The organism is Gammaproteobacteria bacterium (genome assembly GCA_029882975.1).
Taxonomy (GTDB): Bacteria; Pseudomonadota; Gammaproteobacteria; order SZUA-152; family SZUA-152; genus JAJDNG01.
In genome coordinates this window covers 1-115,343 of sequence record JAOUJW010000003.1, presented here as the reverse complement: position 1 = coordinate 115,343, position 115,343 = coordinate 1, and the positions used below count along the sequence as shown (strand labels likewise).

Sequence of the window (115,343 nt, the reverse complement as noted above, 5' to 3'; positions counted from 1 at the left end):
GGCAGTGAACTCAAAGACCACAAAGAAGCAAAATCCATTTTTGACAGCGCCTTACGCTTTGCAAAAAGCGGCCATCTGGACCGTGCCTGCAATGATTTTCACCGGGCCCAGCAGTTGTATAACCAGTCTGCTGCTATTTACTACAACCTAGGTGTTTGCGCTGAAGTCAAAAATGACATGGAACTGGCTCTGGACAATTATCGTCATGCCGAGACCTTGCTGAAAAAGCCCAACCGATACGTCACTCAGGCTTTTGCACGAGTTGAAGACCGTATCGAGAAAGATCGAATCGTTGCAGATCAATTGCGATAGCCCCTTCTTTTAATCCTCAACAAGAAAGGCGGACGCAGTCCGCCCTTTTTGCTTAAGATTCAAGCATATTTAACATTTCCCACTTCAATCCCGGGCGTTTGCATCCGATAAAACAATGACATCCGGAATTCGCCCAATATTGCCCCATAACTTGAACGCGAGCAGATGAAAGTCGAGACCGACAGCCCAATCGAATTTAACAACGATGTTAACAATATACTCGTCGTAGACGACGACCCTGTCATTTCTGCTCTCGTATCCAGCCTACTGGGCTTATACGGCATTAGAGTGCATGGAGCGAGCTGTTTAAAGGAAGCCTACCATGCCTGCCAAGTCTGTCCACCCGATTTGATTTTGTTAGACTACGCATTGCCGGATGGCAGCGGGCTCGAGTTTATAGAAACACTGAGGGCGAAAGACGAACCGCTCCCGCCGATAATCATGCTGACCTGGCGCAATGACAATACCATTATCGAACGCTGTCTCGACAAAGGTGTCACAGATTTCATACCCAAGCCCGTCAACCCCCAGTTATTGTCACAAAGAGTTATATACACACTACGCGCATCCATAAACGAACGAGAACTCCATACAAAACGCAAGCAGTTGGTAGAAATCCAAAAAATAGCCGGTATAGCCTATTGGGAATTTGACCCGGTGAAGCGCACTGTATTTTGTACCGAAGAACTGTTTGAGCTACTAAACCGCAAGGAACAAGACCTGGATATAAGCCCGGAGGAGTTCCTTGCGCTTATTCATCCCGGCGACAGAGACTTTTTTTCCAGTCTGTTTTCACAAACGCTGCATCCGGATTTAACCTTTCAACTGGAACACCGCATGCTGGGAGAATCGGATGAAACGGTTTATGTGCAAGAGCATGGCGAGGTGGTGAACGCGGACAATCGACACCTGAAACTCACATGCACGGTCCAAAATATCAGTGACAAAGTAGAGTACGACCTGCAACTGCATCAACAGCTCAGTTTCGACGAGCTGACCAAACTTCCTAAACTCCGTTTACTCATACATCAACTCAACGAACTTATTATTGCCAAGAAAACTGAACAACTCGGTGTCATCTGTATAGGGATCGACCGTTTTAAACAAATCAATGATTCTTTTGGTTATGACAAAGGCAACAAGCTTCTGCTTCAACTAAGTGATCGACTAAACCAGTGCGGCGCAAAACTTATCGGTCGCATCAGCGGGGATATTTTCATTCTAGTCACTCCGTCAACCAAAGCAGAAAATGAAATTCAATATTTTATAGACAATCTCACACAACAACTGCACAAAACTTTCACGCTTGACCAACACGAAATCTATCTTACGTTCAGTCTGGGCACTGCCTTTTACCCCAAACAGCACGGCAATGGCGACATGCTGATTCAATACGCTGAATCCGCCATGTTTGTTGCAAAAGCGAAAGGTGGTAATCGACAAACCAGATACCAAAAAAGCTCTATTAACATCGCTTCTGAAAGACTGGCCACACTAACAGAACTGCGCAAAGCCATTGGCCGAGAAAACTTCACCTTGTATTACCAACCTCAGGTATCTGTTAGCAACCGCAGCCTTCAAGGAATGGAGGCCTTAATCCGTTGGCAGCACCCTGAAAAAGGACTGATCCCTCCGGACCAGTTTATACCTCTTGCTGAGGAAACCGGGCTGATCGTACCAATTGGTCGCTGGGCCTTGAGAACTGCCGCAAACCAGGTAAGCCAATGGATCGCCGCCGGTTACGGTAAATTGAAAGTAGGTGTAAACCTTTCTGCACAGCAATTTGAAGATGCCGCATTGATTAAGGATGTGGAAAAGGTACTTGCCGATACGGGCATCCCCCCGGGCTGCCTGGACCTGGAACTCACCGAATCCTGCGTCATGAGCGATATAGGACGAACGATCAATATTCTGTCCGCATTTCGGGAAATGGGGGTACAAACCTCTATGGACGATTTTGGCACCGGGTATTCGTCTCTCAGTTCCCTAAAACACATGCCCTTACAAACGCTAAAAATTGACCGCTCCTTCATCTGGGATATACAACCCAATGGTGAAAACGGTGAAATAGCCAAACTGATTATTGCTTTATGCCACACCCTGAATATGAATGTAATCGCAGAAGGCGTTGAAACCCAGGAACAGATGAATTTTTTGGTGCAGCATAATTGCAATGAGGCGCAGGGGTTTTATATCAGCAGGCCCTTACCCGAGATCGTTTTCGAGAAAAAGTTTTTAAACCCACACAACAACAGATATCGCAGTGCGTCTTAGTCCGGCAACCTCGCATATACAACGACCACATTAGACACTACCGGCATTCTTTCCAACCTTCCCTACAGAAAAGAAAGCCAATGCCTGACGAACCCGTTGAACCTGAGCTAACATTTGCCTCGCAGTAACCTCTAATTCCTCGGAAGAGACAGCCCCCATTTTTGCCGCTCTGTCTAACTGGTGGATAGAATGACTGACAGCGGTCACATCCCGGGCCTGCTCCTGCGAAGCGCTCGAAATTTGACTCACCAATTCCGCTGTTTCCACAATCCCTGGGACTACCTCCCGAATCAAACCACCGGCCACCTCGGCGACTGCAACACTATTTTGCGCCAATTCACCAATTTCATGAGCCGACTGTTGACTGCGTTCGGCCAGTTTGCGCACCTCTTCTGCGACTACAGAAAAACCTCGACCATGATCACCCGCTCTGGCGGATTCAATGGCGGCATTGAGTGCGAGCAAATTGGTTTTGTAGGCAATATCTTCGATCAACGACACCCTTTCCGCAATGCTTTGCATTGCATCCACGGTATCCTGCACTGCCCTCCCGCCTTTTTGTGTTTTCTCTGAAACTGCCGCAGCAATGCTTTGGGTTCTTGTTGCATTGTCAGAATTGATTCCCACAGACTCAGAAATCAACTTTAAGGAGGTACTTATTTCCTCCAGGGAATGCGCCTGCTTTAAGGCCGAGTGATTCAATTGTTTGGAAGACGTGTTCACATGAATCGCCGCCTGATTCACCTCACTGATAGAGTCCAGAATATTGCCAATAACATCGGCCATGCGATCGTTCAACTGCATCATGGCTGCAAGACTTTGTCCGGTTTCATCGGCGCTGTGATCACCGTGTCCCGACTCCTGCAGGCTCCCGCTCGCAATGCGTAAGGCGGTTTGTTTCATATGTTCCAGCGAATTGACAATGCGAACGACAACGGTGGCAATCAGTAGAGCCACCGCCACACTGACCAGAACCACAACAACAATGAGGGAGAAAGCCGCACGGGTCACGTATCCTGTTTCAGCAACAACATTTTCCACCTTAGCATCGGCATCGGACTCCACTTTAGCTAAGAAGTCGATGAGCTCCCGGGTCGTGTGTAAATAGCCTGCGTACCTGCGCTGCAAACGTATGTACGTGGAAACCGCAGTTTGAAAGCCCCCCACTACCGCATCCGAGCGCTGTGAAAACTCCTGCGCCAGGGTCTTTCCGGAACGGTGCTTTTCCTGAACAAACAGTTTGGCCACACTTACCAACTTTGCGGTTTTGCGATACTGGGTGATACGTTTATCGACCTCACTGGAGCTCAACTCCGTTCCTGAAGTCCGCAACAAAGTTTCATAGGCAAAATAGATAGCTAAAAAATTAATCTGTGATTCCATGGCGGAATCCGCAGCAATCCACCGCTGGGACAAACCGGAGTTCCAACTGAGACGTTGATTCGGATTATTTTCCAAAACTTCAACGTAGGAATCTCCCAATTCTTCCAATTGAGTCAAAAATCCGTTAAATGCGGTAAAATCCACGTACAATTTCCGATCAGCTGTCACAAACTCTCGCAACAACTGAATCACTTCGCGTTGTGATTGGTTGAAAATATCCATATGTTGCTTAAGGCGAAGTATTTGGTTGGAGTTCATCAATCCTGCGGACATCAAGCGATCAAACGCTTTATCCGCGCTGTTTTTATGCACATCAAGGTTTAAAACCGCGTCTACATCATTTACATTCAAATTGCGCATTTGCAAAAGTGCGTTATTTACAGCGACTATTTCCAAACCGGTATGAATACTCCCTTCCATAGCTCCATCCGCGGTTTTCCAAGCCGGTCCGGTCACGTATTCCATAACAGAAACCACCTTGGAAACCCCAATAATTCCAGCGCCACCGCTGGCCAATACAAAAAATACCAACAAGCCCAGACTGGTCCATAGTTTGGTTTTTATCAACATTAGGTATCCTTGGCCCATCTCCACTAAGGTTTGAATGCAAACCCTACCGCAATTCACTATCGGTAACAGAATAAAGCACTTAATGTGACAAATGTTAAATTACCTGCACATGTGATTTTCCCGCCGCTTGACCCTGACTCAAAAGCCCAATAACCTAGTCCCATGACGGCTTCCGAATTACAAATCAACGAGTTAACTCAGAACGGTATTGTTTATACTTGGCGAGTGAATCGGACTGACTGGGTCCTGGACATTTACATACAACACAAATCCAGCGAAGGGCAGGTACTAAGAATCGGTTATAATTACCAGACTTCCAACAGCGAACCGCCCGAGATCGAAATCTCCGACAGTTTACTGACGAAAACTATAATATTTGCCCTGAAACAGGGCTGGCTTCCCACTGAGCCGGGCTTGGTTGACTTTGTTATCTACGGTGAAGAAGTTGATCCTTAAAACAAAGCTCAGAAGCACCTATAAGTTTTCACTGCGAGTGCTGAATCCAGTGACTTCGTAAAGAAAGCAGTAGGAAAACACGGCTGACAGCACTGCTACACTACCTATGACACCAAGAATAGCCAGGGACAGCATATCGTTGGTCAGCAGTTGAAATACCGGGCCTATGGCTAACAGTGTAGCCCCAACGGTAGCTCTAAATAGTCGATCCAAACTGTTCATGTTACGACGAAATTTAATCATCTCACTGCTCTCTTTGCTGGTGGGAAACCGTCAGCGCGCTCATATCACCGCATTACATTTCCGGGTACCGGATGTGACTACATCCATTTGACTGGATTTCGAAAAATAGGTTCCGCCACCATTTTGCTTGGCCTCATACATTGCCAGATCCGCATGATGGATGAGACTCTGCACGGTACTATGTTGCCGGGAATATATGCAAACACCTATGCTGGCGCCCAAGGTTTGAGTAGACAGATCCAACTGATAAGGCTTGTCCAAAACCGTCTGTACACGAGCAAACGCAGTATGCAGTGATGCTTCATCAATACCCTGCAATAACACGATAAACTCATCGCCACCCAGTCGCGCCACCGTATCCATCTCTCGCACCAAAGATCGTAATCGTTGGCTCACCTGACGCAACACCTCATCACCACTGGCATGTCCCAAACGGTCATTTACCGCTTTGAATCCATTTAAATCGATCAAGGCGCAGGCAAAGGTACTCCCCTCACGCTCACATTGCTGAATCATTTTCTCCATGCGATCAGTCATCAAACGGCGGTTTGGCAACCCGGTTAAGGCATCATATAAGGCCATTTGTTGCATCTCGTCCTGTACGCCACGCAATTCCCGGCAAATGCGCCGAAATATAACTGTCACCCAAGCCATCAACCAAAGGTAGAACAAGAACGGCACCACTAATCGCTGTTTATAGGCATACAGCGTCGCGGCATAACCGGCACTGACAAACGGATGTAAAACCAACAAATAATTTCCGTTGGTAGCGCCTCTCACCAAGGCCCAACTATAGACCTGGCCTTCCCACTCAAAATACCCACCGTCGGGGCTAAAGCGACTGTATTCCAATCCAGTCAAAGTATTGGGTAAATATTCAGGTAGACTCCGAGCTCTGCCCAGAGGCAATATCCGATTCCCGATGACACGATACACCTGATAGCGATCGGAAGCCGGGAAAAGCGGCACCGCTTCCCCCTGGATGGTACGGGCAATTTTCTCTTGCCCTAACACTTCACTGAATAAACGACTGGTCGTTTCAACCCCGTGTAGAATCTCCAATTCCTGCGACGCCCGAAAAACGGCTATAGAAATCAAAAACACCCCAATCAAGGAAGTCACCACAAAAAGTGCCTGAAACCGGGGTTCTGTCTTAAAAATACGAGTATCTGCTTGGGTTAAATACGGCATTTTTTTCATTCTCAGTTACCATTTTCACCGCTTCTCCATCGCATATCGTCCGCAAAACAATCAACTTAACAAATACTTTACATTTTCAGTCAGTAAAATACCGGGCTTTTTTTGAAAATAGTATATCAATATATTGATATTGAAATTAGAAGCAAAAAAAAAGCGCTCCGAAGGAGCGCTCTTGTTTTTTTCCGGTAAAGTCCCGCTATTTAACTTTTTGTTCCAATTTCGTGGCTTTGATGATTTGACCATCCAAAGCGGCTTCCTTGTGACTCTTACCATAGGCAACACTCATTAGGGTGCTGTAATACACGACAGGCATTTTAAACTTCGTGCCATACGTTTTGTTGATTTGGTCTTGATAAACTTCCGTATTCATTTGACAAACGGGACAGGGCGTTACGATCATGTCGGCCCCATGATCGTAGGCAGATTCGATAATATCCTTAATCATGGCCTGGCTTTTTTCCGGTTCGGAAAATGCCAAAGCACCGCCGCAACACTGAACCTTTTTTTCATACTTGCTTAAAGGCTCGGCCCCCATAGTTTCAACCAGCTTGTCCAGATACATGGGGTTTTCGTAAGACTCGCCATCAATCCCAAAAGGACGATTAGTCTGGCACCCAACATAACCGGCTATTTTCAAGCCTTCCAGAGGGTTGGTCACTTTGGAACCCAGTTGTTCATAGCCGAAGTCTTCAATTAGAACCTCTACCATGTGACGAACGTTCTGAGAAGCGGCCACATTCAAACCGCCGGCAGCCAGGGCTTCGTTGGTTTCTTTCATCAAATGTTCATCTTCCAACAGGCGTTCGCGGGTTTCACGCGTGGCCAGCCAGCAGGCGGCGCAGGTCGCGACGATGTCTTGCCCGGCATTTTGTTGCTCGGACAGAGCCAAATTACGTGCGCTCAAAGCCAGGCGGGGTAATTCCCCACCCTCACCGTAACCGATGGAAGCAGAACAACAGTTCCAATCCTGAATTTCGTTTAACTGAATATCCAGGACATCACACATCGTCTTTATGGATGTATCGTAATTGGACGATGAAGCACCCTTCTGAGAAGAGCAACCGGGATAAAACGAGTATTCCTTTTTAGCCATTAGTCTATCTCTCCTCAAACTTGTTTGGCTTTAGCCAGTTCAATTTCACGGGCTTTTTTCAAAATTGCCTGTAGTTTGTCGGCGTCTTTGCATTTATGGCCACCGAAAAACTCCATGGGATTCATGCGTTTGGTTTTCCACATATTCAAGCCGATGTTTTTCATTTTCAACGCCGTCTTGATCCCTTCCATTGGGCCGTTCATGAAATACAGCCTCAAACCCAATTGCAACTCATTAACCCGTCCGGTCTTGGTGAGATTGTCCCAGAACAATTTGGCGAATTTACGCGTGGGTTGTTCCTTCGGCGCCAAACCCAAACGATGAGCATAGTGCGCCAGGCCGTGCATGATATGAGTAATCGGCAGGCCCCGCGGACAACGCACGATGCAGTTGTAACACGAGGTACACATCCACATGGAGTCGGAAGTTAATACCTCTTCGCGCTTACCGGCTCGGATCATCATAAAGATTTCCTGCGGCGGATGCGCCCAATGGGAGCCAAGAGGACAGGAGCCGGAGCACACGCCACATTGCATGCACATTTTCACCCACTGGCCTTCCTCTACATTGGCTTCCACTTCTTTAAGAAAATTGTTTCTGTACGCTTCGATGACGTCAGTATTCGATGCAGTCATTGTTCTTGTCCCCTCCGCCTAGAACTTAAACGGGCTCATGCCGATTTTTTCAATGGTCGCTGCCATATCGTTGATCAACTGGGCCACCCGCTCACTATCGGTAATCGCTACTTCGTAAGTGGCCACTCGCTCCCCCTCCAAAGATAAGCTCTTCAGCGTATCATCTACCTTACTCATGCGGTAATGCGCCATTTCCGATCCTTTAACGAAGTGACACTGATAGTTCTCACCTTTTTGGCAACCCATCAAGATCACACCGTCATAACCGCTGTTCATGGCGTCTGTGATCCAAACCAGATTGGTGGAACCCAAACAGCGTACCGGAATGATTCGTGCAAACGCACTGTATTCGTGACGGTTCATGCCGGCCATATCCAGGGCGGGGTAAGCGTCATTCTCACAAGCCAAGACCAGAATGCGTGGTTTTTCATCAAATTCTTCGGGAATATCCACACTCTTGAGCTGTTGCCCAACCGTTTCCACGGAATAATTTTCAAATGAGATAACCCGCACCGGACAAGCACCCATACAGGTTCCGCAACGGCGACAACGTGACTCATTAAACACCGGATAGCGTTGCTCGTCTTCGTCGATAGCACCGAAGGGGCACTCTACCGTACAACGTTTACACTGAGTGCAACCTTCCCGACGAAATGACGGGAAAGACAAATCGCCCGAGCGAGGATGAGCTGCACGACCTTTACCGGAGTTTTCTATAGCCTGTATCGCTTTTAACGCCGCACCGGTCGCATCTTCTTTGGCCTGTAAAATATCCATCGGACGACGTACCGGGCCGGTAGTATAGATACCCGTACGGCGAGTCTCATAGGGAAAACAGATGAAATGAGAATCATTGAAACCGTGCTTTAAATGCGGTAAATCCGGCCCCTGACGGTAGGTTAGGTTAAGGATGGACTCGACAGGAATGCTCACTTCAACCGTCCCATCCTCTTTGTCGGGTTTAGGCAGTGCATCGATATCCACACCTGAGTTGGCCACCATACCGGTTGCCAAGACCACCAGGTCCGCTTGTTCCGCTGACTCCTGAGCCAGGATCAAATCCTGAAACTTTACGGTAAGCTGGTCACCGATAAGTACCGAACTCACTTTACCTTTGGTAAAGGTAACACCTTTTTCCTGGCCACTGCGATAGAAGTCCTCGCCGCCCGCACCCGGAGTGCGTAAATCCGTGTAGATCACATTAGCATCAATGCTCGGATTGGCATCTTTGAAATACATAGCTTGCTTGATGGAAGTGAGGCAGCAATGTCCGGAACAATAGGGTAAATGACCTTCCTCATTGCTACGCTGGCCGGCGCATTGTACAAAGATAACACTGCTGACTTCCTTACCATCGGAAGGCCGCTTAATGGGGCCGCCATTGGCTGCTTTGGCCAAAGCTTCCAACTCCGATTGAGTGACGACATCCTTGGACTTGTCATAAGCCAATTCCGGCAGCTTGTTGGCATCGTAAGGCGTAAAGCCGGATGCCTGAATAATAGAACCGAAGGTTTCAGTGGAAGTGGAACCGCTTTCTGTACTGATATCCACAGAAAAACGTCCGGGAGAACCGTCGGTTTTAGTCACCGTGGAATTCAAATGGACAGTGATCTTATTGTCAGCGCCCACTGCCAGAATCATTTCCTCCACGCCGGTGGGCACGGGATCCTTGTACGGGGCTTTATCGGGAATACGCTTATAAAATCCTGCTGTATGACCACCCAGCTGCGCGCCTTTCTCCACGATCGTGACGGAATAACCGGCTTTAGCCGCTTCTATGGCAGATGTCATACCACTGACACCACCACCAACGACTAGTATCTGATTATTGTAGGCGGCTTCGGCATTGGCTGCCGGCGGTTTTTGGAAACGAGCCTCAGCCACTGCCATGCGCACGTAATCCGCAGCCATTTCATGGGTGGTTTCCCGGGCTTCATCCGTATCCGGTCGTGCCCAGATCACACCCTCGCGCAAATTGGCGCGGGTGATGGCCACGTTTTCAAAATTAAAAGCTTCCGTCTTGGCACGGCGGGAACAAGCGCAAATGGCCACACGGTTCACACCCTCATTATCAATATCCGCCTGTATCATGGCAACGCCTTCAGCGTTACACAGGAAGTCATGTTCTTTAACAACATGGGCCTTGGCTTCGCGCTCGGCAATCATGGGTAATTGCGCCTCCCCAAGACGCTCGCCCAAACCACAACCCTTACAAATATAGGCGCCGATTTTTATTTCATCTGCCACTTTCTTATCCCTCCATTCCGGCGACGCGATTAACCACTTGAATTGCACGCAGTGCACTGGCAGTGGCGTTTTGTACCGCTCGATTCACATCCAGGGCGTCGGACGCGCAACCGGCGGCAAAAATAGCCCCGTTGCTGTCGTCCTGTTCGATAAACCCGTTTTCGTTAAGTTTCACCTCAACAGGAAATGCCTCTTTGGGCACGCTGGGCTCCATACCCACCGCCAGCACAACCAAATCATGCGCGTTGCTGTAACGATGATAACCTTCCGTATTCACACCATTAAGCACGGGGTCACCGCTGGCTTTGTCCAGGGTAATGCTGGCCACTTTAGACTTAACAAAGGTGACGTTTTCATCGGCCTGAACGTTTTGATAGAAATCATCAATGCGATCGATGGCACGAATATCAATGTAATACACACTGGACTTACCTTCGTCACCGTATTGCTCCCGCACATAAGTGGTTTGCTTCAGGCTGGCCATACAGCATATACGGGAACAGTGGCGCAGATGATTTTCATCTCGGGAACCGGCACACTGAATAAAAGCGACGTTCTTGGCTTCTTTACCGTCGGAAGGCCGAACCAGTTTGCCACCGGTGGGACCGTAAGGGTCCATCATGCGTTCGAACTCCACACTGGTAATGACGTTCTCGTAGCGATCGTAGCCGTAGGGCTGAATTTTAGCTGCATCGTAAGGCTTCCAACCGGTGGCCCAAATAATGGCTCCCGCTTTTAGCTCCAACGTCTGCTCTTGCATATCCAAATCAATCGCATTGTATTGACAAGCCGCTTTGGCTTTATTGGCATCGTCGCTGCCGATCATAGCCGGATCGATGACGTAGCGTTGCGGGTAGGCCATATTGTGCGGTAAATAAGCGCCTTTGCGCTTACTCATACCGTAATTGTGTTCGTCGCTGTAATCGTTGGTTTCCAATGCCGTGGCACAATCTCCGCAAGCGGTGCAATTTTCCGTCACAAAGCGAGGTTTGACACTCACGGACAAGCTGTAGTTACCGGCTTCGCCGCTGACTTGACTCACTTCCGCAAGAGTAATCAGCCGGATGTTTTTATTGGCTTTGAGTCGGCGCAGGTTGATTTCCAGGCCGCAAGAGGGAACACACAGTTTCGGGAAATACTTGTATAAGCGCGAAATACGCCCGCCCACCGCAGGGCTTTTTTCGATCAGAATAACGTCTTTACCACACTCAGCGGCCTCGAGCGCTGCAGTAAGACCCGCAATACCACCACCGACAACCACTATGGTCTGGTTGGTTGCAACCGCGTCCACCATTATTGCTTCCCTCCTCCAGTATCTACCGAAAGTTGTGTCAACCACTGTCTACCGCTTTCGGAGTTACAGTTAATATGTTCTTGTTTTGCAAAGGTTGACTGAAAATTATTTGCGCCGCCTATTCTATTCGCAATTGCCCGTTATTGCTATTCGGCTTTTTAATAAAGCCATTAATTAATAAATCCCGTTCCTTCCAACCTTATTCAGTTCCAACCATGGCCTCAAAAGTCGTAGTGGATTTTGTGTCTCAGGTTTCACAGAATTGACACGATTTTGCATACTAGTCAGCCTATATTCATCATTTCCAGGCTAGAATAGATAAAGACCTTGAAATTCCTACCCTTTAGACGGCAATTGAGTAGTAAATATAATTTTTCTATTCCACGCTCAATATTGCTGATTAGGTATATGCGAATATTCTGATATATACTTTTCGTTTGCTTTATTCAGGAACCCTAAATGGCTAACCAAACCAGTAACAACTCTCCGAAAGAGTCGGGCAGCATTGAAGTTAAAAAAACCACGTGTTACATGTGTGCATGCCGTTGCGGTATCCGAGTCACCCTACGTGACGGCGAAGTCCGTTACATAGAAGGTAACCCGGACCACCCGCTCAACAAAGGTGTGCTGTGTGCCAAGGGCAGCTCCGGCATCATGAAACAATATTCCCCGGCGCGCCTGACCCAGCCACTGAAACGCCGTGAAGGCGCCGAACGCGGTGCCGCGGAGTTTGAAGTTATTTCCTGGGATGAGGCTTTCGAAATCCTGGAAAAACGCTTAAGCCACATTCGCAATACCGACCCGAAAAAATTCGCTCTGTTTACCGGGCGCGATCAAATGCAGGCCCTGACCGGCTTGTTCGCCAAACAATTCGGCACCCCTAACTATGCGGCGCACGGCGGATTTTGCTCCGTCAATATGGCGGCGGGTATGATTTATTCCATTGGCGGTTCTTTTTGGGAATTCGGTGGTCCGGACCTGGAACGCTCGCGCCTGTTTGTTATGTTCGGCACTGCGGAAGATCACCACTCCAATCCCTTGAAGATCTCTCTATCCCAATTCAAACGTTCCGGTGGCCGATTTATTTCCATCAACCCCATTCGCACCGGTTATTCCGCCATTGCCGATCAGTGGGTACCTATTAAACCCGGCACTGACGGCGCCTTAATCCTGGCCTTGATCAACGAAATTATCAACACCGGCCTCTATGACCGAGAATTTCTGATCAAATACAGCAACGCGGCGCAATTGGTGAACCAGAACAGCAGCCATGACGAATTCGGCATGTTCATGCGCCTGGACGAAGAAGAGGATGCGGGCAAAATTCACCCACAAGACCAACTCTGGTGGGATCGCAACACAGACGCCGCCGTACGCACCCACACTGAAGGCGCTGACCCGTTCCTGCTGGGGGAATTTACCCTGGAAGACGGTACCCCGGTTAAACCGGCGTTTCAATTGCTGGCGGATAGGGTCAAAAATTACACCCCCGAATGGGCAGCGGACATCACCGGCATTCCCGTCAAAGACATTGTAACCCTGGCACACGAAATGGGCATTACCGCCCGTGATGAGAAAATTGAACTACCCATTGCCTGGACCGATGCCTGGGGCAATGACCATGAAGCGGTGACCGGTAACCCCGTATCCTTTCATGCCATGCGTGGACTGGCCGCCCATTCCAACGGCTTTCAGACCATCCGAGCACTTTCCATATTGATGAGCATCCTAGGAACCATTGACCGCCCCGGCGGCTTTCGCCATAAGGCCCCGTTCCCTCGCCCCATACCGCCGTGCCCCAAAACCCCCAACGGACCAAATGGTGTCAAACCCAATTCGCCCTTGGGCGGCATGCCTTTAGGTTGGCCGGCGGACCCCAATGATTTGTTTGTGGACGACAACGGCGAACCCATTCGCATCGACAAAGCCTTTTCCTGGGAATACCCCCTGTCCGTACACGGACTCATGCACAATGTGATCACCAATGCCTGGCGCGGCGACCCCTATTCCATCGACACTCTGCTCATTTTCATGGCCAATATGGCATGGAACTCCTCCATGAACACGGAGCAGGTACGGCAAATGCTTAACGATAAAAACGAAGACGGAGAATACAAGATTCCTTTTATTGCCGTCTGCGATGCCTTTCAATCGGAAATGGTGGCCTATGCCGATTTGGTATTGCCGGACACCACCTACTTGGAACGCCACGATGTTATGTCCATGCTGGACCGCCCAATCTCCGAATTTGACGGGCCTGTAGACTCTGTGCGGATTCCGGTTCTGCCCCCTAAAGGTCAATGCAAACCTTTTCAGGAAGTGCTGATCGAACTGGGAACCCGATTGAAACTGGCGGCTTTCACTACACCGGAAGGCAAACGCAAATACCGCGACTACCCGGACTTTATCATCAACCATGAAACTGAAAAAGGCTCCGGTATTGGCTTTCTATCCGGCTGGCGCGGAAAAGGCGGCGAAAAATTCCTGCGTGGTGAACCTAACCCCAAGCAGTGGGAAATGTACGAGAAAAACAATTGCGTGTTTCATTATGAACTGCCCAAGTCGTATCAATACATGCGCAACTGGAACAAAGGGTATTTGGAATGGGCCAAACACCACCACATGACCCGACATTCGGACCCTATCAATATTCATATATATTCCGAAGTGCTGCAAAAATTTCGTCTGGCAGCTCAAGGTAAATATCCGGGCAAACAACCCCCGGCACGTTTGCGTGAGCGTATCGAAACCTATTTCGATCCTTTACCGTTTTTCTATGAGCCTTTGGAACAACAGGCCACGGACAAACACACGTATCCCTTGAGCGCGGTAACCCAACGCCCCATGGCCATGTACCACTCCTGGGATTCGCAAAACGCCTGGCTGCGTCAGATTCACACCCATAACTATCTGTATATGAGCCCCACGCTGGGTGCTAAAGGTGGTTTTAATGACGGTGACTGGGTTTGGGTGGAATCCATGCACGGTAAAGTCCGTTGCATGTGCCGCTTCTCAGAAGCGGTGGAACCGGGCACCGTTTGGACCTGGAACGCCATTGGTAAAGCCGCCGGCGCCTGGAACCTTACCCCGGATGCCAATGAGTCACAAAAAGGCTTTTTGCTGAACCATGTAATCTCTGAAGAACTGCCGGAAGACAGCCAAGGCATGCGCCTATCCAATTCTGACCCTTTAACCGGACAGGCGGCGTGGTATGACGTGCGAGTGAAAGTGTACAAAGCCAATGCGGACGAACCGCAGGTCACCTCACCCCAGTTTAAACCCATGTTACCCACGCCGGGCCAACCGCAACGCAAACCCTGGTTGGCGTATTTTGCCGGTAAACGTAAATAAAGGAACAGCCATGACGCAACTTGCTTTAGTTATTGATTTAAATGTCTGCGTTGGCTGCCACGCTTGTGTGACCAGCTGTAAGCAGTGGAACTCCTCCGGTTCCGCAGGACCGATGACGGATGACAATCCTTACGCCAAAGACCCCACGGGCACTTTCTTTAATCGAGTGCAGACTTATGAAGTGGGCGTCTTTCCCCACACGGAAACGGTGCACTTTCCCAAGAGCTGCCTGCATTGCGAAGACGCCCCGTGTGTACCCGTGTGTCCCACGGGCGCCAGCTACAAACGCAAAGAAGACGGCATAGTACTGGTGAACTACGACAAGTGCATCGGCTGCGGTTACTGTTCCTGGGCTTGCCCCTACGGTGCCCGCGAGTTGGATCAGCACGAAAAAGTCATGAAAAAATGCACTTTGTGCGTAGACCGCATCTACAATGAAGAGCTGCCTGAAACGGAACGCCGACCGGCCTGCGTTATCTCCTGCCCCACCAGTGCGCGTATTTTTGGTGATGTACACGACCCCAATTCGGAAGCATCCATTGCCATTCGTGAAAACGGCGGCTATGCGCTCATGCCCGAATGGGGTACTCAGCCGGCCAATCACTATTTGCCCCGGCGTAAGACCAAGCAGCATATTCACGAAGACGAACTGGTGCGTGTGGACAACCCGCTCAAGAAGGAGGGTCCGTTGCCTCAGGACGACGACGGGCCGTATTTGGAGGATTCCACGTCATGGTAACACGATATATGGCCAACTCGATTGTGCGCACCAAATACCGAACAATTTTCACAGGAGTTTGTTAAACAATGAATCCTCCATTTTCCGTTGTTTTCCTGACCACCTTGATTGGGGTGGGTCAGGGTTTGTTTCTGGCCCTGGTGCTGGGGCAAAGCTATAGCATTATGTCCGGCTTACCGCCGCAGAACGGTGAGTTTTACAGCGGTGGCGCCCTGTTGGCCATGATTTTTCTCATCGCCGGACTGTTTGCTTCTTTCTTTCATCTGGGACATCCGGAGCGGGCTTGGCGCGCAGCGGCGCAATGGCGCACTTCCTGGTTATCCCGCGAAGTCATCGCCCTGCCCTTGTTTATGCTGTTGGTGTTTGTTTACGGCGTATTGCACTATTTCAACATCAATCCGGCCACTTTCGGCACCGCTACCATCCCCGAAGTGCGCTTGACCGTTTTGATTGGAATCGCCGGACTGGTGGTCTGTTTTGCCCTGTACGTCTGCACCGGCATGATCTACGCTTGCCTTAAGTTTTTACAGGAGTGGCATTCTCCCTTAACCGTCATCAATTACACCTTGCTGGGTATGGCTTCCGGATACACCCTGTGCACCGTATACGCCAGCCGCAACAACTCTCAATTGGTGGACTATTACGCCGACTGGGCCATTATCCTGACCTTACTTGCCCTGGTCACCCGCGGCGCATCACTGCTGCGCAATCGGCGCCTGAAAGCCAAGTCCAGCCTCAAGTCCGCCATTGGCGTACGTCACATTAATATTCAACAAAAAGCCATGGGCGCCATGGGTGGCACTTTTAACACCCGAGAATTTTTCCATGGAAAAACAGCGCTGTTCTTAAAATCCGTCAAATGGATATTCTTGATCATGGTCTTTCCTTTACCGGTATTGTTTTTAAGCATTGGCTTATCCAGCCACAACACCGGCTTGTATGTCACCGCATTTATCGTGCAATACCTGGGTTTATTGGTGGAGCGCTGGTTCTTTTTTGCCCAGGCCAATCACCCACAAAATATGTACTATCAGACCGTATAACTTACCGGGCCGAGCTGTTTCGGCCCGAAATATTTCTACACTTGGCAATATAAGTGCTAGGCTTTTAGTACCACATGGTAAAACCCAGGCTGATGCCCTATGAGCTCGCAAAGCAACAACAACGGACTTTATGACGCGTTCGGTCGCCGTATTGAATACGTGCGCCTGTCCGTGACCGACCGTTGTGATTTACGTTGTGTCTATTGCTTGCCTAAGGGATTTAAAAGCTTTGAAGAACCGGAACATTGGTTAAACGCCGATGAAATCCAGCGTTTAATCGGCGCTTTTGGCCGCTTGGGCGTTAATCGCATTCGCATCACCGGAGGCGAGCCGCTGTTACGCAAAAACCTGCCACAGCTGGCACAACAACTCTCCGCCCTGCCGGGCATAGACGATTTATCCTTAAGTACCAATGCAGTGCAACTGCAACGCCATGCCCATGCTCTCAAGCAGGCCAACGTGAGCCGCATTAATGTGAGCCTGGACAGCCTTCAGCCAGAACGTTTCAAAACCATTACCAATGGCGGCAAATTAGAAAAAGTCATGGCCGGCCTTATGGCGGCCAAAGAGGCGGGTTTTAAACCCATCAAAATCAACATGGTGGTCATGCGCGGTGTTAACGACGATGAAATCGAAGCCATGGTAGATTTTTGCATAGCGCACGATTTTACTCTGCGTTTTATTGAGACCATGCCCATAGGCAACACAGGACAAAACGCCACGGACCACTATATCAGCCTGGAGCAAGTGCAAGCGCGCTTGGAACAGAAGTACCGTTTGCTTCCCAGCGTAATGAACGGCGGCGGCCCGGCTCGTTATGTCCGGGTAGCCGACACGGAGTTACGCATTGGTTTCATCACGCCTATCTCGCAACACTTTTGCGACAGCTGTAATCGCGTACGTCTATCCGCCGAAGGCACGCTGTATTTGTGTCTGGGGCAAAACGACAAAGTGGAACTGCGCCCCCTGTTGCGATCCGGCGCCAGCGACACCGACATTGAACAAGCTATTGTGGACGCCATAAGACGTAAACCGGAAAAACATGAGTTTGTGGAAAAACCGCAGCAGGTCGTAAGATTTATGTCTATGACCGGGGGGTAAATCTTCGTCGTTCCCACTTAAATCACAAACCTATAATTAGCGACATTCACAAAGTATCTATCGTTACTGCACCTTAGAAAAAATCACCATTCGAAACAGAATGGAAACCCTATCTTTTCCTACTGGCACATTTGTAGCTTGGATTAGTGCAACGTAATCCGACATGCCCATCTCTCAGCCAGCATCGTGACTTGAACTAAGATGGCAATACGAAACAGTATAATAGCCCCACCTTTCGCCCGCGTGGGCAAAAAAGCTTGCCCACCCTACAAAAAACTATCTCGTTTACCCAGCCCTTTCGATGGTGGTTCGACAAGTGGGGTATGGGTGTTTCCCAAAAGCGGACGTCAGCGGCATGGATGCCGCTGCCGAGCCTACATGGACGTATTCACGGCGTTCCGCGGTTGGGGAACACCCATGGCCCCGTTCTAGTCGGCTTACCCAAATATACAACGATGCTCAGTTGTTTTGGGGCTTGTGACAATGTGAGTAAGATGGTATCTACGATGGTGCACGAACTAAGCATTGCTGCTGCAAGCTAACAAAGAATTGGGTAATGAATCAAGGTAAAAAGAAAACCGCGGGTTCCTATGAACCCGCGGGGTGTGAACAAACTACTTAGTTACTGAAATATTGCGTTCCAGGAAGGAAGGACCAAGACCTTCGATAGATTGAACGACAGCATCTTCGTAATGGTGATTCTCGATAGGATCCACCAGGAAGGTTTTGGTATCGTTGACACAGACTTTATTGGGTTTGGCTGGAGGGGCGCAATTATCAATCAGGCGTGAATTCACGTGAACCACGCGACCGACGCCATGATTGGCATTATTGATAGAACCACCGCTGGCATCCAAATGCCGTCGCAGGGTGTGTACCGGATGCAGATAATAATCCGGCGCTGCGCGGAATATGGGAGTTCTGGGCGTTTTATTGTCGATCAAAGGTTGTCCCGCCGGTGTGGGAATGGGATCGGCAAACCCCAAAGCACTGCTATAGTTGTCCGGGTCGGCCAAGGTAAAGAAAATGGTATTGGCACCACCCTCGGCACGGCAGGATCGGCCTATAGGAAAGGTATGACCGTAGCAGGAAGCAATAATATAACGCTTACTGTGATCGATGAGTTTACCGTTGATATGCGTATCAACGATGCGAGAACCGGAGGTGCTTAGCGGACGCTGCACCACGTCAACCCGCTGTTTCATATTGCTGGACAAACCTAAATACCAACCGCCGCGCTGAATGTAAGGATTGGGCGCATATACATTGGCCAAAATATTATTCAAATTCTCTTCGATAACTACACCGTTGTAGTCTGCGGCAGCCATACCTGCGGCAACCGGAAAATAGCCCCACAGGTCGCGCAAAGTCACTTCACCGGGCTTGCGACCGTCGCGAAAGCTTTGCCCTTCGGCCACCAAGTGCGCCGGTAGCACCACCGTATCAAAACGAAAACCGTTGGTCATGGAAACCACATCCAAATTGGCCCATTCCGTACGAGCACTTTTGGCGGCCACTTCCAAGGTACCTCTAAAGGCATCGGCAATAAAGTTATTCATCACGCCTTCCAGGTCTTCATGACGGTGCAATAACACGTCGGTAGTTCCTACCACCAAGTCCAAAGGATCGGTTAAGCGCAAGCCGCGGCGCACGACGCCATCGGCATCCGCATCGCAAGGATTGGGGGCGGCAAAACTACGGCAATAAGCCGCCGGTAAAAAGGTATGGGTTTTGAAATCCGTACCGGCGAGAAAATATTTTTCCTGATCCGCGACCAGCGCGGCCACGGTAGCATCTTCGACCACATCATCATCGACCGGAATGGCCTGCCATACGATGTTTTGGATTTTCCCGTCAGAAATTTTCAGATCCAAACGGCCTACATATAAATCTTCACCGGCCTCAACAATGACTGCTGCACCCTTTTGCAGGCGCGCCAATTGTGAACCCGACAATTCAGTTCCAGGGGCGGTCATTTCAAAACCGTTACTGTCCGCGAGAATGGCACCTAAGGTCAGCTCATGAGAATGGGCGGATAGGACAACGTCCACTTCGGGAAATTCCCGGCCAATTTGCACATTTTGCGGCAAGCCCAACTCGGACATGACAACGATGATTTGTGCCCCTGCCGCCTTTGCCGCCGCAATGTCTGCAGGCAGTTCTTCAATACCCTGAGTAAATTCAAAGGTGCGTCCGAATACCGGAGGTTGTTGCGGCACAATCGCAGCGGTGATACCGATAACACCAATTTTCACACCGCCTTTTTCAAACACCTTGTAGGCCTTTAAAGGCCGGTCACCGTAAAACGGTGCTGCTGTGGGATAAGGACCACCATTGTACAAATTGTTCGCCAAAACCTCGAAGTTGGCCGGCGTCACGCCTGGCACACCATCAGAGTCGGTCATCACACGTGCATTGGGCGGCACAATAGGGCATAAGACATGGGGCCCCGGCACACTATTGCCTGGATTATTACCCGGACCGGGAAATTGCCAATTGGGATTGGCTTTACACAAATTGGTAAAACGTGCTCGAAAAACCGCCGGACCATAAGCAAACTCCCAGTTACCCGGCGTGTATGCCTCCAGCCCCAGAGCATTAAAGGCCGGCATAATGGCATCGCCCATGGTAAACAGCACCTCAGCACTGCCGTGAAGGGAGTCACCCACCCCTAATGTTAAGTGCGCATGGGAACTGGCACGGATGCTGTTGACTACCGTTGCCACCTTGGCCATACCACCGCCTTGGGTAACATAACGATCCGGTGCACCTGCGGATTCAATAACCCCGGCGTGTGGCACCAAATTACCATGCAAATCGGACACTTGAATCAGTGTCACATCAGCACTCTTTGCTGTTAACGGCGTTACTGTTAGCGGCGCTGCGACGATGGCAGCAGCAAGAAATCCTTTTCCAAATTTATACAAACTATTTGGATAACTAGACATAAATCCCCCGACCTATAAAGTTTCGAGAATGACTGTTAAATTCCTGATAACAGTTTCTTTTTTTGAATAACAGTTGCGACTTCCTGTCGGACAGCCATGGCTGTTAGTGGTGATATCGCAATTAGCGAAGGTTATGAGCTGCTTGGTTACCACATAACATATCCACTCTAAAATAAAGTGGCCACAGTTAGCAAGGAAAATAAGGGGCTAGATTAAAACTAAATTATATACGGATATAAGAAACACTTATAAAAAATCGATACCAGCGCATGAAATCGTTTCCATTCCAGGACTCATCCACATCTCTGTGGTACCAAAAGATTTTTCAGGATATCATCAAACAAAGCTTAAAAATAAAAGTGAAAAAACTTCAGGATACTTTGCGCAGATACTTGTCCAGCTCTAATATGAGTTTTTGCGGAGTCACCGGCTTTTCGATAACTCCATTCATTTTGCTCTGCAGCAGATCGTCCGCCAGCGCTTCGGCACCATGTCCGGTCAGAGCAATAATGGGGCAATAGGATAAAAGTCGCGAACGGATAATTTTAGCCGTTGCTATACCGTCCGTATCGGGCATGTAGATGTCCATGAATATGATATGGTAGCGATTGTGCTCGCAAGCGCTGATGGCTTCATCACAGCCTTCTGCAAGATCCACCTGCAAACCCAGCTTCTCCAGGTATTTACCACCGACAATACGATTGGTTTTACTGTCATCAACCAGTAACACTCTACCCGAATATTTTTTTTCAAATACATCCATTGTCTTTTACAGAAGATTCATTGGGAATCAGTCCGCTACAGGTATAATAGTGATGTATTCATCGGCCTTAGAACCGATCTTTAAAACGAAATTTTCAATGTCGGCACAGTTGGACAATTGTAAAACAATGGCAACACTATCCACCATCAGCCGCTTGCTTTTGGCTTGTGACCATCTTGACCTGTATCGCGCAGAGTTAGCCCGTATTCTCGGATTGCAATGCCCCCAAGTATCCGATGAGGCAAGCTTGGATCAAATTCTGGCACAGAATTCCAATGCAGCCTATCGCGCCGAACGATTTTTGCTTTTCTTTGAGGCCTTGCTAGAGACGTTTCCGCAAGATAATGTACGTCAAATCAACTGGATGCGGCGACAACACGCCGCCCTGGGCAACACCCCATTGCTGGCCCTGGTGGATGAGGGGCGGCTGGAGGAGCTTATAGAACTGTTACAGCGCTCTTAGGCTTTGGCTAGCTGTTGGATTCGAATGCAGCCCGGATGGCTTCTACCCGCAGGCGATTGGCGTCCAAGTCAGAGTGTCCTACGCGAGATGCCGATCGAACGTGGATTAGTTTATTAGGAAAATCCAAGCGCAGCTCTAAATCATCCACAAAACGAAAAATACGGGTACTGAAACTCAGACGCAAGTAATTTTCCGACTCGGTGATAATCTCACCACCCTGTTGTTTTAATACAGATTTCAAATGTTCTAATGCCGCTTGAGGTTCCGCATTGACAGCGATGGGAGCAATAGAGGATGCCAACCCTGCGGCCTCGCTGCACACGCAATTGGGGGTTTCGGGACAAGGCAATAATTTGCCGCTACGCAAGCCCAGCAGAGGCTGCTGCCGCGAAAACATGGAAAGAACGGCCAGGCTAAGAAGCACAAAAATCACCAGTGCAGCTACTGAATAAAGGGCTGTTTTCAAAACTTAACTCCTGCCTACTAAATTGATCTTATGTGATATCAGTGGTGATGTCCGCCCACACCATGCGCATGACCGTGGGCAAGTTCTTCTTCAGTTGCCTCACGGACCGTTTCAATTTTAACTGCAAAAGTCAGGGTTTTACCGGCAAAGGGATGATTGGTATCCACATCAAGCGTTTTAAGCCCGGCCTTCACCACAATCACATCACGAGGCCCTTCGGCCGTGTTAACCTGAATCAGCATCCCCGGTGTGTATTTGCTTTTGCGTGACGCCGGAACAACGTGTTTAGGCGAGATTCTCTGCACCGAATCCTCCCTCCGCTGCCCATATGCCTGCTCTGGATCCAATGTTACCTCAAACTCATCCCCCACACTCTTGCCCTCCAGCGCAGACTCCAAGGCGGGCAACATACCGTTATGACCGTGTAAATAGGCCAAGGGATCTCCACCATAAGACTCTTCCAAAAGTGCCCCATCGGCATCGCTCACCCGATAGTGAAATGTAACCACACTGTCTGCTTTAATCACCTGATTCTCCTACTGAATTCTCGACCGGCGCATTTTACCCCAGCCGGAGTGGCATTGCATCAGCCTTCCTGCCTGAGAATTCACATTACTGCAACATTACATTCTAAGCCCCACCGGCCAATTTGACGATAGGGTTTTAGAATTCCAAGACCCATCGTCTATCAACGCATTGCCTATCCACAAAATATGCTGGTATGACATGAGGCAAGGAGCGGTTTAGCAGCCTGGACGGCTTATTTACCGATGCTGATGAACCCAAACTTATGTATTGGTAACGTGAAACAAAGGGATACCCATGAAATTATCGATCGGCAACAAAATTAACATTGGCGTGGCCACCTTGACCCTGCTTATGCTGGCCGCCTGCGGCGTGGGATTTTACGGCGCCAATAAACTGGTCAATATCGTCGACTATATTACAAACCAAGCCTGGTCTGCTGCTGATGGCGCCATGGAAACCACAATAGGCATCCAAAAACAAATGCTCCTGGTGAACCAAATGGAAACCCAAGGTATGAATGCCCCCCTGCTTGGCGAACTCAAAAACGCCAAAACGTTTACCCTGGAAGCCGTGAAATCCATGGAAAGCTCCGGCCTGATCAATGCTAACTCCATAGCCGAACTGCACAGCGCCATGAACCAGTATCATCTATCGGCAGAGCAGTTACTTCAAGTGCTAACCGCTAACGGCGATGTGAGCAGCGCACACCGAGACTATTACAACAAATCCCAGCATTTATTGGAATTAATGGAACGTGTGGAAGAACTGGGTGACGGCACTATTGAAAATCAGCAGAAAAAAATCAATGAAACCACTAATATCGTATTTGTCTCTATGGCTCTGGTGACTATCATCGGCCTGTTGGTTGCCGCCGGCATTTCCTTGTTCAGCACCAAGTATGTCGCCGCCCCTATTGCCAATGCCGCCAAACAACTACGTCAAATCGCCGAAGTGGACGGTGATTTAACCGCTCAGCTACCGGTACACGGTAACGATGAACTGGCTAACCTGGCAACCCATTTCAACTCCTTTGTCGCAAAAATTCGGGTAATTATTGAAAGCATTTCTCGCACCAGTCAACAAGTAAGCCAAACAGCCAGCGAACTGGCCAATATGGCCGATCAGGTTAAATACACAGTGGAAGAACAACAAAACGAAACCACCATGGTAGCCACCGCTGTAAACGAAATGACCGCAACTATTGCTGAAGTGGCCAATAACGCCTCCATCGCCGCCGAGTCCGCTCAAAAAGCTGACCAGGAAACCAATAGTGGCAAGCAAGTGGTGTCTCAAACTCGCTCACAAATCAATCTGCTGGCACAGGAAATGAACCAGACTTCCGTTATTATCAGCCAAGTTAAAGCTGAAACGGATAATATTGGCAGCGTGCTGGACGTTATCAAAGGCATCGCTGAACAAACCAATCTGCTGGCATTGAACGCGGCTATCGAAGCGGCCCGTGCCGGCGAACAAGGCCGAGGCTTTGCAGTGGTAGCCGATGAAGTTCGCACTCTGGCCACCCGGACCCAACAATCCACCCAGGAAATTCAGGGTATGATTGAAAAACTTCAATCCGATGCCTTAAATGCGGTGAGCTCCATGGAATCCAGCCAAACCATTACGGATAAGAGCGTGCATCAGGCTAATCAATCGGAACAGTCCTTGAACACCATCACTGACATGATCACCAACATCAGCGATATGAACATTCAGATCTCTACCGCCACCGAGGAACAGTCCTCTGTGGCGGACGAAATCAACAAAAATGTGGTAAATATCAATCAAGCGGCTGAGAGGGTTACCAGCGCCATTCAACATACCGCCCGTTCTGCAGAACAGGTAGCCAGTCTGTCACAAGACTTGATGAACCTGGTATCTCATTTCAAGGTCTCCTGAGCCAGACCTATCTAAACCAACAAGCCCGGTTGTTACCGGGCTTTTATATATTTACGGATTTTCCGATCAACTAAAACCCACTGCACATTGTTTTACCAACTCGCAATTACGCCATCATCAAACACACTGCCCGACGCGGCCTCGCGGTGAATTATAAAAATTTTATTCAATGGTACGGCTGCATGACGCTCCAAACTATGAGCTATACTGCTTAACATGCGCACCACCGTATCGGCATCATTAAAATCCGGGGTCAACAAATCCACCAATACCGAATGCGGCGAGTCCGGCTGCAGCAAAGGCGCATCATCTCCTTTGCAAAAATGTCCGGCTTGGAAATATTCCCAAGTGGCATGCACGTGCTCCAATGGTATGGCCAGCGCTTGGGAAAAATCCCGACATAAAGCCGGCAAAATAGCATGCATGGGTTTGGGTTGTGCGTACGGCAGGCTTTTAATGTGAATAAAGGGCATCACAATGCCTCCTGATAAGGTAAACCCATAGCTTACGACAAAAAGTTCAGCAATTCTTCTTTTCGCGCCATTGCGTCTTCATAGCCCAGGGCTATCACCTCACGGCAAAAACTTTTTTCAAACAAAAGATAACTCACCAGACTGCTGCCTTTGCTATCCAAAGCCCCAATTCCTTTCAGCAGAAACCGTACAATTCGGGGCAGGGCCTGCACATGACGCATGGAGATTTCCTGTAAATCCTGGCTGGGAGATACCACCAATACATCCACATGACGCAAAGAAATATTGTGTTCCACCAGATGGTGCGAGGGAATGATATCCAAGGTCTTGTTGATGCGCCGCAATCGCTCCAGATCCGATTCCAAGCCGTCAATGAAAATACTGTTGAGAATGTGCCCGCCGACTTGGGCTAAGGTAGGATAACCTTGAGCGTGATCCGGGACGCCGTAGGACTTGGGCTCGGCACTCACCTCTATCACCAACACCTTGTTCGCTCCCATGTGAATTGCCGGACTGATAGGTGCCGTCTGTCTCATGGAACCATCACCGTAATAGTCCTGCCCCAATTTCACGGCTGAAAAAACAAAAGGGATGGCTGACGAGGCCATGAGGTGGTCTAAAGTTATATGCTCCGGCACACCCACTCGTCGCGCCCGATTCCACGGAACCACCGTATATTTACTGTGATAAAACACAACTGAGCGTCCTGTAGTATACGAAGAAGCTGAGATACACAGAGATTCCAAAATACCTTCATCCAAGGATTTTTGTATGTTTTCACAGGGCAAATATCGCTGCAACAGTTTGCGTAAAGGTGCTCGATCCAGAAAGCATACCGGATTGTATTTCCCCAACCCCACCAACAACACACTAATAATCCAGTGAAACCCGGATACTGTGATACCCCACACATCTGCTTTGAATACATGGTATACACGGAAGTTATGCCAAATTCGGTGCAACCGCGCCACCGCCTCTTGCAAACGTGCGCCGTAAACCGCTATGGCTACAGCGTTGATAGCACCGGCGGAAGTTCCGGTGATCACGGGGAATGGATTGGGTGTATTCTTGGGCAGTAGTTCAACCAGCGCTTTGAGCACGCCTACCTGATAAGCGGCACGCGCACCTCCCCCCATGAGCACCAGTGCCCGTTTAGGTTCCGGAGCAGTCACCTTACCCATATTCTGATTCTCTTCATTCATACTATCGCACCAACTTACGCTCCTTGAGTCAGCACTTATAAGCTATATACCCATCGGATCACTTCATCCTGCAATTGTTGCCCTTTTGCAGTGTGGGCCTTGGGATGATTTTGTAGTAAAACCACCACATAACGCTGCCCTTTAGGCGTTGTTACATAACCGGCCATAGTTTGAACGAAGTTAAGCAACCCGGTTTTAATGTGTGCGTGCCCTTGGATCTCATCTCCTTTGAACCGCGAGGCCATGGTACCGTCATGGCCGGATACAGGTAACGAGGCGATAAACTCCGGCATATAAGCCTGGTGATAAGTATATCTCAGCAACTTACCCAGCATCGCCGCACTAACTCGGGTATTTCTCGACAAGCCCGCACCGTTATCCAACTGTAGTACATCGTCCTTGAGGTTTTGTTGTTGCAACCACTGCTCCACTGCAGCGACCCCTTTCTCTGCGGTTCCGGGCTGCCCATACACTTCAGCCCCAAGAGATAGCAATAACTGCCGGGTCATGACATTGTTGCTGTATTTGTTAATCATTCTTATCGCTTCGGAGAGGGAAATGGAAGGTTCTTGCAATGCCAGCGTTGCCCCCTCCGGCAAAGTGGACGCTTTAACTGACCCGGTTAAAGAACCACCCAACTGCTGCCAAATGGGTACAAAATAGTGTTGAAAGTGATCACCCGCATCGCTCACGCGTCTATAGAACGTTTTTTTGTCACAAGCTTTCGGGTACTTTCCCGAAAAAATCACGCGAAGCTCTTCCCCCGCAGACTCCGTGTCCAGCTGTAATCGTTTTTGCCAGGCTCCACAGCCTCCACGTGACATTTTGACATTGTTAACAATTCGAAGCTTAGGCGAAGCGGGAAATGCCTGAATGGTGACCTGCCCCTGCGTCACGGAAAAATGAAATTCCGTTGCTTGAAACCCGACCAGCAACGCGGACGGCCCCACGTTATATGTGCGGTAAGGCTGTCCATCAAATGCTCCATAATCCACCGGACCGGGTAAAAAATAAGAATTGTCCACGTACACGTTTCCGGCAATATTGCGAATACCATAAAAGGAAACTCGATTCAGCAAACGCCAGAAACGCTCCGGAGTCAGATAAGGATCGCCGTTGCCACGAAAATACAAATCGCCCTTTAAAGTTTGCTGCTCCAGCGCACCGGTGTAAGCGACCTCTGTGGTCCACCGGTAACCCGAGCCCAATATCCCTAGCGAGGCCGCCGTGGTAACGAGTTTCACCACCGAAGCTGGATTTAAGGCTGTGTCTTCTTGGAACGCAACAAAAGGCATATCGTCATCCACCGCTTGCACGTATACTGCGATACCCTCGGTAGCGAAACCGCTCTGTTTCAACAAGGTCGACAGCGTCAGCGGTAACTCCCCGGCACAGACAGGGCGGAACATAAGTGATAGCGCCAAAACCAGGGACAGTTTCCCAAAAATCCTGATGGACTTAGAGCAGGAAAAACCAAAGCACACCCACATAAATCGTTTATTCCTCATATACTTAAATAATAGAATCGCTCCCCGCGCACAAAAATGTATAATACCTAACCATTCAGGGTTGCAACTGTTATAAAGCATCTTGTCTCATTATTCATTAATTGCGCCAGAGTTTTGACCCTCAACAACGACACCACACAACATCCAATTGGCATCGAGGTAAAACACGACTACTATCTGAAACGTGATTAATGGACGAACGGGTCGCTCAGTTGAAAGTCCTTTTTAGTTTGACATTGCAAGGGAACACCGAAAATGAGTATCGTCACAACAAAGAAAATCTATGTCGTCATGGGCGGCTTTTTCCTGCTTGGTTTGAGCGCCTGTGACCGCCCAGTTCCGGCACAAACTCAAAATTGTCCAGGTGATAAGCCCTATTACCCCCTTTGCACCCACAGCGTTCACGGTAAAACCACGTGGCTGGGTGCTTGTGCCAAAAGCTGGGAAGATGCTTTGCAAGCTTCCGAGAAACATGTGGCCGCAGCGCATCCCGGAGAAAAACGCTGGACCGGGGTAAAAAAATTGCACTGATTCAACAAAAGTTACCCGGTCATACCCCAACAGGCACCTGGCACCTTAATATCCACAGTCGTCAGGCAAATCCTGCAATATTAAACACAGTGTCGTAACGATACACCCATTACGTTAACCCGTCTTTGGCCCTCACGGCCACAAAAATCGGAGCCTTCCCCACCACCACCATGCACATATTCTTCAACACCGGTTCAGCAAGCATTCAGTCTGGAGAGTAAAAACCCTATCTACCTAATCCCAATGGACTAAGGCGTCAGTACAGCTTAGGACGTTTAGCTTATTTCCCAATTCTTAGCTGTCTGCTAATTTTTAAGACACGTAGATTCAAAACCAAGTTTTAAATCAGAGGCAACTATTTACACAGGTGCGTAACTATGTATAAAAAACCACTCCTACTTTCATCGCTGTTATTGTCTGCCTGCTCCAGCCAAACCGTTACCCAATTAGACGGACTGGCGTTACCGTTACACATTTCTCCGCTGCAATCTACGGCGGCATCCAGCGACAGCGTTGATAGTGCCACAAGCGAATACCACAGCGACAAACTGCTCCACTATACATCGACCGAACTGAGTACTGACGGTCCGGCACCGAACCTGGATACGGTGAATCTGGTGCTTTGTTTACTGCACCAAACCCAAGCTGATAAAAACATCAACAAAGGACCTTACCAGCGTGTTGTTGCCACGGGCAACTGTCGCATGGGTGAGGAATTACAGGCCAACAATCTCAACGTTAAAATAGAGTCCAAACGTAATAGCGCCGCAACCGCCCAATATGTCAGCCTAAGAACTGAGTTACCGCAATCGGATCTGAATCTGAGTCATCCACAGGCAGTCAATGCCTCGCTGGCGGCTCAAATAAAAATAGAACAAAGTGCCAACGCCGACAGTCCCTACGGTATTTTCAGCATGAGCTATGAAATCACAGTAGATGACGGACTCTACGGCGGGAATATTGGCGACCCCAGGGAGTACGGTATCGGCTACGTTCGCGTACGCAAAGATACCCACGGCCAAAACCGTTTGGAACTCAGCTCCAGCTTCGGCCGCAATACTCCTTACACTTACCATGCCCGTTCCGTGGTTTTGCTCAACGGTGTTAAAGGCGAGTCAGGAATCAGCCGCTCGGTCCTACAGTACGACTACATGGGATTACCGGAAGAACTGGACTCCATCCAAAGTTTTAACCGCAATCACATCCTGAGTCGTGGTAACCGAACCCCGGAAACCGGTATATGCTTCAGCAACCGCGACGGCAGCGACACCAAAGTGCTGTACAAACTGTATCACGCCGAAGATGGCAACTACCGCCCTTACGAACAGGCGGAACCCTACCCGGTACGGCAAGGCCAGAGTGTCGCTGTCCATGAACACTACCCGCTCATTTTTCGTTACACCCACAGTGCAGACAATGATCGCACCAATACGAGCGCTGCCGGTAATCCGCACCACGGTTCCCGCCACACATTGAGTTATTATGGAGAAGGCCGTCTATGGGGTCTGCCCTGGGATGACGAGGAAGATGCCCATTTTCACCTTAAAGACGGTACGGTACTTAGCAATGAACACGGCCAGTTTTTAGTCAAAGCCGTACGCGTAACCCGCAATCTTAATGCGGTAGAATCCCAACAGTGTTCCAGTCTACGCCGGGGCCTGGACAGTGCCGCTAAATTGGACCCACGGCAATTACGTCCGGCCTATACCCAGAATGGCATGTTCAAAGTAGCGGAACACAATGAGTGAGCACTGGGAAAGCCCTTTAGTGGAGGGAGGGTTGTTGCCTCACAACCTCTCCTACGTTTTCCCTCCCTCCGCTTTCTTTTTCGAATCGCCGGCTTCTTTACGGCTGCCTGCGACCCCTGCCGTTAATGTAAAACGCATCGCCTCTTCTACACTCATATCCACCGGCCGAACTGCCGTTCGAGGCACCAGTACGGCATAACCCCCAATCATATAGCTTAATGGTAAATAAACCAACACACTGCCTTCCCGGCGAAAATTCTCAGGCATCCTCTGGTAGTTATCCTGCGTCACAAATCCAATTAACTGCATTTCCCCCAAGGTCACAGCAACCACTTTGGCAAAACCTTTCTTTTGCGATGGGGAAAAGTAATTAAAGAAATCCCGCATGGACCGATAAACGGACTTTATCAGCGGCATATGGTAAAACAGTTGCTCTCCCTTTAAGAACAAGCGCCGAATCACGTACACATGCATTAACATCCCTAACAAGAATACTGCCAGCAACCCGGTCGCCAAGCCCATACCCGGCCAATAGTATTCTTTGGGAAGTGCCAAGCGGATTAGATTACCTAAAATGGTTTCTGCGGACACCGCCATCCAATATAACAAATAGAAGGTTAACACCACCGGCAAAACTGCCACCAAACCGGTTATCATATTTTTACTGATAAATTTAATCATAACCACCGACCGGAACACTGCTGTTAAAGGAAGGAATCTTTGATACTCACTAAAAAAAACGGACTTCCAAAAAAGTGTAGCACATCCAATGCAAAACCATCTTTAAACACCCAGACCGGTTAGCCTGGCATATAACTTCGGTAAAAATTCCGGTAGCGTGAGCACGTTACTGAATACGGTATATCTCCCCGGCCCAAATAAGTAAGGCAGGTACTCCAATCCGGACTGATCTATAGTTAACCCGTAAGCGTATATACCCTCCGTTTGCATCTCCTGCAGGGCTTTGCGTGTATCCTCCAAAGCATATAGACCTTTATAGTGATCTGCCGGATCGTAAGGCCGACCATCGGTTAACATCAACAAAAGTTTATGGCGTTCCTGCCGGGTTCGTAACCGCTTTGCCATGTGCCGTAAAGCGGCTCCGAGACGGGTGGAACCTCGGGGCGTGAGAGAAAAAATACGTTCGCGCACCGCTGCGCCGTAACTTTCATCAAACGCTTTGACGCGCAAACAATCGACCTGTACCCGCCCATATCCGGAAAAAGCATAAATGGAAAACGTATCACCCACCTCGGCCAGCGCTTCGGCCATTACAATCATTGCTTGACGCTCCACATCAATGACCCGGGCTCCATCTAACATGGATTGAGTGGATTTGGAAACATCCAATAACACCATCACTGCCAACTCCCGATCATCGCGCTTACGATGGCGATATAAGCGCTCACTGGCATAGCCACAACCCCGTCGCTGTGACACGGCATCAATAAAATCATCCATATCCACTTCTTCACCATCGGTTACACGACGCAACCAACGGTCATCGGTACGCAAGGCTTCAAACTGGCGTCGCACCCGGCGGGACAGTTTGCCTAAATGAGGCGGCGGTTCCACCCAATCATCGCGCTCCTGCTCTTCCTCGATCACACGACACCAATTTTCCCGATAGGATTCCGTTTTGCAATTCCACTCCGGGTATAAAAAATTACCACTGAGTTCCTCACCGGTCACATCATCCGGTGCTTCCAGGTACTCGGACAAATCCAACTCATCAACGGCTTTTTTCGATTCGGGTTTAACCTCGATCAAGTCTTCATCAATCATATCAAACGAACCCAATTCCAGCGCCGCCGCTTTTTGAAGCGGACGCCCCCATACCGGAGCAGGCCAGTATGCCAAGGATGGCTCTAACCATTGCTTTGGAGGATTAGGTAACAGCACCCCGACCCCTGCGGCGTCCAAGGCATGATGCAGCCAACGCGACACCTCTACGGAATCATCGCCCAGGGCTTTACGTATAGCCCCCTCCATATCCACGTCCCGAGCGGATTTGCACCTGTGTAATACGGTAATACGATCCCGCTCCAACAAACAGGCTCGACATAAGCGCTGATACCGTGGCGCCAGCCCCGGACAAGCCTGTAACACCCTGGCACTGGTCATAACGCCTTGCAATATGTGCCCCAAAGCTTCCGGCAAGTGAGCGGCCTCTGAATCCGGGCTCGGTAACGGTTGGTCAAAAGCAAGATATGCCGTGAGCCAAAAATACAAATCTCGGTTTAATTCTTTTTGTTCAAATCTTTGAATCTGTTGGGGTAAGCGAGCAATACCACTTTCCTGACGCACCAGCGAATGGGCATGGCGATGCAAGGAATAGCGTTGTAGCATCCTAAGCGCCGGAGCCGGTTCCAGTTTGATCTCGCAGGAACGGGTTAGTGCATGCAAGTAGATATTCAAGCTTTTTTCGATGTGTTCCAGCTTCACCACCGCTTGGGGATATTGCGGCTCAGCCTGCAACCCTAGAGCGTAACGAAGCGGGAGGTAATGAAGCAGTTCACTTTGCATGAGTTAGTGTGATACACACAATGGAATTCGGACTCACGAAACCACGATGGATTGCACAATTTCCCATAGCCCTTCCTGAATCAAAGGATCGTCCGTTAATGCTTCCACCACTGCCACACGACAGGATTCAGCCGGATTGAGGCCGTTCATAATGAGCATAGCCGCATGCACCAATAAGCGAGTTGAGGGCACCTCCTCCAGGTCGTGTCCCTGCAACGCACGCAGGTTACCACCCAACTCCACCAATTTTTTTGCCATGGATTCATTGATTCCCGTTTCTTGTTGCAGAATAGCCAGCTCTAATTCCGGCTTGGGAAACTGAAACGTCAGAGCAACAAACCGCTGGCGAGTGCTCGGTTTTAAGTTTTTAAACATGTTCTGGTAACCTGGATTATAGGAGATCACCAGCATGAATTCTGCCGGCGCCTTGACCAATTCTGCGGTTTTCTCCAGAGGCAACTCGCGCCGGTCATCAGTCAGGGGATGCAAAATCACCGTGGTATCCTTGCGGGCTTCCACCACTTCATCCAGATAACAAATAGCCCCTTCACGCACCGCCTGGGTCAAAGGCCCATCCTGCCACACGGTTTCCTCACCTCGAATTAAAAACCGCCCCACCAAATCTGCGGCCGATAACTCGTCATGACAAGAAACCGTGTATAAGGGACGCCCCAGTTGCGCAGCCATATGACGTACGAATCGGGTTTTACCGCAACCGGTAGGCCCTTTGATGAGCAAAGGCAATTGGCGCTCATAGGCCGAACGCATGACCTCACATTCCGAACCCTGAGCAAGATACAACACCCGCTCTGGTGCGGTATGAATTGCTGGAGTACTCATTTGTCACCTCGCATAAAGCCGTCCGGTTGATACTTGAGCTTACCTTATTCACGGCACATGTCCAATACACCGGCTAAACTAAGAAACGCAACCGCGCCCATGAATTGGATTTGAAGAGCTGATGACCGGGAGTGAACGGAGGATACAATCCGCTGGACAAGAAAAATCCGGCCATAAGCCGGATTAAAAAGCCCCGCGCCGCTACTAACGCGGGAACATCAGGGGGTTCACTTAGCCCGCTTTCGCGCGAACCATTTCGTTGGTATGTACCACTTGGTTTTTTCCTTGCGATTTGGCCCGGTACAAGGCTTCGTCAGCCGCATGAATCAAATTGATTTCGTTATCGGAATGGGACGGAAAGTTCGCAATTCCAATACTGACGCTGGTCTCCACATTGATTCCACCCGGCAAGGCGATAGGATATTCGCAAATACTTTCGCGAATTCGCTCGCCCACAATGCCGGTATCCTGATCTGAAATCTCCACCAAAATGACAGCAAACTCCTCACTACCATATCGATACAGGCTGTCGGAATCCCGAATGCTTTTGTAGATGAAATCCACAGTCTTACATAATACTTTGTCGCCGGACTCATGGCCGTGTTTGTCGTTGACGGAAGAAAAATCATCCATATCAATCAACATCAACGATACTCCGCGGCTGTAACGCTTAGCCCGTTTGACTTCCCGCTCTAAGTCCATGATGAACTTGCGCCTATTGTATACCCCGGTCAACTCATCGTTGGTAGCATGGTAAGCCAGCTTGGCATAGGATTGTTCCAACTGATGGGCCATAGTATTGAATCCGGTGGCCACATTTTGCAGTTCTTTGGGCATTTGTTCATGAGCCAACCGATAGGACAGTTCCCCGGCATTGTATTCTTCAACAGCATTAAGAAACTGAGAAATCGAAGGAAAAATCACTTTAGACAAAATACCAATCCCGGCAGCCATAAGCATCAAGGAAATAATGGCGACTACAGACAGCAGCATTAACACATCAAATTTGTCATGCATAAGTTTTTCTGACGCCACATCGATGGATTTCTGCATCTTTTTCTGGTGAGTTTGAAACTCTGAGGAAACATCCGGCAACGCCGCAGACAGCTCCACCAAACGACTGGTTTGCTGTATGGACTGCTCAACCAAAGTATTGGCACTGGAAGTAATCCAATACAAGGAACTGAATGCAGTGATCGTAATTGCGGTGATGGCAAATACGGCACAAAACAATCCAGTCAAAAACAGACTCTTAACCGAGTAACGATGAATTTGCGGCATGATATTCTTCCTAGAAAAACTGTGTCATTAGCTGATACATTTATATCGGCTTAATTGTTACAGATCTTTAAACATCGATTCCTTGCGTGATTAGAATTTACATTCTGGAAATCTTTTTAACATCAAAGCGTTGACTATTTTCCACTAATATTGTATGGTTATTCCCGTCAGAAACAATTAACATTATGTCGTCGCAAGGCAAGTTTTCGGCACCCCCGGTAGTGAGGTATCAGTCACAAAACTTACAATTCAATCCCTGCCAACCAACACCGCCCAAACATGGATTTGGGGTATTCATTTCCAGTAAAATAGCCAAAAAATTTTTCCACCTTAATGAGGTCAATACATGGGCAGAGCCTATCAAAACCGTAAAGCATCAATCGCCAAAACGTCAGATGCCAAAGCCAAGGTCTATTCCAAATACGGTAAAGAAATCTATGTGTGTGCAAAAAACGGCGGCATCGACCCGGATGGTAATTTGACTTTACGACGCTTGATAGACAAAGCCAAAAAAGACCAAGTCCCGGCCCATGTCATTGAAAAAGCGTTGGATAAAGCCAAGGGCGGCGGTGGCGAGGATTTTGTTACCGTGCGATTCGAGGGCTTTGGGCCCGGCGGCTGCATGGTCATTGTCGATTGCCTCACCGATAATAATAACCGCACCTTTGGCGAAGTACGGCATTGCTTCACCAAAACCAAGTCCAAAATCGGCTCTCCCGGAGCGGTAGCACATTTATTTGATCATCGAGCCATTTTTGAATTTAAAGGTAGTGACGAGGAAGCCATCCTCGATGCTCTCATGGAGGCAGACGTTGACGTGAGTGATATTGAAAGTGACGCCGGTGTCATTACTGTTCTAACACCCGCCTCAGAGTTTTATAAAGCTAAAACTGCCCTGGCCCAAGCCCTGCCCGACGTCGAACTGGATGTAGAGGAAATCAGCTTTATCCCCCAGAATACCACGGCGCTGAGCCAGGAGGATGCGTCTGTTTTTGAGAAATTCATGGACCTGCTTAACGATTGCGATGACGTCCAGGATATTTATCATAACGCCGAAATTGCTTAAATTATAACCACGCGAACAAGATAAGAATGTGCTATAGTGCCCATACAATTCCACTGAGGCGCTGAAGACGTCAACGGTTGTCCCATGAGCAATAGGCATCCCATTTCCGTTTTTTTTGATTACCGGGGGAAAATATGTCTCCACCTCGGCCTGCTCTCTTTACTGGCACTCTGCGGCTGCGATGTTAACACCCAATCCTCTGAATCGCTGAAGGATCATGAAATCATCGCCGAGTATTCTATTTCATCACGCCATGAAACCCCGGGTGCTTCCCCTTTACTCATTAGTCTCGATGCCGATTTACGCTATCGGAAGAAAGGTAAAAACGAGATGAATTGGCTCCTGTTAAAAGTCGATCGTGAACCTGATGAAACCGGATATGTGGACTTAAGTGCTAACGAAAGCTTGATTGCGTCTGACGGCGTCATCCAACAGAGCTTATATAGAGACACATATTTATTTGGATCATCACGGTACGACACACAATGGATCAGTAATCAAAGCGGCGAAATCCAATATACCATTACCTTGCATCGAGCCAATGGCAACAATTTGGCCGCGAATATCACAATACCGGCAACCCCTGTTATTAGCAGCCCCGCCTCCGGCCAGGTGTTTTCTGTAGCCAATGACACCATTGATGTCAGTTGGGACTCTACGGCCGACACGTATTTCCTCAGTATATCCGGTACCTGCATTCAATACAGTACATTCGTTCACAACAGTAACCAGCTATCCATCCCGCCGGGAGCGCTTAACTTTATTGGCGACCAAGCCGAATGCACCGCCACGTTGCGAATCAGTGCAAAAGTAACGGGCGAGATAGACTCCCGCATGCACAGTAGCAGCTACTTGGACGGCACTTCATTGGCCGCACAAATGGCAATGGGGGTCACTCCCTAATCCGGTTGTGCCCCGGCATAAAATTGAATCAACCGTTCCAGCGCACCTTCCCCTTCAAGCCTTTGCATTTTCCGTAGCTTGGTCAGCATCATAGCATTAGTACGTCTTTTTCCGGCAAGGTACTCTTGGAGAGTCAGACGCAAATAATCTGTCCATTGCCCCGCCAGGACTCCGTAACCATCGATGCTCACACCACCATTGTTGCTATGGCATTTTTCACAATAACGCTGATGCAGACCTTGCCCTTGCGCCGCCTTGTTTGAATCCATGGCCTGCTGACGTGCCAGAGGTTTTTGCCCGCTGTAAAATAGTGCCAACTGTTCTATATCGGCTGCGGATAACTGCCCCGCAAACATTTTCATAATGTCTGAGTTGCGTCCACCGTTTTTGTACGCGTCCATGGTGTATTTAAAGTAGTACGGGGTAATACCGGCAATCGAAGGGGCCGACGCACTGGGACTGTTTCCATCAACGCCATGGCACATTGCACACTGTGATGCCGGCGGATCAGTCTGCGCCGGTAATATTCCTGGCCCCAGACTGATACAGGCAACCAACAAACTTTTCACTAACAATTGTGCCCGCATCACCGCCTCCATTAAAAACGCATGTTATAACTTAATGCCACCACCCAAACTCGATAATCCGGATTCCCTTCACCCACAGACAACACATTATCTAAAGTATCAACGGCGACGTCCTGCAAAGCCCAATCCTCTTCACGATATTTTTCATAGCGAAATACCGTATTTAAACCGCTACGGGCGTCCAGTACATAGTGACCCTGTAAAGCCAGGCTATGACGTGAAGAAAGTAATTGGGGAAAATTCGCAATCTCCGAGATCCGGGTTTCGCCGGAAAATCGGGAATAATCGTAGCTCAATCCCAGATTGGTTCGATTTTCGAACTGCCATTGCAAGCCCAGACCAATTGTATTCACTGTCTCGTCATTCTGGGCATACCAAGAGGACGCCGCTTGGCTACCCGCCTGCGAGGATCGCATCACGGTGTGGTTATAATCACTTGTTATGGAGGCTGACCGACTTAAGTGCCAGTTCAGGTTCACGGAATAACTGCGTTCCTTACTATCCAACAGTCCCACGGCAGAATGATCGTATTCGTCCATAGACATTTCCACTTGCAGAGCAAAATCAACCTGACTGAAAGTGCTCGAACTAACAGAAATATTGATTCGGTCCCGAATGCGGTCTGCCATATTGTACTTACGCAGCGCGGGGTTCTCCGCAGGAACAATTTCTGCCACCGGACTGTAGCGTTCCCCCATGCGATCCAAGTGTTCCAATTTAAGATTCAAACCGGTTCCCTGCTGTAATTCTCCAACATAAGCACCCCACAACCTCTGCTCTTTGGCGGAACTGATTTCCTGGTAAGTGCGATCATTCCACTCATAGTCATAACCTGCGGTAATACGATGAAGAGCTGAGAATTTGTAGCGGCCTTGAGTTTGCAACAGACGTTTACGAAAACTATAGGGAAAATTGGCCCGATCTCCGCTAATAGCGGTATCCGCAGAAACATAGGTATATGTGGCTCTGTCTGTATTATTATCCTGTTCCTGCTGAATATAGCTTGCCTGCAATTGCAGGCGCTCAGTAAGGGCACTGAGAAAGCCAAGCGATAAATCGAAGGTGAAAATCTCCCCTCTCAGGGAATTACGCGGCAAAGCCGAGGGGGTCAAAGCCACATTCACTGTATAGGGCAGGAAGGACTCATCCTGTCCCATCCTGCCATACGCTAGTCCGGCAAAAGCGCGACTGCGTTCACTGACGATGTAACTGGCTTGCGCTGATAGACGTTGCATATCGTTACCGGGTTCCGCGCCAGCCTGACCTTGACTGACCCCAACAGGTTCGGAAAAAGCGTTTTCCCAGCGCAAGGCCTTCACTGCATTGGTAAATTCCGATACCTCCAGAGAAAACGAGGTCTGTAAGCGCGATTGCTGTAGGGCCACATTGAAGCGAGCATTGCGACTCTCTTGATCCACCGGAGCTGTTAGCAAAGCACTTCTTGCTGTCACAAACACATTACCCAATGCCAAGCCTTGGATGCGTATACCTTGCTTTTGCAATTGGTGAAAACTCAATTCATACGACAATTGTGGCGATGGATGATATACCGCATCAATATTCAGATTTTTTCTGTCTGATCCGATTACCACTTCGTGCAAACTGCTGTTAAGCTGACTCATCCCGCCTGTCGTTGCTGCGCTCACCCAGGTTACAGGCAACACCTGTTGCGACTCTCCCTGATACGGCGTAAGCACGGCACTGTGCTGCCGAGGAATCTGATCGTACTCAAGCGCGACACCCATCACCCCCGCTGACTCACTGGACAAAAGCAAGCGACGGCTATCCAGAGTCAAGTCCTGCCCTTCCACTGACATACTCCAGCCGGCATCACCCGGCGGTTTTGCTGTATTAAACGCTGCGATGGCATAACCGCCACGATCACCCAACCCTGTGTAGTCTCCATACATAGAATCTTCCGTAACAAACCCCGCGCCTAACTCTATCTCTGCGTGAGCTGTTACATCGGTAACAGGACACCATTTGCATTCCCAACCGGCTGTGCCTCCTGCCACGTCTAAAGGAGATTCTTGTGCATACAGTACGCTAAGCGGCAAGCACATAACTACTAAAGACATTATTGGCATCATTAAAAGCAGGAACTGCACTCGTTTCATTGTCGGTCTCCGTAGTAACGCAGCGTTTAAACCCCTAACGCATTAACTTCACCCCGGAAGGATGATTAGAACCATGAATCTGAAAATGACAATTCAAACAGGATTTAGCCAACAAAAAGGCATTAGGGGTTTGCTGAGCTAAACCATCACTGCCATATTTGACACTGGAATGCCCGTTGGCATGACATTGCTGACACAACAGCGGGGCTCGCTTTTTTAGCAAAGCATCGTAAACCGAACCGTGTGGCCTGTGACAAATACCGCAGTCCTCCGAGACCGGCGCATGAGCCCAAAGGAACGGACCACGCTTATCCGCGTGACAGGTATAACATAAGCGACTGCTGTTGTTACGCAACAAGAATGGCGCTACCGCACCGTGGGGATTGTGGCATTGGGTACATTGCATTTTCCCAAATCGAACCGGGTGGACCGAAGAACGCTGGAATTCAGCTCGTTGTTTTGGGTGGCATTGGAAACATTTATCCACCTGCGTATCGCGTTGCATAATTGGGTCTTTGGGCACATGTAAAGTGTGACAATCCACACACCGCATCGCTTGGCTCTGGTGTGCACTACCCCGCCACTGTGCTCTGTGTTGGTCCGCATGACACTGTAAACACATTGAATTTTGTTTACTGACAGCAGTTTGGCTGTCGCGCCCAAATTTAATAATCGGAGCCCTGGGTTTACCTACAAAAGGTTCTAACTCATGCAAACCACCCGGACCATGACAAGACTCACATTGCAAACCCGCCATGGGTGAGCGCTTATTAACACGGTTACCGTGGACGCCGTAGAAAATATCCAAGACGGGAAAAGCGTAATCTTCATCATGGCACTTTAGGCAGGTATCCGCACCTTTTTGGGAATAAGGAATACTTCCGGCCGGCTTTATATCAGACTCTTGAATATCGTCTTCGGTAAAGACTTTTCGCTCCTCTGCCCAGACGACACCATTGCTTACCAGAAAGGCGCGTTGCGAGTATGCGTTTTGAAACAACCGGTTTTGGAACAACTGGCTTAGGAACAAAGGGTTTTGCAATAAAGAGATTTGTACGAACGCGAAAAACGGTCCTTGGAAGAACAACACAAGTCCCCCACAGATCATCACCAATTGTCTGCGTTTCACCATTTTCTTCTCCGCTCGACAGGGTGGCCTTCAAAGAAGTCTAGACCATTATTAGCGGAACTGGACTTGATACACATTCTGTTACTACCGTTTATGTAACCCCAGCATAGTCGCAATACTCTAGAGCCACTATGATATACATCAAAAACCATTCGCCGCCTATACCACACTACGCTTACATCACAACAATCAATACTCTGCACTTCTTTTTTATACGTAAGACACGCGCGCTATTTTCCTCTGTAATTACCGAACTTGCGCCGTAACACGTAGGAAAACCACGGACAATGGGCAACTGCCTGGCCACCCCGCCAAACCAATAAACGCTTGTTTGTATGACAAAATCCAATTGTGTATGGGTTTAAGCGTCAGTCAACATAAGCTGATTTTATACTTAAATCACTATTATTTTGATTGCGCAAGCATAGGGTTTGGGACTATAAATAAAGGGAACCCTCTCTGATTGCCCAACGTAATACAGACATCAGTGGCCCATTGCACCACCATGACAGCAGGAAAATCAATTTCAGGAGATACATGAGCGCACCGAGGTACGGGTACTATTGTTGGTAGAAAATTATGGTACAACGTTCATTACCAAATAGTTTTTATTTTCTCTTGCTACTCTCACTGAGCATACCCCAACAGGCCACCGCTTTGAGCAGCGGAATTACCGGCCAATCGGGCAATCCCAATACCAACGCCGGATCCAGTTGCAGTGCTTGCCACACGGGAGGTATCCCCCCTTCCATCAGTCTAAACGGCGCCATCAACATGGAGGCCGGCAGCAGTGCCGGTTTCACCTTGATTATGAGCGGAGGCCAACAAAACCTGGGGGGTTTCAATATCAGCGCCACAGCAGGCACCTTAACGCCTGGCAGCAGCAATATGGTACTGGAGCAACGGGAACTGAAACACAGTTCCCCCTATAGCGTCGGTAACGCCGGCGTAGAATGGACGTTTACCTTTACAGCGCCGGTCACTACCGGGGTTGTGACTCTATATGCAGCTGTTGTATCCGCTGACAACGACGCCACCATGGAAGGAGATAGCGTTGCCCTTAGCAGTTTGGATATTGAAATTGTACCGGCTCCGGGGCCTATCGTTCCCGAAGCGCATATCAGCGCTCCGTACGCGGCTCAACCCGGAGATTCCATATCACTGGATGCGAGCGCATCCGTGGATGGCGACGGAACCATATCACGATATTTATGGGACTTCGGTGACGGCAGTGCTTTTGAACAAGGAGCGGTTGTTAATCACAGTTACATGAACGAAGGCAGCTATACCATTACCATGGCAGTAACCGATAACGATAAGCTCACCGCTGCCGCCGCGACCACCGTAATCATCAACGCCAATGCCGGCTCACCCGAAGGTGAAGCGCTTTATAACCAATATTGTTTTGCCTGTCATGGCACCGGCGGATTCGGAGGTTCTGCAGTCGCAGTAGTGGGTGCCACAACAACACAAATCACAACAGCATTGAACAATATTGCCGCGATGAGCGCTATCTCTGTCACCAACAATGAAGTTCAGCTCATCGCAGATTTTCTGCTGGTGGGCAGCACTGCGCCTCCCCCCAGGCCTAACGACGGTCCGGGCCTATATGGCATGTTCTGTTCCGCCTGCCATGGCATTGATGGCCGCGGCGGTATTGAGTCAGGCGTTAGCGGTGCTTCCTTCCCCATGATAGCAGCTGCCATTGCCGATATACCGGCCATGCAGAACATCAGCCTGTCGCTGGAGGAAACTCAACTGGTGGCAAATTTTCTCACCGCCGGAGGCAGTGGCAGCCTGCCGACTGACGGCGCCGGTCTGTACCGGATTTTCTGTGCTGTGTGTCACGGCAACGGTGGTCATGGCGGTAAATTTAAGGCCGTAACCGGAGCGCCGTCTACCATGATCAGCGCCGCCATTGCAGCGGAAAGCTGGATGAACCCGTTACAGCTCAATGCAACCCAACTGAACGCCATTGGCAACTTCCTGAGCAGCGGCGGCAGCGGGCCGTTACCCGTGGATGGCGCGGGATTGTATGGCGTATTTTGTTCGGTGTGTCACGGTACCGACGGTCGTGGTGGCACTTATAAAGTGGTCACAGGTACGTCCTTGAGGTTTGTCGAAAATGCCATTAACCGAATTGCTCTGATGCGATCCCTGCAGTTGGACAACACCCAACAACAATTGATTGTCGAGTTTCTCGCCTCCGGTGGCGGGGGTACCAAACCTGTCGACGGCGCAGGGCTCTATCATGTGTATTGTGAAACCTGTCACGGCGTCAATGGCCAGGGCGGTCCCGTGGACAATATTGTCGGCGCCACACAAAGCGAAATCAACCGGGCCATTGTGAATAAAAATGACATGCAACAATTACAACCCTATTTGAGTACCAGCGGGTCCGGCAGCGACACCGGCCTTATCAGCAACTTCCTAACCACGCAGTAGGTGATGTTGTATGAGAACCAAAATCACAATGCACTTCCAACATCGCCGCCGGTTTTATCTCTACCAAGTCATGCCCGTCATCCTGCTGGCGCTCACCGTGGTAACCTGCTATGACAGCGGCACACAATCGGCTCCACCACCCGTACCACCGCCGGCTGAACTCACTATCGGGAATGACACCCTGAGCCTGCCTCCGGATTCCAGTGGCGTGGTCAGCGTATTGGATAATGATTCCAGCAGCAGCGGTCACGTCCTGGGCATTGATAGTTTCGACAGTAACAGTACCCAAGGTGGTAGCGTGATCCACGAGGGTGGGGGCCGATTTACCTATACCCCCGTCACCGGCTTTACCGGAGAAGATCGTTTTAATTATATTGCCTTGGACCCCGATGGAACCAAAGCAGAAGGTACGGTGGTGATAACCGTCAGTACTGAGGTCATACCCAATGGACGCGCATTCTATGCTGCTAAATGCGCTATTTGTCACGCCGCCGGCGTCGATGACACCAGTCGTGCTTTCAACGCAAGTGATTTGGCTCTAAAAAGCATGCCCTTAAGCCGGAACCTGTCCCTTTATGGCGGCCCTTATGAATTGATGGGCGCATTCAATAACATACCTCAAAATAAAGTGGATGAATTGAGAGCATATTTCGCCAGTCTTTAACGTTTGGTGTCAATTTTGGTGGAAAATGTAAGTTCTGTGTAACCCCACCGGCACTAAACTAGCACCCTGTTCTAGGTGCTGCCACACACCCAAGAACGGAATGTTCCGGCTTGACCGGGATCTACTCTTACTCTCTGGAGGTTACAGCCTGACCCGCGCTCGCTGGGACAGGCTGTTTTTTCAACCGCCCCCCAGATTCATTACTTCTGAGGCAACCGAACCCGAACAATCAATCCACCCATCAAGTCCCCTTTCTGAAAATCTTTTTTAGGGCTGTTTGGGTGCGAATTGTGGCATTCCACACAAGACTGTTCTACAGCAATATCCGGATATATTGCCAAAAAATACCGTTGCCCACTCTCTTCTATTTCACTGTAGAAATTTTTACCCGGATTTTTCAAAATATGAATCAAGCCTTCTCGCTCTTGATTCTCAGCAGGAAAGTGAGATCGATTGATGGCCCACAGGGACTTTAAGCTGTATTGGACATCACCACCGCTACTGGTATTCACCTCCGCAGCACCCATACGCAACATTTGTGATGGCACCGGTAATGCTTTGAGCTCCTGCCATTGCTCGGCAAATTTCACCGTTTGGTCATTCATATGCAACCGCTGCACGATGTGACGCGCGTAGACATGACGGTTCGCTTTGACAATCTGATAGATGGTATCTGACAAACGCTGTAAACTCACGGATTCACCGTTTTGGTGTTTGCACGCGCCGAGAATCGCAAGCGGTAACATGACCGCTGCACCAAGTGCCCAATATTTATTCAAACCAGCAAGCATCCTGCCCCCTCATAGTTATTCTCAGACTGTCCAGTCTGTCAATCTGTATGCTTTCACGAATGCGGGGATGAAAGCATTTAAAACAATGACGTGAGTTTCAGGTTTGATGGTAGTCGTTACGTAAAAGTACTCCGCTTTATCCATCCCGTGCGGAGTCGACAAATGTGCGCACCTTTAGTTATTAGAATTGCACGCCGACCTGAGTGACAGTAAAACTATAAACAAGCAGTTGAGATTTGTACACATTTTTAGTGTGACAGAGGCCGCTGCGGCGATTGCTGCCACCGATGTTTGTTGGTTTTATAACCAGTTTCCAATTAACAAGAAGGGAGACCAGTAACCCGGATGCCGATACCGAACGTTCTGCATCAACTTGCTCTGAGCACGCTGTAAGGCTTGCGCTTTGGTAACAACCGGATCGCGTAACTGCCGATAAAATTCCGTAATCAGCACAGCTGAAGCCTGATCATTTATTGCCCACAAACTGGCCAAGGCGCTGCGAGCCCCGGATTTAATAGCTACGCCGGCCAAACCCAGAGCCGCTCGATCATCTCCCGCTGCCGTCTGGCAGGCACTTAAGGTCAACAGCTCAATAGGTTTGGAACGACTGCGACTTAAAGCGGCAAATTGCCCCAATTGGTCCACAGTGATTCGATCATCATACGTCAGGATATAGGATTGTTCCACGTCACCTGAAAAAACACTATGCGATGCAATATGGGTAACGGAGTAATTGGTATCCCGCAAAGCTTTCGCCACACTGGCGCTGACAAATTCTCGGTTTAGCAGCAACTTACCCACATACAAATCCTGTATTTCCTCCAGTTCCCCGCGTACATATTGTAAGGCCGGAAATCCTTGTACTGACTCACTTAATCCGCTTAGTAGAATTTGCAAATTATCTCGCTGCAATGGCCTGGGGTCAGTGAGTTTCAACCCCGGTGAAGTCGCCAAAGCGTATTTGTTAATTAAAAACTGCTCTCCATCATGCAACACGGACATGGGGATGGTACGCAAGGATTTATCTGCCACCATAACCAAGGTGTTAATACCGCGTTTTTGAAAATCCGCTTCCATGGGCTGAATCAACCATTGATACAATTTTCGAGCATGAGGCAAATAGGCTCGTGTGCGCAGACTTTCCAAGCGAACCCGTAGGGCTCTAACCTCCTCAGTAACCTCTGCCTCGGTTTTCTTAACCGTATATCGCTCCATCCCCGAGCCAAAGCTCACCAGTAATTCCGTACGATCGGGAAGTAATATGGGATACAAAACAGCCGTATTATCCGCCAGTGTTTCATCAATGTGTTTAATGTTGTTCTTGGCATTAACAACACAACTGTCTTTAAAATAATCCTGTAATTCAGCCTCTTTTTGCAGCTCCATGGTATTTCTGGCTTCCAATAGCAATTGGGTTCGCTGACGAGGATTGCTTAAATTATCCGTTTTTCTCAGCAAGTTGTCAGTCAACTCCAAATAGACATTGCCTTGCGTCTCTGAAAACCGGGAATCTTTACCCAATTGCCGCTTACTCAGTTCCTGACGAATGGGCTGCAAGGCATTTACAGCCAGTCGGTAAGCCCTAATCGAGTCGTCTTGCTGCCCCAGTTTGTTATAAATTCGCCCCGCTTGCCACTGCCACTGGTATAACAAATCGGTGGACTCGCCTTTTTGTGCCTCAAAAATCGCCTTGCTATTTAACGCAGCCGCATCACCCCATTGTTCAGCTGCCTCATAAATAGCCGCCATAGCACCATAGACGCGCGATGCTAAACGACCGCTGGCCAAGCGATCGAGAAAATCTGTGGTCTGATTAATCGCCCTGACCACCTCATGAACCATTTGTTTGCGGTCCAGCCGATCCTGAGGTTTTAGTGGCAATTGCATAACACCTTGTACAGCTTGGGCTAAACTCGCCAAGATCATTACGGACTCATAGGAAACCGATTGAGACCGTAAGCCACGTAATACGGAAACGGCACTGCGACTGGCCGCCTTCGCACGTCCTTGCTGTACCAACACCGAGGTGATGTTGGTATTGGCTTTGGCCGTTAACAAGGGACTCTTGTTTTGCTCACCCAGCAAAGCGGCAAATTCAAAGGTACCCAATGCCAGGTCATACTGCGACCGTGCAGCATAAAGATTCCCAAGATCATTTAAAACCATGGACTCCAGTTCCCAATCCTTAATCGCCACCGCATCCCGACGCGCCTGACGCAGCAATTCCAGCGCTTTTTCCTGTTTCCCGGAATACAAAAACAAACTACCCAAACTACTTTTGATTCTCGCCTTGAGTTCCGGGTTGTGGATTTTCACCCCACGGCGCCAAGCTTCTTGTAAACTACGTATTGCCTTAGTCACAGCGCCTACAGACCGTTGAGCAATGGACAGGTTGTACAAGGAAATAACCTGCCCCTCTGTATCACCGCTGGCCTGATCCTGTGCAAGTGCGGCTTTCCAATAGGCAATAGACTCACCGAACTCCCCAAGACTAAACAACTCCACGGCTCTGGTTTTATTATCAGTATCCGCAATTCCTGATGAGATTTCCGGTTTCGCATTCTCTGCAAGGGCGAAAACATTCTGCGCCAACAACAGGGAAAAACCCACAACCAAACCTATGTACCGTTTTGGGAAAAACTGCTTACCCTCAAAATTACAACCCATATGTACTCTCTCTTTTAACCCATGCTCTTGCGCTATTGAAATCAAAAAATGACCCAGGAAACCACAGAATTGTCCCTGATTTGAAAAGTTATGCGCTCTTTGGCGTAAACCCAACTGGCCCCCAGAGTCGTATTTAATGTAGATGACGGTACACCATAGGCGCTAAGCACCTGCTCTTGCGAAACCCCAATTTTAATGCCGCGGTTGCTGGCGCCGCCATAGTCCAGACCGGCGAGAACCGCTCTAATCTCATCGCCTTCTGCCAACGTGGTGATACCATTGCCGTATTCGGATGTAGTAAAGGGAGCATCCTTAAAAGACACCAATTTTACCGCCCCTTTACCCCAGCTACGGGGAATTTCATCCGCATAGTGCCCCACCTGCAAGCCGGACAGCATTTCGTTTTTTACTGAAATCAAGCCACGAGACACGGCCAGTTGCGTATCCACTTTGTAGCGACTGCGCAAGGTTTTCGCCCAATTACTGTTAGAGTCCAGTTCCAGATATTGTTTCCAATACCTCCTGGCCGCTTCCATATTGTTTCCGAGATAAGCCATCATTCCCAAATTGTACAAGGGATCAGCAAAGCCGCTGCTTTGACTCATGGCACGACGCAGATAATCCTGCGCCTTGAGACTGTTTTCCGAAAAATGAAACGCCACGCCCATGGCGTTCAACAGACCACTGTTATCGGGCGCTTGCTTCAAAGCATCCTTTAATATAGCAATGGCTTTAAAGGGCTCATCATTGACAATATAAGCACTACCTAGATTTTTGTAGGCTAGTATATAGGTGGGATCCTGTTTAATCGCGGTGCGGTAATACTCGGTAGCGACTGCCATATGCTGTTTAAACTGAAACTCATTGTGCTCCGGCCCCCGAAAACTGGTTTGCGCTGCACGAGTTACGGGGTCTACAGCCAGAGCTAACTTAAACTGTGCCGCAGGCGAGTCATTGATTCCACTCAGCAACTTCAAAGCCTGTTGATGGTGGCTGACCGCAAGATTGTGATGCACTTCCCGACCGGGATAGTGGCGTTGAAACTCACCAAACGCATCAATCGCCCTTTCAAAATCTCCCATTTGGTAGAAGAGCAAACCCAAATCAAACAGCTCGGCTTGAGCGGACACTTGGCGCAAACGGGTTATTATGGCGGTATTTCGTTGTACTGAAGAGGGATGCGTGGAATTTTCTGCTTTAACATTATTTAGTGATCGAGGCCGGCGCTGTTTCACCCGATGGGGATTGAGCAGTGACTCCCATTGAGCAAAAAAACCCGTGTCGCCGCTGACATTGACTATGGCGTCTGTGTTAAAGCCCGCCATGGATGCGAACAATATCCCTTTTTCATCCGCTCGTAATTCCTTGGCCTGTACTTTATTGGTCTCCCCCACAATCCCACGGATTTGATTCAATACAAACTCATCCGCCAAACCTTTGCGTTTGGACAACTCAATGGCGTTAAAAAAATTAATATGCCAAAAATCATCGTCCAACAAATGGGCAATTTCATGAGCCATAACAAAGGCGAGGCGATCATCGCCATCATGACCATCCTTGTAGCACAACTCCAGCACACCTTTGGACAACACCACCCAACCGTCGGGAATGGAAATAGGCAGAGTTATATTGAGTGGATCTTGCGCGATAATATGCAGTCGGGGGTGTACACCATGGCGGCTACCTGCAGCATTTAATACACGGGTAAATATTTCCCGTGCTTTACTCACTCGAGGATCTTGTTCCGCCGTCAATTCTTTGTAGTTCTTACGCCAATACTCAATCCGCTCCTTAGGGTTAGGAACGATAGACGCAGCCGCCCCTTGCCAGGTTGTCGCCAGCAATACGGTAATCATCAACAAGCGTGAAACTTTCACGTTAGTACTCTCCCCAGGATCTCCGTATCCTCCTGATGTTCTTCCTCAAACTGCTATATCGGCGAATGGTCGGTCTTTAAAAAAACCTCATTCAACCAGCCAACTACTACGCCAACAACTCGCGCAGCTGCTTAATTTTACTAATTAGAACCCTCAACTCACGTCGATCCAAGTTTTGCTTCTGTAACAAACCATTAATTTCCTGCATTCGGGTCAAAACCCCTGCCGGCGCATCAAATCGATACATCTCTTTAATCAGTGCAGCCGTCTGTGTGTTTGCCGGAACGGAAACTTGGCTTGCCGACCCGTTGTCCACAGCCAATGCGGCCAGTCCAATATTGTAAGTCCATATTGCTGCTTTAAACAGCATCAATCCTTTCTCGTCATTCATCCTCAAGTAATTTTCATAAGCGTGCTGAAAATCGCCTAAATTTTCCAGTGAACGTCGCCCTGCCGTAGTGGAACCCAATCGATTGACCTGATCAAAACGAATGAAATTCCGGGCCTCTATAAGACTTTGAGCCAGCGATTTTGGCATACCTTCTTCTTGAATCCATTGCAGCATTTGTGCAATGTGGTTTGCAGCACCGGAAATATCATCGCCGTGTAGATAGCTTACGGTTTCAGACAACAGGGTGCCTACGGTAAAACTGCGGGTCTCGGTCACCTGAGCGGAAAAACCATACCCTGTCGAAGCGGTGGTTACCGGGCGCATTTTATGCGACAAACTCACAAGTTGCTTGTTCGCATTAATACCGGCCTGAAAGCCAGTGGAATCTACTCGAGAAGCCTGTTGTGGACTCCAAAACAATAATGAACTGAATACCAGGGTCACTGTGGCTGCTACGGCAAAAAACGGCAGCAAAGAATTGGTATAAGCACGCTTCGACCCGACAATTGTATGGAGCGTGGCAACAGTCCCTTGATCTACGGGCCGCGTCATTGTTTCTGCAGACTCTGCCACAGGGAGTGTCAATACTCGGTGGATATCCTTTTGGATCGCCTGTTCACGCCGAACTTCCTGCAATACCCGCTGGGGCAATTGATTCCAAAATTCTTCACCGGGATCTTGTAACAAACTGTTATTGGCATTTCCTAACATAATCTTTATTCCGTTGAATTCGCTGTTGCATCCATCGCAGCTTTGTAAATGCTGCTTCACCAAATACCGTTGATTCGTCGGTATTTCCTCTTCTATATAGTCAACCAATACTCCTCGGACGTAGTCACAACTGATTGAATTCATACTCTTCCTTTTGTAATGTTTTTCGCAAGCTGGTGACCGCTTGGTGGTAATGCGCCTTAGCCGTCCCTACTGACGCCGCCATTATTTCAGCGATCTCCGGAAAAGTGCAGTCTTGATACAAGCGCAGGTTAACGGTCATTCGCTGTTTGGTGGGTAATTTGTCCACCGCTTCTTTCAAAAGGCGTTGTTGTTGCGCTTGCTCAAACTCTGTGGCGTAATCCTCGTCCACACTCCAATCCAGAGAATCCCATTCAACATCATCCAAACGCTGGCGATCTCTGCTGCGATAATGGTTTTTGCACTGATTTATCGCAATTTGATACAACCAGGTCTTAAAACTGGAACGTTCGCCAAACTGCTCAGCCTTTAAAAACACATTAACAAATACTTTTTGTGTAAGATCCTCTGCGTCCGCCCGATTATTGACATGGCGGTATATAAAGCCATACAACTCTTTCTGATATTTCTCAACCAGATGAGTCAGCGCAGAGTCCTCACCGTCTATAAAGCGTTTTAGTAAAGTTGTATCGTCCATGGGCCGTTCCTATCATGTGTGACACCGCACCCAGCGCGGCGGTTTAGTAAACCAGTTAAAGGAGTTACATTTTTATTGTTATCATGTGTCACTATAAAACCACAGCCCTCTTATTCTTGCTATGTATTATTACCAGAATCCATGATCAATATTTACACGTAAGCCGATCGGCCTCAAGCCTTCTAGCTTTCACCTGAAATATCAAACACTTACACTATTTCTTCAGACTTTATCCGACAATTTCCGGAAAAAACACCACTACACCTTTTACAACACCTTTGTGTCTACATCAACACCAGAGAAATGTTAATAACAGGTAATGCCACTATGAAACCTTTATTCGATCAAACCGGATACACCGCCATAAACAGAAATATTGCTTATAATGTAGAACCGGAATCCTGGCCGCTGTGCTGGAACCACCTGAAGCGGGCATTGGCGCTGCAAACCCCCCACAGCCGCAATAACGCGAATACCTATACTGAGCTCGAGCAACAAATTCAGCGTTTTTACGCGCAACTACAACAAACTCCGGAATTCACTGAAAACGTGCGCGCTATCAATACCAGCCCCCGCAACAATAACCCCTGGCTGGGACAAGAGCTTTTCAATGACGGCCACATGGAGGTCAGCTTGAATGTGTATTTCAACGAGGCCGTTACGCCGATTCACGATCGCTCCCGCCGCGTGGAAGCCTTTATTGTCTTATCCGGCCAAGCTCGTGTACAGCACTTCTCCATCCTCCCGTCACCCATAGAAAGCCACTACCCCATCGTCAAGTTACGGCGCGACGAGTGCGAAAATCTGGAACGCCATCAGCTTTGTCTACTGCACTCCGGGTTCAATTCAGTGCACGAAATCACTGCATTGAGTGGGCGCTGTGTGGTGTTACGTCTTTCCATTTACGATGTCACCGCTAGAACCTTACCCTGCTGGTATTTCCCCATATCCTCACAACACAATGAGGAGTTTTTCACCCAACGGGTAAAACAATTCTAGGGAAGTGCCCTGCCCTGATACCCCGCCCCCGGTGCTGCTGCCGGGGCAATTTCCCGGCAACTCTTCCGGTCTTCCCCGTCGCCGCAGACCCAATATGGGAGATAAACTACCGGCCCGCAACGATACGTAATATAATAGCGCGTTTGGCGGCACCTTGTGTCCGGGAGAAATAGAGCCTGTCGATAAATCATCATCTGTAGGCTCTTATCACAACAACCTGTGGATAAAGCGACAATGACCGAATTAAAGAATGACCGTTTTTTGAGAGCTCTCATGCGCGAACCGGTGGACCTCACTCCAGTGTGGATGATGCGCCAGGCCGGGCGATACCTACCGGAATACCGAGCAACGCGACAAAAAGCGGGCAACTTCATGAATTTGTGCCAGTCTCCGGAATTGGCCTGCGAAGTCACCTTGCAGCCATTGGAGCGCTATGCACTGGACGCCGCCATCCTGTTTTCCGACATTCTCACCATCCCGGATGCCATGGGCCTGGGCCTGGAATTTAATGTTGGCGAGGGCCCCACCTTCAGCAAACCCTTGCGCACACCGGGAGATGTGCGGGCACTGGGCGTGCTGGACCCGGCCGACTTGAGTTATGTAACGGACGCGGTAAGCCTGATTCGCCGTGAACTCCAAGGTAGAGTCCCTCTGATCGGCTTTTCCGGTAGCCCCTGGACCCTGGCCACCTACATGGTCGAAGGTGGCTCGAGCAAAGAATACGCCAAAGTGAAAGGCATGATGTTTGACGACCCCGACACCATGCATAAATTACTGGACACCCTTGCCGAATCGGTGACCGCGTATTTAAATGCCCAGATCGAAGCCGGAGCACAAGCTGTGATGATTTTCGATACCTGGGGCGGCGTGTTGACCCCACGGGACTATCGTGAGTTTTCTTTACAATACATGACTCAAATCGTAGACGGCCTGATTAAACACCACGATGGCCGCCCCGTTCCCTCCATCTTGTTCACCAAAGGCGGCGGAGCCTGGCTGGAAGACATGGCCATGAGCAAATGCAATGCATTGGGGGTAGACTGGACCCTGGATATTGGCGAAGCCAGAAAACGTGTAGGGCACCGGGTGGCTCTGCAGGGTAATATGGACCCGTGTATCTTGTACGCCTCGCCAGAGCGTATTCGTGAAGAAGTGGGCTCTATCCTAGCCAGCTTCGGCAACGGAGACGGTCATGTATTTAATCTGGGACACGGCATCCACCCGACAGTGGACCCGGAACACGTCTCCATGTTCATTAATTCCGTACACGAACTTAGCGGACAATATCACTCCAAATAACCTGGCTGGCGGTTTTAGGCCCGCAAGATTTCGCGGGCCTACCCTTGCTAGCATTGCGGCGCAGGTGGGTACTGAGCCGGATAGACCGAAGCCGCTCCACTATCCACAGCGGCCTGAGCCACAGCCGGTGGCACATAATCTTGCAGCCGGGCATCAAAAGGCTTTGGAATAATATAATCCGGCCCAAATTCCAACGCGTCCAATTGGTACGCCTGCAACACTTCCGCGGGCACAGGTTCATGAGCCAGTTTCGCCAGCGCTTTGACGGCAGCCACTTTCATGGCCTCATTGATGAGCCGGGCTCGTACATCCAGGGCTCCACGAAAGATAAACGGAAATCCTAAGACATTATTCACCTGATTAGGAAAATCACTGCGGCCGGTAGCAATAATCAAATCGTCCCGCGTGGCTTTGGCCAGATGATAGTCGATTTCAGGATCCGGGTTAGACAGTGCAAATACCACCGGCTTAGGCGCCATGGTGCCCAGCAGCTCCGCCGGCAATAGATTGGGACCGGACAACCCAAGAAATACGTCGGCGCCATCCATCACCTCCGCTAAGGTACGCAGAGGAGTATCAAGGGAAAATTCTTGCTTATATACATTCAGGTCCTGTCGATGACTATGCACCACCCCCTGCCGGTCCATCAGAAACAGATTTTCCTTACGTGCCCCCAAGGACAGCAACAGTCGCAAGGACGCAATACCTGCTGCCCCCGCACCCAGACAAACAATACGTGCATCTTGTAGTGTCTTACCTTGAATTTCCAGCGCATTGAGCATCCCGGCCGCTACAATAATCGCGGTGCCATGCTGATCATCGTGAAATACCGGAATATCCAGTTTTTCAACCAAAGCCGCTTCCACTTCAAAACACGCCGGGGCGGCGATGTCCTCCAGATTAATTCCACCGAAAGTTGGGGCGATATTGATCACTGTCTGGATAAGTTCCGCAGAACTTGCGGCCTGGACTTCAATGTCAAAAACATCGATATCGGCAAATTGTTTGAACAGCACAGCCTTACCTTCCATCACCGGTTTGCTGGCCAAAGGACCGGTATTACCCAAACCCAAAACCGCCGTGCCATCACTGATCACGGCCACGAGATTGCTTTTACCCGTGTATTTATAAACCAGCTCAGGGTGCTCAGCGATGGCGCGTACAGGTGCCGCCACACCCGGTGTGTAAGCCAAGGACAATTCCGCCTGAGTTTCACAAGGCTTGGTGGGCTGTACAGCGATTTTGCCGGGACGCCCTTTGGCGTGATAGTCCAACGCCTCCTGTTTTAGTTTTTCTTTCGCCTTGAGTTTTTCGTTCATAAAGTTAGTTCCTGTTGTTTTAACTGCAATTGTTAAACTGCAATCGTTTAGCTGCAAATCATTTTGTTATTTTGTGTTGTTGCCCTGCTCTGTTGGGTTGAACGATCACCGACGGGTGACGCAGCAACATAACCGACTGCGAACCCACGTGCCGCACCCAACCACTGACCTCCCAACGTGACCCAATCATTTTTTTAAGTTCCGCATCATTAAAATAGACCAAATCCCGACTTTGGATACGCAGCGAAAATTCCTTACTCATGGGCAGCCACAGAGAGTTTTGGGTTCGGGTAATGCGGCCGACACGACCGACAACCCGCATAAATCCGGCTTGTTCAGCCGCCAGAGTTTGCGCCTCAATGGCACCGTAAACGGGTAAAGCCCAAACACCCAGACCGGCTTGCCGCGCCAAACGCTGCGCACGGACATAGCAATCGTTAAATGTCAAATTGGGAGGTGAACTGATATGAAACGCCAAGCCCGCTTGCAATAGTAACTGCTGCACATTGCTTCCGTCCAACAAGGCCATGTGAGCCAAGCGACGCCCATAATGATCCCGAGATTTTTGTCCGGAAAGAAGCTGCACAAGCTGTGGTAGCTGTAATAGATCTTGCAAAAACTCTTTGGCTTCACGCGCCAATTCTTGATCCGGTTGACCATCATGGCCTAACTCCGGACTGTTTACACCGATCAGGCGCACCGAAGCGCCACCCTGCAAGCGCACCGTATCGCCATCCAGAACCTGGATCACCGTCTCAGTAGCAGTTTCACCGGAAAAATGACAGTCTTTGGCCCGGTCTTGCACCATGGCCGCGGATGCGTCAACTCCCCATACTTGGACCCACAACAGGCAATAAAAAAGGCGCCTGAAAAAGGCGCCTCTTGGTAACCGTACAACATACCTTGCTAACCCAGCTGTACCGCAATGACCTGAGCCGTATCCAGTGCTCCCCAAGGCTAAAACGCGGCCCCGGGTTTTGTCCGTGCTTCTCGCTGTACTGTTGCTCGTCGTACTATTTACCGTATTTCTGCCGAAATTTATCCACCCGACCACCGGAATCGACGATTTTCTGTTTGCCGGTATAAAACGGGTGACATTCGGAACAAACGTCAATATGCAGATCCTTACCCAGGGTAGAACGGGTTTCAAATGTGTTACCACAACTGCATGTGACCTGGATGGCGTTGTAATCTGGGTGTAATTCCGCTTTCATGCTCTATAACCTTTAAATAAAAGTCTGATAATTCTTGCCTTGCCGCTTGCTGTGCTCGCACCGGCAGCGAAAGACCGGTAATTCTATTGGATTTACCGGGCAAGAACAAGAACTATTCGCATGAAATTTAGGAAGAATACCGCATTCGAGTACCGTGATTCAGGGACATTTCAATTTCCGCCGGACTCAATTCCTGGGGGAAATAAACGCCGGAAATTTTCGCGCCGTTGAGACTGCACTCCTGCATGCGGCTTTCGGAAAAATTAATCCCCCGTAAATCCGCTTGACGGAAATAACTTCCTGTAAAATCAATACCGTGAGCGTTCAGGCCACGCAAATCCAACCCTCGAAAATCGCAATGGGTCAGGTCACAGGTTTCACCACCAGCGCGTCGAGCATTGAATTCCTGCACTTTTTCCTCGCGCAGCAATTGATACATATCATTATGTTTGATTTCGGGTAAGGACATTTTTAACTCCTTGTGTGCTAAGGGCAAAGCCAAGCCACTGTTTACACTTAACATTACTTAACAGTCGGCTTTTCCTTTCAAAGATCGACTCCAGCCTGTCGACTCTTTAGCCCGAAGGAGTGAAATTATTGTTACAGTTTTACCCAAGCACTCATAGAGGGCTATCCACATCCACAAACTCATGAATAAGTCCGAATTTATCCGCCAAATGCTTACCCAGGGCCTGCACCCCATAGCGCTCTGTGGCATGGTGACCGGCAGCGTAGAAGTGGATCCCGCTTTCCCTGGCTAAATGCACGGTTTTCTCTGAGGCTTCACCGGTAATAAAAGCGTCCACTCCCATTTGAATAGCAGTTTCCACATAATGCTCCGCCGCACCGGTGCACCAGGCTACGCTTTCCAATTCGGTGGCCGCTCCGGGAATGTGCAAGGGCATCCGTCCCAAACGCTCACTTATATGCTGAGCAAAGGCTTCCGGGACCAAAGGTGCAGCCACTTCACCGTACATGGCGATTTCAGGCCCACCCTGATGGCCGTATTCTCCCTCGATTTGCAAATCCAACACTTCCGCCAATTGAGTGTTATTACCCATACTGGGATGCGCATCCAGAGGTAAATGATAAGCAATGAGACTGATATCCTCGATTAACAAACGCTGTAAGCGTCGGTGTTTGATACCGGTGATACAGGGATTATCCCCCTTCCAAAACATACCATGATGCACCAATATGGCATCAGCCTCCATATCAGCCGCCACGTCTATCAGCGTTTGATTTGCCGTGACCCCGGTAACCAGTTTTTGGATAGAAGATTTACCTTCAACTTGCAAACCATTAGGACAGTAATCCTTAAATTGGTCAATTCGCAGCAACTCATCGGTATAAAAAAGCAATTCATACAAATCAATCATTATTATCGTTCCTATATCTAGGGCTTTTGCCACGGACGATGCACAGGAGTACAAGTATCGCGAAAGGCAGGCAGCCGAAAGCGATTGGCATTATACCTCAAAGACCGTGGATGCCTATGAATGAAGTGCAACAATGTACAAAAATCGCTCTATGCAGGAAGCCGAAAGCGATTGGTATTATGCCTCGAAGGCCACGGACGATGCTCATGGACGAGCTCGTGTCGCGTCAGGCAGGGATACCGATAGCGACTGGCCGAGAGAGGCTTTTGCCACGGACGATGTACAGGAGTACAAGTATCGCGAAAGGCAGGAAGCCGAAAGCGATTGGCATTATGCCTCGAAGGCCACGGATGGCCGAGAGAGGCCACACGTGCTAAGATTTTACCCCATGAGAAACTCCACCCCGCTAAATTTTATCGTTAAAGCTTCCATCCTGGGACTCGTCGTTGCTTTCCTCATTATTATTTTCCGCCCCGATATGTTCAGCAAAAGCCAAACAGTAGTGGAAATTAATGAAATCAGTGATGCGCAACGGTTTAACCTTTCCAGCTCACCGCTTTCGGGCCCGGTATCCTACGCCAGTGCGGTGGAAATTGCGGCACCGGCAGTCGTCAACATTTATACCACCAAAATTGTTACTGAACGGGCCAATCCGCTATACAACGATCCCCTGTTCAGGTATTTCTTTGGCGAGCGTCTTGCCCCAAGAAAACGCATGGAAAGCAGCCTGGGGTCCGGCGTCATTGCCAGCGCAGATGGTTATGTACTCACCAATTTCCATGTCATTGACGGCGCCGATGAAATTCAGGTGGCTTTACGGGATGGGCGCAGTGCCGAAGCCAAACAGGTTGGCGCCGATCCCGAGTCGGATCTGGCCGTGCTAAAAATCAATCTGGACAAACTACCCAGTATTACCTTTGCCAGCAGTAAAGATTTACGAGTCGGCGATGTTGTGCTGGCCATCGGTAACCCTTTTGGTGTAGGTCAAACCGTCACCATGGGCATTGTCAGCGCCACCGGCCGGGACCGACTGGGCATTAACACCTTTGAGAACTTTATCCAAACCGACGCCGCCATCAACCCGGGCAACTCCGGCGGCGCTTTGATCAACCCCTTTGGTCATTTAGTGGGGATCAACACCGCCATTTTCTCCAAATCCGGCGGCTCTCAGGGCATTGGCTTTGCCATTCCGGTGACTTCCGCCGTGGATGTGATGCAACAAATCATTGAAACCGGCCACGTCAGCCGCGGCTGGCTTGGCATCGAAGTGCAGGACATCACCCCAGCCCTAGCTGAATCCTTCGGGTTAAGCAGCACCGCAGGTGTTATTATCGCAGGCATACTACGCAATGGGCCTGCCGCTGCCGCGGGACTAAAACCGGGAGATATTATTCTGGAAATTAATCGCCAAGCAGTTCGTGACAGCCGAGATGTGATGAACTCCATTGCCAAACAGCCCCCCAAAAGCAAGGTTCGCGTGGATATATTGCGCTTAAAAGAAAAAATGAGCCTGGAAGCTGAAGTGGGCGAGCGTCCACCGCTGCAACAACGACGTGAACACCGAGGTTAAACTCTAAATAAAAAAACCCGTGGCAGGCGCCACGGGTATCCCTGAATGTCTAAATAAAGCAGGAACAAAATCGGCCTATTAAGCGGCTTTTACATCACCGCCATTGCGGGGCAGTCCGGCGACTATCTGTTGAACGTCACCCAAACGAATCACTTCGGCGCCACCTTGACTCACCAACTTAGGAGTAACGCTGGGCTGAGTGCCTGTTTCAAACAAAGCGTACAAAGGATCCCACAGCAAGATGGCACTGGATATCAGGGTTGCACCCACCAAAGCCAACCACGGATAACTTATCGAACTTAGACTCATCACGACTAAGATTAAGACTGATCCCAGCACATAACGAAATGCCGCATCAATAAATCCCATATTCCGACCCCAAAATTTCACAGCCTGATACTTATGTCCAACACTTTGAATGCGCAACAAAGCATATATCGGACACCAGCGGCTGATTGCAGTAAACATGACAGGAATTGCCAATAAGGCTGTCAATGCAGCAACATCTGCATCAACGCTCTGATTACTCAAAGGTACTGCAATTAATCCCAATCCAAGCGCAAAGCGAATGGATTGATCCATAGAACCGACATTAGTTTTAGTATCAAAAATTACAGTTTGTGTGTTCATACAAACACGGACTCCATAAATAGTAGATGTGTAAACGGTGGGCGGGGCTTATAGACGAACCGACAGGAAAACCGCTTTGGGCTGTCCCACTTCTACCCGACCGGGTAGATGAAGCATATTATAGAGCTCGCAATTAAACTGTACAATGAATCTTTTTGATCGTATTAATCGAAAACTTAGCTATCGAAGCCAAAATTAACTTACCGAACCCCCTGTGGTGACACTACTCCTCTCCAAGTAACCGTCTCTCGTAAAAAAGAAACTCCCGCAGGCCTATTTTGAAATCCCCTATAAGGATCAAACAAATGAAGCGCCGTTTCTGCCTCAACATAACTCTCATTTACATATACCCGAGTCAACAGCTGAACCAATTCAGTATCACTTAACCGTAAATCCTCTACCGAACCCACCCGAAATTCCATACCGACTCCTTTCATGGCTTCTATCGCTTCAAAAAGTGAAACATCGACACCCTTAACAATCACTTTTTTAAATCGTTTCAATCCAAAAAAGCGTCTGGCTTTATTCATGATTTTGCGAGTATTTTATTCCCACCTCGACTTTGTCGGACCAACACAGGAGATAGCACAAATGAACACGGCCAAGGCTTTTATCGGCATTGCACTCACCACATTACTGTTTAGTGCCTGCGGCACCACTACCAACACCAGCTCGGTACAAAGCGAACCGGATACACAGACACAAGTTGGCAGCATGATCGCACAAGCCGAAGCAGCCTTTAAAGCAGTTGATCAATTAGGGGGCGCCTGGGTCAATACCGAAGACATGATAGTGGAAGCAAAAACCAAAGCCTCCAAAAACGAAATAGACGCAGCACTAAAACTCGCCAAAGAAGCGTATGATGAAGCCGTCCTGGCTAAAGCTCAATTTGACAGCCAAAAGAGCGCCGGACCCACTTTATTCTAAAACTTCTGCTGAGGCGTAGCGCATTCTGCGCTACGCCTTTCCGACACCCACCCGATCTTCATCTATACCTAACACCCAAATCCATCCGCTTGTTTGTTCAAAAGGGCTGAGATAATATGGTCCTGAATCTTGCCTGAAATTCTCGACTGGTTTGTTTCGGCTAAACCCGTTTTTAACCAAAAATACGTGTACCTGACGATGTATCGCGCCATTTGTTTTGACTTATTTAACACGCTGGTTAGCGTGGGCAGCGTACCACTGAGCGTGGGCCGTACGACGGCAGATGTCCTGGGCGTGGATGCACGCGCTTGGAACCACGCCTGCTTCAGTGAACATCACGAGATTTGCTCACCCACAAATCATGTAGACGTTATACGCACCCTGGCACACCAATTGGACCCGGAAATCCCCTTGGGTGTGATCGAAGACGCAACACGCCAGCGTCAGGCACGTTTTGACTATGCCTTAACCCACCATGTACACCCTGCTGTTGTTAATACCTTGGAACAGTTGCGCCACCGAGGCTATGGGCTGGCGCTGATTTCCAATGCCTCAACAGCTGAAGTCAGCGCCTGGCCGGATTCCCCGCTGCGCCCTTTATTTGACTTATCAATCTTTAGCTGTGATGTGGGGCTGAAAAAACCGGACCCGCAGATTTATCACCACACAGCAAAACAACTGGGAGTGAGCACCCAAGCGTGCTTATTTGTTGGTGACGGTGGCAGTAATGAACACCAGGGCGCTCATCACAGCGGCATGGCTCCCGTATGGTTAACGCAACACCTGAATACGAACACCATCAACCGACGCCAGGGGGAACTGAAGAACTATATTCTGGCTCAGTTCTCCCATCTGGAAGACATTCGCCATTGGCTACCGGGTATGTAATCGGAGATACAACATTGGAACAACGCAGGAACCCTGTATTGGAGTTCGACATATCATGCCTGAGCACCCTGCTTTAACGGTAACTGAATATGGAAGGTTGTACCAACTGTGACATCCGATGTCACAGCGATTTGCCCCTGGTGCTGCTCAGTAATGATAAAATAGGCAAACGATAGGCGCTTGCCGGCATCATAACTTACGTCGGGACTGTCTTTTCTAACAAAGGGCTCAAACAAGTACATTTGTTCATCGCTGGATAACCCAACCCCGTTATGTTGTATTCTTATCCAGAAATGGTCGTAACTGACAATCATTTGAATCTTGATAGCGGCTTCATGAGCGGGGTCATCCACCCGCCCCAGCGCATCGTAAGAATGACGAAACAGACTCAATAAAGCTTGCTGAAATTCAGTCACATAACAAGGTATCATGGGCAAGTGTTTTTCAAAGTCCTTTTCTATCTTGATATCCAAAAACTTCAATCCGGTGGCCGCAGACAGCACATCACCCGCCAACTCCAAGGTATGCTCCATAATGTCCACCATATTGGCCGACTTTATTCGGTCACTGCGACCACGAGCAAAATTGTGTAAGTTTTTTACAATGGATGCCATTTTTTCACCAGTGGCATTGGCGTGACTTAATAAACTGGTGAGCCGCGCCGGCATACCGGTACTGGTGGCTTCGTCCACATATTGACTACTATTGGCAAGCAAATGTTGAAAAGTTCGCAAGTCGAACAAAATGGACTCCAGCGGTGTATTGATGTCATGCGCCATGGACGATGCGAGTTCACTCATTGAGGAAATCTTATCGTTTTGGATCAACATATTTTCCGCCATCATTTTTTTGGTGACGTCATCAATTAGAATAACCGCACCGGGCTCAACATGGTCCTCAAGTGGATAAATAGTAATATCATAACTGTATTGACCGTGCTGGATGTGTTTAATGGTGATGGTCTCTTCGTTCTTAATAGCCTCATTCACCTGGTCCGGAGACACGGTAATGGATGGGTATGCTTCCCAAAGGTTCTGCTCCAACACCGAAGCAGCCTCTAAACCGGAAATAGTCTCTGCGCGTCTGTTCCATTGAGTGATTCTTCCTTCGGCGTTGACACCTACCAACATCAGCGGCATGGATTCTAAAATATTTTTGATAAAAGATTCCGAAGCATGCAGTTTTGACGCTGTGTCTTGCAGTGTCGCTGTGCGCTCCAAAACCCGTAACTCCAGCTCACCCCGTATCTGTTCCAGCGCCAAATTGGATTTACGTAATTTCTTGCGGGTTAAAAACAGAGTAATGACCGCCGCTGACAGCAACAGTATCAGGATACTGCCTGACCAGTTGGCCACATGTTGCCAGTTGGTGGAGCCGTCCGGGTTTTTAAATTGCATCCTCACCCTGAAAGCCGCAGCGAATACGGGCTGGCATTGCAGGAATACGATTATTGAAAGCAGATATTTCATCATGTCAATACTGGTCAACTCACTCTAAAAGCAGAAAATTCGAGCTTACTCAAAACCCCTTAACTGCAAAGCCTTTATGTGATCAAAGGCTGTAGCGATAAGCCCTACCCCCTCCAACCCGTTCATTTGGATGCATTTTTTGCTCCAGGTTAGAACTCTGGCTTGAAACTCCTCCCGCGCAGCCGCAAAACCACTTCGCTCTAATTATAAATTCAAAATCAGTGATTTATAAACACAACACCTTACCACCTATGACCGACGGGGAAGCGCTTTGGTTCCGGCGTGGACCACTCGGTAGCGTGTACAAAATTTAAACTGTTTTGCGTCGGAACAACTTCGGTATTAACAGGCCGATCCCAATCACTAGAAAAATTCCGAATTTTTTAAAGAACATCAAAGCGGCGGCCAACAATCCGGTTTTGACCAACATATTACCCGCCACCAATGCACCAATACCGTAAGCCGCCACCTTATCGAGTTCGGGGTTAAATTCCTCATAACGTTGCCCCGGCTTGAAATCGGCCATAGCCAAGACCGTATCCAGTTGCTTGTCGATGACGGCTTTTTGATCCATGCCGGCAATGAAATTGAGCACCAACACGCCCTTACGACCCAGGATACGTATATTGTAGTTGAGAGTATTTACGGCTTGAGAACCAAACTTGAGTTCTTTGGCCCAAAACAATTTATGCTCTGCTTTATCGTAAAAGGGGCTGGCGGCCCACCCCACCAACTCCAGGGAATCATAACCTTGATTGATTCGTTCACGACTGGCCCGTTCCGCATCGTCTTGCATTTGGGCTAACAATTCATCGTAGTCCAATTTATCCGCATCCTCATCAGAGACATAACCGTCTTCCTCATACTCTATGGTAACGGCCCAAGCACCGTTATCAAAAGGCGTCACCATAGAAGGAAACAACATTCCCAGTGTTTTGGAACCGGGAGGATTACCCCATACCTCGACCAGAACCTTTTCGGCATCGCTTGGATTCAAATAGTAAAAAGTATCGGGCACTTTCAAAGTGGCCACACCATTGGGCAACTCAACCACACCGGTTTTCCGATCCAAAGAATCCCAAACCGATTTTGCCCACAAAACCACTTTTTCTTCTTCGCTCACATCAGAATTACCCGTATCACTTGGAGATAGGTTTTCTGCACACAATCCCATCGGGGCAAACAACAGGAGCAATAGGAGCCATTTATCCATGAATCTCTCCAAAAATGATGCTGCAATAACACAGCGTTTATCTATACTATCCAAGGCAATGTCGCACATTCTACGCTAACTCCTCTTGCCAGTCAGTACCGTCTAACCTTAAACTGCATAAGCAATCTTTCCTCAAAAAATAGTGGACAAAGACATAGAACATTCCTCAAGAATTCGCAAAAACTGTCCTAACTGCCAGAAAGAGTTTTTTTGTGGCGAACGACACATCGAATCCTGTGCCTGTCAAATAGTGAAGTTAAGCGAAACCCAGCGCAACGCATTATCGAAACAGTTCAGCGGCTGCCTGTGCCCGGCATGTTTGTTGCGCCTTAAAGAAAAACTTAAAATGTAGGAAACTCAGGTTATTTCCAACAAGGTCATGACCTATGGTTCCTTATGCTTAAACTTTCCCTGCCTTTTGTCGATATTGCCGTACCCTCGCCATGAATTGCTGAACCTGAGTTTCATCATAGCGTTTAATAGAGGCATGCCCCCATACCACACCGGGCCAGGCAGGATCCTCAGGATGCCTGCCAACGATATGGACGTGTAATTGCGGGACCAAATTACCAATAGCGGCAATGTTCAGCTTATGCATTTGCATTGAATCTTGCAAAAAATGCGACAAGGTATTTATTTCTTCCCACAAGTGTGTTTGCATTTTTTGCTCCAATTGATACAGCTCGGTTTTATCGGTCTTTGGCACCAAAATAAACCAGGGATAATGGGCATTATTCATTAGCAATAGCAGGCTCTCGCTTGACTCCTCAAGCAAATAGCAATCTTGCTGTAACCGTGAGTGTAATTTAAATTCAAGCAATGGCTACCTCCTGTTTACGCCTCATTGGCTTTTCATAACGATCCTGCTACGGGCTTGCAGCAGGACGTCGCGCGATAAAGATAAGGGCCAATCCTCCCAGCAACAAAACCGCCGACTGGACTAAACGCGATGACAAACTTTCAGATAAAAACAATACCCCCCCGGATGCCGCGAGTATGGGTACCATTAATTGACTGACTGCAGCCTGGGTACTGCTTAGAAACGGCAGTACCTTATACCAAATGGCATAACCTACACCCGATGCCAGCGCACCCGACGCCAACGCAATCAGAAAGCCGGTTTGATTAATGGACAGCCCGCCGAAAACAAAACCCAAGCCTGTAATCACCACAACTAAAGGAATTGCCGCGATGAAATTGCATGTCGTCTCCGCGAAAGGCTCACGACTGTTGCGGCCCATAGCAGTATAAATCCCCCAGGCAATCCCTGATATCGTCATCAGGGTAAAGCCGGAAACTGAAGGCGTGTGTAAATCCGGTAGCACCAAATACACAAATCCAAACAAAGCCAGACTGGCTCCCAACCATTCCTGGCCGTTAAGCAGTTCCCCCTCCCATATGGATTTCACCAACATGGTAATCTGAACCGAACCAAACAGTATTAAAGCCCCGGTTGCCGTATCCAAACTCAAGTAGGCAAAGGAAAAACTCAAAGCATAAAAAAACAGCAAGGCCGCTGCAAGCCACCCCCGGCGTGAAGGGCGCCGGAGACTGCCGCCACCGAGACGCAACAACAACCCCAAAGTTACAGCGCCGGATACCAAACGTATTACGGTAAAACTCAGCGCATCGGTATGGTGCTGTTCCAGGGCCAAACGACACAAAACCGAATTGGCCGCAAATGCCACCAGTGCCAGCGCGGTATAACTTAAGGTTTTCCCCAGAGCTACCGGATTCACGTGAGGGCAATGGCCGTGAAGAAAGTTTCCGCGAGCCTAGACCGCATCAACACTTTGATCCAGCAAATCACAAAGCCGGTATAACAGACCAAAATACACTTGAGCCTCTCCCTGCAAGGTGGGGTTAAACTGACGCATTTGTTCAATGCAGTGCTGTAAGGTTGCACGCATGTTCCGGCTCAAACCACCGCGGCGCAAATACTGCTGTATGCATTCCTCCGCCTGCCGCCGTGTTTGCTCTATGTTTTGCGGCAGCAAAACCGGTTTTGTTGTTGAGTTTAGTGTTTGCCACAGTTGTTCAATTGCGGTCATAGTTTCTCATTTCCAATAACTTTAACTTAGTCGTCCCGTAAACCTTTTGCAATTTTACGCTCACACATTCAACGCTAGGGATACGGCACTACATTTTCCTGCTCATTGGCATCATTGCGCGCCACCACCGCCCGTGCAGCCTGGGTTAAGCTTAAATTAAAGGGCTGATGCGGCACTCCCGGCGGAATAAACAAAAACTCCCCCGGTTTGCTCACGACACGTCGGCTCAGCCCGGGTCCATAGCGAGTTTCCACCTCACCCTCCAAAACGTAAATTGCAGTTTCGAAATCACGGTGTGAATGTGGTTGCGCCGACGCACCCGGAGGTATGACCACCAGATGCATGGACAAGCCTCGGCTACCGGCTGTAGTAGCGGATACCCCAACAAAATAAGGTAGTTTTTGTGCCGTCAATATTTCCTTTTCCGGGCGCACACAAACTAACTCCCTATTCTCTTCATCACTTGTCAAAACCCGGCCCTTCCATTACATTGTTTTTAAACTAGACGCCTTAAGTATAGGCTACAATATAGTCCACTAACATAATACGAAGTACAGCAATAGCTATAGGCACTGGTTTATTAGCCACCACCACTAAGAGAAGGCAAACAAATCCGATGACCCCCAGACTTTCCAACCTATCTTCAAAACTGAAACTGCGGAACGCCCAACTCAGTGATGTGGAGCAAATTGCAGACCTGTCCGAACGAGTCTACGCCGGTACCGGCATGCACGGTTACCCCGAAGGGGCCCTGACGGGGCAAATCAATAACTTTGCTCAAGGACAATTTATCATCAGCGTAGACGATAAAGTGGTGGCTTACTGCGCCACTTTTCGCATTGGGGAAAATGTCGGACTTAAACCCCATCACTGGGCGGAAATCACCGGCAATGGCTATGCGTCACGGCACGACCCTAATGGTGATTGGCTCTATGGAATGGAAGTGTGCGTAGACCCGGAATATCGCGGTTACCGACTGGGCCAACGCTTATACAATGAACGCAAGAAATTGTGCCAATCCCTGGGACTAAAAGGTATTGTTTTTGCCGGACGTCTGCCCACCCTGGCAAGGCGCCTTAAGAAATACGGCAGCGTAGACAGCTACATTGAAGCCATAAAAAACAAAAAAGCCCGTGATCCGGTATTGTCATTCCAGTTGCACAATGGTTTTGAGATTATCGGAATTATCAATAACTACCTGGCGGCGGACGTGGAATCCAAGGGCTATGGCGTTCATTTGGTCTGGCGTAACCCCAAAGTCCCCGACACCCTATCCCATGCCAACAACAAAAACTATGGCGGCCGTTTACCGGACACCATACGAGTAGGAACGGTTCAATACAAACAACGCCGGGTACGTTCCTTCGAGGAATTCATGGAAATTGCTGCGTATTTTGTCGATGTGGTAGCGGATTATAAAGGCGACTTTGTGGTCTTCCCGGAATTATTTACCCTGCAATTGCTTTCTATCGAAAGTCAGGAACTGTCACCGTCGGAGTCCATCGAAGCGTTAACCAAGTATACACCCCGTTTCAAAGAAGCCATGCGGGATATGGCGCTGCGCTACAATATAAATATCATTGGCGGTTCTCACCCCACCCGCATGGACAATGGCCGAGTGGAAAATATTTCTTACATTTTTTTGCGTGACGGATCCATTCACGAACAAGCCAAGATTCACCCCACACCCAACGAAGTTTACTGGTGGAATATTGAGGGCGGCCATACACTCAAAGCCATTCAAACCGATTGCGGCCCCATCGGGGTTTTGATCTGTTACGACTCAGAATTTCCCGAGCTGGCACGCCATCTTACCGACCAAGGGATACAGATTTTGTTTGTACCCTTTTGCACTGATGAGCGCCAAAGCTATTTGCGGGTACGCTATTGCTGTCAAGCCAGAGCGGTTGAAAACCAACTCTATGTGGTGATGTCAGGCAATGTGGGCAATCTGCCTAATGTGGCTAATATGGATATTCAATATGCCCAAAGCTGTATTCTTACTCCTTGTGATTTCCCTTTTGCCCGCGATGGTATAGCCGCAGACACTACGCCGAATGTGGAGACAGTAGCCATCGCCGACCTGCGACCCGACACCCTGACCAGCGCCCGAAACAGCGGCACGGTGAAAAATCTGCGCGATCGGCGCCATGACTTGTATCAGATACAGTGGCGCGGTAAATGAGCAACAGCGCCACTGGCACAATTGAAGACTGGACTAGGGCAAAGTATTCAACGCACCTTTCTTTCAACAAGAACCGGTACCGGCTAACCAATGATTACCCGATACACCATAACAACCTGCGGGATGGAATCTTCGCTGGTCATTCGAGTGCCTAGTTGACAAGCCATGGGCAACTGGGCAGTATGCTCAAGCATATTTCTAAACCAAATCTGCATCTATCTTAAGGAAAACGCCATGCCGGAAGATTTACCCAAAGCCGTCCTCATCTTATTATGGTTATTAAGCGGCTTTATTGTGTTTGGCTATTTGTTAATGGAATTTGGCTGGCTTATCAGTATGGGTTTTGCTGTGGTGTATAATATTCTTCCCGGGTTTTGGCTGTATAAAAAATCCCAATCAACCCCGGAGTAGCTACCTCAGTTGAATCCAATCCGCCTCGGGACGCAACATCTTTTGAGCCAAATCCGCCTGAAGCAGGTAGATACCGTGGGCCCCCACACGCTTACCCGGACCAAAGCTCAAGGGTGGCAACATCCCGGTTTTAAACTCCCCCATATGCTCCAGAGCATCTATAAAAGATTCCCGCCCAACTCGTTTACCGCTGCGCTTTAACGCTTCCACCGTCAAAGCACAAGCGGCATAGGCGCGTATTTTTGCATTGAGATGGTTACGGTTGAGTTTATGACGCTGGTAAAATCCGGCGAATACCTGCGTGTTTTCCGGATCATGCCCACTGATAAGAAAGGGATATGCCAGATGGATCTTGGCATCAAACCCCAGCGGTGCCGCCAGCACCGATGCACCAACCGTAGCTCCAGGCACATACATATGGGGAAACCAGGCCAATTTTTCCGCACTTTGCAGAAATTGACGCAAGTGCGGCTCCGCGCCCAAAAACACCACAGCAGAAATACGGCCTTGCTGTAAAGTTTTGGCCGCGCCGTCGGGCATAGGGCTCGCAGGATCATATGGCAACTGCAACGATGCAGCCCCTGCCGGCGCTAAAGCTTGTTGTAAATTCGGCTGCGGTGTTTTTGTTTGCGCAAACATCACCGCAACGGCCTTCGCTCCAAAGCGTTTTTGCGCTTGCGATACCAACGCTCGACTTTGTGTGCTCATACCGCCGAAAAGATAAAAGGTGTGACGCCGACCACTGATTTGCGGCTTATTGGTATAGGGGGCAATCACCGGTGTGGCGTAGGACTCCGCTAACAGGGACAACTCCTCGTCCACTGTCGCAGAAAACGGATTGAGCAGGGCGAACACCTGTTCCGAACTCAACATTTGCTCTACCTTGGTTAACACATCCTGTTGCGAATCCGCATAAGCAATTCGCAGCACCAGTTTGCGACCAAACAGGCCGCCGTTTTTGTTTACATCCGCCACATAAGCACGCAACACAGATTCTATCGCCTCTGCCAAAGCGCTCACACCCGGTCCCTTTGGCAACACAGTCCCCAGTGTAATATTGTCGCGGCTCACTCCCGGATCCGATTCATCCTGAATACGCTTTAGATAGGCCAACAGGGCGTCCGCATCATTCTTTTGCAGACCATAGCGCGGCATGGTGCTATCCAGACGGTTACCACCCGGATCAAGTCCGCGGGTCACTGCTCTAAAGAAAAACTCACTGGTGTATTGTGGAAAACGTCGACCCGATGCCGACTGGCCACCATAGGATTTGCTGAGATTGGCCCACTGTATATTGGCAGGAATCACCCCACCTTCCGGGCGACCCAGTCCATCACGCCCGTGGCAACTGTTGCAAGGCATGGTCGATGCGGGCAGTGATACAGAGGTCGCACCCACTTTAGCACTGATGTCATTGCCAAAGGGACTGGTGCCTTTGGTATAAATTTGTTTGCCCTGCGCCTCCAGCACACTCAATTCTAAAGCGGCGCAAGGATGCAACACGGCCAGAGCACCCCAAGTACCCAGAAAAATAACGCATTGAGCCAGTTGCTTTGACATTAAACCACCATGCGAAGGAAACTTAACCTTCGCGGAGTAGATTCCGAAGCTTCATGGCAATGGTGGGAACCGGCGTATTGGGAATGATTTTGGACCAATGTCGGGTTCGAGTATTCCCCGCCAGCAACAGCGGATTGTGCGCTTCGATGTCGTCAGGATATAAGCCAAACTTGGAAACCACTTGTTTCACCATCTCCGCATTCCCGGTTAAGAATGTCCAACCGGGATGATCTGCTTGGTGTTTTTTTGCAAATTGCTGCAACGCCTCCGGTGTGTCACGGCCGGGATCGTTACTGATGGACACAAAAAAGACTTCCTTACCAAACAAAGGTCCCAACTGGGCTTTGACTTTGGACAGGTGCTGGGTCACCAACGGGCAAGCATCTTTGCAACGGGTGTACATCACATTGAGCAGAACCACTTTACCGTGCAACATATCACTGTAGAATTTCACCCGCTCGCCGGTATGGGTAGTTAAAGTCATATCGGTAAAATAGCTGCGGGCGCGCTCCACTTCCGCTGCCGGCGGTATTACCTTTTGAACTTGAATGCGATTAGCTTCTTGCAATGATTGGGCGGAAAACTCACTGATAGGAGCCGCCGGCGCAGCCTGATGCTTTTCGCCTTCGTGAGCACTTAAAGTCGGAACCACCGACAAAACCAGCAACAATGCAGATGTATAAATTCGTGTCTGTGTCATGCTAACAACCTTTTTTACCACTCTATTTTTACATACCGACCTTATTGGCACTCTTTGGGCTCACTCGTGTCGGTGACTCAATTTACGCTTGGCGTTCAATCGATTGACGGCGGCAACAATTTCATCGGGGTTAGGAAAACCAAAAAACCGTTGCCATTGCCCTGATACCGGGTCGCCTACAATAACCATGGAGGGATGATCCTGAAAATTCGGGGTGTAGGCACCCAAACTTATTAACACCCTATCAACATTATTTTTGTCGCCGGTGAGCCAGGTCCACCCTGACCCCGCGCTGAGTTTTTTACTATAAGCCGCCAGGCGTTGCGGCGTATCTCGAATCGGGTCCACCGTCAGTGAAATCAACGACACGTCCTGCCCCACCCGTGATGCCAGTTTATCCTGCACCTGGATCATAATAGCGGATAGAACCGGGCACACGGTGGTGCACGTGGTATAAACAAAATCCATGACCACCAAACGATCCGCCAACACCTCCTGCGGGAACATGACACTTTGGTTTTCCTGGGTCAGCAGCTGGGTAACCGGAAGCTCGATAGACTCCCCCATCAACGGCTCAGGTGTTTTTTGTAGCTGACTCTTATGGTGTTGATGGCTGTGATTTTCATGCGCCGCATGATCACCCTCAGCAGAAAATAGTGTCGTCGAGGGCAGCAAACTCACCGTCAAGAATATAAAACTCTGCCATTTCATAAAACGGTATAGACCTCGATTTGTGCTTGTCCGCGTAATCGCTGAATTTCCTTTTGCTCCTGCAAACGAAGATTTTGCGCACCGAGAAATGCACGAATTTGATCCGTCGCATCTGCTTCGCTGACTTTGGCCGCGTCTCGCGTCTCCTCCAGCTTAACAATGTGCAAGCCATAGCGCGTCTTCACTACATCGCTCACCTGCCCCGGTTTCAACGCAAATACAGCATCTTCGAATGGTTTCACCATTTGTCCGCGAGGGAAGTAGCCCAAATCACCACCTTGTGCAGCACTTTTATCCTGACTGTGCTCCCGCGCCAAAGCAGCAAAATCGGCACCCTTGCGGATTTTGTCAGCCAGTTCCGTCGCCTTGGCTTTTATTTGCTGCAATTGCTTTTCATCCATGGTTGCATTGGTTTGCAGCAATATATGTCGAGCCCTGACCAGGGGTGGCATATTAAATTTTTCCGGATTATCCACGTAAAACTGATGCACCTGCTCCTGAGTCGGTTCCTGAGCCTGTTGGCGAATGCGATCCAGATAACTTCGTGCCGTAACCATTCGTTTGACATGGTGAAAATAGCTTTCCTTGGTATAACCTTCTGCAGATATCTTACGGGCAAAATCATCATCGGACTTAAACTGCTGTCTTACTCGCGCCACCGCTGTTTCTACCTCCGAGTCGGTAACCACCGTATCGGTCTTGTTGGCCTCCTGCCACAGCAATTCAGCATCAATGAGCAAATCCAACACTTCTTTTTTAAACTCTTTAAGACGTTTTGGATAGCGAATCGAAGCGACGTTAATGTTATTGTCCCGCAAGTATTCCTCGAAACTACGCTCCAACAACGCCGCGCTAATAGCCACACCATTGACCTTAGCCGCGAGCCCCAGCGCGGAATCGGCAGATACGCTTGTTGACGCCAAAAGCGAGACCGCCAACCCTAGAGATACTAAGTTGCGGAAAATCTTCAAGGCCATCACCGACTCCCTGCGTCTGAACTTACTTGAGCCAAATGCGGTACCGTTACAGCCGATTGCTTACCCGCGGTTTTAGCCGGACGAGCAATCACTGAAAAATACGGGAGATCATTGTAATTGACATCACTGGAACGACTGGACACATGCATATAATACGCACCGGCGGTGCGAATGGGCAGCATCACCTCATAGACTCCATCACCCTTGTGTGTTGCAACCAACTCGACACGCTCAGAACCGGGAGCGCGGAACATGAGCACTGTCACATCCTTCAAACCGGATTTGGGTTTACCGGACTTGGCATCCTGCAAGCGGAAACGTAAGGGCAAAGTTTCGCCGGTTTGAACCGTTCGGCGGTTTGACAAAAACTCAATTCCCAAGGCCACTCGATGTTTTTCTATAGCCGGGTTTTCCACCACCTCGGCGGAAAAACAATGCAACACATTGGGTGTTTCCAATTGAAAGGCCACATCGTAGCGGCCGGATGCCGGCAGTTTAACCACTGTTTCATACAGACCCGGTTGTATCTCTTTCAAGCTTCGGTCGATCACCGTAACCGCTCGCGCTTGCGAACCACGCACCTTGTAGTTACTGGACGGCGCGTTCATGCCCTCCATATAGAAGTAAGTGGTATTGTCAGTAGGATTCACTACAAACAAAGCCGCTTCGGTAGTAGCTGCCATCATAGAATCCGCCAGAGGTAACCGCCCTGCCAAAGCCGGCGCTTTGGAACCGGCAGCGAAACCCTGGACAATGGGATGATCCCGGTCCGCTAAACTGCTTAGATTAATCATGGTTACCCGTTCACTTTCCAAAGCCCGCACATAGGCGAAGGCGCGACTGAACGTTACTTGATAGGGCTTACCCGGCACGTCCACATGATGTGCCGCTCGGGCATTGGCCGCATCAATAATGTGTAGTGTTTCCGCTGAAGGATTCACCACCATCGCCCAACGCCCGTCCTGAGAAAACTTAATCGGCCCCAGCCCCGGCTTCAGTTGGATGTGCTGTTTCATCTTCAGGGAGTTGGGATCGATCACCGCCACCTCTCCCGATTTGCCGTCGGAGACATACACCACATCAGCCAAAGAGGAGTAGGCCATGGCAATGGGTAAAGGACCGGTTTTTATGGTTTTAACCGTTTTCAGGGTCTGGCTGTCGATAACCGTTACTGAGCCGTTGTTGCGATTACTGACGAAAGCATAGCGGCTGTCCCCGGAAAAAACGATTTGATGGTGACCGCTGCCTGTATGCAGGGTTTTAACCGGTTTATTACTCTGTGTATCGATCACTGTGACGCCGCTGGTTTTGCCATCACCGTCATTTCCCACCCACAAATAGCGCTCGTCGGGTTGTAATATAACGCGGGTAGGATTCGAGCCGGCGTTGATATTGGTGCTCACTTTGAAATTGTCCGTGTCCACCAAAGCCACCATATCCGTACCGGGCATACTCACGTACAAACGTTTATCATCTTTGGATTTTACCCAATCCGAGGGCACGCCTTTCAAACGAATGCTGGTCAAGGTGCTGGTTTGTCCTACCATGGAAACCAAAGGGTCCACCACGGAAATGCTGGGTTCGGTATTCATCACCAACACAAAGTAACTGTTTAAATCCAACATGGGGCGAATGCCCACAACGCCCTTTAAATACAGCGCGATTTTTTCCTTGCAGGATTTTTGCTGGCCTTTCTTACCCTGTATGAGCTGACCCATATCCATCCACACGCCTGGGGTGACACCTTTCACCGGATCGCCGTTACTGCTACTACTTAAACGGAATCGCACCCGGGCGGACTCACCCTCCATAAGCCGGGTGTTGGCTTGTAACGGCTCCATTTCAAAATCGATATTGACGCCTTTCTTGGTAAACTGGTCTTTAACAGGACCGTTGTCAGATGCCAAGGACTGAGCAGAGATGGTCAGCACCACTGCCATACTCAGCAAGCCGGCAGCATGCGCAAACTTGGACATGATTTCCCCCCTTTCTATACTGCATATACTTCTTATTACTGCTGTACCACTGTATCAGACTATCGCACAAATTTGTATTAATTTTGTACAACACCCGAAACCGAAAAACAAAAGACGCAGTCCCAAAGGAACTGCGTCTTCCGTTGTACTTCAACCGAGTTTTTTCGGATTCATTTCAACTCAGTATGCTCTCGACAAACGTTGTTCTCACGCTCTACTTGACGCGGAGAATACCCCACAAGCCGGAGGCATTACCGGGAGCGGCAAAGTCACCAAACTTGTAATCACCCGGTTTGGCATTAGCGCCACCGGCACTGGGCAGGACCACATCAAAGTGCGTTCCAGGGGCAATACTTTCCTGAGCACCTTGATAGAACGCCTGCTTGTTGTCGCCAATGGCGGTTGATCCAACCTCGGTCGTGGAACAACGTCCGGGGATATTATCCTTGGTCCCGGCACAGACGTAGGGATCACGCTGCCACACATGGCCGTGCAGGTAGAACGTAGATCCTCGCGAAGTACCGTAAGCGTTGGTCACGCGAATACGGGTCGGTTGACCGGCATTGGCGACAAATACCGGAGTCACCGGATCACCACCCACTTTGGCGTTGGAGAACACGTCAAATTGGGTTTGTGCACCAAAGGTTCCCAAGGCCGTGGCGTTACCAAAATCCACGTTGGGCAAAATACCGAAGCGGAACCACAAAGGCTCAATGCCGTAGTTCATGGACATGGCACTGGCGTCCTGGCTGTCTTCCGGTATACCCATCCCTTCACCGTTGATGTGTTCCACCGGTGTACCGTCGGCATAGTAGTGGGTCAGCGCTTTGGAAATTACCAGGGAGAAGTCACGGTAACTATTATTTACCGTAGCGCCGGTGCGAGTGCATCGCGGTTCACCCGGTTGACCGCATGTAGCCAGATCCACGTCTTCCACCCAAGTAGCGCCTTGCGGCTCAACCACCGTGGTACCCACCAGGGCTTTTTGCCCTTGCTTAATGGGGTCGACCGGCTGGATATTAGCACCTCCAAACTCCACCGGTGTGGCATTCAAGGTAAATTGATTGCCATCGGCAGTGTGAGACAAATCCCCGGCATACCAGCGAATACGTTGGCTCACCTGACCCGGCGCCGTTAAGGAGTTGGGATTTTCACCCACTTGCACGCCGTTATGACGACTCACATCATAGGCCATCATTTGCGGATGCAGGCCGATATAGCCGGAAGCGCGAATCAAGTTGGTCTGGAAGGTGGTCGCCCCTAAAGGATTGAAGCGATCACGTTTCACCACACCCAACAAGCTGCTTAAGGTGGCCAGATCGGGAACCCCGGCATTGACCGGCGTACCACTGGCACGACCGGTGGCAAAATTAACCGCGCGAGTTAACGGCGGCAATTTATTGCGCAGGGTGATTTCAATACACTCACCGGCCGCTGCACGAATAACCAAAGGCTCGACCGGTTTACCAGCCGCCAGGCGTACCGGACAGTTGATCTGATTGGCATCCACCACGCGATTGTTGCCGTTGCCTGCGAGACAGTTGTTGTCGGTAGGATCAATGGGCACCAAATCACTGGAGTGGAAGTACAGGATCGCCGTCGGATCATGAATCGGTCCTTGACCCAAAGCACCCGCACGGTTGTTATACACCAAAGAGCCACCCGCCGGATCCAAAGGCACCGTACCGACGTGGTCTGTCGGCAGACCGGCGGCACTCAAAGGCGACGGATCAACGATATTGCCATTCACACCCACGTCAGGGTTATCCGGCAGCGCGGTGTTAGCCAGCAAGGCAGTGATATCAAAATTACGTACCGGCGCATTAATCGGGCAAGGCCCGTCAAAGTCGGCGGCATTGGCAATTTTGACCGGTGTAACCGTGGTGGGCAGTTGGACTAAAGCATCCTGAGCATTGTTGTAAGCGCGTAGGATACCCCACATACCACTCCACATACCGTCATGAGAGTAATCCATGCTGTAGGCGTAATCATTGCTGTTACCGCGATTACCCTGTACCGGTACCGGCGGGATAGCCAAGGTAAACTGCTCGGAAATGCCACCGGCCTGGGCGCCGCGCCAACCGGAGTTACCGGCACGACCGTGGCCGGAACCGGCCTGCAACCATTTCAAACCGTGAATGGTGGCATTGTGCTCTTCTTCATGAGCACCGGCCTGCATTTTCACTCGCACCACATCCCCGGTATAAGCACGAACCATGGGTGTGAAGGGATCACCCGGATTGACACCGGCCGCGTTAATGGGCGGTGGGAAACGGGTACCGTTAATGACCGTGTTGGCATCGGGTTGCACGTTCAGCTGCGGAATCACGCGATCGGTACGGGACAACATAGCCAGAGCCAGATCACCTTCAGGACCATCCGCCTGCATTCCGGGCTTGCCATCCGGACCGATCTTGTTGGGATCGTAAACACGCAAACCCAAAGGCTCGTTACGATAGTTCACCACCATCATACCCGGGTCTTGAACGTCGATAGCCTGCGGACAAGGACGGACCGGGCATCCGGGCGCATCGGGATGACCACCGGCCGCTTCCAATACCAAATCCGGCATTACCGGGAAGTGCTGTACCCGCGCCGGAGGATTGATGGCAAAACGGAAGGCATTAATCGGATTGTTATCAAAGTCCGGATTACCCAAGTTAGCCACTTTTACACCGGCTCCGGGACCCACACCGGGTAATTGCTCACCCAGTTGGCCTGCACCCACATAGACACCCGCTTCATAGGCATGCTGGAAGTCGGCGTATTCAAAGTAGAACTCACGGAAAGGTGCCACGTTACTGTTGGCGGGCGGAATGACGGTCGCCTGCCAGGATGTGGGACCACCGTCAGGACGGGTATACAAAGGCTCACCGGTTTCGTTGTGCGCCCAAGCAGAACCGGCCGGCTCTACCAATACGGTGGCGTACAATCCCACTTGCTGATGGGTGGATGGGCCGTAGTGGTCGTGGGTAAAAATAATACCCAGACCGCGATCTTCGCCATCGGTATTCACCACCGGGTCTGCAAACCAACGCTGCAAGGTGGTACGTGCTCCAACCCAATGGGAAGCCAACTGCGCCGGAGCGACACCGGCAAAATACGGATGGGCTTTAGCACTTAAGTGAGTCGGCGCCGTCAAACCGTCGGAACCGGAACCCACCAAATGGGCTCCACCGCCACCGGCCACACCGGCGGGACAATCAGCCGCATCCACGAAACAGTTCAGAGCATGGATACGCTCCTGCACCGCACCGGGAGACAAAGTACCGTCTTCGTAGTTCCAACCGTTGGCGGAACCGTCAGCCGTGGTCAAATCCCACTTAGGCAAGTGAATGTGCTGACCGATAATGTCGGTAGGCGTACGCACTTGATAATCGTCCGCTTCATACACTTCCGGTACCAGGTTGGTGTGTTGGAATACGGCACAATCAAAAGTATTCAGACGCATAACCAGGGGCTCACCCGGTTTGGCTTTGGTGATAATGGGCACCGCATCTTCCCACAGAGCAATAATACGTTGCTGAGGATAGTGGTAACCCACTTTGTTCAAGACGGCGTCGTATTGAATGTTCGCACCTTTATAAATACGGGGATTATCCGCATTAAAAGGACTGGAACCGAAAGAACTCATTCCCGCCGCACTACCGGCTGTCGTCAACGCTGCGTTAAAGAACATGGGATTGGAACCGTTCCCCAAACGCTGACCGAGGTCATCCACACAGGGCTCGTTAAACGGAGCGCCGATTGCGGGCAGTTGGCCGTTAAGGATAAAGCCACCTTCATTGGCGCCGGGATCGGCACAGGTAGCCGCAGACCCATCTGCCATGTACGTATCATGACAACGTTTACCGTGAGTTGCCATAGCCAGTTGTTCCACGTCGGTACCGGCTTCAGGATAAAACACCGCCTGAGCCTTACCTACGGCTTTGGTGAAGTCGATGGGAGAAATCACATTGGCGAGATCCGCACCACCGGCCGCGTAACCCTGCAAGGCAGCGCGAGGCAGACCGCCGTCCCAACCACCGGCTTGTGTGTCCACCAAATTGGCGAACAGTCCGGGGTTTTGTGCTTTGGCCGCAGCCACATCTGCTGCACTGGCCATATCCAGCGGTGGCGTAGGCGGCCGTTGCCCTACGATATCTTCGATACCCGCCACCCAGAAAGGATATCCGGGGTTTACCGTCAAAGGTCGAGCCACATCCGCCAAACTACCCGCATTTTGTTGGCCCACGACAGCACCGGTACCGGGATCAATCACGTTGACTAACAGCGGATTGGGTTTAAGGGATACGGCACCGGGCATGGGCGCCATAGCTTTACCCGGCAGCGGTACCAGGGCAGGAATGGGCGCACCGGCCACGATTTCCGCATCCGGTAAAGCTCGGGCACCCGGCGCGGGCGTACCGTCACCCAAACCTAAACCGTCTTGGGTAAACGGTACGTGGAAACCACCGCCGGTGACACTGGTTTGCAGTTCCGTACCCGCTTCGAAGGTGTCGTGGTTACGCCAGTGATACCACATACCCTGGGCAAAGTGCGGGTAGAAGTGACAGTGGAATATGGCGTCACCGGAGGTTTTGTTACGGTTACCGGAACCGCCAAAGTTGATTTCATAGGTATAACCGGCGCCGGGACCTATGCCCTGGGCATCCAGATAGTTGGAGTTATCATCATTGGGGTTGTACAACCATTGGTGGTTGTGCAAATGGAACACATGCTGTTCCGCACCCACGTGCACATTACGGAACTTGGTAAAGTCCCCGGTGTAACTGTGATGTACATTGGAAGGGTCTTCCGTATATAACGCTTTAGTGGCTTTAGGACCGGTAGCCGCACAAGCGGCTCCGCCCAAACCCGCCGGATTACACGCCTCCAGACCAAAGTTGGCGGGAATATCCACCAACATAGCCGGATCACCCACGGTATAGGAAGTTAAGAAAAATTCTTCATAGGCACAGGTCAAACAATCGTGCATGGGGCCAACGCCCAATCGGTTGGCCAGAATCTCCGAACCAATACCGCCGGAACCGTAGTTAATCATAAAACCGTCTTTAACTCCGGCCAGTACATAACGAAACACATCACTGCCGCCCACTGCACCGGGTTCATAAAAACCGGGGAACGCCTGCTTGGTTGCCGGCTCATCATGGAAGATGGAAGCAAAATCCCGGAACGGCTCCAGACGATTGGGTACGGTAGGGTTGCGTTTACCTACAGACTCCAAGGGATAGGTGTCCGGTGGATAGTGGCCCATCTGGCCCACATGGGGACCGGTATTCGGAGCAGACAGAGCACCGCTGGGACCGTAACCAACAAAAGCGTTAATTTCCGAGTGGACGATTTCGCTGTTTGCCACATTGATCATATTGACCACGGGCAAGCCGGCTTTACCTTCGGCCACCCACACATCCGCTCCCAGATTCGCGCCCGTGCCACCGGCCACAACGGTGTTGCAGTTTGCCGCCGGATAACGGGCTTCATAGTCAATCACAGGATGACCGGCGGGTGTCTGGTTTTGCGCACCGCAAGTGGGCGAAGCCGGGTTCAAATCCAAAGAGGCCAAACGCATTTCCTCTTGGGTTATCTGGCTGCGGTAAATAGCCGAATTTTTCGGTTGCACGATAACAGAGCCAAACAGCAGGTTGGCCGCGTTGCCCTGGTTGGCGTCGGAGCCTACCGTTGTGGCCATGCCTCGCATAGCAAAAGCGCCTTCTTTCTCGGCATACAAGGTATAGGTTTTAGTTCCACCCTGCGGTACGGTATTGTCGGCATTGTTGCCAACAAATGCGCCGTCATCCGCATCGGGGCCGTTCATGTATTGCATGCCGGTTACAAACATGCTCACATGCCGATCCGCCACCTGATTGTTTATCAAGGTGTTGAACAAAGGTGGTATGTTTATCGGCGGCTGATTGGGATTGGCTACGCGTAAACCGTTACGCAGGTTTACAGTCAAACAATCGCCTGTACGAACACGTAACACCAAAGGACGTGGACGTTTGTCCGGGCGTAACATTTCCACGCCCCCGGCAAGCACCACATCCCGCTCCAGTGCGTATATCATACCGTTGATGTTGGAAGCCCCCAGTCGGTTAAACATCACCGGTTGGTCTATGGCCACCACATTTGCCACCACTGTACGCCCGCAGGTGACAGCGGACTGCGCCACTCCCGCCACCGCGAACAAATTCACCCCTAACGCTGCCGTCAATAGCAAATGCTTTGACGCGCGTTTACCTCCTACGCCGCTATTCATAACTACCCTCCAATAGCTTTGCGAAATGCTGACCCAAGAAATGTGGAAAAACACGCCCCACTCACACGGGTGTTTCATTTCTCCCCCCAACAAATCCGGATTCAGCTTTCTATAGTTTCCAGTTATCTCTTCTTTTTACAGCTGGAGCCAGAGTACTTGAGCCAACTCAAGATAACATTAAGCAAATGGTGGATATTGAAGTATCTTTCGAACGGTAGGTGCCTATACTTTCGATCAGGTATTTTGATGCCAACGTATTGCTTGCAGGTAAGAGCTTGGTTATGATGTATACTGATACTAAGTCGCCTCTTAATAAATAAACCAGAAACCCAGCGGGCATAGAGGAGAGCACAAGCGTGAATTATCAAGGTTTAAGCTAGTTTTAATAAATATAACCAAACAAAAGAGTATAGTTTAACAAGGATACGCACTTTGCCACATGCAGGCAGCAAACCGCGTCAGTAGCGAGTACTACAAAACTTGTGAAAAGTCTAAAAAATTTGCTACGTCAAGGCTTAATAACTGTTTGTGTAATTTGCTAACTGCGATATATCGCAGAACGAATTAGCACAAACGCCAAAGTGACCCCAGAGTCACGGTCAGGGCTCCAGCTGTCCGGTTAATAAAGCTAACAGCTGCTCAAAAGTTATGAGTCACGCGAGTACAACAACAAACGCATTGAGCATATCACTTGTTTTCCGCATACCAACAGGTTTGCGTTTCATAGAGGGGGAAAACCTGTGAGTACAGACGGTACAGTAGGCATCATTATTTGCGACGAACATTCCATTGTTCGTTATGGATTGACACATATGCTGGAGCAGGAAACCGACGTTACGGTGCTTGCCCAGACGCCTTGCGCTGTGGAACTGAGCCGCCACGCTAAGAAATTTGAGGCTGATGTCGTTATTTTGGACGCAGCCAACCCCAACTATCTACTGGCTGTGTCCAACCTCCATTCATTACCCCAAAAACCCAAAGTGATCGTCTACACGACACTGGAAGATGAAAAAACTATTGTTAACGCCTTGGAGCAAGGAGCTTGCGGGTATTTGCTAAAAAAATCCGATTATCGAGAATTAATCAAGGCCATTCGGGTAGTACAAGAAGGAGGGACTTATTTAGACCCCCTCGTTGCAGCCAAACTGGCGGCACATATGCGTGCCGGCACCAAGAAACCTATCGGCGAAGAACCTCTAAGCAAACGTGAAATAGAAATTTTAAGATTTCTGGCCACTGGCAACAGTAACCGCGACATCAGTAAAAAGCTACTGATCAGCGAAACCACTGTCAAATTTCATGTCAGCTCCATTTTGGCTAAGTTGCATGTCCGCAACCGTACTCAGGCCGCGCTGGCAGCCAAGCAGCACGGAATCGTTTAGAGCCGTCGCAACAGCGCAACATCCATCACCGCATTAATAAGGCAGACCTTCGTCACTGCCCCAACGTTTTCTCGCTTTGCCTATCCGCACTCTGTATATCCGTAGCTTGTATAGCGGTATTTTTCGAATCCCGTTGCAAAGCCGCAGGAGCAACCCCGGTGTTTATTGTTGATGGCGGCGGTAAACTGGATTCAATATAGCGCAATTTTTGGCGGTACTCTGCCGTTACACGTCTGGCTTCACTGCTATTACGAATAACTTTGGGCGTGAGCATAATCAACAGCTCGGTACGACTGGTACTGGTAATGGTTTTACCAAACAACCACCCTAAAAAAGGAATGTCCCGCAACACCGGTACACCGGTTTTACCTTGCACCTTGTTTTCCCGAATCAAGCCTCCCAGCACTACGGTCTCACCGCTGTTCACCGCCACCGTACTTTGAATGGAACGGCGCAGAAAAGCTCGCTGTCCTGTGGCTTCGTCAATATCGCCCACGTCGGTCACTTCCTGAATAACATCCAAAGAAACCATACCACCTGAATTCACTCTCGGCGTCACCTCCAACAGCACCCCGGTATCCTTGAACTGAACCGATGACGCCACGACTTTACCTTCTGCGGACACCAAGGCGGTGGAAACAGGCTGTTGGTCACCTACTCGAATATTGGCCGTTTGATTGTTACGTACCATCAGGCTTGGGGATGATAAGACATCGACTTTACCGTCGGAGGCCAACAACCCTAACAGGCTGCGTAACTGATCACTACGATTTACCACGTTATAACTAAACGTGGGTGAAAAGGACAACGCGCCCCCAACAGACCCGTCGCCACTGTAGTTGCTCCCCAAACGGTTGTTGAAAAACCACTGCATTCCATAGTTCAGCTCACCGCTCAAGCGCACATCAATGATTGAGGCCTCAACCAACACCTGCAATGGCGCCACATCCAGTTTTTTGATGGCGGTCTCAATGCGGGAATAATCAGACGGACTGGCCAGTATGAGCAACACATTGTTATCCTTGGCCGCCATGATTCGGATGTGACCGCCTACGGCAGCCACCACACCGACGGATTTTTCGGCTCCTTGCATCGGAGCGCTGCTCTGCTGCGATGCCGGGACCGCTGGCGGTTTAGCCGCAGCCGTTTCTCCGAGACTGGACAACGTTACGGGCTTCAGGCCTGGAGCCAAATCCGCAGTGGATTCATTCTTCCCTGACGCCGGCACTGCACCCACATCGGCAAACAACTCGTTCAAAGTGCCGGCGAGATCGGCCGCGTTTCCGTTTTCCACTGGATAGACAAACAATTGCTCGCCTTCGCCGCTACCCGGCACATCCAAACGCTGCAGCCACTCCTGCACTCGCCCCAGGTACTGACCTTGGGTACTGATTGCCAGTATAGCGTTGAGTCGCTCTATTGGCACAAAGCGTAAAACCCCATTGAGCGGAGATTGTTTACTTTGAGACAGAAAGATACCGTCCAACTCCTTAACCAAAGTCTCCGCACTGGCGTGCCTCACCTGCAACAAAGCAATCGACATACCCTGGAGCCAATCCACATCAAACATATCCGCCAGTTCCAACATAACACTCAAGTCCTGCGCCGAAGCTTCCAACATGAGCAAGTTGCGGTCTTTATCCACGATAACCGCGGCACCTTTATCTGCCAACGGTTGCAACACTGCCGCCATCTGCTCTGCACCGATATAACGCAGAGGCAGAATGTGCAAACCGGTACCGGCACCGACTGCGCGCCTCCCCAGACCGGCGCTGGCAACAGTATGACTTTTTTCGGGAACAATCTGATATAAACCGTTACTATGCAGTAGTTTGGCATTATTGGTTTTAAGAATATTCTCCAGTATGGGCAGCACATCGGCATCGCGAATGGGGCGGGATGTTTGCAGGGTCACACTTCCCCGCACTGCCGGGTCGACAAAATAATTCACCTTGAGCAGATTCCCCAACATCATGTCCACAACTTTGCTAATATCCGCTTTTTCAAAATTCAGTGTCACGCCACCTTTTTTACCGTGGCGCACGGAATTTCCAGCATCCCGGAACTGCGAATTCAGAAAAACGCCCGTCCCTGAAATCAGACTATCTTGTAACGACCGACTTTGATCCGGCCTGCCGCCCGGCATGTGCTCTTGATTTGCGTTTTCTTGCGCCAAGGAAATACCCACCTGCGGTTGTTGTGGTTGCAGTGCTTGCAGTGGCGATGTTACGCCCGCAGTCACACCACAACCCTGCAACCCCCAAACTAGCAAAATAGCAAAGGAACCCTCCCAGGCCGGCCAAGCTTTGTTCAAATAAATTTTTCGCCATAAACCCAATTGATTTTGTATTTTCATCACACATCGCGGTAAAGCCACCACTACGTTATTCCGCAGCTACTTTGCCAACTGTACCGGCCCCCTCAAATATAACTCTACTTTATTGGTTGCATTATCCCTTTCCTGCATCACCACCGAATCCGCTAAAATTTTCCTGATAGTCCATCCCTGCTCACTATCCCTTTCATTCACCGTAAAAGACTGCCGTAAACTTTTGTGCCAAATCAAAGCAGCTCTGTTCTTACCCTTAATGGAAATACCGCTAAGCTGCCAGGGAAAAGCATCCAAATTCACCGGTTTTAGTGGTTCATTTGACGACACCGATGCATCAACGCGAGCCTCTGGTCGACGACTCTGGCTGAACAAGGGTCTTTCAACCATTTCTCGATAAGCATAAATAGGGGAAGCCACCCCCAACATACGCTGCTGCGGTTTTCCCACTTTACTGCCCACCGAATAATTACCGTCCCCATGGTTACCGATCTTAGTTTTCGATTTTTTTTGCCCGCTCAAAAGCTGATCTTGCGCAACCAAAACACCATCTTCTGACATAACGCCGGTTTTCTGAACCTGGTAATACAGAACAGCCAGTAACAGCGCCATCGTCATGAGCAATACTGATCGGAGCACAGACATACCTAGCTCTCCTCTTTCCCTTGCGGCATTGGCGGTCGCATATAAGCCGTTAATTGAAACACCACATCCAGCATTTGCGTTCCGTCGGTGGTTTGCAGAAAACGTCGATTTCCATGGCTTTTAATATTCACATCATGAACAAACAAAACCGGCCTGGCATTGACCAGTTCATAGAAAATACGCTGCATCGCCCGCATATCCGCCTTCATAACCACCTTTAAGGTTACCGGGTATAGAGACAACGCCTGCTTGGCTGTGGCATTGGAAACAAGCATCTGACTGCTGTTGAGGCGAGCTTCATTTTTTTGAATAATTTGTTTTATTTTTTGCTGCAAGGACGCCGACGCCAGTTCTGCCGTACTCTCTTCGAGGAAATACTCCAGCAGCGCTTTATCGGTATTGAGTGTATTGATTTGTTCCAGGTAGGATTCACGCATAGCCAAGGCTTGATCATAGCGGACGAGTTGCTGTAATAAGCGAGCATGACGCTGCTCCAATTCTGTATACTGCTCCTGCATAGGATAAACCAGAAGTAGGTATACAGCCGATAGAAACATACCAAGCAATGCCATCGCCAGGAATTTTCTTTGTCCAGCGTCACCGGGTACACTGAGCTTAGCCACCGGAACCCCCTTTAGGAACCCGTGTTGCTACAATATGAAAACGCTCGTACTGATTGGCACTGTTTTGCGTTAGTGGCGAGGCAAAGCGCACTTGACTGAAGTATGCCGACGATTCCAGCACCGCGAGTATAGAGGATGCCGTTTCGGACTGCCCCCGCATTTGCACCTGGTTCTTCTCGATCCACAACTCCTCCAGCCAGGTATTATCCGGTAATGCTTTGCTTAACGCGGTCATCAGTTGCAACACATGCACCTCATTGCGCTTTTGCTCCACCAATAACTGCAGGCCAGTTTGATAGTGCTGCAAGTCCTGGCGCATTTGGTTGATTTCTTTTACTTGTACCCGTAATGCTTGTAACCGATCACTTAAAACCGTATTGGCACGCTCCAGTTGCATGCCGGGAACCACCACAATACTAAGCAGCAAAACCGAAACCAGCAACAACAGCAGGGCATCTAGTCGACGACTGCTTCTTTGTTGTTTGGAGCGCGGCTTTGTTGGCAACAAATTCAAGCCCGGCAACGCTACCGCCACTTCTTCCGCCACATTGTCGAATCGGGGTACCGTAACCGCGCATACTTCCCCTGGCAGCACCCGCAATTGCTCCAAAAGAGGATCGAGATAAGCCTTGGGCACCAACGCCAAACAAACCCGTACCTGCCCGGCACCTGCCTGCGTCGGTTTGTTTTGATCCAATACCACATAATCGTAATAAACTTGATCAGCACTAAAAGGGGTATGCCGATCCATTTCATAGCTAATAACTTGATCCAGATTTTGAGCCACGGCAGCGGGCCAGGAAATGCTTTTCACCAGACAGTGATCAGCCGAGGGGCGCAGGCAATACCCGCTCGAACCCGATGGCGCAGCAGCAATACCTTGCTCGGCCATCCAATCCAGCAGTTGTTGCTGATTCCTTGTCGATTGCAGGGAATCCAGAAACAGATTGGGCTTAGCTCCCTGCGTGACGCCCCGGCGAACCTCAAAAATCCAGCCGTCGTGTTGAGGTTGCACTTCAATACCGGGTGTTGATGTCGTTATGGCACCCAGCAAGGATCCGAATACTCCTTCCAGTTCCTGGAGCCACCACCGGAAAAAACGACTAAGCTCCCCCCAAAGCCGGGAACTGTTTAAGCTCATTCGAATGGATTCAGCTTTCATATTCATTACAGTTAAATCTGTTCGCAATAATCAAACACGGTTTTGCCAACGGTTGCCACTCCAAAACAGAATAGGACCACTGCGGCGCACCGTGTAAGCGCACCACAGCTTTAATACCTCCGCGCGTCACCATGGTGCCGGTACTTGAACCATTCCTTGATTGCTCGACTGCGTGCGGCTGAGTCAATGCTGACGTTATGGACACTACATTCGTCGCTGTAAGCGATTTAACAGCCGCCTGGCTCACGCTCAAACCGACGGAATGCATGGCTCGACGTACTTGTTCCGATGCATATTGACTGCTGACCATACTTTGCCCTGAATAAACGGTCAATGAATCTTGGACAGAATGGTACACTTGCGTGGTCATACCGCGGACCAACAATAACTCGGCAACGGATTGAAACGGAGCATCCTTAGCGCCGTAATCCAGCCCGGAAGCGGCGTAAGCATCGTCTTCCGCCCCCTGCGCGTGAGCCACGTGGTCCGAATCTCGCCAGTCCGCAATAGCGTGCGCCAATTCCGTACTTTTTGCCTCCGATACCCCGGCATTAACCAATAAGGATTGCAACAGCACCACCGGAGCATAATTAAGATCGATTCTGGCGCGCTCGTCTAACACGGACACACTCAGCTGCGAATCTTTATACTGCATTTGTCTAACCTGTCCATCCGCATGCCATGGGAACTGATGCTGTGCCTGTACCTGTCGCATTTGCCCCTGTCGCATCTGCAATAACACCAATAAAGCCTGATTCAGCCCCGCCTCCGCGTGATATTGGTCCCGCGCTGCTGCCAGCAGGTTGCCCGTGGACCGACTTTCCAGGCTCATGGATTTACTAAAACCCAGCGAGACCATGGACAATAGAGCGACCACCCACAATACGATAACCAAGGCCGTACCTTTTTGACCCATCACGATCTCACTGATCCCAAACCATTTGTATACCGCTGCCCCATACTACCCATACCACCCAGCACTTATAGTACCACTGCATCCAAGTGACAAACCCGGCACTCGGGCCGGCCCGCGTTTGCCGTCGCTATGTAACGTTGCCACAAACCCCGGCCAGGAAACCCCTGATTTAAGCTGCAAGTCGATGCGCACTTGATAAGGCAAAATATCTCGCCCGCTCCAGGTTTCCTGCCAACGCCATTGACCCGTGACGTCTTCACCAAGATAGCTGAACCTGGCTTCAACAATGTCTGTCAAAAGCACTTCCGATTCAGTGGCTGGAGTGCTGACTGACTGGAATAAACCCTTACTGCCCAGCGGTAACAATCGAGTGCTGAGCAACAGTTGAGCTTTGTCCACTCCGCCTTGCCCATCCAACTCCAGTACATGCAAACCTCCACCGCCATAATGATGCGGCAAAGTAGCCACGAACCGCATTTTCTGTGCGCTGCCCTCGAACGCTACATATTGCGGCACCTCTCTCGAATCGACGGGAGATCCGCCGGCGTCCAGCAACAGCGCCGGCACTGCAGCAAATGTGCGGCGTAACCAGTTTTGCGCCATATAGACCTCATTGTGCCCATTGTATTTCCTTACCCCCTTATCCCAAGCGGTGGTAACAAAACGCATGCCGGCGAACACCAGTACCAGCAATGTCGCCAACAAACTGATTGACAGCATCACTTCTACGAGCGTGAACCCGGAGTTTGATACCAACCGCTTCGGTAACCGAAGCTGCGTTACAGATTTCATAAGCGGGGCACCAGTTGCACAGTATCCAGTTGTACAGTACGTCCACCTTCGGCACCCCAGCTGACTTCCACATTGATGTCATAAGCCAATATGGGTAAATCGGCTTGGCTCCAATCCGCCGGTTTGATCACAGCGCGCCAGCGCTCGCCCGTCTCAAACACACCGTCCAACACACCCTCGGTTAAACGGGTAAACTTCAATTGTTCCAGTTTGTTCTGCGCCAAAGTACTTGCATGCAAATAAGCGCTGCTAATATGCGCAGCACGAATGGCATTGGAGAAAGCATTGGCGATAACCACCATGGACATGGCGAGAATAGAAAAAGCAACAATCACTTCTAGAAGCGAGAATCCGGCGTTTTTTCTAGATTTCATTGTACTTTGCCTTTTACTGCAGTCATTGCTACATACCACTTAACTCACAAGACCCGTTGTCTATCCTTCCTGCAGACTCACCTTACCGGTCAACCAACTCACTACTATGGTATAACTCCGCCCTTCCCTGCTCAGCTGGATCTCCCCACCACTGGAACTGCCATCCGCAAAAAAGCGAATAGCCCCGCTACCATCAGCTCGAACGCTGGACCCAGCTGTAGTAAATAGCACTTGGGTTTGCGGTAGCACCTGCCATTGTCCCACTTGCATAGCCGGATACCACAGTTTGCTCTGCAGCGGATTTAGTTTAAATTCAACCGCTTTTGCCTTGCGAATAGCCGTTGACCGGGTATAACGTAAGGCACTGACCAGTTCTCTGGCGGTCTTTTTCAAGTCAGTGCGGTGAAACCCTTTGCTTTTAGTTAAGGCGGGAGATACGACTAAAACTAAAATTGAGACCAACACCAAAACCAATAACAGTTCCAATAAGGTAAACCCGCAGGCAGGATTTCTAAAAATCTTGCGCCTCCCCCAAGCCATTGCTTACTCCCAGTTATTGATATCCCGGTCTTCCCCTTGACCACCCTGCGCTTTATCCGCACCCAGCGAGTAAAGATCGTAGTCTCCATGCTCACCCGGTGATTTAAAATAATACGGTTCTCCCCAAGGGTCTTTGGGCAGAGTTTTCTTTTTTAAATACGGCCCATTCCATGCGACTTGATTGGCCGGCGCCTCAACCAGAGCCAGCAAACCTTCCTGGGTACTGGGGTATTGCCCCAAATCCAACAAATACAAATCCAACCCAGCGCCAATATCCTCAATTTGTATTTTTGCGGTCTTAGACTTGGAACTGCCCACATATTGCATCACTCGGGGTCCTACCAAACCTGCCAGCAAGCCCAAAATACTCAAAACCACCAATAATTCGATTAAGGTGAACCCGGCGTGCTTAATCTTTCGTTTCATTTTCTAACCGCCCCTCACTACGCAAAACATTACAACCCACGTAATCCCTTACGCTGGCCTGACTTCACATCACCAGGTCATTCATACCCAGAACGGCCATGAGTATGGAGATAATTATCCCGGCTACGAGCAAACCCAAACCCACGATAAGTATCGGTTCCAGCAAGGCCACAAGACGCTGCAAACTAACACGCACCTGAGAATCATAAGTGTCTGCTACGCGTTGCAACATTGCCCCCAACTGCCCGGTTTCTTCCCCCACGCTGATCATATGCGTTGCCAACAGGGGAAACACGCCACTGGCTCGTAGAGTCTCTGCAAATCCACTGCCTTGTTCCAAACTGGTTTTAGCGGTATTGGCAATATGCTGCAAATAGCCATTTCGCATTACCGATGTGGAACTGCGCAGTGCGGCAAGTAAAGGCACGCCATTGCTCAACATCAGCCCCATGGTATAGCTGAACCTGGCCACATCCAGTTTTGCCAGCAAAGTCCCCACCAGAGGTAACGTCAACAACCATTTATGCCACTGCAAACGTCGCCTCGGATCCGCCAGCGCCATCTTAAAACCGGCCAACAACAATATTCCCCCAGGCAGCACTGTCCAGATGTACTGCTGTAACCACTCACCAGTGGATACCACGATCTGGGTAGACCAAGGCAGTGCGGCCTCCATCCCCTCGAACATTTGGGTAAACTGTGGTAACACAAACAGCATTAGGCCCAAAACCGATAACAAGGTCACCACAAGCAACAGTGCCGGGTACATGAGCGCAGATACAGTGTCGTCCCGCAGCTGTTTGTTGCGCTCCAAATAGTCCGCCAATTTACTCACTATTTGACCAAGGTTACCAACCAACTCCCCGGCTCGCACTATACTTACGTATAGTGGCTGGAATACTTTAGTATGGGCCTGAAGCGCTGCAGTGAATTCCGCGCCTTCACGGACCCGGTTACGCACATCCGCCACCACTGTCGCCATAGCCGGCTTTTCACACAATTGCTCTTGTATTTGTAAAGCCCTATCCAGTTCAACACCGGCATTGAGCAAGGTCGCCAGATTACGGGTAAAATCGATAACATCCTGGGAATGAACCACCCTACGCCTAAGCGTCCAGGTTTTTGAAGCGGTCACCAGAGGATTGGTTTGCACTTGAATGGGAACCAGGCCGGAATCCTGCAGCTGCCGCACCACTTCGGCCTCCTGCTCGGCTGTCATCTCCCCCTGCTTGCTGGCACCCTGGGTGTCGACAGCCTTATAATAAAACACTGGCATGGCTAAAAATCTCGGGTTACCCGTAGTATCTCTTCCAATGAGGTAATTCCCTCCATGGCCATATTAATACCGTTGTCAAACATAGTGCGCATCCCTTGGGCCACAGCGGTTTGCTTAATCGTACCGGCGTCGGCGCGACACAGTATTTGTTTTTTTACCGATTCACTCATGCTCATTAATTCCAGCACCGCCGTTCGCCCCACATAGCCGCTACCGGAGCAATGCCCACAACCCACCGCTTTATAGAGTAAAAGTTCTCCAGTACGATTTTGTTGCGCCCGTTGTTCCAAGCCCAGCTCGCGCACTGTTTCCGATGCCAGCGTATAAGCGTCGCGACAATGGGGACACAAAGTGCGTACCAGGCGTTGCGCTAATACACCATTTACGGTTGATGTGAGCAAATATTCTTCCAGCCCCATATCCAGCAAGCGGGTGATCGCGCCGGCGGCATCATTGGTGTGCAAAGTGGACAAAACCAAATGACCCGTTAGCGCTGATTGAACGGCGATACGCGCGGTTTCCGTATCACGCATCTCACCAATCATAATAATGTCCGGATCCTGACGCACTATGGAACGCAACGCATTAGCAAAACTCAAACCGATTTGAGGTTTGGCAGCAATTTGATTGACTCCATCCAGTTGGTATTCCACCGGGTCTTCTACTGACACGATTTTGCGCGCGTCACTGTTGATGCTACTCAAGGCTGCGTAAAGTGTCGTGGTTTTACCGCTGCCGGTAGGCCCGGTCACCAGCACGATACCATGAGGCTTAGTGAGCAAACGGGTAAATTCCCGCAGTAACTCACCATCAAAACCTAATCCGCTAAAATCCAGGGTAACGCCGGCTTTGTCCAATAAACGAATGACCACACTTTCCCCATACAATGTAGGAGCCGTGGCAATACGCAAGTCGATGTCCTTACCAGACACTTTCAGCGGGATTCGTCCATCCTGCGGCAAACGACGCTCGGCAATGTCCAGACGCGCCATTATTTTAATGCGGGAAACAATTGCCGCTGTCAAACCATAGTCCGGCGGTGCTATTTGTCTTAATACGCCATCAACGCGAAAGCGCAGTTGCAAGCGTTCCTCAAACGGTTCCAGATGAATATCCGACGCTCCCAACTCCACCGCTTGCTGAATTATCTGGTTCACGCTGCGAATAACCGGTGCTTCGCTGGCCAGGTCGCGTAAATGCTCCACGTCAGCACTGTCATTGGCGGCAATCGGCATGTTTGCGGATAAATTGTCCTGGCCCGCCTGATCCTGATCAGAAAAACAACGTTCCAGACTGGCATGGATATGAGAAAACAAACCGAGTTGGACCTGCACCGGTTTGCCATAGGCAACCCCTACAGCTTGGACCGCTTCGGTATCACGCGGATCCCCCATGACAACCACCACTTGGCCTGCCTCCACCCGCAAGGGGATTACGGCTTTGGCCCGTAAGTAACGCGGGGACATTCTAGGTTGCTCGTCAGGCAGGCATTCATCCGCCGCCACAATGGGCAAAGTGGTAATCGCAGATAAGGCCGCTGCGATATCCGGCGCTGACACCAACCCAAGTCGAAACAGTGTCGCCGCCGATGTATCCGTGGAATCGCTTTGAATCTGGCACAATTTACCCAGGTCGGATCGTTTCAACAGCTCATGATCGATGAGGTATTGCGTAAACGGATCGTGCCCCTTGTGATTAACGCCGATTTGCGTCAACCCTGTATCTGGTGTTGTGTTCATGAATACCCACTGCCTGGCTGGATTCACTATTTCTTATATAATCAATGCGTTCGGCAAAAACCCTGGTATATCGGCCTGCCAAATCAGCTAACATCTTACAACAGTTTAGTCCGGACTGTCTTGGCAAAGACAAGCCCTATACACATCAACAAGTTACCCTCTATACCCCATCAGGTGCGACAATTTGACACATTCCAAATCCAGTTCCACCTCCTTATACTAACTGCGGTTGTAAAGAAAATCGCTGTCACTGGTAATGCACAAATCTAACTGGACTATCCTCAACAGACTCTTGTTATCTCTTGTGGTTGTGGTGGCGATTAGTTGGGCCTGGTGGAATTCCCCCCGTCCAGGCCCAGCATTTACCCCTGTCGGCGGGGATTTCACCCTCCACTCCAGCGCCGGTCCTGTATCTCTGAAAAATTTCCGGGGTAAAGTCGTATTAATGTATTTTGGCTTTAGTCACTGCCCGGACATTTGCCCCACCACCTTAAAAACTTGGGCTCAAGCCCTGGACTCGTTGGATCCGGCCGCCCAAGACCGGGTTCAAGGTTTGTTTATCAGCATTGACCCACAGAGGGACACTTTGAAATGGCTGGAAAAATTCACCCACTACTTTCACAGCAGCATTCTCGGTCTGAGCGGATCGCAACAGGAATTACAGCAAGTGGCTGACCTCTATCAAGTGAAATACCGCGTGGAATATTCCCAAAACCGGCCCGATGAGGTTATCAAGGTGGAACACACCCCATTTGTATATATTATCAACCCCCATGGCGGTATCCACACCTTGTTGCCCCATGACAGCAGTACCGCCGGCGTTTTAAACGCGGTGGAACTGGCATTGACATTACAGGATTACAGTATATGAAACCCTCCAAACTGATTCTCTCCCTCACCCTAATCTATCTGCTACCGGCGGCGATGGCGCAAGATACATTGCAAATATCCGCCGCCAAGGTTCGCCAAGCACCTCCAGGCCTAAAAGTGACCGCGGCTTACCTGTCCATCCATAATCCCACCGCACAGGACCTCACACTGGTATCATTGCAAAGCCCGGCCGCGGATAAAGTGGAAATCCATGAATCTGTCAATCACGGCGACATGGTGAGCATGGAACATCGACCCCGCTTGCGAATCCCGGCCCACAGCAATGTGGAACTGAATCCTAACGGTTTGCATCTCATGCTCATGGGACTCAAGCAAACCTTGAAAGTGGATGAAACCATTTCCTTAACCCTGCATTTCGAAAAACACCCACCGCAGCACATTACCCTAGTGGTTACCGATATGCGCGGCGATCAAACCCACAAACGCGATTCCCGGCAGGATCATAGCCATGATAGACACGAACACGGACACCACTAAAAACAACAGGGTGTTTTTTAACCAAATCGACCTAATCACCCACACCGCTTAAGCAAAAACAGAAGCAGACGTTAAGGTAAAATAGGAAAGTTTGTCATATACTGTGCCATTTACCACTGAGGCAGTCATGTTCAGCTCAGCAATCAACAAAGTGGACACGCAGCAATTTCAACGCCTGCTAGTCGTACGGGCTATAGGCATCGCCTGTGAGTGCCTGGCAGTGATTACTGCCATGAACTTGTTCAACCTGAAGCTGCCGGTGACTCCCATACTCGTCATCATTGGACTGCAGTTTCTATTTAATATCCTGGCATGGTGGCGCATTAAAAAAATCCCCACCCATCCTACAGACCGCGAATTTTTCTCCCACTTGGGTGTTGATGTACTCAGTCTGACTGCCTTGTTGTATTTCAGTGGCGGCCCGACCAACCCTTTTGTCTCCCTGTTTCTGTTGCCCATCATTATCATTGCGGCAACATTGCCCACCCGTTTCGCGGCGGCAATGGCATTGTTATCAGTGGTTTGCTACACCCTGCTCATGTTCTTCTACGTCCCACTACCTCACCACCATGTTGGACACGGAACCGAGTTTGACTTACATGTTTTCGGCATGTGGCTAAGCTTTGTCCTGGCCGTTGTCATTATCATATTTTTTGTATTGATCATGACCGAATCCTTACGGGAACGGGACAACAAACTGGTTCAAATACGGGAACAAGCCCTGCGTGACGACAGCCTGGTCGCACTGGGAACCTTTGCAGCCGGTGCCGCCCATGATTTGGGTACGCCGTTGGCGACCATGTCCCTGACCGTAGAAGATTTACTTTGCGAGTACGATTCCGACCCAGACTTGCAACAGCAGTTGCTCGTGCTGCAAAGCCAAATCCAACGGTGTAAAATCACGCTGACAGAATTGTCTGCGCGCTCCGGCCAGATTCGGGCCGAAGGGGGCTACCGTTTGCCTTTAGACCAGTACCTGGAAAAAATTGTCACCGAGTGGAAAAACATTCGCCCAGATACCAGTCTGGACTACACTTGGGAACCTACGCAAGACGAGGAAGTACCTTTTATTATTGGCGACCAAACACTACGACAAGCCATCAGCAATATTCTCAACAATGCCGCGGACGCCTGTAACAAAGGCGTTGAGATGAAAGCCAAGTATCGCGACCAGCGCCTGATGCTGGAAGTGCTGGATGATGGCAGCGGACTGCCGGAAGACTTCAGCCTGACTACCGAGCCGCTCAATTCCACCAAGCACGATGGCCCCGGTATGGGTATTTTCCTGAGCGAGGCCGTGATTAAACGCCTGGGTGGTAATCTGCTGTTGAACAATCTGCCACAAGGCGGCACCCAAGCCCACATTGACCTACCGTTAGACAAGCTAGACCCCCGCTTCGGTTAAACATGGACGTGGCTGACGGAAATTCTGCCTATGACGACAACACCCTTTTATTGGTCGATGATGACGCGTTGTTTCTTCAGGTTTTATCCCGCGCCCTAAGCAAGCAAGGTTTTCACTGCATCTGTGCTAGTGATGCAATCACCGCCATAGAAGTGGCTCAATGCAACCCGCCTCAATTTGCCGTTGTGGACTTGCGCTTACCCGGCGAATCCGGTTTAGTAGTGGTGGAAAAACTGGTGAAGCTGTTCCCACAAATACGGGTCGTCGTCCTCACCGGTTTTGCCAGCATTAACACGGCCGTGGAAGCCATTAAACTGGGAGCGGTACAGTATCTGGCCAAACCGGCCAATACCCAGGAAATCATCCAAGCCTTGAGTCAGGACCAAGGCAATAGTGCTGCCGGCATCGCCGAACAACCCATGTCTCCCAACCGATTGGAGTGGGAACACATTCAAAAAGTCCTGGCAGATTGTGGCGGTAATGTTTCTGCAGCCGCCCGAACTCTGGGTATGCACCGACGTACGCTGCAACGCAAGCTCGCAAAAAAACCCGCTAAACGCTAACTATTGGTCAAAATTTAACCATTTTTGTTTTTTTTCTACATAAGTGCGAAAAATTATTCCCTTTTGTCTCCTTTTTTAATATTTTGTTAAGTCTGGAGCTTGTATAAATGGAATTAGGAAATGAGGGGGGGCGATCAATACAGGCCGGGAATGGTGTGTAAACATGTTGTAGTACCCCCATACTCCCGCATCCGCTGAAAAATTAAAAAAGTGGAGCGGGCATCGACAAAAACACAATACTTCGGGGGTTAAAAATGTTTAATCAACTAGTCTCTTGCTGCTCGAGCAAACGATCGGCAGCGGCTTTGTTACTATTGGGAACCCTATTATTGCAGGCCTGTGAGCAAGATGTAGGCAACTCCAATCCGGCCGGTGGTAATATCGGCACACCTATTGGAGATAATAGCTGCAGTACGGATTCCCGTCTCATGTCCATCGTCAGCAGCATCAATTCTGTGGACCCTTGGGACGGTGGTCTCCTCTATGACAACTGGTGGATAGCCGGTGGCAAGACAGCGCCTCGCGGTAATCATCCGGTTTGGGCCAGCCGCACTGCAAACCCAAACAATGCACAACAAGGTTCTGCCACTTGGCGCTGTAAAGAGTGTCATGGTTGGGATTACCAAGGCGTGAATGGTGCCTACGGTGACACCAACGGCACTCACTATACCGGGTTTCCGGGTATCTATAACGCCCGATTAAAAACGAACACCGAAGTCTTTTGCGCTATTTACAGTGGCGAAGGCATTAACGCCCAACACCGGTTTGCAAACACCTTGAGTGATACAGAAATATTGCAGCTGACCCGGTTTATCACTGCAAACGACAATACAGGTGTAATTAACACCACAAATACCTTTGTAACCAGAGCAGGCCAGCCACTAGGCAACGTCAACGCCGGCAGCACCGTTTACGGCAGCACCGTAGCGGACTGTGTCCGTTGTCATGGCGTCAATGGCGAACTGAGAGTAGGAGGCAGCACTCTGGGTCAATTATCAACGGAAAATCCCTGGGAAGTGATTCATAAAATCCGCTATGGTCATCCGGGATCCAATCCCATTATGCCCGCCTATGTCACCAGCTATAGGGATGTGGGTAACAGAATCAGAAATCCATTGACTAACCAGCAAATCAGTGACGTACTGGCCTATGCCGCATCACTGGATCCGGGCACCGGAAATCAAGGTGCATGTGCCGTTAATAACCAAAATTTTGTCAACAACAATTACAACCAAGCCTCTGAAATAAACGGCGGCAAACTGTATGACAATTGGGCAGTTACACGAAACACCACCACTCCAACGTCTAACCACCCCCTGTGGATTACCAGATCCAGCACCATCAACACTCGTACCGGTGCGGAGACCTGGCGCTGTAAGGAATGCCACGGCTGGGATTATAAAGGTGTTGATGGCGCCTATGGCGATCGTACCAATAGCCATTACACGGGCTTTCAAGGCATTTTGGGAACTCGCAACCGTAGCGCTGTGGACTTATTCTGCGCCATCCGCGACGGTGAGGGCGTGAAAACCAATGGAGCCACATTGGACTCACGCCATGCGTTCAACACCACCAATTTGTCTGACTTTGACATCCTGGACATCGTGCGCTTCATTCGCGAACCGGATGTCATCGATGGCAACGGCATGGTGAACATGAGTTCCTTTATCAGCGATACCAGCAGACTGGCTCTGGGCGACAGAAATCTGGGCCGATCCGTGTACGAGACCAAGGCTAATTGCGACGCCTGCCATGGTCTTGAGGGCAATTTGAGCATGGGTACCACCACTCTGGGGGCGCTGTCTTCAAGCAATCCGTGGGAAGTATTGCACAAAATCCGTTATGGCCACCCGGGCTCCAGTCCGGTTATGCCCGCCTTTATTGAGGATGGCTTACGCGGCACCTATAACGAACTCACCGACGCCGATATGAAAAATGTGTTGGCTCATTCCCAAACCTTGACCGGCAACGTGGGAACACAACCCATTGATCGCAACACCTGTCTGACGGACAAAGCCGGCCTGGTGTCTCGGGACTACAACAGAGAAACCGCAACCCAGGGCGGCGCTTTGTACGACAAATGGTGGACAGCCTTGGGTTACAACAACGGCCCCACCACGGATCATCCTCTGTGGGCACAACAAAGAACCAACAACCGTTTTGGCGCTGACACCTGGCGTTGTAAGGAATGCCACGGTTGGGATTACAAGGGCCGTGACGGTGCTTATGGGGATCGGACTAACAGTCATTACACGGGCTTCCCCGGCATCCGAAGCGCACTGGGCAAACAACCCATTGATGTGTTCTGCTCCATTTACGCCGGTACTCCCAACGATGCCGATCACCAGTTCAATCCAAGTAACTCCAACCTGACCGATCAAGCGGTGTTACAGTTAACTAAGTTTGTCCTGGAAGGCGACAACAAGGGTCAAATTGATATGGACCAATACATTGACCCAACCGGCAGTGTAACGGGCGATCCGAACCGCGGCCGAACGGAATATGGAAACAACTGTACTCGATGTCACGGTACGGACGGTACTCTATACCTCAACAACATCACCCTGGGTGCTTTGGGTAACGACAACCCCTGGGAAGTGTTGCATAAAATTCGTTATGGACACCCGGGCTCCAACCCCACCATGCCGGCATTTGTGGATGAGGGCCTCAGTCGCAACGTCATGCGCGACATCCTGGTCCACGTTCGCACATTAACCCAAACAGGCGGCACTCCGATTGGCGATGTGCAGGACGATGTGATACTCGGCGGCTTGCTGTATGACAACTGGATTCTGCAAACCGAAGCCAGTACACCACGCAACGACAACCCGCTTTGGGCCTTACAAAACTCCAATACCCGCACCGGAGCGGACACCTGGCGTTGTAAGGAGTGTCACGGCTGGGATTACGAAGGTAACGCCGGTCAATATGACCTGACCAGTGACCACTATACCGGCTTTAAAGGTCTTCTGGATGTGGCTTTGTCTACGCGGTCCGAAGATTCCATATTTAACTACATTAAAAATGGAAAGGACTACAGCGGCACCGTGATGCACAATTTTGGTACCGTACTGAGCGATGCCTCCATACGAGCACTGGCCAGATTCATCAAAGGCGGTATAAACGGAATGATTGATACCAAGCTTTATATCGATGAAAACACCGGTGCTCCCATTAATGGCAACGCTACAACTGGACAGACATTGTTCACATTCGACGGTCAGTTTGCCGGTAAAGCTAACTGCTCCTTGTGTCATGGCCTGGACGGGCGTCAGATCAATTTCGGAACCAACAACAATCCGGAGTATCTGGCCGATGTGGGCATTAATAATCCCTGGGAAGTATTGCATAAAGCCCGATTCGGACAACCGGGCTCCATTATGCCTTCCACTATTGTTAATGGCTTAAGCACTCGTAATGTTGTGGATATTATCACTCACATCCAAACATTGGATCCCACACCACCGCCGCGAAACAATAATGACGATTAAATCGTCCTGATACGGCAGTTAAAAAAACCCCGGTGATTTCACCGGGGTTTTTTTATGGTTAAACGAAAAAAATTTGGGCCCACAACGTAGGAACCGGTGCCCAAGGCTTAACGACGAAACCCATACTCCAGGGTAAAAAACTGTGGCTTTAAGCCGGTCAGGGGTTCTCGCAGATTTTCCACTTCGGACTCAGGCCCCGTGTACTTCCAGCGAGGTAATCTCCGCTATGTTTAAGGCCCGGTCAGGCAAGGTGCCCACATTATCCAATGTGCTCGGCCGTCCATGGGTCCAGCAAGTACCCTGTCGCCATCGTCAATCCTTTATTTTTGCTGTGAGTGAAAACAGACCGACCCGACGAATGCCGAGTCGGTATGGACTTTAGGTATTACCGTACCGTCACCTTAACCACAAGAAAACAACCGGAATGATTACATGCCATAGTTTACGATCTGAAAGCTGTCCACGTGCTGCGTGGTTTTCGGATCAAACAACACATTCAAACGGGCGTGTAACACCTGGAAGCCGGCGTCATTCACTACACCCGTTGTAGCAAACACGGGACCGGTATCGGTGCTTTTCACCACTTCGGCGCTGACCCAGTTATCCGCGCTGCTCAATTTAACCACTTTATTGGTTTGTAAATTGGCGATTAACATCAGGGAACCGTCCGCTGCCCAGGCCAAACCATCGGCTCCGGGGAAAGTTTCTTTGAGACTGACTTGAGTAAACTTATCCGGTTCATTGAGCGGGACTTTAAACAACAGACCCTCGTTGTACTTGGTCACCAATAGATAACCGTCCTTGTGGACGATACCATTGAGATTAAATCCTTCCCCCTTAAAGCGCTCATGGTTCAATAGAATGGATTCGTTCAAACCCGCATCCACTTTATAAATAATGGGGGAAAAACTATCGGTCACATACACATTGCCATTGGCGTCCACGGCAATGTCATTACAAAAATGACCGCCTTCTGCCTGCTTACCCAAGTCGATATATTTCATCAATTTGCCGGTGGATAATCGAAAAACACCCAAACCCGCCAACTTGCCTTTAGTGGCCTCTTTGGTTTGGACGCCGGCGCCGGGATCTGAGTTACACACCATAAACCGATCGCGGGTTGCATCCACACGAATACCGATGGCAGAGACAAAATTGGGATCCTTGGCAAATTCCGTATAGGTTCCATCCATGGCCACGGTGCCTACTATCCCTTCGCGCAACGAGGTCACCAAAAAACGCTTATTGGCCGCATCATATTCCACTCCCTCGGGGTATAACGCCTGGCGCGTAAACGAGAGTGCCTGCGGTGTCGGTTGGCTCGCGGCTGCGGCCTGGGGTTCTGCGGTTGTTGGTTCCGAACCGGCCTGAGCCATGTCTTTGCTTGTGTCCTGCTTGTCACCACAAGCGCTCAACAAAAGTAAAAGACTGAAACTCCATAACAAAATAGGCTGTCTAGCAAACATTGCGGACATTATAAACATTCTCCTTTTTTTGAACTCATTAATAATAGTTCAGGATACCTACTTGCTCCAGGCAGACCCTGCACAGAAAACAACCAACCTTACCCCCACAACCAAGCCGCTCCGCGAACTCCGCTGGAATCACCATGGATCGGAGCTTTAAGTACGGTCGCAACCACATCGGAAAACACATACTCCCCCCACAGCAAGGGCACCCGGGTATACAACCGTTCAATATTGGACATACCTCCACCGAGCACAATCACATCAGGATCGACAACGTTAATAACGGATGCCAATGCTTTAGCCAAGCGTCGTTCATAATCTTGCAGTACCGTCTCAGCCAACTCATCACCGTCTGCCGCCTGCGCTACTATCCCATGGGCACTGAGCGCGGTACCGGTGACGTGACGGTATTGCGCCTGCATGCCTGGCCCCGACAGGAAAGTTTCGATACAGCCCTGCTTGCCGCAATAGCACGACGGCCCCGGCTGCTCATCCGGCCCCGGCCAGGGCAGAGGGTTATGCCCCCACTCTCCGGCAATCAGATTGCAACCACGAACTACCTGACCATTAACTACCAGCCCCCCACCCGTGCCAGTGCCCATAATAACGCCAAACACCACAGACGCACCCTTGGCCGCACCGTCAGTGGCCTCCGACAAGACAAAACAATTGGCATCGTTTTCAAGCCGAACCGGTCGCTGTAAATGTAATTGGATATCCCGCTTTAAGGCTCGCCCGTTTAACCAGGTTGAGTTGGAATTTTTCATAAGACCGCTGTCTTTAGAGACTGCACCGGGCGTGCCTATACCCACTAAGCTGTGTTCTTGTGTCAGCCCCAGCTTGGCTTCCACACCGCGAACCAAATTCACCACGTTTTTTACCGTTGCCTCATAATCCCCTTGAGGTGACGCCACCCGCTTACGAGTAAGCATTTCCCCGTCGGGCGACAAGGCGATAATCTCTGTTTTAGTACCGCCCAAATCCACTCCGATTCGCACCGGCTGTTGTTTGCTCATATTCATCCGTTTAAACCGGAGTCTCTAGGACAATTTTTCCAGACTCTGTAGTTTGTTGTTATTATCGGTTACTAAGCGAAAATAGCCTTCGATACCACTATGACTGACAAAGGGTCTTAGCGCTACTAAAGGAATTTGCAGGCTTAATCCATTATCACTTTGGACAACCACATTTTTCACCCGACCACGATAATAGTGAAGCAACTGCTCCGAGGTTAAAACCATGGAAAAGTGATGAGTTTTCAATCAAACCCCTCCCACGTCGACTGTGTTGACTTTACTCCGCCCACCGTTCCCGTTACTGTACACAGCTTATGATCATTGATGCAAACAAGGGTTTACTGGACCAGGCCAGACAGGTCGTTTCACCCAACTGGGATGAACGTCCTGCGGAATCGGCCATCGATTTAATTGTCATTCATAACATCAGCCTGCCTCCCGACGAGTTTGGCGGGCCCTGGATCGATGCTTTGTTTTGCAATCAGCTGGACCCCGCCGCCCATCCTTTTTTTGAACAAATCCACCAGGTCAAGGTTTCCGCTCATGCCCTCATACGCCGTGATGGCGAGATTGTACAGTATGTACCGTTTCACAAACGAGCCTGGCATGCGGGTTTATCGGTTTACCAGGGAAGGGAGCGCTGCAACGATTTCTCCATCGGCATCGAGCTGGAGGGCAGCGATCATGTCGCCTTTGAATCAGTCCAATACGAACAGCTGACGGCTTTGGTCAAAGCGCTGCTCAACGCCTACCCCAGCCTAACGCCGCAACACATTACCGGCCATAGCGATATCGCGCCGCAGCGCAAAACCGACCCGGGTCCGTTTTTTGATTGGGGAAAATTTCATGCTTTGCTGGCTCAGTCCCCGTAGAAATCGCTCACACTTTACACAAAAAGTTAAGGTGTCATAACTTACCTTAAGTCTTACCAAAACAGCGGAGAATGGTATACTGCGCAACAAATCTACGGTTTCGGCCCGGCCAGCTTGTTAGAATCAGGCACGTGTTAATTATAGGAGTCTCATCCCCCTCATGGCATTGCTCGTTATCTTGATTAGTATTGGCATAGAAAAATTCCTGGAAGGCGTGGAAAATCTGCGCAACTACTCCTGGTTTCTTAAGCTCGCCCCGCGGATTCAGAAACCCCTGAAGCCCCATATTAAAGACCCCACCGCCCTGGTAGTACTCACCTTTCTACTACCGCTACTGTTGGTCGCCATTGCCTACCAATATCTAAGCCATGTTCACATACTGCTAGGCTATTTGTTTAATATCCTGGTGCTGGTTTATTGCATGGGCCCCAAAAGCTTGTTGGACAAAATTCAAAAATTCCTGGAAGCCCACGAGCGCGGTGATCAAATTGAGGCTAAGGAACTGTCACAGGTCATATTGAACGGTTACCCGGTGGAAAACGAATCCGATATGATTAAGATGATTAATAAAACCGCCTTGATCGCCACAAACAATCAGCTGTTGGGCGTGTTTTTCTGGTTTGCCCTGCTAGGCCCCATCGGTGCTTTACTGTATCGATTTAGCGATGTATTACTGCGACATAAAGCCAAAGACAGCGCCTTATCCGAAGAATATATGCAAACATTGCAGCTGCTGTTTACCATCCTCAACTGGATACCCGCGCATCTGACCTCTTTGATCTACGCCCTAACCGGTAGTTTTGTTGACGCCATGCATCAATGGAAAATACACAGGAACTACGACAAGTTTACTCCCGAAGCAGCAAATAACATGCTGGTGGACACGGGCTTTGGCGCCATCCTCATTGAAGCCGACACCAAGATCTTTGATGGCCAAACGGTTCACGATGTTCTGGGGTTATGTCGTCGCTGCATTTTTGTCTGGGTGGTATTGCTGGCCATAGTAACAATAGCGCTCGCCTGAGTCTCTAAGCGCCAAAGTTACCATGAAGCTGCGTTTGGCCACCAATTCGCGCTTGGCAATTGTACTGCCTATAGTCCTGATGAGCTTGCCACCGCATACCGTGCTTGGGGCTGAGAACCCTAAGTTGGAATACCGCAAAAATTCCGTCTATGCCTTGGAAATGCGGAACAACAACCCCCTCTTTTCCATTTATGGCATACCCCGACCGGGCAATGCGCGTCTCGTCCCCGCAGGAAAGCAACAGTATTCACTCACCACCGAGGTCAGCAGTTTCTATGCTATAGAGAAATCTGCTTCGGAACGATTTGAAGCGGATGGTGAGACATACACTTATGTTTTCTCCTGGCGTTACGGCGTCACGCAAAGACTGCAAGTGGGGCTGGATATCCCATACATCCGCTATACCGGAGGTACCCTCGATGGATTTATCAATGAATGGCATGAATTTTTCGATCTGGCCGAAGGTGGCAGAAACGTGGTACCCAACGATCGGCTGTTAATCCGTTATGAGCGCTCGGGTCAGGTGCTATTAAATCACCAAACGGCTTCCCGCGGCATAGGTGATATTAGCATTAATGCCGCCTGGCAAACTCAGCGGTCTCAACATGAAGCCTGGGCCGTGAACTTCAATCTAAACCTGCCCAGTGGTGACAGTCAACAGTTTCAAAGTAACGGTTACACCGATGCCGCCGTATGGATCCAACATCACAATGAGACCTTATTCTATGAACTGACTGCCGGATATTTCTATGGCATAGGACTCAATTATGTCGAGGACAGCGATACTCTACCCCAGTTTCTCAACCACTGGGCCGGTTTTGGCAACTTGGGCGCCGGCGTACATCTCACCCCGAATGTGGTTTTTATCTCTCAGTTGGATATTCATACGCCCCTGTACTCAGGCCCCGAGGTCAATGACTTAAGCGGTTATGGTGTGCAGCTTAGCCTGGGGGGGCGGATCAACACCCATCGCAATGGACAACTTCATCTGAGTGTGGGAGAAGATTTGGTTTTGGACGTGAGTCCTGATGTGACGTTTCACTTGCGCTATGAGTGGCGACTATGACTATCTCTGACTCCCCGCCCCCGGTACTCGCCCACCCTCCCTTTGTTTCCCATGTGGAATGGCGCTGCACGGACTTACAGAAAACAGCGTCTTTCTTCCAAGCGCTATTTGGCTGGCACTTCGATACGTTTGGTGATAACTACATGCTGTACACACCGGGACAAGGCACCTGCGTGGGCTTACTGCAAACTGAACGGGTAGCACCGGGAAATGACTGCCTGGTATTTATCCAGGTACCAAGTATCGCAACAAGTCTGCGCCAGGCTTTAGACCTGGACAGCAAAGTTTTGGTGCCGAAAAAATCCATCCCCAATTACGGCTGGTATGCCCAAATCAGTGATCCGGACCAAAACCCGGTGGGTTTGTTTGAGCCTTTAAACCCCAATGGGGCATAAAACCGTTGTCAGATACCGCAAGTACTTGTGGGCATTTGGCGGAATACACAAGCGATTCCTATCGCTTTTTCTAAAGCTGCCTTAACGTTCCGACAACCAAACTTTGGCCTGTTGAACAGCGGCGGACACCTGGGCCGGAGCTGTACCACCCACATGATTTCGGGCATTCACCGACCCTTCCAGAGTCAAAACTTCAAAAACGTCCTTTTCAATATGGGATCCGAAAGACTGTAATTCTTTCAGACTCATTTCCGCTAAATCCTTACCTTTTTCCACACCGCGCTGTACTGCCTTACCCACAATCTCATGGGCGTCACGAAAGGCAATCCCTTTGCGCACCAGGTAGTCGGCTAAATCCGTGGCGGTGGAAAACCCGCGCCGCGCCGCTTGTTTCATATTGTCTGCTTTCACTTTGAATTGAGGAATCATATCTGCGAACACTCGCAAACTGGCTTTAACGTTATCCACACTGTCGAATAAGGGCTCTTTGTCTTCCTGATTGTCCTTGTTATATGCCAGCGGTTGCCCTTTCATCAGCGTTAACATGGCCACCAGATTGCCATTGATGCGACCGGTTTTGCCTCGCACCAGTTCCGGTACGTCCGGATTCTTTTTTTGCGGCATAATGGAGGAGCCGGTGCAAAAACTGTCCCCCAATTCAATGAAGTCAAATTGCGCTGAACTCCATAAAATAATTTCTTCCGAAAAACGCGAAAGGTGCGTCATGATCAAAGCGCTTGCCGCGAGGAATTCTATAACAAAATCCCGGTCACTTACCGCATCCAGGGAATTCTGTGCCATGGCAGTGAAGCCCAACATATCCTGGGTATAATTTCGATCAATAGGATAACTGGTTCCCGCCAGGGCAGCCGCCCCCAGTGGTAACACATTAACTCGGGAGCGGCAATCCGCCAGGCGTTCCCAATCCCGTTTTAACATCTCATACCATGCCAACAAATGGTGACCAAAAACCACCGGTTGCGCGGTTTGTAAATGGGTAAAGCCGGGCATGATGGTCTTTGTGTGTTGCTCCGCCAGAGACACTAAGTTTTCCTGCAGACGTAACAACTCTTCTTGAATCAGGTCGATTTCCTCGCGCAAATACAGACGCACATCCGTAGCCACCTGGTCATTTCTCGACCTGCCGGTATGGAGTTTCTTGCCCACATCACCAATGCGTTCAATCAAGCGAGCTTCGATATTCATATGCACGTCTTCCAGGGAGACCTTCCATTCAAATTCACCCCGTTCAATCTCATCCTTGATTTGCTGCAACCCCTCAACAATGGCTTCCAACTCTTCACTACTCAGTACACCCACTTTTGCCAGCATTCGGGCATGCGCAGTGGAACCGGCAATATCATGAGCATACAGACGTTTGTCAAATTCTACCGATGCGGTAAACGCCTCAACAAAAACGTCGGTGGGCTCGGTAAAGCGGCCACCCCAAGGCTTTATTGTGGAGTCATCTTTTTTCATCTAATGTACCTATTAAACTTGGAATTGATTCAGGTTTTGGCGCAGTATAGTCGATATTAGCCATGACTTGCGATATTTTGCGGCACACTTGCCGTCTTTTACGACACACTTGCCAGTTTTTGCAACAATAGGGAAACCCACACAGCCTAATGTCGAACAAAAATCAGCTTAATGCGGTTCCAGGTGAAACGGCAGAAAACACCAACAAGGGAGACGATTTTTTCCTGCCGGACTTCTGTGATGTGCGAATGGTTTTCGCCGTGGTGGTCATCGGTGAATTGCTGGCCATTGTACTTTCTTTGGCCCCGACCCAACGCAGCGCCCAACGCTGGGAAGACCTTGGAATAATATCTCTTTTTATTCAATGGGTTGCATTGATCAGCGCAGCGGTCTTGTGCCTCGCCCGCCCTTGGTTGGCCAAACTCACCGACACTAAAGCCGCCACCGCCTCATATGTATTGTTACTCACTACAACCACTCTGGTGAGTCAGGCGACCTACTACACCATCCAATCGCTCATCAGCCATCCGGTAAAAGGCAGCTGGTACACGGACTTCCTTCTTAGCAGTCTCGGTATCAGCGCCATCGTGTCCGCGGTGGCTTTGCGCTATTTCTATATCCAACATCAGTACATCAGAAATTTACAAGCCAAGTCTCAGGCACGTATCCAGGCCCTGCAATCCAGAATCCGTCCACATTTTCTTTTTAACAGCCTCAACACCATTGCAAGCCTCGCCAGCACTCAACCGGACCTGGCGGAAGAGGCCACGCTGGACCTGGCGGATTTATTCCGCGGCACTTTGGCCGACAGCAATGAAGTACCTATCAAAGATGAATGGAACCTGGCCCGACGTTATCTGCGCATAGAAAAGCTGCGTCTGGGTAAGCGCTTACAAGTCGAATGGTCGGTGGACACGATTCCCAGCAACGCCCTAATGCCTCAACTCACCATACAACCGTTGGTGGAAAACGCCATCTATCATGGCATAGAACATGTAGAAAACGGGGGTACCATAGTGATTGCCGGAACCATCGAAGACGATTTGATCAGTATTACCATCACCAACCCGGTACCGGCCACAACTGCCATCCAAAGCCGTACCAGCAACAAAATGGCGCAGGAAAACACTCGCCTGCGTTTGCAGGCCAGCTATGGAAAACGCGGCAAACTGGCCGTTAAACTAGAAGGCACCCATTATCAATTAACTTTGAGTTTTCCTTATAAACAATCCTAATATGAATATTCTTATTGCAGATGATGAACCTTTGGCCCGCTCCCGTTTGAAGCGCATTGTGGAAGAAATGGACCACACCATTGTGGGCGAGGCCGCAGATGGCAAGGAGGTACTACTCAAAAGCGGAGAATTGCGACCGGATTTGATTTTTTTGGATATTCGCATGCCGGGAATGGATGGCCTGGAAACGGCCATGCATTTATCCAACTTGGACAACCCGCCTGCCATTATTTTCACCACCGCCTTTAGTGAGCATGCCCTGGCGGCATTTGATGCAGAAGCCGTGGATTATTTACTCAAGCCGATACGCCGGGAACGTCTGGAACAGGCCTTGTCCCGGGTGAGAAAAATTAACCGGGCGCAATTAGTGGAACTGGGTAAGAGTGACGCAACGGACCACTCTCGCACCCACTTAAGCGCACAAATCAGCGGTAATATTAAGTTAGTCCCCATTGAAGACATCTTCTATTTCCAAGCCGACCAGAAATACGTCACCGTACGTTATCGCAACGGGGAGGTCATCATTGACGAATCGCTGAAATCACTGGAAGAGGAATTTGGGGAACGTTTTGTACGCATACACCGCAACGCACTGGTTGCCAAAGCGTTTATGCAGGGGTTGGAGCGAACCGCCGGTGGCAGCTGGGTAATTAAAATGCGAGAAATCGATAATGCTCTGGAAGTGAGCCGTCGTCATATGACCCAAGTGCGGAAAATGTTGAAAGAAGCCAGATTGCGTTAACTGCGACTGAAGTGATCCGATCTAGCGTCGCCGCACCACTTCCAAAGAGCTGCCGATAGCGTCTTCCAAATACGCCGGGAAAAAATCCGTACCCTGATAACCCACCATGCGCGGTACCAGCTGTTTGCCGTGAGCGTTAACAAACTGCAGAGTCGGCGTTACATCCACCCCCTGCTTAAAAGCAAATTCGCCCGCTTCCATCGGCTGACCTGTAAAGTCTTTGATTTTCACCATGCTGTCTATCATGACCTTACGTACAATTATGCGTTGGGTAAATTCACCATTTTTCATCATGGGGTTGAGTACGTCTGCTTCCAGACGTTTACAGTAACCACAATCTTCCGCTGAATACACTAACAGTATGGGTAAGTTTTGAGACTGGGCCGTTCTGGACACCGCTTGTAAATCATCCACCATCGCCAGTGTAACGGCTTCGTGAGCCATCAGCTGGGGAACCTTCAAGGTAAGGGGAATGACACTGAAAATGACAGCAAATACCAATGTTCGCATCTACCACTCCTGAACATTATAAACCGCTTGTTACATCCCATGCCTTATAACGCCATGTTATATAAGCCATTCTTTAAGCGACCGATTTTAATACCTGGAGGAAAACAAATCCGGAACGGCATCACAATCGTAAACTCCCGGCGCAATAACCCGGTTGTCACTATTTCAATCGCCTACGCCGGATGAGACCACCGCAGCAGGGGAAGTTCCAGGGAGCCGTTGAAAGACTCCAGGATGAGCAGACCTAAGAGCAAATGGCTCAATTGACGATTCTGTTCCCATATATGCCATTTACGAAAGTTATCATAGGCTTCCTAAGATATCACGCAAATTACTCAAATGGGCCTGACCGCGCTGTTGACGCTGTTCCGGATCTTCGTTGCCCGATTCCCATTGTACCGTATCCTGTGGCAGTTCATTTAAGAATCGACTGGGCTCCGATGACACCATTTCACCGGCACGTTTGCGTTTTTCTGCATAGCTGAAAGTCAGCTCACGCTGAGCCCGGGTAATGCCCACATAGGCCAAGCGTCGTTCCTCTTCCACATTACCTTCATCAATGCTGCTGTGATGCGGCAACAGTTCCTCTTCCATTCCAATAATATAGACATATGGAAACTCCAGCCCCTTAGCCGCGTGTAAGGTCATCAGATTAATACAATCACGTTCTTGCTCATTTTCCTGACGCTCCAGAATATCCATTAATTGTAATTGTGAAACCACTTTACCCAGATCCTCAGCATCCGGACCGGACATGAGTTTGTCCACCCATTGCAGTAACTCCGCGACGTTTTCCATTTTTCTGTCCGCCGCAGCCTGGTCTCGACTACTGTCGAGCAACCAGGTTTCGAAATCCATTTCCTGGACCAGATCCCGTACCAAAGTGCGTACTTCACCGCGTTCTGCCCTGTGGCTGAACCCACCGATCCAATCGGTAAATGCCCGCAACTTACTCACACTACGTTGTGCCATATGCTGTTCCAGACCCAACTCATAACTGGCATCAAACATACTAATACCACGCTGAGTTGCGTAAGTGGCGAGTTTCTCCAGCGTACCGGGCCCCACTTCCCGCCGGGGTACATTGGCAACGCGCACAAAGGCGTGGTCATCATCATTGTTCACCACCAGGCGAATATAAGACAGGACATCTTTTACTTCTGCGTAGGAGAAAAACGAGGTGCCCCCGGTCAGGGTATAAGGCATTTGATGTTCCCGCAGGTGCCGCTCCAACAGGCGCGATTGATGATTCCCCCGGTACAAAATGGCATAGTCCTTAAACGCCTTACGGCTTTGAAATTTGTGCTGAAGTATTCTTGAAACCACCCGCTGAGCTTCATGCTCCTCATTACGTGCTTTGATGACTCTGATGGTCTCACCAAACCCCAGCTCACTCCACAGCGATTTTTCGAATACATGGGGATTGTTGGCAATCAAATGATTGGCGGCCTTGAGTATACATCCGGTGGACCGGTAATTTTGTTCCAACTTTATCACTTTTAAATCGAAAAAATCCTTTTGTAACAAAGCCAGGTTTTCCGGTTGCGCCCCACGCCAGGCATAAATGGATTGATCATCGTCACCTACCACAGTTAAGGCACCTCGCGCACCCACCAACAATTTCACTAACAGGTATTGGCTGGTATTGGTGTCCTGGTACTCGTCTACCAACAGATAACGAATCCGGTTTTGCCACTTTTCGCGGACGGCCGCATCATTCTGCAGTAATTCCACAGGAATACGAATTAAATCGTCAAAATCTACGGCATTATAGGCCTTCATATGCCGATCATAGACTTCGTACAAACGGGCGGTCGCCGTTAGTTTCACCACCGCATCGCTGCCCGCGGCTTCGGTCAACGCCTGTTGTGGGCTGATCTGGGCATTTTTCCAATGCGAAATATGGCGCTGGTGAAAATCCAGATCGTCATCGCCACCAAACGTTTTGTGCATCAAGTCCTTAAGCAAACTTTGACAGTCCTGGGAATCATAAATAGAGAAACCCGGTTTTAATCCAGCCGCAGCAACTTCCCGGCGTATAATGTTCAACCCAAGAGTATGAAAGGTCGACACACTCAGGCCTTTACCTTCGCCCTTATTCAGCAACTCCCGTACCCGTGATTGCATTTCACGAGCGGCTTTGTTGGTGAAAGTGACTGCGGTAATGTGCCGTGGCGATATGCCGCATTGACGAATCAAGTGCACGATTTTTTGGGTAATAACCCGAGTTTTGCCGCTGCCTGCGCCGGCCAAAACCAAAAGAGGGCTGCCGATATATTGAATCGCCTCGTGCTGGCGTGGATTTAAGTTAACCATATTGTCCGAACTGCTAATATTGACACCAACTCACCCCGGCGTTACCCAAAGTAAAACCTCGGGTAACGCGGCAATCCTGCCGATTACACATCAGGGGAAAAAGGACACACCTTAAACTGTCAGCTCTCGGGATTCAAGCAAAGGCACCACTTCGGCGGCAGGAACCGGGGGGCTGATAAAATGGCCCTGCATCGCATCACATTTGTATTTCCGCAAGAAATCCACTTGGGTTTGCGTTTCCACACCTTCTGCAATGACTTTCAAACCTAATCCATGAGCCAAGGCAATAATGGCTCTGGCGGTGGCTCCGTCACGCTCACGCCCGGCTACATTCATAATAAAGGATCGATCGATGTTTAACATATCGATAGGTAACCGTTGCAAATGATTCATGGAGGAATGCCCTGCCCCGAAATCGTCTATGGCAACCACCGCTCCCATGGCTTTTATCTGGCTCAGGGTTTCGGTGACACTGGTAATATTGCGCATGGCGACATTTTCGGTAATTTCTATAATTAAATGCTGAGGATTAAAGCCTATTTCCAACATAATTTTTTGCATGTGCCTTATCATGTCCTGCTGCGCAAACTGCCGTCCGGACATATTGATGGCCAGATGTAAATCCCCCAGTCCCAGACGCTTCCACTTCAGTATTTGAGTGCATGCGGATTTTAAGAGCCACAAGCCGATGGGGTAAATGAGGCCGGTTTCCTCAGCGATCTTGATAAACTTGGACGGCGGGAGTAATCCAAAGTCCGGATGTTGCCAACGCAATAAGGCTTCCACCGCCACAATATCGCCGCTGTCCAATTGCATCCGAGGTTGGTAATAAACACGTAATTCGTTATTTTTTAACGCATTACGCAGTTTTTGCTCCATATCCAAACGGCGATGGGAGCGATCGTCCATATCATGGCTGTAAAAGCAAAACCGATTACCCCCTAACTCCTTGGCCTTATACATCGCAGCGTCGGCATTAGCCAGGATAGTATTTTTGTCAGCACTATCCAGAGGATAGAGAGTGACACCAATGCTGGCGCTCACCAGTAAATCGTGCCCACGAATATGGTGCATTTTCCCCAGACGGTTGCGCAACTTCGTGACGATTTTTTCCAGTTCGTCTATAGTGCTCAAACCTTCGACCACAATACCGAATTCATCCCCTCCCAAACGGGCAATAACATCCCCTTGGCGCATACTGGATTTTAAGCGTTTAGCCACGGATTTTAGTAACTCGTCACCTACCGCATGCCCCAAGGTATCGTTAACCTGCTTAAAGTTATCCAGATCCAGGAAACACAAAGCCAACAGCTTCTCTTCGCGGTGAGCCATGGCCATGGAATGGGCCAGGCGGTTTTGAAACAAGCTGCGATTGCATAAATCCGTCAAGCCGTCATACAACGCCATGTGCTCAAAAGTGGCCTCGGATTTTTTGCGTTCAGAAATGTCTTGAACTGTGGCCAAAATCGCTATCACAGAACCGTCTACCCCTTCCACCACTTCGCCTTGAGAATGGATATAAATTTTTTTGCCGGTGACATCGATAATGCGGTAATCAATACTGAAAGACTCTTTTTCGTATAACGCGCATTCGATAGCAGACTTCATCATATCGCGGTCACTGATATGAATCAGATTGAGATACCCGTTTAGTGTGTTATCAAATCCTGTAGGACTGATACACAATATTTTCCGTGCCTGTTCCGACAAGGAAAAATTGCTGATATCTACACTGAATTTCCAGTATCCCAACTTAGCCACCCGTTGTGCCTCTTCCAGTTGGCGTTGATTGGTAAACAGTGCATCCTGTTGTTCAATGTTACGCAACACATAACGAATTCGTTGAGACACAAAACCCAGATTGGTGGTTTTATTAATAAAATCAGTAGCACCGGCGTCAAAAGCCCGGCGGATATATTCCAAACCATCCACACCGGTTAACATAAGAATGGGGATTTTTTTAAACGCTTCCATCGCACGAATGGACTGGCAGACGGAAATACCATCCATGCCCGGCATTTTAACATCGAGCAAAACCAGATCGGGTTGATAGCGGGTAATATCAGTCAAAGCAGAAACGCCATCAGGCGATTCATAAACACCAAACCCAGCCGCCTCCAATTCCTTCCGAATTAATAAACGGGCATCACGCTCATCATCCACAACCAGAATTTGAGGGGAATGGCTTTGTTCACGATTGGTTTTTAGATTCATTCTTAGTCGCTCTCAATACCCTGCAAGCGCGCTCATGCCGATAACGGCACGCCCAGCCTCCACTGCCAAAATAATCCAGACTCAATTCCGGAACTGTGCCCTATTACTCAAAACCAAGGCTCACCGATTATTTTAGAACCATTTGCTCAATTATAAAGCATTATTTACAACTTAACGCTTCGCTAAGCAACTGTTTCTTTCATCAGGGAGAATCTTGTTGATTCCTTCAATGACAACCGTCACCGCCGCACTGCCCGCACTTAACTATTTGTAAGACATTAAAGAATGGCCTGATACGCCCGGCAAAACCGTTGCTCCAGAGGTTCGGCAACTTGTGGCGACAACAATCCGCTGTTGTGCCACTGCCGCAGAATTTCTATGGTTTCTTCACCGGAATCATGCAACTCTCCTTGTTTCATTTTTTCCGCCAGCTGCGCAACTTGATATTCCATGCGATCCTGCTTTGCCTCAGCAGGAGAATCAACCCCCGCTAATACTTCCATACGCAAACAAAGGATTTTTTTTGCTTCAGCTATTTCTGACTCCCGTTCATATAGAGTATCACCTGAAATTACGGATGGATCGCTGAATATGCGATTTAACAAATCCGTTACAATAGAATACCGTTGCTGCAAAATTGCAATAAGCCGGGAATCGGACACCATCAATTCCTGCCATCGCGCCTGGCAGTTCGACAAAGTAAGACGACTGTCGTCCCCGACAACACCCGTTACACATGCGTAGACCAGGGATTCCAGTTGCTGACACAGCTGCCACAGTTCCTGTTCACGAGCCTGTTGTTGTTGCACCTGCTGCTGTTGTATTTGCCGAATGCGATTTTGTACCTGTTTTCGTAATTGCTCGTAACGTCGACTCAGCTCAGTCGCTCGCGAGTAACCTTTAGGCAAATGGAGTTCTTGCCAACGTTGCTGCGCTTGCTTCAACTTTTGCTGTAAGGTGCGCTCTGAAAGCTCCGCGGGTACGGGGTGTTCTATATTCGCTGAGGGCTCTTGACTCGCTGAGGGCTCTTGACTCGCTGAGGGCTCTTGACTCGCTGAGGGCTCTTGACTCGCTGAGGGCTCTTGACTCGCTGAGG

98 protein-coding genes (1 of these 98 running past the window's edge) are annotated in these 115,343 nt (G+C 49.7%); 34 read left to right on the top strand and 64 right to left on the bottom strand.

Annotated elements, in window-relative coordinates:
• Together OEY58_03435 and OEY58_03430 are read left to right on the top strand one after the other, a co-directional pair.
• A protein-coding gene (locus tag OEY58_03435; protein ID MDH5324493.1) for a hypothetical protein crosses the window boundary here: on the top strand, nt 1–312 show its 3' portion. Its footprint begins 948 nt before the window's first position; 312 of the gene's 1,260 nt are visible here — the last part of the coding sequence; its start codon lies beyond the left edge, outside the window; its stop codon occupies nt 310–312.
• A gap of 165 nt (nt 313–477) precedes the next feature.
• On the top strand, nt 478–2,586 hold the full coding sequence (locus OEY58_03430; protein MDH5324492.1) for an EAL domain-containing protein: 2,109 nt from the start codon (nt 478–480) through the stop codon (nt 2,584–2,586).
• 30 nt (nt 2,587–2,616) lie between these two features.
• Here the strand turns inward: OEY58_03430 and OEY58_03425 are convergent, their stop codons facing one another.
• The gene (locus OEY58_03425) at nt 2,617–4,539 is read right to left on the bottom strand and encodes a methyl-accepting chemotaxis protein (GenBank protein MDH5324491.1); all 1,923 of its coding nucleotides are present in this window, start codon (nt 4,537–4,539) and stop codon (nt 2,617–2,619) included.
• A gap of 162 nt (nt 4,540–4,701) precedes the next feature.
• Here OEY58_03425 and OEY58_03420 point away from each other — a divergent pair, with 162 nt between their 5' ends.
• On the top strand, nt 4,702–4,995 hold the full coding sequence (locus OEY58_03420) for a hypothetical protein (protein ID MDH5324490.1): 294 nt from the start codon (nt 4,702–4,704) through the stop codon (nt 4,993–4,995).
• Between the two features lie 18 nt (nt 4,996–5,013).
• Here OEY58_03420 and OEY58_03415 read toward each other — a convergent pair whose 3' ends face one another.
• The 6 genes from OEY58_03415 to OEY58_03390 all read right to left on the bottom strand — a co-directional run bounded on the left by OEY58_03415 (nt 5,014) and on the right by OEY58_03390 (nt 11,707).
• A complete protein-coding gene (locus tag OEY58_03415; GenBank protein MDH5324489.1) occupies nt 5,014–5,238 on the bottom strand; it encodes a DUF2892 domain-containing protein in 225 nt (74 codons plus the stop codon).
• A 39-nt stretch (nt 5,239–5,277) separates the two neighbouring features.
• The gene (locus OEY58_03410) at nt 5,278–6,438 is read right to left on the bottom strand and encodes a GGDEF domain-containing protein (GenBank protein ID MDH5324488.1); all 1,161 of its coding nucleotides are present in this window, start codon (nt 6,436–6,438) and stop codon (nt 5,278–5,280) included.
• Between the two features lie 196 nt (nt 6,439–6,634).
• A complete protein-coding gene (locus OEY58_03405; protein MDH5324487.1) occupies nt 6,635–7,531 on the bottom strand; it encodes a CoB--CoM heterodisulfide reductase iron-sulfur subunit B family protein in 897 nt (298 codons plus the stop codon).
• A gap of 14 nt (nt 7,532–7,545) precedes the next feature.
• Nucleotides 7,546–8,166: a 4Fe-4S dicluster domain-containing protein gene (locus OEY58_03400; protein ID MDH5324486.1), complete on the bottom strand. Its 621-nt coding sequence runs from the start codon at nt 8,164–8,166 to the stop codon at nt 7,546–7,548.
• Nucleotides 8,167–8,184: 18 nt separating this feature from the next.
• The gene (locus OEY58_03395; GenBank protein ID MDH5324485.1) at nt 8,185–10,413 is read right to left on the bottom strand and encodes an FAD-dependent oxidoreductase; all 2,229 of its coding nucleotides are present in this window, start codon (nt 10,411–10,413) and stop codon (nt 8,185–8,187) included.
• 4 nt (nt 10,414–10,417) lie between these two features.
• Complete coding sequence (locus tag OEY58_03390) at nt 10,418–11,707, bottom strand: FAD-dependent oxidoreductase (protein MDH5324484.1); 1,290 nt, start codon at nt 11,705–11,707, stop codon at nt 10,418–10,420.
• Nucleotides 11,708–12,166: 459 nt separating this feature from the next.
• On the opposite strand from OEY58_03390, the gene OEY58_03385 reads away from it, so the two are divergent.
• The 4 genes from OEY58_03385 to moaA all read left to right on the top strand — a co-directional run bounded on the left by OEY58_03385 (nt 12,167) and on the right by moaA (nt 17,941).
• Entirely contained in the window at nt 12,167–15,058 is a 2,892-nt protein-coding gene (locus OEY58_03385) for a molybdopterin oxidoreductase family protein (GenBank protein MDH5324483.1), read from the top strand.
• 10 nt (nt 15,059–15,068) lie between these two features.
• The gene (locus tag OEY58_03380) at nt 15,069–15,797 is read left to right on the top strand and encodes a 4Fe-4S dicluster domain-containing protein (protein ID MDH5324482.1); all 729 of its coding nucleotides are present in this window, start codon (nt 15,069–15,071) and stop codon (nt 15,795–15,797) included.
• A 68-nt stretch (nt 15,798–15,865) separates the two neighbouring features.
• Entirely contained in the window at nt 15,866–16,840 is a 975-nt protein-coding gene (locus OEY58_03375; GenBank protein ID MDH5324481.1) for a dimethyl sulfoxide reductase anchor subunit, read from the top strand.
• A gap of 99 nt (nt 16,841–16,939) precedes the next feature.
• A complete protein-coding gene (gene moaA, locus OEY58_03370) occupies nt 16,940–17,941 on the top strand; it encodes a GTP 3',8-cyclase MoaA (GenBank protein ID MDH5324480.1) in 1,002 nt (333 codons plus the stop codon).
• A 614-nt stretch (nt 17,942–18,555) separates the two neighbouring features.
• Here moaA and OEY58_03365 read toward each other — a convergent pair.
• Nucleotides 18,556–20,889, bottom strand: a complete 2,334-nt coding sequence (locus tag OEY58_03365) for a bifunctional metallophosphatase/5'-nucleotidase (GenBank protein MDH5324479.1) — start codon at nt 20,887–20,889, stop codon at nt 18,556–18,558.
• Nucleotides 20,890–21,259: 370 nt separating this feature from the next.
• Nucleotides 21,260–21,652, bottom strand: a complete 393-nt coding sequence (locus OEY58_03360; protein MDH5324478.1) for a response regulator — start codon at nt 21,650–21,652, stop codon at nt 21,260–21,262.
• Nucleotides 21,653–21,779: 127 nt separating this feature from the next.
• Here OEY58_03360 and OEY58_03355 point away from each other — a divergent pair, with 127 nt between their 5' ends.
• Nucleotides 21,780–22,115 (top strand): hypothetical protein, encoded by a 336-nt coding sequence (locus OEY58_03355; protein MDH5324477.1) that lies wholly within the window; start codon nt 21,780–21,782, stop codon nt 22,113–22,115.
• Nucleotides 22,116–22,122: 7 nt separating this feature from the next.
• On the opposite strand, the gene OEY58_03350 is transcribed toward OEY58_03355, so the two are convergent.
• Both OEY58_03350 and OEY58_03345 read right to left on the bottom strand, forming a co-directional pair.
• Entirely contained in the window at nt 22,123–22,581 is a 459-nt protein-coding gene (locus OEY58_03350) for a DUF1499 domain-containing protein (protein ID MDH5324476.1), read from the bottom strand.
• A 38-nt stretch (nt 22,582–22,619) separates the two neighbouring features.
• Nucleotides 22,620–23,108: a peptidylprolyl isomerase gene (locus OEY58_03345; GenBank protein ID MDH5324475.1), complete on the bottom strand. Its 489-nt coding sequence runs from the start codon at nt 23,106–23,108 to the stop codon at nt 22,620–22,622.
• A 295-nt stretch (nt 23,109–23,403) separates the two neighbouring features.
• Here OEY58_03345 and OEY58_03340 point away from each other — a divergent pair, with 295 nt between their 5' ends.
• Nucleotides 23,404–25,005, top strand: a complete 1,602-nt coding sequence (locus OEY58_03340) for a methyl-accepting chemotaxis protein (GenBank protein ID MDH5324474.1) — start codon at nt 23,404–23,406, stop codon at nt 25,003–25,005.
• 92 nt (nt 25,006–25,097) lie between these two features.
• On the opposite strand, the gene OEY58_03335 is transcribed toward OEY58_03340, so the two are convergent.
• The 3 genes from OEY58_03335 to dacB are packed head-to-tail and all read right to left on the bottom strand — an operon-like array spanning nt 25,098 to nt 28,089.
• A complete protein-coding gene (locus OEY58_03335; protein MDH5324473.1) occupies nt 25,098–25,478 on the bottom strand; it encodes a hypothetical protein in 381 nt (126 codons plus the stop codon).
• Nucleotides 25,479–25,510: 32 nt separating this feature from the next.
• Nucleotides 25,511–26,680, bottom strand: a complete 1,170-nt coding sequence (locus OEY58_03330) for a patatin-like phospholipase family protein (GenBank protein ID MDH5324472.1) — start codon at nt 26,678–26,680, stop codon at nt 25,511–25,513.
• Between the two features lie 35 nt (nt 26,681–26,715).
• Nucleotides 26,716–28,089 (bottom strand): D-alanyl-D-alanine carboxypeptidase/D-alanyl-D-alanine-endopeptidase, encoded by a 1,374-nt coding sequence (gene dacB / locus OEY58_03325; GenBank protein ID MDH5324471.1) that lies wholly within the window; start codon nt 28,087–28,089, stop codon nt 26,716–26,718.
• Nucleotides 28,090–28,443: 354 nt separating this feature from the next.
• Here dacB and OEY58_03320 point away from each other — a divergent pair, with 354 nt between their 5' ends.
• Nucleotides 28,444–28,719: a hypothetical protein gene (locus OEY58_03320; GenBank protein ID MDH5324470.1), complete on the top strand. Its 276-nt coding sequence runs from the start codon at nt 28,444–28,446 to the stop codon at nt 28,717–28,719.
• A gap of 377 nt (nt 28,720–29,096) precedes the next feature.
• Entirely contained in the window at nt 29,097–30,467 is a 1,371-nt protein-coding gene (locus OEY58_03315) for a hypothetical protein (GenBank protein ID MDH5324469.1), read from the top strand.
• A 51-nt stretch (nt 30,468–30,518) separates the two neighbouring features.
• Here the strand turns inward: OEY58_03315 and OEY58_03310 are convergent, their stop codons facing one another.
• The 4 genes from OEY58_03310 to OEY58_03295 all read right to left on the bottom strand — a co-directional run bounded on the left by OEY58_03310 (nt 30,519) and on the right by OEY58_03295 (nt 35,114).
• A complete protein-coding gene (locus tag OEY58_03310; protein MDH5324468.1) occupies nt 30,519–31,148 on the bottom strand; it encodes a DUF502 domain-containing protein in 630 nt (209 codons plus the stop codon).
• A 102-nt stretch (nt 31,149–31,250) separates the two neighbouring features.
• The gene (locus tag OEY58_03305) at nt 31,251–32,993 is read right to left on the bottom strand and encodes a VWA domain-containing protein (GenBank protein ID MDH5324467.1); all 1,743 of its coding nucleotides are present in this window, start codon (nt 32,991–32,993) and stop codon (nt 31,251–31,253) included.
• Nucleotides 32,994–33,026: 33 nt separating this feature from the next.
• Nucleotides 33,027–33,761, bottom strand: a complete 735-nt coding sequence (locus tag OEY58_03300) for a CbbQ/NirQ/NorQ/GpvN family protein (GenBank protein MDH5324466.1) — start codon at nt 33,759–33,761, stop codon at nt 33,027–33,029.
• Between the two features lie 303 nt (nt 33,762–34,064).
• Nucleotides 34,065–35,114 (bottom strand): GGDEF domain-containing protein, encoded by a 1,050-nt coding sequence (locus tag OEY58_03295; GenBank protein ID MDH5324465.1) that lies wholly within the window; start codon nt 35,112–35,114, stop codon nt 34,065–34,067.
• A 346-nt stretch (nt 35,115–35,460) separates the two neighbouring features.
• Here OEY58_03295 and OEY58_03290 point away from each other — a divergent pair, with 346 nt between their 5' ends.
• Entirely contained in the window at nt 35,461–36,180 is a 720-nt protein-coding gene (locus OEY58_03290) for a YebC/PmpR family DNA-binding transcriptional regulator (protein ID MDH5324464.1), read from the top strand.
• Nucleotides 36,181–36,264: 84 nt separating this feature from the next.
• Nucleotides 36,265–37,083: a hypothetical protein gene (locus tag OEY58_03285; GenBank protein ID MDH5324463.1), complete on the top strand. Its 819-nt coding sequence runs from the start codon at nt 36,265–36,267 to the stop codon at nt 37,081–37,083.
• Here the strand turns inward: OEY58_03285 and OEY58_03280 are convergent.
• The 3 genes from OEY58_03280 to OEY58_03270 are packed head-to-tail and all read right to left on the bottom strand — an operon-like array spanning nt 37,080 to nt 40,919.
• Complete coding sequence (locus tag OEY58_03280) at nt 37,080–37,670, bottom strand: c-type cytochrome (protein MDH5324462.1); 591 nt, start codon at nt 37,668–37,670, stop codon at nt 37,080–37,082. The two genes, OEY58_03285 and OEY58_03280, sit on opposite strands and share 4 nt — an antisense overlap.
• An 11-nt stretch (nt 37,671–37,681) precedes the next feature.
• Nucleotides 37,682–39,787, bottom strand: coding sequence for an MtrB/PioB family decaheme-associated outer membrane protein (locus tag OEY58_03275; GenBank protein ID MDH5324461.1), 2,106 nt, complete (start codon nt 39,785–39,787; stop codon nt 37,682–37,684).
• Nucleotides 39,788–39,821: 34 nt separating this feature from the next.
• On the bottom strand, nt 39,822–40,919 hold the full coding sequence (locus OEY58_03270) for a DmsE family decaheme c-type cytochrome (protein ID MDH5324460.1): 1,098 nt from the start codon (nt 40,917–40,919) through the stop codon (nt 39,822–39,824).
• Nucleotides 40,920–41,495: 576 nt separating this feature from the next.
• On the opposite strand from OEY58_03270, the gene OEY58_03265 reads away from it, so the two are divergent.
• Both OEY58_03265 and OEY58_03260 read left to right on the top strand, forming a co-directional pair.
• Nucleotides 41,496–43,361 (top strand): c-type cytochrome, encoded by a 1,866-nt coding sequence (locus OEY58_03265; GenBank protein MDH5324459.1) that lies wholly within the window; start codon nt 41,496–41,498, stop codon nt 43,359–43,361.
• Nucleotides 43,362–43,371: 10 nt separating this feature from the next.
• The gene (locus OEY58_03260) at nt 43,372–44,025 is read left to right on the top strand and encodes an Ig-like domain-containing protein (GenBank protein ID MDH5324458.1); all 654 of its coding nucleotides are present in this window, start codon (nt 43,372–43,374) and stop codon (nt 44,023–44,025) included.
• Between the two features lie 200 nt (nt 44,026–44,225).
• On the opposite strand, the gene OEY58_03255 is transcribed toward OEY58_03260, so the two are convergent.
• The 5 genes from OEY58_03255 to OEY58_03235 all read right to left on the bottom strand — a co-directional run bounded on the left by OEY58_03255 (nt 44,226) and on the right by OEY58_03235 (nt 51,141).
• The gene (locus OEY58_03255; GenBank protein MDH5324457.1) at nt 44,226–44,816 is read right to left on the bottom strand and encodes a DUF3365 domain-containing protein; all 591 of its coding nucleotides are present in this window, start codon (nt 44,814–44,816) and stop codon (nt 44,226–44,228) included.
• A gap of 300 nt (nt 44,817–45,116) precedes the next feature.
• Nucleotides 45,117–47,483, bottom strand: coding sequence for a CHAT domain-containing protein (locus OEY58_03250; GenBank protein ID MDH5324456.1), 2,367 nt, complete (start codon nt 47,481–47,483; stop codon nt 45,117–45,119).
• Between the two features lie 41 nt (nt 47,484–47,524).
• Nucleotides 47,525–49,360 carry a M48 family metalloprotease gene (locus OEY58_03245; GenBank protein ID MDH5324455.1) on the bottom strand — a complete coding sequence of 612 codons (1,836 nt, stop codon included), beginning with the start codon at nt 49,358–49,360 and terminating at the stop codon, nt 47,525–47,527.
• A 106-nt stretch (nt 49,361–49,466) separates the two neighbouring features.
• Complete coding sequence (locus OEY58_03240) at nt 49,467–50,606, bottom strand: zf-HC2 domain-containing protein (GenBank protein MDH5324454.1); 1,140 nt, start codon at nt 50,604–50,606, stop codon at nt 49,467–49,469.
• Entirely contained in the window at nt 50,587–51,141 is a 555-nt protein-coding gene (locus OEY58_03235; protein MDH5324453.1) for an RNA polymerase sigma factor, read from the bottom strand. The genes OEY58_03240 and OEY58_03235 overlap by 20 nt, the downstream gene beginning before the upstream one ends.
• 327 nt (nt 51,142–51,468) lie before the next feature.
• Between OEY58_03235 and OEY58_03230 the strand changes: the two genes are divergently transcribed.
• Together OEY58_03230 and hemE are read left to right on the top strand one after the other, a co-directional pair.
• Nucleotides 51,469–52,140 carry a hypothetical protein gene (locus tag OEY58_03230; GenBank protein MDH5324452.1) on the top strand — a complete coding sequence of 224 codons (672 nt, stop codon included), beginning with the start codon at nt 51,469–51,471 and terminating at the stop codon, nt 52,138–52,140.
• Nucleotides 52,141–52,374: 234 nt separating this feature from the next.
• Complete coding sequence (gene hemE, locus OEY58_03225) at nt 52,375–53,439, top strand: uroporphyrinogen decarboxylase (protein ID MDH5324451.1); 1,065 nt, start codon at nt 52,375–52,377, stop codon at nt 53,437–53,439.
• 47 nt (nt 53,440–53,486) lie between these two features.
• Here the strand turns inward: hemE and OEY58_03220 are convergent, their stop codons facing one another.
• The 5 genes from OEY58_03220 to OEY58_03200 all read right to left on the bottom strand — a co-directional run bounded on the left by OEY58_03220 (nt 53,487) and on the right by OEY58_03200 (nt 57,351).
• Nucleotides 53,487–54,758, bottom strand: a complete 1,272-nt coding sequence (locus tag OEY58_03220) for a malate dehydrogenase (protein MDH5324450.1) — start codon at nt 54,756–54,758, stop codon at nt 53,487–53,489.
• Between the two features lie 58 nt (nt 54,759–54,816).
• Complete coding sequence (locus OEY58_03215) at nt 54,817–55,566, bottom strand: thermonuclease family protein (GenBank protein ID MDH5324449.1); 750 nt, start codon at nt 55,564–55,566, stop codon at nt 54,817–54,819.
• A gap of 205 nt (nt 55,567–55,771) precedes the next feature.
• Nucleotides 55,772–55,972, bottom strand: coding sequence for a 50S ribosomal protein L31 (rpmE, locus tag OEY58_03210; GenBank protein MDH5324448.1), 201 nt, complete (start codon nt 55,970–55,972; stop codon nt 55,772–55,774).
• Between the two features lie 127 nt (nt 55,973–56,099).
• On the bottom strand, nt 56,100–56,441 hold the full coding sequence (locus OEY58_03205; GenBank protein MDH5324447.1) for a pentapeptide repeat-containing protein: 342 nt from the start codon (nt 56,439–56,441) through the stop codon (nt 56,100–56,102).
• A gap of 151 nt (nt 56,442–56,592) precedes the next feature.
• On the bottom strand, nt 56,593–57,351 hold the full coding sequence (locus OEY58_03200; protein MDH5324446.1) for a Nif3-like dinuclear metal center hexameric protein: 759 nt from the start codon (nt 57,349–57,351) through the stop codon (nt 56,593–56,595).
• Between the two features lie 388 nt (nt 57,352–57,739).
• On the opposite strand from OEY58_03200, the gene OEY58_03195 reads away from it, so the two are divergent.
• A complete protein-coding gene (locus tag OEY58_03195) occupies nt 57,740–58,921 on the top strand; it encodes a Do family serine endopeptidase (protein ID MDH5324445.1) in 1,182 nt (393 codons plus the stop codon).
• 78 nt (nt 58,922–58,999) lie between these two features.
• Here the strand turns inward: OEY58_03195 and OEY58_03190 are convergent, their stop codons facing one another.
• Together OEY58_03190 and OEY58_03185 are read right to left on the bottom strand one after the other, a co-directional pair.
• A complete protein-coding gene (locus OEY58_03190) occupies nt 59,000–59,551 on the bottom strand; it encodes a DUF2892 domain-containing protein (protein ID MDH5324444.1) in 552 nt (183 codons plus the stop codon).
• A 200-nt stretch (nt 59,552–59,751) separates the two neighbouring features.
• On the bottom strand, nt 59,752–60,081 hold the full coding sequence (locus tag OEY58_03185; protein MDH5324443.1) for a hypothetical protein: 330 nt from the start codon (nt 60,079–60,081) through the stop codon (nt 59,752–59,754).
• Nucleotides 60,082–60,142: 61 nt separating this feature from the next.
• Here OEY58_03185 and OEY58_03180 point away from each other — a divergent pair, with 61 nt between their 5' ends.
• Both OEY58_03180 and OEY58_03175 read left to right on the top strand, forming a co-directional pair.
• Nucleotides 60,143–60,478, top strand: coding sequence for a hypothetical protein (locus OEY58_03180; GenBank protein MDH5324442.1), 336 nt, complete (start codon nt 60,143–60,145; stop codon nt 60,476–60,478).
• A 129-nt stretch (nt 60,479–60,607) separates the two neighbouring features.
• Nucleotides 60,608–61,366: an HAD family hydrolase gene (locus OEY58_03175; GenBank protein MDH5324441.1), complete on the top strand. Its 759-nt coding sequence runs from the start codon at nt 60,608–60,610 to the stop codon at nt 61,364–61,366.
• A gap of 53 nt (nt 61,367–61,419) precedes the next feature.
• Here the strand turns inward: OEY58_03175 and OEY58_03170 are convergent, their stop codons facing one another.
• From OEY58_03170 to OEY58_03145, 6 genes are all read right to left on the bottom strand, one after another.
• Entirely contained in the window at nt 61,420–62,763 is a 1,344-nt protein-coding gene (locus OEY58_03170) for an ATP-binding protein (protein MDH5324440.1), read from the bottom strand.
• A gap of 382 nt (nt 62,764–63,145) precedes the next feature.
• A complete protein-coding gene (locus OEY58_03165; GenBank protein MDH5324439.1) occupies nt 63,146–64,048 on the bottom strand; it encodes a DUF2167 domain-containing protein in 903 nt (300 codons plus the stop codon).
• Between the two features lie 400 nt (nt 64,049–64,448).
• Nucleotides 64,449–64,868, bottom strand: a complete 420-nt coding sequence (locus OEY58_03160; GenBank protein ID MDH5324438.1) for an HIT family protein — start codon at nt 64,866–64,868, stop codon at nt 64,449–64,451.
• A gap of 46 nt (nt 64,869–64,914) precedes the next feature.
• Nucleotides 64,915–65,787: a DMT family transporter gene (locus OEY58_03155; GenBank protein ID MDH5324437.1), complete on the bottom strand. Its 873-nt coding sequence runs from the start codon at nt 65,785–65,787 to the stop codon at nt 64,915–64,917.
• Nucleotides 65,788–65,823: 36 nt separating this feature from the next.
• Nucleotides 65,824–66,099, bottom strand: coding sequence for a hypothetical protein (locus OEY58_03150; protein ID MDH5324436.1), 276 nt, complete (start codon nt 66,097–66,099; stop codon nt 65,824–65,826).
• A gap of 74 nt (nt 66,100–66,173) precedes the next feature.
• Nucleotides 66,174–66,533 (bottom strand): cupin domain-containing protein, encoded by a 360-nt coding sequence (locus tag OEY58_03145; protein ID MDH5324435.1) that lies wholly within the window; start codon nt 66,531–66,533, stop codon nt 66,174–66,176.
• A gap of 182 nt (nt 66,534–66,715) precedes the next feature.
• On the opposite strand from OEY58_03145, the gene OEY58_03140 reads away from it, so the two are divergent.
• A complete protein-coding gene (locus OEY58_03140; GenBank protein MDH5324434.1) occupies nt 66,716–68,284 on the top strand; it encodes a GNAT family N-acetyltransferase in 1,569 nt (522 codons plus the stop codon).
• A gap of 234 nt (nt 68,285–68,518) precedes the next feature.
• The gene (locus OEY58_03135; protein ID MDH5324433.1) at nt 68,519–68,695 is read left to right on the top strand and encodes a hypothetical protein; all 177 of its coding nucleotides are present in this window, start codon (nt 68,519–68,521) and stop codon (nt 68,693–68,695) included.
• Here the strand turns inward: OEY58_03135 and OEY58_03130 are convergent, their stop codons facing one another.
• From OEY58_03130 to OEY58_03105, 6 genes are all read right to left on the bottom strand, one after another.
• Nucleotides 68,696–70,255, bottom strand: coding sequence for an ABC transporter substrate-binding protein (locus OEY58_03130; protein MDH5324432.1), 1,560 nt, complete (start codon nt 70,253–70,255; stop codon nt 68,696–68,698).
• A gap of 22 nt (nt 70,256–70,277) precedes the next feature.
• Nucleotides 70,278–70,955 carry an SCO family protein gene (locus OEY58_03125; protein MDH5324431.1) on the bottom strand — a complete coding sequence of 226 codons (678 nt, stop codon included), beginning with the start codon at nt 70,953–70,955 and terminating at the stop codon, nt 70,278–70,280.
• 60 nt (nt 70,956–71,015) lie between these two features.
• Nucleotides 71,016–71,666, bottom strand: coding sequence for an SCO family protein (locus OEY58_03120; protein MDH5324430.1), 651 nt, complete (start codon nt 71,664–71,666; stop codon nt 71,016–71,018).
• Nucleotides 71,663–72,643, bottom strand: coding sequence for a peptidylprolyl isomerase (locus tag OEY58_03115; protein ID MDH5324429.1), 981 nt, complete (start codon nt 72,641–72,643; stop codon nt 71,663–71,665). Before OEY58_03115 ends, OEY58_03120 begins: the two co-directional genes overlap by 4 nt.
• The gene (locus tag OEY58_03110; GenBank protein ID MDH5324428.1) at nt 72,643–74,619 is read right to left on the bottom strand and encodes a cytochrome D1; all 1,977 of its coding nucleotides are present in this window, start codon (nt 74,617–74,619) and stop codon (nt 72,643–72,645) included. Before OEY58_03110 ends, OEY58_03115 begins: the two co-directional genes overlap by 1 nt.
• 214 nt (nt 74,620–74,833) lie before the next feature.
• On the bottom strand, nt 74,834–80,878 hold the full coding sequence (locus OEY58_03105) for a hypothetical protein (protein ID MDH5324427.1): 6,045 nt from the start codon (nt 80,876–80,878) through the stop codon (nt 74,834–74,836).
• A gap of 740 nt (nt 80,879–81,618) precedes the next feature.
• On the opposite strand from OEY58_03105, the gene OEY58_03100 reads away from it, so the two are divergent.
• Nucleotides 81,619–82,260, top strand: coding sequence for a response regulator transcription factor (locus tag OEY58_03100; GenBank protein MDH5324426.1), 642 nt, complete (start codon nt 81,619–81,621; stop codon nt 82,258–82,260).
• 52 nt (nt 82,261–82,312) lie between these two features.
• On the opposite strand, the gene gspD is transcribed toward OEY58_03100, so the two are convergent.
• The 11 genes from gspD to gspE all read right to left on the bottom strand — a co-directional run bounded on the left by gspD (nt 82,313) and on the right by gspE (nt 93,082).
• Nucleotides 82,313–84,616, bottom strand: coding sequence for a type II secretion system secretin GspD (gene gspD / locus OEY58_03095; protein ID MDH5324425.1), 2,304 nt, complete (start codon nt 84,614–84,616; stop codon nt 82,313–82,315).
• A 39-nt stretch (nt 84,617–84,655) separates the two neighbouring features.
• Nucleotides 84,656–85,234, bottom strand: a complete 579-nt coding sequence (locus tag OEY58_03090; protein ID MDH5324424.1) for a hypothetical protein — start codon at nt 85,232–85,234, stop codon at nt 84,656–84,658.
• A gap of 2 nt (nt 85,235–85,236) precedes the next feature.
• A complete protein-coding gene (gene gspM / locus OEY58_03085) occupies nt 85,237–85,857 on the bottom strand; it encodes a type II secretion system protein GspM (GenBank protein ID MDH5324423.1) in 621 nt (206 codons plus the stop codon).
• Nucleotides 85,850–87,025, bottom strand: coding sequence for a PilN domain-containing protein (locus OEY58_03080; protein ID MDH5324422.1), 1,176 nt, complete (start codon nt 87,023–87,025; stop codon nt 85,850–85,852). Before OEY58_03080 ends, gspM begins: the two co-directional genes overlap by 8 nt.
• On the bottom strand, nt 87,009–87,935 hold the full coding sequence (locus tag OEY58_03075) for a type II secretion system protein GspK (GenBank protein MDH5324421.1): 927 nt from the start codon (nt 87,933–87,935) through the stop codon (nt 87,009–87,011). The genes OEY58_03080 and OEY58_03075 overlap by 17 nt, the downstream gene beginning before the upstream one ends.
• Nucleotides 87,936–87,980: 45 nt before the next feature.
• Nucleotides 87,981–88,727: a prepilin-type N-terminal cleavage/methylation domain-containing protein gene (locus OEY58_03070; GenBank protein ID MDH5324420.1), complete on the bottom strand. Its 747-nt coding sequence runs from the start codon at nt 88,725–88,727 to the stop codon at nt 87,981–87,983.
• Nucleotides 88,724–89,101, bottom strand: coding sequence for a type II secretion system GspH family protein (locus tag OEY58_03065; protein ID MDH5324419.1), 378 nt, complete (start codon nt 89,099–89,101; stop codon nt 88,724–88,726). Before OEY58_03065 ends, OEY58_03070 begins: the two co-directional genes overlap by 4 nt.
• 60 nt (nt 89,102–89,161) lie before the next feature.
• On the bottom strand, nt 89,162–89,641 hold the full coding sequence (locus OEY58_03060) for a GspH/FimT family protein (protein ID MDH5324418.1): 480 nt from the start codon (nt 89,639–89,641) through the stop codon (nt 89,162–89,164).
• Nucleotides 89,642–89,644: 3 nt separating this feature from the next.
• A complete protein-coding gene (gspG, locus tag OEY58_03055) occupies nt 89,645–90,067 on the bottom strand; it encodes a type II secretion system major pseudopilin GspG (protein ID MDH5324417.1) in 423 nt (140 codons plus the stop codon).
• Nucleotides 90,068–90,131: 64 nt separating this feature from the next.
• Entirely contained in the window at nt 90,132–91,343 is a 1,212-nt protein-coding gene (locus OEY58_03050; GenBank protein ID MDH5324416.1) for a type II secretion system F family protein, read from the bottom strand.
• A 2-nt stretch (nt 91,344–91,345) separates the two neighbouring features.
• The gene (gene gspE / locus OEY58_03045; protein MDH5324415.1) at nt 91,346–93,082 is read right to left on the bottom strand and encodes a type II secretion system ATPase GspE; all 1,737 of its coding nucleotides are present in this window, start codon (nt 93,080–93,082) and stop codon (nt 91,346–91,348) included.
• A gap of 256 nt (nt 93,083–93,338) precedes the next feature.
• Here gspE and OEY58_03040 point away from each other — a divergent pair, with 256 nt between their 5' ends.
• The 5 genes from OEY58_03040 to OEY58_03020 all read left to right on the top strand — a co-directional run bounded on the left by OEY58_03040 (nt 93,339) and on the right by OEY58_03020 (nt 99,909).
• A complete protein-coding gene (locus OEY58_03040) occupies nt 93,339–93,953 on the top strand; it encodes an SCO family protein (protein MDH5324414.1) in 615 nt (204 codons plus the stop codon).
• A complete protein-coding gene (locus tag OEY58_03035; protein MDH5324413.1) occupies nt 93,950–94,450 on the top strand; it encodes a copper chaperone PCu(A)C in 501 nt (166 codons plus the stop codon). The genes OEY58_03040 and OEY58_03035 overlap by 4 nt, the downstream gene beginning before the upstream one ends.
• A 127-nt stretch (nt 94,451–94,577) precedes the next feature.
• A complete protein-coding gene (locus tag OEY58_03030; protein MDH5324412.1) occupies nt 94,578–95,855 on the top strand; it encodes an ATP-binding protein in 1,278 nt (425 codons plus the stop codon).
• A gap of 2 nt (nt 95,856–95,857) precedes the next feature.
• Nucleotides 95,858–96,418: a response regulator transcription factor gene (locus OEY58_03025; GenBank protein MDH5324411.1), complete on the top strand. Its 561-nt coding sequence runs from the start codon at nt 95,858–95,860 to the stop codon at nt 96,416–96,418.
• Between the two features lie 254 nt (nt 96,419–96,672).
• Nucleotides 96,673–99,909: a c-type cytochrome gene (locus OEY58_03020; GenBank protein ID MDH5324410.1), complete on the top strand. Its 3,237-nt coding sequence runs from the start codon at nt 96,673–96,675 to the stop codon at nt 99,907–99,909.
• 428 nt (nt 99,910–100,337) lie between these two features.
• Here OEY58_03020 and OEY58_03015 read toward each other — a convergent pair whose 3' ends face one another.
• The 3 genes from OEY58_03015 to OEY58_03005 form a co-directional block, all read right to left on the bottom strand.
• Nucleotides 100,338–101,384 (bottom strand): hypothetical protein, encoded by a 1,047-nt coding sequence (locus tag OEY58_03015; GenBank protein ID MDH5324409.1) that lies wholly within the window; start codon nt 101,382–101,384, stop codon nt 100,338–100,340.
• An 89-nt stretch (nt 101,385–101,473) separates the two neighbouring features.
• Nucleotides 101,474–102,394 carry an ROK family protein gene (locus tag OEY58_03010; protein ID MDH5324408.1) on the bottom strand — a complete coding sequence of 307 codons (921 nt, stop codon included), beginning with the start codon at nt 102,392–102,394 and terminating at the stop codon, nt 101,474–101,476.
• Nucleotides 102,395–102,418: 24 nt separating this feature from the next.
• A complete protein-coding gene (locus tag OEY58_03005) occupies nt 102,419–102,640 on the bottom strand; it encodes a DUF2835 domain-containing protein (protein MDH5324407.1) in 222 nt (73 codons plus the stop codon).
• A 74-nt stretch (nt 102,641–102,714) separates the two neighbouring features.
• Here OEY58_03005 and ampD point away from each other — a divergent pair, with 74 nt between their 5' ends.
• The 4 genes from ampD to OEY58_02985 all read left to right on the top strand — a co-directional run bounded on the left by ampD (nt 102,715) and on the right by OEY58_02985 (nt 105,751).
• A complete protein-coding gene (gene ampD, locus OEY58_03000) occupies nt 102,715–103,266 on the top strand; it encodes a 1,6-anhydro-N-acetylmuramyl-L-alanine amidase AmpD (protein MDH5324406.1) in 552 nt (183 codons plus the stop codon).
• Nucleotides 103,267–103,426: 160 nt separating this feature from the next.
• Nucleotides 103,427–104,290 carry a regulatory signaling modulator protein AmpE gene (gene ampE, locus OEY58_02995; protein MDH5324405.1) on the top strand — a complete coding sequence of 288 codons (864 nt, stop codon included), beginning with the start codon at nt 103,427–103,429 and terminating at the stop codon, nt 104,288–104,290.
• A 22-nt stretch (nt 104,291–104,312) separates the two neighbouring features.
• Entirely contained in the window at nt 104,313–105,356 is a 1,044-nt protein-coding gene (locus OEY58_02990) for a DUF3187 family protein (GenBank protein MDH5324404.1), read from the top strand.
• Nucleotides 105,353–105,751 carry a hypothetical protein gene (locus OEY58_02985; GenBank protein ID MDH5324403.1) on the top strand — a complete coding sequence of 133 codons (399 nt, stop codon included), beginning with the start codon at nt 105,353–105,355 and terminating at the stop codon, nt 105,749–105,751. The genes OEY58_02990 and OEY58_02985 overlap by 4 nt, the downstream gene beginning before the upstream one ends.
• Before the next feature lie 81 nt (nt 105,752–105,832).
• On the opposite strand, the gene argH is transcribed toward OEY58_02985, so the two are convergent.
• Nucleotides 105,833–107,230, bottom strand: a complete 1,398-nt coding sequence (argH, locus tag OEY58_02980) for an argininosuccinate lyase (GenBank protein ID MDH5324402.1) — start codon at nt 107,228–107,230, stop codon at nt 105,833–105,835.
• 149 nt (nt 107,231–107,379) lie between these two features.
• Here argH and OEY58_02975 point away from each other — a divergent pair, with 149 nt between their 5' ends.
• Both OEY58_02975 and OEY58_02970 read left to right on the top strand, forming a co-directional pair.
• Nucleotides 107,380–108,465: a histidine kinase gene (locus tag OEY58_02975; GenBank protein MDH5324401.1), complete on the top strand. Its 1,086-nt coding sequence runs from the start codon at nt 107,380–107,382 to the stop codon at nt 108,463–108,465.
• 1 nt (nt 108,466) lies between these two features.
• Entirely contained in the window at nt 108,467–109,207 is a 741-nt protein-coding gene (locus tag OEY58_02970) for a LytTR family DNA-binding domain-containing protein (protein ID MDH5324400.1), read from the top strand.
• A gap of 21 nt (nt 109,208–109,228) precedes the next feature.
• Here OEY58_02970 and OEY58_02965 read toward each other — a convergent pair whose 3' ends face one another.
• The 4 genes from OEY58_02965 to OEY58_02950 all read right to left on the bottom strand — a co-directional run.
• Nucleotides 109,229–109,717, bottom strand: coding sequence for a thioredoxin fold domain-containing protein (locus OEY58_02965; GenBank protein ID MDH5324399.1), 489 nt, complete (start codon nt 109,715–109,717; stop codon nt 109,229–109,231).
• 303 nt (nt 109,718–110,020) lie between these two features.
• Nucleotides 110,021–112,033, bottom strand: a complete 2,013-nt coding sequence (rep, locus tag OEY58_02960) for a DNA helicase Rep (protein MDH5324398.1) — start codon at nt 112,031–112,033, stop codon at nt 110,021–110,023.
• A gap of 111 nt (nt 112,034–112,144) precedes the next feature.
• Nucleotides 112,145–114,247 (bottom strand): EAL domain-containing protein, encoded by a 2,103-nt coding sequence (locus tag OEY58_02955; protein MDH5324397.1) that lies wholly within the window; start codon nt 114,245–114,247, stop codon nt 112,145–112,147.
• Nucleotides 114,248–114,525: 278 nt separating this feature from the next.
• Nucleotides 114,526–115,343 (bottom strand): hypothetical protein (locus OEY58_02950; GenBank protein MDH5324396.1); only part of this gene is annotated, 818 nt, incomplete at its 5' end.

Bases quoted from the DNA above. Each gene is read 5' to 3' on its own strand.
- OEY58_03105 (MDH5324427.1), bottom strand. From the start codon at position 80,878: ATGAATAGCGGCGTAGGAGGTAAACGCGCGTCAAAGCATTTGCTATTG.
- OEY58_03040 (MDH5324414.1), top strand. From the start codon at position 93,339: ATGCACAAATCTAACTGGACTATCCTCAACAGACTCTTGTTATCTCTT.
- OEY58_03010 (MDH5324408.1), bottom strand. From the start codon at position 102,394: ATGAGCAAACAACAGCCGGTGCGAATCGGAGTGGATTTGGGCGGTACT.
- OEY58_03200 (MDH5324446.1), bottom strand. From the start codon at position 57,351: ATGATTGATTTGTATGAATTGCTTTTTTATACCGATGAGTTGCTGCGA.
- OEY58_03150 (MDH5324436.1), bottom strand. From the start codon at position 66,099: ATGACCGCAATTGAACAACTGTGGCAAACACTAAACTCAACAACAAAA.
- OEY58_03110 (MDH5324428.1), bottom strand. From the start codon at position 74,619: ATGTCCAAGTTTGCGCATGCTGCCGGCTTGCTGAGTATGGCAGTGGTG.
- gspD (MDH5324425.1), bottom strand. From the start codon at position 84,616: ATGAAAATACAAAATCAATTGGGTTTATGGCGAAAAATTTATTTGAAC.
- OEY58_03295 (MDH5324465.1), bottom strand. From the start codon at position 35,114: ATGCCGCAAATTCATCGTTACTCGGTTAAGAGTCTGTTTTTGACTGGA.
- OEY58_03275 (MDH5324461.1), bottom strand. From the start codon at position 39,787: ATGAAACGAGTGCAGTTCCTGCTTTTAATGATGCCAATAATGTCTTTA.
- OEY58_03390 (MDH5324484.1), bottom strand. From the start codon at position 11,707: ATGGTGGACGCGGTTGCAACCAACCAGACCATAGTGGTTGTCGGTGGT.
- OEY58_02975 (MDH5324401.1), top strand. From the start codon at position 107,380: ATGTCGAACAAAAATCAGCTTAATGCGGTTCCAGGTGAAACGGCAGAA.
- OEY58_03090 (MDH5324424.1), bottom strand. From the start codon at position 85,234: ATGTCTGTGCTCCGATCAGTATTGCTCATGACGATGGCGCTGTTACTG.
- argH (MDH5324402.1), bottom strand. From the start codon at position 107,230: ATGAAAAAAGATGACTCCACAATAAAGCCTTGGGGTGGCCGCTTTACC.
- OEY58_03425 (MDH5324491.1), bottom strand. From the start codon at position 4,539: ATGTTGATAAAAACCAAACTATGGACCAGTCTGGGCTTGTTGGTATTT.
- OEY58_03330 (MDH5324472.1), bottom strand. From the start codon at position 26,680: ATGAATGAAGAGAATCAGAATATGGGTAAGGTGACTGCTCCGGAACCT.
- OEY58_03365 (MDH5324479.1), bottom strand. From the start codon at position 20,889: ATGTCTAGTTATCCAAATAGTTTGTATAAATTTGGAAAAGGATTTCTT.
- OEY58_03070 (MDH5324420.1), bottom strand. From the start codon at position 88,727: ATGAAATCTGTAACGCAGCTTCGGTTACCGAAGCGGTTGGTATCAAAC.
- OEY58_03255 (MDH5324457.1), bottom strand. From the start codon at position 44,816: ATGCTTGCTGGTTTGAATAAATATTGGGCACTTGGTGCAGCGGTCATG.
- OEY58_03405 (MDH5324487.1), bottom strand. From the start codon at position 7,531: ATGGCTAAAAAGGAATACTCGTTTTATCCCGGTTGCTCTTCTCAGAAG.
- OEY58_03205 (MDH5324447.1), bottom strand. From the start codon at position 56,441: ATGTCCTTACCCGAAATCAAACATAATGATATGTATCAATTGCTGCGC.
- gspE (MDH5324415.1), bottom strand. From the start codon at position 93,082: ATGAACACAACACCAGATACAGGGTTGACGCAAATCGGCGTTAATCAC.
- OEY58_03410 (MDH5324488.1), bottom strand. From the start codon at position 6,438: ATGAAAAAAATGCCGTATTTAACCCAAGCAGATACTCGTATTTTTAAG.
- OEY58_02970 (MDH5324400.1), top strand. From the start codon at position 108,467: ATGAATATTCTTATTGCAGATGATGAACCTTTGGCCCGCTCCCGTTTG.
- OEY58_03080 (MDH5324422.1), bottom strand. From the start codon at position 87,025: ATGAATATGAAAGCTGAATCCATTCGAATGAGCTTAAACAGTTCCCGG.
- OEY58_03030 (MDH5324412.1), top strand. From the start codon at position 94,578: ATGTTCAGCTCAGCAATCAACAAAGTGGACACGCAGCAATTTCAACGC.
- OEY58_03270 (MDH5324460.1), bottom strand. From the start codon at position 40,919: ATGGTGAAACGCAGACAATTGGTGATGATCTGTGGGGGACTTGTGTTG.
- OEY58_03135 (MDH5324433.1), top strand. From the start codon at position 68,519: ATGCCGGAAGATTTACCCAAAGCCGTCCTCATCTTATTATGGTTATTA.
- OEY58_03250 (MDH5324456.1), bottom strand. From the start codon at position 47,483: ATGGGTTGTAATTTTGAGGGTAAGCAGTTTTTCCCAAAACGGTACATA.
- OEY58_03140 (MDH5324434.1), top strand. From the start codon at position 66,716: ATGACCCCCAGACTTTCCAACCTATCTTCAAAACTGAAACTGCGGAAC.
- OEY58_03075 (MDH5324421.1), bottom strand. From the start codon at position 87,935: ATGGGTCAAAAAGGTACGGCCTTGGTTATCGTATTGTGGGTGGTCGCT.
- OEY58_03120 (MDH5324430.1), bottom strand. From the start codon at position 71,666: ATGAAATGGCAGAGTTTTATATTCTTGACGGTGAGTTTGCTGCCCTCG.
- rep (MDH5324398.1), bottom strand. From the start codon at position 112,033: ATGGTTAACTTAAATCCACGCCAGCACGAGGCGATTCAATATATCGGC.
- OEY58_03420 (MDH5324490.1), top strand. From the start codon at position 4,702: ATGACGGCTTCCGAATTACAAATCAACGAGTTAACTCAGAACGGTATT.
- OEY58_03035 (MDH5324413.1), top strand. From the start codon at position 93,950: ATGAAACCCTCCAAACTGATTCTCTCCCTCACCCTAATCTATCTGCTA.
- OEY58_03320 (MDH5324470.1), top strand. From the start codon at position 28,444: ATGAGTATCGTCACAACAAAGAAAATCTATGTCGTCATGGGCGGCTTT.
- OEY58_03300 (MDH5324466.1), bottom strand. From the start codon at position 33,761: ATGCGTTCGGCCTATGAGCGCCAATTGCCTTTGCTCATCAAAGGGCCT.
- OEY58_03375 (MDH5324481.1), top strand. From the start codon at position 15,866: ATGAATCCTCCATTTTCCGTTGTTTTCCTGACCACCTTGATTGGGGTG.
- OEY58_03170 (MDH5324440.1), bottom strand. From the start codon at position 62,763: ATGCAATTTAAAAACCCGGACGGCTCCACCAACTGGCAACATGTGGCC.
- OEY58_03125 (MDH5324431.1), bottom strand. From the start codon at position 70,955: ATGACACAGACACGAATTTATACATCTGCATTGTTGCTGGTTTTGTCG.
- OEY58_03020 (MDH5324410.1), top strand. From the start codon at position 96,673: ATGTTTAATCAACTAGTCTCTTGCTGCTCGAGCAAACGATCGGCAGCG.
- moaA (MDH5324480.1), top strand. From the start codon at position 16,940: ATGAGCTCGCAAAGCAACAACAACGGACTTTATGACGCGTTCGGTCGC.
- OEY58_03380 (MDH5324482.1), top strand. From the start codon at position 15,069: ATGACGCAACTTGCTTTAGTTATTGATTTAAATGTCTGCGTTGGCTGC.
- OEY58_02990 (MDH5324404.1), top strand. From the start codon at position 104,313: ATGAAGCTGCGTTTGGCCACCAATTCGCGCTTGGCAATTGTACTGCCT.
- gspG (MDH5324417.1), bottom strand. From the start codon at position 90,067: ATGAAACGAAAGATTAAGCACGCCGGGTTCACCTTAATCGAATTATTG.
- rpmE (MDH5324448.1), bottom strand. From the start codon at position 55,972: ATGAAAGCGGAATTACACCCAGATTACAACGCCATCCAGGTCACATGC.
- OEY58_03260 (MDH5324458.1), top strand. From the start codon at position 43,372: ATGAGAACCAAAATCACAATGCACTTCCAACATCGCCGCCGGTTTTAT.
- OEY58_03215 (MDH5324449.1), bottom strand. From the start codon at position 55,566: ATGGTGCAAGACCGGGCCAAAGACTGTCATTTTTCCGGTGAAACTGCT.
- dacB (MDH5324471.1), bottom strand. From the start codon at position 28,089: ATGTTCCGCCCTGTCTGTGCCGGGGAGTTACCGCTGACGCTGTCGACC.
- OEY58_03360 (MDH5324478.1), bottom strand. From the start codon at position 21,652: ATGGATGTATTTGAAAAAAAATATTCGGGTAGAGTGTTACTGGTTGAT.
- OEY58_03355 (MDH5324477.1), top strand. From the start codon at position 21,780: ATGGCAACACTATCCACCATCAGCCGCTTGCTTTTGGCTTGTGACCAT.
- OEY58_03195 (MDH5324445.1), top strand. From the start codon at position 57,740: ATGAGAAACTCCACCCCGCTAAATTTTATCGTTAAAGCTTCCATCCTG.
- OEY58_03285 (MDH5324463.1), top strand. From the start codon at position 36,265: ATGAGCAATAGGCATCCCATTTCCGTTTTTTTTGATTACCGGGGGAAA.
- OEY58_03280 (MDH5324462.1), bottom strand. From the start codon at position 37,670: ATGCGGGCACAATTGTTAGTGAAAAGTTTGTTGGTTGCCTGTATCAGT.
- OEY58_03065 (MDH5324419.1), bottom strand. From the start codon at position 89,101: ATGAAATCTAGAAAAAACGCCGGATTCTCGCTTCTAGAAGTGATTGTT.
- OEY58_03050 (MDH5324416.1), bottom strand. From the start codon at position 91,343: ATGCCAGTGTTTTATTATAAGGCTGTCGACACCCAGGGTGCCAGCAAG.
- hemE (MDH5324451.1), top strand. From the start codon at position 52,375: ATGACCGAATTAAAGAATGACCGTTTTTTGAGAGCTCTCATGCGCGAA.
- OEY58_03060 (MDH5324418.1), bottom strand. From the start codon at position 89,641: ATGGCTTGGGGGAGGCGCAAGATTTTTAGAAATCCTGCCTGCGGGTTT.
- OEY58_02955 (MDH5324397.1), bottom strand. From the start codon at position 114,247: ATGAATCTAAAAACCAATCGTGAACAAAGCCATTCCCCTCAAATTCTG.
- OEY58_02985 (MDH5324403.1), top strand. From the start codon at position 105,353: ATGACTATCTCTGACTCCCCGCCCCCGGTACTCGCCCACCCTCCCTTT.
- OEY58_03190 (MDH5324444.1), bottom strand. From the start codon at position 59,551: ATGAACACACAAACTGTAATTTTTGATACTAAAACTAATGTCGGTTCT.
- OEY58_03400 (MDH5324486.1), bottom strand. From the start codon at position 8,166: ATGACTGCATCGAATACTGACGTCATCGAAGCGTACAGAAACAATTTT.
- OEY58_03265 (MDH5324459.1), top strand. From the start codon at position 41,496: ATGGTACAACGTTCATTACCAAATAGTTTTTATTTTCTCTTGCTACTC.
- OEY58_03015 (MDH5324409.1), bottom strand. From the start codon at position 101,384: ATGTCCGCAATGTTTGCTAGACAGCCTATTTTGTTATGGAGTTTCAGT.
- OEY58_03240 (MDH5324454.1), bottom strand. From the start codon at position 50,606: ATGAATTCAATCAGTTGTGACTACGTCCGAGGAGTATTGGTTGACTAT.
- OEY58_03230 (MDH5324452.1), top strand. From the start codon at position 51,469: ATGAAACCTTTATTCGATCAAACCGGATACACCGCCATAAACAGAAAT.
- OEY58_03025 (MDH5324411.1), top strand. From the start codon at position 95,858: ATGGACGTGGCTGACGGAAATTCTGCCTATGACGACAACACCCTTTTA.
- OEY58_03290 (MDH5324464.1), top strand. From the start codon at position 35,461: ATGGGCAGAGCCTATCAAAACCGTAAAGCATCAATCGCCAAAACGTCA.
- OEY58_03305 (MDH5324467.1), bottom strand. From the start codon at position 32,993: ATGCAAAGTGAACTGCTTCATTACCTCCCGCTTCGTTACGCTCTAGGG.
- OEY58_03115 (MDH5324429.1), bottom strand. From the start codon at position 72,643: ATGGCCTTGAAGATTTTCCGCAACTTAGTATCTCTAGGGTTGGCGGTC.
- OEY58_03235 (MDH5324453.1), bottom strand. From the start codon at position 51,141: ATGGACGATACAACTTTACTAAAACGCTTTATAGACGGTGAGGACTCT.
- OEY58_03385 (MDH5324483.1), top strand. From the start codon at position 12,167: ATGGCTAACCAAACCAGTAACAACTCTCCGAAAGAGTCGGGCAGCATT.
- OEY58_02965 (MDH5324399.1), bottom strand. From the start codon at position 109,717: ATGCGAACATTGGTATTTGCTGTCATTTTCAGTGTCATTCCCCTTACC.
- ampE (MDH5324405.1), top strand. From the start codon at position 103,427: ATGGCATTGCTCGTTATCTTGATTAGTATTGGCATAGAAAAATTCCTG.
- OEY58_03130 (MDH5324432.1), bottom strand. From the start codon at position 70,255: ATGTCAAAGCAACTGGCTCAATGCGTTATTTTTCTGGGTACTTGGGGT.
- OEY58_03415 (MDH5324489.1), bottom strand. From the start codon at position 5,238: ATGATTAAATTTCGTCGTAACATGAACAGTTTGGATCGACTATTTAGA.
- OEY58_03315 (MDH5324469.1), top strand. From the start codon at position 29,097: ATGTATAAAAAACCACTCCTACTTTCATCGCTGTTATTGTCTGCCTGC.
- OEY58_03180 (MDH5324442.1), top strand. From the start codon at position 60,143: ATGAACACGGCCAAGGCTTTTATCGGCATTGCACTCACCACATTACTG.
- OEY58_03165 (MDH5324439.1), bottom strand. From the start codon at position 64,048: ATGGATAAATGGCTCCTATTGCTCCTGTTGTTTGCCCCGATGGGATTG.
- OEY58_03185 (MDH5324443.1), bottom strand. From the start codon at position 60,081: ATGAATAAAGCCAGACGCTTTTTTGGATTGAAACGATTTAAAAAAGTG.
- OEY58_03310 (MDH5324468.1), bottom strand. From the start codon at position 31,148: ATGATTAAATTTATCAGTAAAAATATGATAACCGGTTTGGTGGCAGTT.
- OEY58_03340 (MDH5324474.1), top strand. From the start codon at position 23,404: ATGAAATTATCGATCGGCAACAAAATTAACATTGGCGTGGCCACCTTG.
- OEY58_03335 (MDH5324473.1), bottom strand. From the start codon at position 25,478: ATGCCCTTTATTCACATTAAAAGCCTGCCGTACGCACAACCCAAACCC.
- OEY58_03220 (MDH5324450.1), bottom strand. From the start codon at position 54,758: ATGAACGAAAAACTCAAGGCGAAAGAAAAACTAAAACAGGAGGCGTTG.
- OEY58_03430 (MDH5324492.1), top strand. From the start codon at position 478: ATGAAAGTCGAGACCGACAGCCCAATCGAATTTAACAACGATGTTAAC.